Annotated in this window: 98 protein-coding genes, 6 tRNA genes and 1 pseudogene (1 of these 105 running past the window's edge); 43 read left to right on the forward strand and 62 right to left on the reverse strand. The window is 53.5% G+C overall.

Annotated elements, in window-relative coordinates; genetic code table 11:
* Positions 1-1,582, reverse strand: a pseudogene (locus MUA00_RS06060) (hemagglutinin repeat-containing protein); the annotation flags it as partial.
* A gap of 267 nt (positions 1,583-1,849) precedes the next feature.
* Here MUA00_RS06060 and MUA00_RS06065 point away from each other — a divergent pair.
* Entirely contained in the window at positions 1,850-2,296 is a 447-nt protein-coding gene (locus MUA00_RS06065) for a SymE family type I addiction module toxin (RefSeq protein WP_271122374.1), read from the forward strand.
* A gap of 56 nt (positions 2,297-2,352) precedes the next feature.
* Here MUA00_RS06065 and MUA00_RS06070 read toward each other — a convergent pair whose 3' ends face one another.
* The 11 genes from MUA00_RS06070 to MUA00_RS06120 form a co-directional block, all read right to left on the reverse strand.
* Positions 2,353-2,826, reverse strand: coding sequence for an Imm42 family immunity protein (locus MUA00_RS06070; protein ID WP_271122373.1), 474 nt, complete (start codon positions 2,824-2,826; stop codon positions 2,353-2,355).
* On the reverse strand, positions 2,823-4,208 hold the full coding sequence (locus MUA00_RS06075) for a VENN motif pre-toxin domain-containing protein (protein WP_271122372.1): 1,386 nt from the start codon (positions 4,206-4,208) through the stop codon (positions 2,823-2,825). The genes MUA00_RS06070 and MUA00_RS06075 overlap by 4 nt, the downstream gene beginning before the upstream one ends.
* Before the next feature lie 50 nt (positions 4,209-4,258).
* Positions 4,259-4,786 carry a DUF3916 domain-containing protein gene (locus MUA00_RS06080; protein ID WP_271122371.1) on the reverse strand — a complete coding sequence of 176 codons (528 nt, stop codon included), beginning with the start codon at positions 4,784-4,786 and terminating at the stop codon, positions 4,259-4,261.
* A 21-nt stretch (positions 4,787-4,807) separates the two neighbouring features.
* On the reverse strand, positions 4,808-14,968 hold the full coding sequence (locus MUA00_RS06085) for a hemagglutinin repeat-containing protein (protein ID WP_271122370.1): 10,161 nt from the start codon (positions 14,966-14,968) through the stop codon (positions 4,808-4,810).
* A 65-nt stretch (positions 14,969-15,033) separates the two neighbouring features.
* Complete coding sequence (locus MUA00_RS06090) at positions 15,034-15,561, reverse strand: toxin-activating lysine-acyltransferase (RefSeq protein ID WP_271122369.1); 528 nt, start codon at positions 15,559-15,561, stop codon at positions 15,034-15,036.
* Positions 15,562-15,563: 2 nt separating this feature from the next.
* On the reverse strand, positions 15,564-17,264 hold the full coding sequence (locus MUA00_RS06095; RefSeq protein WP_271122368.1) for a ShlB/FhaC/HecB family hemolysin secretion/activation protein: 1,701 nt from the start codon (positions 17,262-17,264) through the stop codon (positions 15,564-15,566).
* A 561-nt stretch (positions 17,265-17,825) separates the two neighbouring features.
* On the reverse strand, positions 17,826-19,556 hold the full coding sequence (locus MUA00_RS06100) for an acetyl/propionyl/methylcrotonyl-CoA carboxylase subunit alpha (RefSeq protein WP_271122367.1): 1,731 nt from the start codon (positions 19,554-19,556) through the stop codon (positions 17,826-17,828).
* Entirely contained in the window at positions 19,537-21,141 is a 1,605-nt protein-coding gene (locus MUA00_RS06105; RefSeq protein ID WP_271122366.1) for a 5-oxoprolinase subunit B/C family protein, read from the reverse strand. Before MUA00_RS06105 ends, MUA00_RS06100 begins: the two co-directional genes overlap by 20 nt.
* A gap of 1 nt (position 21,142) precedes the next feature.
* Positions 21,143-21,952 carry a putative hydro-lyase gene (locus MUA00_RS06110; RefSeq protein WP_271122365.1) on the reverse strand — a complete coding sequence of 270 codons (810 nt, stop codon included), beginning with the start codon at positions 21,950-21,952 and terminating at the stop codon, positions 21,143-21,145.
* Positions 21,953-21,961: 9 nt separating this feature from the next.
* A complete protein-coding gene (locus MUA00_RS06115) occupies positions 21,962-22,732 on the reverse strand; it encodes a LamB/YcsF family protein (RefSeq protein WP_271122364.1) in 771 nt (256 codons plus the stop codon).
* Between the two features lie 10 nt (positions 22,733-22,742).
* Positions 22,743-23,984, reverse strand: a complete 1,242-nt coding sequence (locus tag MUA00_RS06120; protein ID WP_271122363.1) for an NRAMP family divalent metal transporter — start codon at positions 23,982-23,984, stop codon at positions 22,743-22,745.
* Positions 23,985-24,343: 359 nt separating this feature from the next.
* Here MUA00_RS06120 and MUA00_RS06125 point away from each other — a divergent pair, with 359 nt between their 5' ends.
* Positions 24,344-25,006 (forward strand): GntR family transcriptional regulator, encoded by a 663-nt coding sequence (locus MUA00_RS06125; RefSeq protein ID WP_271122362.1) that lies wholly within the window; start codon positions 24,344-24,346, stop codon positions 25,004-25,006.
* 4 nt (positions 25,007-25,010) lie between these two features.
* Here the strand turns inward: MUA00_RS06125 and MUA00_RS06130 are convergent, their stop codons facing one another.
* Both MUA00_RS06130 and MUA00_RS06135 read right to left on the reverse strand, forming a co-directional pair.
* Positions 25,011-26,510 (reverse strand): MDR family MFS transporter, encoded by a 1,500-nt coding sequence (locus MUA00_RS06130; RefSeq protein ID WP_271122361.1) that lies wholly within the window; start codon positions 26,508-26,510, stop codon positions 25,011-25,013.
* 184 nt (positions 26,511-26,694) lie between these two features.
* Positions 26,695-27,039, reverse strand: coding sequence for a cupin domain-containing protein (locus tag MUA00_RS06135; protein ID WP_271122360.1), 345 nt, complete (start codon positions 27,037-27,039; stop codon positions 26,695-26,697).
* A 379-nt stretch (positions 27,040-27,418) separates the two neighbouring features.
* Between MUA00_RS06135 and MUA00_RS21285 the strand changes: the two genes are divergently transcribed.
* Positions 27,419-27,478 (forward strand): membrane protein YpdK, encoded by a 60-nt coding sequence (locus tag MUA00_RS21285; protein ID WP_408639689.1) that lies wholly within the window; start codon positions 27,419-27,421, stop codon positions 27,476-27,478.
* Positions 27,479-27,532: 54 nt separating this feature from the next.
* On the opposite strand, the gene alaC is transcribed toward MUA00_RS21285, so the two are convergent.
* Complete coding sequence (gene alaC / locus MUA00_RS06140; RefSeq protein WP_271122359.1) at positions 27,533-28,771, reverse strand: alanine transaminase; 1,239 nt, start codon at positions 28,769-28,771, stop codon at positions 27,533-27,535.
* A 244-nt stretch (positions 28,772-29,015) separates the two neighbouring features.
* Here alaC and MUA00_RS06145 point away from each other — a divergent pair, with 244 nt between their 5' ends.
* The 3 genes from MUA00_RS06145 to MUA00_RS06155 all read left to right on the forward strand — a co-directional run bounded on the left by MUA00_RS06145 (position 29,016) and on the right by MUA00_RS06155 (position 32,856).
* On the forward strand, positions 29,016-30,257 hold the full coding sequence (locus MUA00_RS06145; RefSeq protein WP_271122358.1) for a DUF1479 domain-containing protein: 1,242 nt from the start codon (positions 29,016-29,018) through the stop codon (positions 30,255-30,257).
* A 161-nt stretch (positions 30,258-30,418) separates the two neighbouring features.
* Entirely contained in the window at positions 30,419-32,128 is a 1,710-nt protein-coding gene (locus MUA00_RS06150; protein WP_271122357.1) for a sensor histidine kinase, read from the forward strand.
* Positions 32,125-32,856 carry a LytR/AlgR family response regulator transcription factor gene (locus MUA00_RS06155; protein ID WP_271122356.1) on the forward strand — a complete coding sequence of 244 codons (732 nt, stop codon included), beginning with the start codon at positions 32,125-32,127 and terminating at the stop codon, positions 32,854-32,856. The genes MUA00_RS06150 and MUA00_RS06155 overlap by 4 nt, the downstream gene beginning before the upstream one ends.
* 37 nt (positions 32,857-32,893) lie before the next feature.
* Here MUA00_RS06155 and glk read toward each other — a convergent pair whose 3' ends face one another.
* Positions 32,894-33,859 (reverse strand): glucokinase, encoded by a 966-nt coding sequence (glk, locus tag MUA00_RS06160; RefSeq protein ID WP_271122355.1) that lies wholly within the window; start codon positions 33,857-33,859, stop codon positions 32,894-32,896.
* Between the two features lie 220 nt (positions 33,860-34,079).
* Between glk and MUA00_RS06165 the strand changes: the two genes are divergently transcribed.
* Complete coding sequence (locus MUA00_RS06165; RefSeq protein WP_271122354.1) at positions 34,080-35,315, forward strand: ion channel protein; 1,236 nt, start codon at positions 34,080-34,082, stop codon at positions 35,313-35,315.
* Here the strand turns inward: MUA00_RS06165 and MUA00_RS06170 are convergent.
* Entirely contained in the window at positions 35,312-36,970 is a 1,659-nt protein-coding gene (locus tag MUA00_RS06170; protein ID WP_271122353.1) for an alpha-keto acid decarboxylase family protein, read from the reverse strand. The two genes, MUA00_RS06165 and MUA00_RS06170, sit on opposite strands and share 4 nt — an antisense overlap.
* A 180-nt stretch (positions 36,971-37,150) precedes the next feature.
* Between MUA00_RS06170 and mgrA the strand changes: the two genes are divergently transcribed.
* Positions 37,151-38,140: an L-glyceraldehyde 3-phosphate reductase gene (gene mgrA, locus MUA00_RS06175; RefSeq protein ID WP_271122352.1), complete on the forward strand. Its 990-nt coding sequence runs from the start codon at positions 37,151-37,153 to the stop codon at positions 38,138-38,140.
* Positions 38,141-38,292: 152 nt separating this feature from the next.
* A complete protein-coding gene (locus tag MUA00_RS06180; RefSeq protein WP_271122351.1) occupies positions 38,293-38,613 on the forward strand; it encodes a DUF2502 domain-containing protein in 321 nt (106 codons plus the stop codon).
* Between the two features lie 36 nt (positions 38,614-38,649).
* Here the strand turns inward: MUA00_RS06180 and MUA00_RS06185 are convergent, their stop codons facing one another.
* Both MUA00_RS06185 and MUA00_RS21395 read right to left on the reverse strand, forming a co-directional pair.
* The gene (locus MUA00_RS06185; protein WP_271122350.1) at positions 38,650-39,888 is read right to left on the reverse strand and encodes an Nramp family divalent metal transporter; all 1,239 of its coding nucleotides are present in this window, start codon (positions 39,886-39,888) and stop codon (positions 38,650-38,652) included.
* On the reverse strand, positions 39,869-40,021 hold the full coding sequence (locus MUA00_RS21395) for a hypothetical protein (RefSeq protein ID WP_438941021.1): 153 nt from the start codon (positions 40,019-40,021) through the stop codon (positions 39,869-39,871). Before MUA00_RS21395 ends, MUA00_RS06185 begins: the two co-directional genes overlap by 20 nt.
* 222 nt (positions 40,022-40,243) lie before the next feature.
* On the opposite strand from MUA00_RS21395, the gene MUA00_RS06190 reads away from it, so the two are divergent.
* Positions 40,244-41,431: a NupC/NupG family nucleoside CNT transporter gene (locus MUA00_RS06190; protein WP_271122349.1), complete on the forward strand. Its 1,188-nt coding sequence runs from the start codon at positions 40,244-40,246 to the stop codon at positions 41,429-41,431.
* 131 nt (positions 41,432-41,562) lie between these two features.
* Here MUA00_RS06190 and MUA00_RS06195 read toward each other — a convergent pair.
* Together MUA00_RS06195 and MUA00_RS06200 are read right to left on the reverse strand one after the other, a co-directional pair.
* Positions 41,563-41,638 (reverse strand) — tRNA-Ala (locus tag MUA00_RS06195).
* 46 nt (positions 41,639-41,684) lie between these two features.
* Positions 41,685-41,760 (reverse strand) — tRNA-Ala (locus MUA00_RS06200).
* A gap of 224 nt (positions 41,761-41,984) precedes the next feature.
* Between MUA00_RS06200 and MUA00_RS06205 the strand changes: the two genes are divergently transcribed.
* Positions 41,985-42,341: a YfeC-like transcriptional regulator gene (locus MUA00_RS06205; protein WP_271122348.1), complete on the forward strand. Its 357-nt coding sequence runs from the start codon at positions 41,985-41,987 to the stop codon at positions 42,339-42,341.
* Positions 42,342-42,386: 45 nt separating this feature from the next.
* On the opposite strand, the gene gltX is transcribed toward MUA00_RS06205, so the two are convergent.
* Positions 42,387-43,799: a glutamate--tRNA ligase gene (gene gltX, locus MUA00_RS06210; protein WP_271122347.1), complete on the reverse strand. Its 1,413-nt coding sequence runs from the start codon at positions 43,797-43,799 to the stop codon at positions 42,387-42,389.
* A 260-nt stretch (positions 43,800-44,059) separates the two neighbouring features.
* Here gltX and MUA00_RS06215 point away from each other — a divergent pair.
* The 5 genes from MUA00_RS06215 to MUA00_RS06235 all read left to right on the forward strand — a co-directional run bounded on the left by MUA00_RS06215 (position 44,060) and on the right by MUA00_RS06235 (position 44,940).
* Positions 44,060-44,135 (forward strand) — tRNA-Val (locus MUA00_RS06215).
* Between the two features lie 45 nt (positions 44,136-44,180).
* Positions 44,181-44,256: transfer RNA gene (locus MUA00_RS06220), tRNA-Val, on the forward strand.
* 31 nt (positions 44,257-44,287) lie between these two features.
* A tRNA-Val gene (locus MUA00_RS06225) sits at positions 44,288-44,363 on the forward strand.
* A 3-nt stretch (positions 44,364-44,366) separates the two neighbouring features.
* Positions 44,367-44,442: transfer RNA gene (locus MUA00_RS06230), tRNA-Lys, on the forward strand.
* A gap of 144 nt (positions 44,443-44,586) precedes the next feature.
* Positions 44,587-44,940: a FlxA-like family protein gene (locus MUA00_RS06235; RefSeq protein ID WP_271122346.1), complete on the forward strand. Its 354-nt coding sequence runs from the start codon at positions 44,587-44,589 to the stop codon at positions 44,938-44,940.
* Here MUA00_RS06235 and MUA00_RS06240 read toward each other — a convergent pair.
* Positions 44,937-45,878 carry a LysR family transcriptional regulator gene (locus tag MUA00_RS06240; RefSeq protein WP_271122345.1) on the reverse strand — a complete coding sequence of 314 codons (942 nt, stop codon included), beginning with the start codon at positions 45,876-45,878 and terminating at the stop codon, positions 44,937-44,939. The two genes, MUA00_RS06235 and MUA00_RS06240, sit on opposite strands and share 4 nt — an antisense overlap.
* Positions 45,879-45,968: 90 nt before the next feature.
* On the opposite strand from MUA00_RS06240, the gene MUA00_RS06245 reads away from it, so the two are divergent.
* Positions 45,969-46,964 (forward strand): bile acid:sodium symporter family protein, encoded by a 996-nt coding sequence (locus tag MUA00_RS06245; protein ID WP_271122384.1) that lies wholly within the window; start codon positions 45,969-45,971, stop codon positions 46,962-46,964.
* Here MUA00_RS06245 and MUA00_RS06250 read toward each other — a convergent pair.
* The 3 genes from MUA00_RS06250 to zipA form a co-directional block, all read right to left on the reverse strand.
* Complete coding sequence (locus MUA00_RS06250; protein WP_271122344.1) at positions 46,961-47,176, reverse strand: DUF3820 family protein; 216 nt, start codon at positions 47,174-47,176, stop codon at positions 46,961-46,963. The two genes, MUA00_RS06245 and MUA00_RS06250, sit on opposite strands and share 4 nt — an antisense overlap.
* A gap of 1 nt (position 47,177) precedes the next feature.
* Positions 47,178-49,196 (reverse strand): NAD-dependent DNA ligase LigA, encoded by a 2,019-nt coding sequence (gene ligA, locus MUA00_RS06255; RefSeq protein WP_271122343.1) that lies wholly within the window; start codon positions 49,194-49,196, stop codon positions 47,178-47,180.
* 66 nt (positions 49,197-49,262) lie between these two features.
* Positions 49,263-50,213: a cell division protein ZipA gene (gene zipA / locus MUA00_RS06260; RefSeq protein ID WP_271122342.1), complete on the reverse strand. Its 951-nt coding sequence runs from the start codon at positions 50,211-50,213 to the stop codon at positions 49,263-49,265.
* Between the two features lie 231 nt (positions 50,214-50,444).
* Here zipA and cysZ point away from each other — a divergent pair, with 231 nt between their 5' ends.
* The 5 genes from cysZ (at position 50,445) to crr (ending at position 55,298) form a co-directional block, all read left to right on the forward strand.
* Positions 50,445-51,206, forward strand: coding sequence for a sulfate transporter CysZ (gene cysZ / locus MUA00_RS06265; protein ID WP_271122341.1), 762 nt, complete (start codon positions 50,445-50,447; stop codon positions 51,204-51,206).
* A 152-nt stretch (positions 51,207-51,358) separates the two neighbouring features.
* The gene (cysK, locus tag MUA00_RS06270) at positions 51,359-52,330 is read left to right on the forward strand and encodes a cysteine synthase A (RefSeq protein WP_271122340.1); all 972 of its coding nucleotides are present in this window, start codon (positions 51,359-51,361) and stop codon (positions 52,328-52,330) included.
* Between the two features lie 388 nt (positions 52,331-52,718).
* Positions 52,719-52,976: a phosphocarrier protein Hpr gene (ptsH, locus tag MUA00_RS06275; protein WP_271122339.1), complete on the forward strand. Its 258-nt coding sequence runs from the start codon at positions 52,719-52,721 to the stop codon at positions 52,974-52,976.
* Between the two features lie 44 nt (positions 52,977-53,020).
* Positions 53,021-54,748 (forward strand): phosphoenolpyruvate-protein phosphotransferase PtsI, encoded by a 1,728-nt coding sequence (gene ptsI, locus MUA00_RS06280; RefSeq protein ID WP_271122338.1) that lies wholly within the window; start codon positions 53,021-53,023, stop codon positions 54,746-54,748.
* 40 nt (positions 54,749-54,788) lie between these two features.
* Positions 54,789-55,298: a PTS glucose transporter subunit IIA gene (crr, locus tag MUA00_RS06285; protein ID WP_121266075.1), complete on the forward strand. Its 510-nt coding sequence runs from the start codon at positions 54,789-54,791 to the stop codon at positions 55,296-55,298.
* A gap of 66 nt (positions 55,299-55,364) precedes the next feature.
* Here crr and cysM read toward each other — a convergent pair whose 3' ends face one another.
* The 9 genes from cysM to MUA00_RS06330 form a co-directional block, all read right to left on the reverse strand.
* Positions 55,365-56,276, reverse strand: coding sequence for a cysteine synthase CysM (gene cysM, locus MUA00_RS06290; protein WP_271122337.1), 912 nt, complete (start codon positions 56,274-56,276; stop codon positions 55,365-55,367).
* Positions 56,277-56,345: 69 nt separating this feature from the next.
* Positions 56,346-57,431 (reverse strand): sulfate/thiosulfate ABC transporter ATP-binding protein CysA, encoded by a 1,086-nt coding sequence (cysA, locus tag MUA00_RS06295; RefSeq protein ID WP_271122336.1) that lies wholly within the window; start codon positions 57,429-57,431, stop codon positions 56,346-56,348.
* Positions 57,421-58,296 (reverse strand): sulfate/thiosulfate ABC transporter permease CysW, encoded by an 876-nt coding sequence (cysW, locus tag MUA00_RS06300; protein WP_271122335.1) that lies wholly within the window; start codon positions 58,294-58,296, stop codon positions 57,421-57,423. The genes cysA and cysW overlap by 11 nt, the downstream gene beginning before the upstream one ends.
* The gene (gene cysT / locus MUA00_RS06305; RefSeq protein WP_271122334.1) at positions 58,296-59,129 is read right to left on the reverse strand and encodes a sulfate/thiosulfate ABC transporter permease CysT; all 834 of its coding nucleotides are present in this window, start codon (positions 59,127-59,129) and stop codon (positions 58,296-58,298) included. Before cysT ends, cysW begins: the two co-directional genes overlap by 1 nt.
* The gene (locus MUA00_RS06310) at positions 59,129-60,145 is read right to left on the reverse strand and encodes a sulfate ABC transporter substrate-binding protein (protein WP_271122333.1); all 1,017 of its coding nucleotides are present in this window, start codon (positions 60,143-60,145) and stop codon (positions 59,129-59,131) included. Before MUA00_RS06310 ends, cysT begins: the two co-directional genes overlap by 1 nt.
* Before the next feature lie 242 nt (positions 60,146-60,387).
* Entirely contained in the window at positions 60,388-61,287 is a 900-nt protein-coding gene (locus MUA00_RS06315; protein ID WP_271122332.1) for a Dyp-type peroxidase, read from the reverse strand.
* 105 nt (positions 61,288-61,392) lie between these two features.
* Positions 61,393-61,968 carry an RpoE-regulated lipoprotein gene (locus MUA00_RS06320; protein ID WP_271122331.1) on the reverse strand — a complete coding sequence of 192 codons (576 nt, stop codon included), beginning with the start codon at positions 61,966-61,968 and terminating at the stop codon, positions 61,393-61,395.
* Positions 61,969-62,033: 65 nt separating this feature from the next.
* A complete protein-coding gene (locus tag MUA00_RS06325; RefSeq protein ID WP_271122330.1) occupies positions 62,034-62,471 on the reverse strand; it encodes a DUF2919 domain-containing protein in 438 nt (145 codons plus the stop codon).
* Between the two features lie 31 nt (positions 62,472-62,502).
* Positions 62,503-62,979 carry a GNAT family acetyltransferase gene (locus MUA00_RS06330; protein ID WP_271122329.1) on the reverse strand — a complete coding sequence of 159 codons (477 nt, stop codon included), beginning with the start codon at positions 62,977-62,979 and terminating at the stop codon, positions 62,503-62,505.
* Positions 62,980-63,142: 163 nt separating this feature from the next.
* On the opposite strand from MUA00_RS06330, the gene amiA reads away from it, so the two are divergent.
* Positions 63,143-64,015, forward strand: coding sequence for an N-acetylmuramoyl-L-alanine amidase AmiA (amiA, locus tag MUA00_RS06335; RefSeq protein ID WP_271122328.1), 873 nt, complete (start codon positions 63,143-63,145; stop codon positions 64,013-64,015).
* Positions 64,016-64,019: 4 nt separating this feature from the next.
* Positions 64,020-64,925 carry an oxygen-dependent coproporphyrinogen oxidase gene (hemF, locus tag MUA00_RS06340; RefSeq protein ID WP_271122327.1) on the forward strand — a complete coding sequence of 302 codons (906 nt, stop codon included), beginning with the start codon at positions 64,020-64,022 and terminating at the stop codon, positions 64,923-64,925.
* A gap of 127 nt (positions 64,926-65,052) precedes the next feature.
* On the opposite strand, the gene maeB is transcribed toward hemF, so the two are convergent.
* The gene (gene maeB, locus MUA00_RS06345; RefSeq protein ID WP_271122326.1) at positions 65,053-67,332 is read right to left on the reverse strand and encodes an NADP-dependent oxaloacetate-decarboxylating malate dehydrogenase; all 2,280 of its coding nucleotides are present in this window, start codon (positions 67,330-67,332) and stop codon (positions 65,053-65,055) included.
* A 261-nt stretch (positions 67,333-67,593) separates the two neighbouring features.
* On the opposite strand from maeB, the gene tal reads away from it, so the two are divergent.
* Positions 67,594-68,544 (forward strand): transaldolase, encoded by a 951-nt coding sequence (gene tal, locus MUA00_RS06350; protein ID WP_271122325.1) that lies wholly within the window; start codon positions 67,594-67,596, stop codon positions 68,542-68,544.
* Between the two features lie 19 nt (positions 68,545-68,563).
* On the forward strand, positions 68,564-70,567 hold the full coding sequence (gene tkt, locus MUA00_RS06355; RefSeq protein WP_271122324.1) for a transketolase: 2,004 nt from the start codon (positions 68,564-68,566) through the stop codon (positions 70,565-70,567).
* Positions 70,568-70,661: 94 nt separating this feature from the next.
* Here tkt and MUA00_RS06360 read toward each other — a convergent pair whose 3' ends face one another.
* The 7 genes from MUA00_RS06360 to napF all read right to left on the reverse strand — a co-directional run bounded on the left by MUA00_RS06360 (position 70,662) and on the right by napF (position 76,933).
* The gene (locus MUA00_RS06360) at positions 70,662-71,705 is read right to left on the reverse strand and encodes a DUF1176 domain-containing protein (RefSeq protein ID WP_271122323.1); all 1,044 of its coding nucleotides are present in this window, start codon (positions 71,703-71,705) and stop codon (positions 70,662-70,664) included.
* Positions 71,706-71,852: 147 nt separating this feature from the next.
* On the reverse strand, positions 71,853-72,428 hold the full coding sequence (nudK, locus tag MUA00_RS06365; protein ID WP_271122322.1) for a GDP-mannose pyrophosphatase NudK: 576 nt from the start codon (positions 72,426-72,428) through the stop codon (positions 71,853-71,855).
* A gap of 206 nt (positions 72,429-72,634) precedes the next feature.
* Complete coding sequence (gene napC, locus MUA00_RS06370) at positions 72,635-73,237, reverse strand: cytochrome c-type protein NapC (RefSeq protein ID WP_271122321.1); 603 nt, start codon at positions 73,235-73,237, stop codon at positions 72,635-72,637.
* 8 nt (positions 73,238-73,245) lie between these two features.
* Complete coding sequence (gene napB, locus MUA00_RS06375; RefSeq protein WP_271122320.1) at positions 73,246-73,695, reverse strand: nitrate reductase cytochrome c-type subunit; 450 nt, start codon at positions 73,693-73,695, stop codon at positions 73,246-73,248.
* Between the two features lie 10 nt (positions 73,696-73,705).
* Positions 73,706-76,192 carry a nitrate reductase catalytic subunit NapA gene (gene napA / locus MUA00_RS06380; RefSeq protein WP_271122319.1) on the reverse strand — a complete coding sequence of 829 codons (2,487 nt, stop codon included), beginning with the start codon at positions 76,190-76,192 and terminating at the stop codon, positions 73,706-73,708.
* Positions 76,189-76,452 carry a chaperone NapD gene (gene napD, locus MUA00_RS06385; protein ID WP_271122318.1) on the reverse strand — a complete coding sequence of 88 codons (264 nt, stop codon included), beginning with the start codon at positions 76,450-76,452 and terminating at the stop codon, positions 76,189-76,191. The genes napA and napD overlap by 4 nt, the downstream gene beginning before the upstream one ends.
* Positions 76,442-76,933, reverse strand: coding sequence for a ferredoxin-type protein NapF (napF, locus tag MUA00_RS06390; RefSeq protein WP_271122317.1), 492 nt, complete (start codon positions 76,931-76,933; stop codon positions 76,442-76,444). The genes napD and napF overlap by 11 nt, the downstream gene beginning before the upstream one ends.
* Positions 76,934-77,235: 302 nt before the next feature.
* Between napF and narQ the strand changes: the two genes are divergently transcribed.
* The 3 genes from narQ (at position 77,236) to acrD (ending at position 82,856) form a co-directional block, all read left to right on the forward strand.
* The gene (gene narQ, locus MUA00_RS06395) at positions 77,236-78,933 is read left to right on the forward strand and encodes a nitrate/nitrite two-component system sensor histidine kinase NarQ (RefSeq protein WP_271122383.1); all 1,698 of its coding nucleotides are present in this window, start codon (positions 77,236-77,238) and stop codon (positions 78,931-78,933) included.
* A gap of 11 nt (positions 78,934-78,944) precedes the next feature.
* Positions 78,945-79,589 carry a nitrate/nitrite response regulator protein NarP gene (narP, locus tag MUA00_RS06400; protein WP_271122316.1) on the forward strand — a complete coding sequence of 215 codons (645 nt, stop codon included), beginning with the start codon at positions 78,945-78,947 and terminating at the stop codon, positions 79,587-79,589.
* Between the two features lie 150 nt (positions 79,590-79,739).
* Positions 79,740-82,856: a multidrug efflux RND transporter permease AcrD gene (acrD, locus tag MUA00_RS06405; RefSeq protein WP_271122315.1), complete on the forward strand. Its 3,117-nt coding sequence runs from the start codon at positions 79,740-79,742 to the stop codon at positions 82,854-82,856.
* 109 nt (positions 82,857-82,965) lie between these two features.
* Here the strand turns inward: acrD and ypfM are convergent, their stop codons facing one another.
* Positions 82,966-83,025, reverse strand: coding sequence for a protein YpfM (gene ypfM, locus MUA00_RS06410; RefSeq protein WP_087867655.1), 60 nt, complete (start codon positions 83,023-83,025; stop codon positions 82,966-82,968).
* A gap of 533 nt (positions 83,026-83,558) precedes the next feature.
* On the opposite strand from ypfM, the gene MUA00_RS06415 reads away from it, so the two are divergent.
* The 3 genes from MUA00_RS06415 to MUA00_RS06425 are packed head-to-tail and all read left to right on the forward strand — an operon-like array spanning position 83,559 to position 85,266.
* A complete protein-coding gene (locus tag MUA00_RS06415) occupies positions 83,559-83,915 on the forward strand; it encodes an ArsC family reductase (protein WP_271122314.1) in 357 nt (118 codons plus the stop codon).
* 4 nt (positions 83,916-83,919) lie between these two features.
* Positions 83,920-85,047: a succinyl-diaminopimelate desuccinylase gene (gene dapE, locus MUA00_RS06420; protein WP_271122313.1), complete on the forward strand. Its 1,128-nt coding sequence runs from the start codon at positions 83,920-83,922 to the stop codon at positions 85,045-85,047.
* Positions 85,048-85,077: 30 nt separating this feature from the next.
* On the forward strand, positions 85,078-85,266 hold the full coding sequence (locus MUA00_RS06425) for a YpfN family protein (protein ID WP_271122312.1): 189 nt from the start codon (positions 85,078-85,080) through the stop codon (positions 85,264-85,266).
* 42 nt (positions 85,267-85,308) lie between these two features.
* On the opposite strand, the gene ypfH is transcribed toward MUA00_RS06425, so the two are convergent.
* The 6 genes from ypfH to dapA all read right to left on the reverse strand — a co-directional run bounded on the left by ypfH (position 85,309) and on the right by dapA (position 91,878).
* A complete protein-coding gene (ypfH, locus tag MUA00_RS06430) occupies positions 85,309-86,007 on the reverse strand; it encodes an esterase (protein WP_271122311.1) in 699 nt (232 codons plus the stop codon).
* A gap of 74 nt (positions 86,008-86,081) precedes the next feature.
* Positions 86,082-88,094, reverse strand: a complete 2,013-nt coding sequence (locus tag MUA00_RS06435; RefSeq protein ID WP_408639687.1) for a tRNA(Met) cytidine acetyltransferase TmcA — start codon at positions 88,092-88,094, stop codon at positions 86,082-86,084.
* 28 nt (positions 88,095-88,122) lie between these two features.
* A complete protein-coding gene (gene ypfJ, locus MUA00_RS06440) occupies positions 88,123-88,995 on the reverse strand; it encodes a KPN_02809 family neutral zinc metallopeptidase (RefSeq protein ID WP_271122309.1) in 873 nt (290 codons plus the stop codon).
* 132 nt (positions 88,996-89,127) lie between these two features.
* Positions 89,128-89,841: a phosphoribosylaminoimidazolesuccinocarboxamide synthase gene (gene purC / locus MUA00_RS06445; RefSeq protein WP_271122308.1), complete on the reverse strand. Its 714-nt coding sequence runs from the start codon at positions 89,839-89,841 to the stop codon at positions 89,128-89,130.
* A 107-nt stretch (positions 89,842-89,948) separates the two neighbouring features.
* Complete coding sequence (gene bamC, locus MUA00_RS06450; protein WP_271122307.1) at positions 89,949-90,983, reverse strand: outer membrane protein assembly factor BamC; 1,035 nt, start codon at positions 90,981-90,983, stop codon at positions 89,949-89,951.
* Positions 90,984-90,999: 16 nt separating this feature from the next.
* Positions 91,000-91,878 (reverse strand): 4-hydroxy-tetrahydrodipicolinate synthase, encoded by an 879-nt coding sequence (dapA, locus tag MUA00_RS06455; protein WP_271122306.1) that lies wholly within the window; start codon positions 91,876-91,878, stop codon positions 91,000-91,002.
* A gap of 145 nt (positions 91,879-92,023) precedes the next feature.
* Between dapA and MUA00_RS06460 the strand changes: the two genes are divergently transcribed.
* Positions 92,024-92,578, forward strand: coding sequence for a glycine cleavage system transcriptional repressor (locus tag MUA00_RS06460; RefSeq protein ID WP_271122305.1), 555 nt, complete (start codon positions 92,024-92,026; stop codon positions 92,576-92,578).
* Positions 92,579-92,593: 15 nt separating this feature from the next.
* Entirely contained in the window at positions 92,594-93,064 is a 471-nt protein-coding gene (gene bcp / locus MUA00_RS06465; RefSeq protein WP_271122304.1) for a thioredoxin-dependent thiol peroxidase, read from the forward strand.
* Positions 93,065-93,108: 44 nt separating this feature from the next.
* On the opposite strand, the gene MUA00_RS06470 is transcribed toward bcp, so the two are convergent.
* Positions 93,109-94,179: an AI-2E family transporter gene (locus tag MUA00_RS06470; protein ID WP_271122303.1), complete on the reverse strand. Its 1,071-nt coding sequence runs from the start codon at positions 94,177-94,179 to the stop codon at positions 93,109-93,111.
* A gap of 221 nt (positions 94,180-94,400) precedes the next feature.
* Between MUA00_RS06470 and bepA the strand changes: the two genes are divergently transcribed.
* Both bepA and arsC read left to right on the forward strand, forming a co-directional pair.
* The gene (gene bepA, locus MUA00_RS06475; protein WP_271122302.1) at positions 94,401-95,864 is read left to right on the forward strand and encodes a beta-barrel assembly-enhancing protease; all 1,464 of its coding nucleotides are present in this window, start codon (positions 94,401-94,403) and stop codon (positions 95,862-95,864) included.
* Positions 95,865-95,875: 11 nt separating this feature from the next.
* Positions 95,876-96,232, forward strand: coding sequence for an arsenate reductase (glutaredoxin) (gene arsC, locus MUA00_RS06480; protein ID WP_271122301.1), 357 nt, complete (start codon positions 95,876-95,878; stop codon positions 96,230-96,232).
* Between the two features lie 84 nt (positions 96,233-96,316).
* On the opposite strand, the gene MUA00_RS06485 is transcribed toward arsC, so the two are convergent.
* The 3 genes from MUA00_RS06485 to upp form a co-directional block, all read right to left on the reverse strand.
* Complete coding sequence (locus MUA00_RS06485) at positions 96,317-97,018, reverse strand: DnaA inactivator Hda (protein ID WP_271122382.1); 702 nt, start codon at positions 97,016-97,018, stop codon at positions 96,317-96,319.
* A 99-nt stretch (positions 97,019-97,117) separates the two neighbouring features.
* The gene (gene uraA, locus MUA00_RS06490) at positions 97,118-98,404 is read right to left on the reverse strand and encodes a uracil permease (RefSeq protein ID WP_271122300.1); all 1,287 of its coding nucleotides are present in this window, start codon (positions 98,402-98,404) and stop codon (positions 97,118-97,120) included.
* A gap of 83 nt (positions 98,405-98,487) precedes the next feature.
* On the reverse strand, positions 98,488-99,114 hold the full coding sequence (gene upp / locus MUA00_RS06495; RefSeq protein WP_271122299.1) for a uracil phosphoribosyltransferase: 627 nt from the start codon (positions 99,112-99,114) through the stop codon (positions 98,488-98,490).
* Positions 99,115-99,336: 222 nt separating this feature from the next.
* On the opposite strand from upp, the gene purM reads away from it, so the two are divergent.
* From purM to ppx, 4 genes are all read left to right on the forward strand, one after another.
* Positions 99,337-100,374 (forward strand): phosphoribosylformylglycinamidine cyclo-ligase, encoded by a 1,038-nt coding sequence (gene purM / locus MUA00_RS06500; RefSeq protein ID WP_271122298.1) that lies wholly within the window; start codon positions 99,337-99,339, stop codon positions 100,372-100,374.
* Positions 100,374-101,015, forward strand: a complete 642-nt coding sequence (purN, locus tag MUA00_RS06505) for a phosphoribosylglycinamide formyltransferase (protein ID WP_271122297.1) — start codon at positions 100,374-100,376, stop codon at positions 101,013-101,015. Before purM ends, purN begins: the two co-directional genes overlap by 1 nt.
* Before the next feature lie 171 nt (positions 101,016-101,186).
* A complete protein-coding gene (gene ppk1 / locus MUA00_RS06510; RefSeq protein ID WP_271122296.1) occupies positions 101,187-103,247 on the forward strand; it encodes a polyphosphate kinase 1 in 2,061 nt (686 codons plus the stop codon).
* A 4-nt stretch (positions 103,248-103,251) separates the two neighbouring features.
* Positions 103,252-104,793 (forward strand): exopolyphosphatase, encoded by a 1,542-nt coding sequence (gene ppx, locus MUA00_RS06515; protein WP_271122295.1) that lies wholly within the window; start codon positions 103,252-103,254, stop codon positions 104,791-104,793.
* A 48-nt stretch (positions 104,794-104,841) separates the two neighbouring features.
* Here ppx and MUA00_RS06520 read toward each other — a convergent pair whose 3' ends face one another.
* Positions 104,842-107,070, reverse strand: coding sequence for a sensor domain-containing phosphodiesterase (locus tag MUA00_RS06520; protein ID WP_271122294.1), 2,229 nt, complete (start codon positions 107,068-107,070; stop codon positions 104,842-104,844).
* A 352-nt stretch (positions 107,071-107,422) separates the two neighbouring features.
* On the opposite strand from MUA00_RS06520, the gene MUA00_RS06525 reads away from it, so the two are divergent.
* The gene (locus MUA00_RS06525) at positions 107,423-107,614 is read left to right on the forward strand and encodes a YfgG family protein (protein WP_271122293.1); all 192 of its coding nucleotides are present in this window, start codon (positions 107,423-107,425) and stop codon (positions 107,612-107,614) included.
* Positions 107,615-107,755: 141 nt separating this feature from the next.
* Here the strand turns inward: MUA00_RS06525 and MUA00_RS06530 are convergent, their stop codons facing one another.
* Together MUA00_RS06530 and MUA00_RS06535 are read right to left on the reverse strand one after the other, a co-directional pair.
* Positions 107,756-108,535, reverse strand: a complete 780-nt coding sequence (locus MUA00_RS06530) for an SDR family oxidoreductase (RefSeq protein WP_271122292.1) — start codon at positions 108,533-108,535, stop codon at positions 107,756-107,758.
* Entirely contained in the window at positions 108,535-108,861 is a 327-nt protein-coding gene (locus MUA00_RS06535; RefSeq protein ID WP_271122291.1) for a nuclear transport factor 2 family protein, read from the reverse strand. The genes MUA00_RS06530 and MUA00_RS06535 overlap by 1 nt, the downstream gene beginning before the upstream one ends.
* Before the next feature lie 91 nt (positions 108,862-108,952).
* Here MUA00_RS06535 and MUA00_RS06540 point away from each other — a divergent pair, with 91 nt between their 5' ends.
* Positions 108,953-109,318, forward strand: a complete 366-nt coding sequence (locus MUA00_RS06540) for a winged helix-turn-helix transcriptional regulator (protein ID WP_271122290.1) — start codon at positions 108,953-108,955, stop codon at positions 109,316-109,318.
* 99 nt (positions 109,319-109,417) lie between these two features.
* Here MUA00_RS06540 and guaA read toward each other — a convergent pair whose 3' ends face one another.
* Both guaA and guaB read right to left on the reverse strand, forming a co-directional pair.
* The gene (gene guaA / locus MUA00_RS06545; protein WP_271122289.1) at positions 109,418-110,995 is read right to left on the reverse strand and encodes a glutamine-hydrolyzing GMP synthase; all 1,578 of its coding nucleotides are present in this window, start codon (positions 110,993-110,995) and stop codon (positions 109,418-109,420) included.
* A gap of 68 nt (positions 110,996-111,063) precedes the next feature.
* Positions 111,064-112,530 (reverse strand): IMP dehydrogenase, encoded by a 1,467-nt coding sequence (gene guaB / locus MUA00_RS06550; protein WP_271122288.1) that lies wholly within the window; start codon positions 112,528-112,530, stop codon positions 111,064-111,066.
* A gap of 169 nt (positions 112,531-112,699) precedes the next feature.
* Here guaB and xseA point away from each other — a divergent pair, with 169 nt between their 5' ends.
* Entirely contained in the window at positions 112,700-114,085 is a 1,386-nt protein-coding gene (xseA, locus tag MUA00_RS06555) for an exodeoxyribonuclease VII large subunit (RefSeq protein WP_271122287.1), read from the forward strand.
* On the opposite strand, the gene MUA00_RS06560 is transcribed toward xseA, so the two are convergent.
* The 3 genes from MUA00_RS06560 to MUA00_RS21230 form a co-directional block, all read right to left on the reverse strand.
* Entirely contained in the window at positions 114,086-114,307 is a 222-nt protein-coding gene (locus tag MUA00_RS06560; RefSeq protein WP_271122381.1) for a zinc ribbon domain-containing protein, read from the reverse strand.
* Between the two features lie 200 nt (positions 114,308-114,507).
* On the reverse strand, positions 114,508-114,960 hold the full coding sequence (locus tag MUA00_RS06565) for a lysozyme inhibitor LprI family protein (RefSeq protein WP_271122286.1): 453 nt from the start codon (positions 114,958-114,960) through the stop codon (positions 114,508-114,510).
* Positions 114,957-115,343 carry the 3' portion of a lysozyme family protein gene (locus MUA00_RS21230; RefSeq protein WP_333780869.1) on the reverse strand. 162 nt of this gene lie beyond the right edge of the window, so the window shows 387 of its 549 coding nt (coding positions 163-549); the start codon falls outside the window, past its right edge — the gene reads right to left on this strand; the stop codon is at positions 114,957-114,959. Before MUA00_RS21230 ends, MUA00_RS06565 begins: the two co-directional genes overlap by 4 nt.

Consider the following 115,343-nt stretch of genomic DNA (forward strand, 5'->3'; position numbering starts at 1 on the left):
TCGCCATCGCATTCCCGGCCACCATCTGGCTGGCTGACATGCCCGATGCGCCGGAGACGCTGATGCCGGTGTGGCTGGTTTTGTAGTCCGCTTCATTGTGGATATCCGTCCAGCCGAGCGTCCCGGTGTCCAGTCTGTTTTTATCTTCCGTTGCCGTGGAGGCTATCACCGCCCCGTCGAGCTGAGTATGGTTCCCCACGGTGACATCAAACCCGCCTTTACCGGCATATATTCCGCTCTGCTCCTGCACGGAGTCGTAATTACTTTTGATTTTGTCCTGACTCGCACTGACGTACGCGCTGCCGCCCCCGCCGCCAAACGTGAAGCTGCCGCCTGCCGCCACGCTGCTCTGTTTACTCTCAAAACGGTCGCTGTCCTGCAGGCTGGAAATCGTGAGGTTGTTGCCCACATCAGCGGTCACTTTCTCCCCGCTGACCTGAGCACCTGACAGGGTGGTGTCACGCCCGCTGGTGAGGGAGACGTTACGGCCTGCGTCAAGGGTGGTCTCGGTCCAGGTGGTGCCGTTACCCTTCTCACTGCCTTTTGCACCGTTCACGCTGGCAAAAACACTGAGACCACCACCATTTGAACCGCCGCCAAAACTGACGCCCACGCCACCGCCCTTGCTGCTGTTTTTGCCTGTGGTCTGCTGTGTATTGGCGGCCGCACTCAGCAGAATGTCATTCTGCGCGTTCAGGCTGGTGTCATTGCCGGATTTAATCTGGCTGCCCGCAATCAGAATATCGCCGCTGTTGCCGTTGCCCTGATTTTTTCCGGTGGCGGTAATGGACACATTGTTACCGGCGCTGATGCCCGACCCTGACGCCATATCGTGCTGGTATTTCGTTTCGGATTTCGACTGCTGATGATTCAGCGAAATACTGACCCCGATGCCGTTATTCGGGTCCGCGCTCTGCTGCTGTAGCCCATGATTTGCGCCCGCCTGCACGCCGGACAGAATAGCCTGCGTCCCTTTCAGCGCACCGAGGCGGCTGTCGCTGCTTTCTTTCGCCTCCTGTGCGGAAGAAACTGCCGAGTTAATGGCATTTCCCACCGCCCCGGACAGGGCCAGCGTTACCCCGGTGGATTTCTGCTCAAACTTCTCTTTAACCGAACGTTTGTCATGGCCCGGATCGATAATCACGCTGTCGCCGGTGATACTGATATCCCGGCCGGCAACCACATCTGAACCGCTGATACGTGCCTGGTTGCCTGCGGTGATGCTGACATTACTGCCCGTGGAGCCGACCGTGCTGGCGCTCTGGCTCTGGGTGGTGCCGTCCTCGTTCATCTCATGGCGCGATTTAGCGCTGCCGACGGTGATGCCAATCCCGCCGGTGCCCATCAGGCCGGACTTCTTCGTCTCATTCAGACGATACGTGGAGTCGGTGTTGGTCGCCGCCACAATATCAATATTGTTCCCGGCGGACAGCGACACATCGCCGTCGCCCACCACCGCCGAGCCCTGCACCAGCAGGTTATTGCCTGCCGACACGGTGACGTTATCGCCGCTTAACAGCGTGCCCGCTTCACGGGTGGCGCTGTCTTCGTCGATGGTGTGGGTCGTTTTCTTACTGCTGTGGCTGCCTTTGTTTAAATGGGCTATTTAAAATGCAACGTTACATTAATCAGTAATATTTCCTGAAGCGGCCTCTCAGATATTAACTTTGTTCATGCATCCAGTGCTGTAATTTTATTCAGCGAGGTATAATAGACGCAGCAAAGCAACCGAAAGACCGCAACAGGAAAATCGATAAAATAGAAAATTCTGATTCTTAAAGAGCGCGGCATGAAAGTGTTCAAAGCACTTCCATGCCGCTGACCACAAGCAACTATCAAAGAGTTGAATATGGCTGACACCAATCTTAAGCCAGGAACCACTATTGCCAAAACACAATTGAAACTTTTGGCAGGCAATACAGAAAAACACGAGGTAGTACGCAAAAATAACGATCGCAGCTTGCCTGAGAAAGCAGAACCCAAAGTATTAAGGAATATGATAGTCAGCTACGTCAACATCCGTCATTACGACAGCAAAACTAACAGAACTAAACGCTACACCCGCAGCGCCAGCCTGCGCCTGAACGGCACATGGATGGAAGAAGCCGGGTTTACCACAGGCACCAAAATTGATGTCCGCGTGATGCCGGGTTGCCTGGTGATCACTGCTCGCCCAACCGATACACCACTAATACAAGTACTCAACAAAACCACAGAATTACCAGAAGATGAACAACGACGCGTTATGGCATTTCTGCAAGGCGTGATGGCTCGAGTGGAACTTGAAAAACTTTGAGTTTGCGAAAATACTCTCGCCCGGATAGGGCGGGCATTTTTTTATTAAATAAAAAGTTAACTTATTTTTGTAATTATAATGTCATTATTTTTATCAAGAAGTAATGAGTCTGCCAAAGGTAATGTCCTGATCAATTTCTCTATCGTTCCCCTAGGGAATCTATTCTCGATGAAACTATTTTCAAAATCTAAAGTATAGATCAGCCGATCTTCATCACCATCAAACCCCAACCAAAAGTTGCACCCATAGTCATACAACTCAGCAACATTTAATGGTATTAGATTTTCAGGCATTCCTTCCGAAAAATCCATTTTTTCTATCGTTACATTGCCTATATCATCATTGACTTCTTTAAGTCCTATTTCCAAACTCTCTTTCAATGAAGATATTACAATATAGAGATCTATAGTCACTCCTTTACCTGGAATGAGCATGTCATTGATAATAAAATTAAATATTCCACTAGGGGAACATAAAACATCTATTTGTTCCACTTGTATCGCAATTTGATAAGGATTACCGATTATCATTTAATTTTCCACCCTTCTTGCTTACGTAATTGGGCTTTAGTTTTATTATCTAGCTGCATTGGATTATTTGAATCTCCTGTACTTCCAGACCAATGATAAGTTCCAGTATTATCAGGGAAGTAACGGTGGATAGAACCATCAGTCCCAATACTATAACGAGCCTTATTTCCATCAATTGATACTGAGCTTCCAAATAACTCTAATGAATTTTTTGGTTCAATACCAGCATTAGGCCGGAATCCTTGAGCGCCCGGAGTATGCTTAGTATTTGACTCAACCTTTAATCCATTACTGGCAGTTGTCACTTCCGGTATTGGCAATCTTGGGTCATAGCCCTGATTTTCCATGTGATTTGGTAAAACAGGGGCACCTTCAGCATTACCAGTATTGTTCGGTAATTGCGCTACCGACTGGTCCCCACCGGTGTGGTTTGCCCCGGTATCAATCTGACTGTCATTATTACCGGTATGATTCGGACCGATATTAACCTGGCTGTTATTGTTCCCGGTATGATTTGGCCCGATATTTACTTGACCGTCACTATTGCCTGTATGCGAAGGAGCATATTGATCCTGAAGGAAACTCAGGTATTTTTCAGTAACTTCATCATTACCCATCATTTTCAGGGTAATCAGATGATCAAGGTCTTCTGCTGAGATTTTATCCGCTATTTCCTTAGCAACAATCCCGGTGATACCAGCTTTAACGCCAATTTCAAGAACCTGATCAGCGACTTTTGTACGGCAGGGAGCTGCAATCGCACACCCTTCAACCAGAGCCTTGCCCAAGAAATTATTTTCTGCCGCATTCTTACCAGCCTGAGCTGCTGCAGTTGTACCCGCCGAGTTACCGCTAGTCAGATTCCCGGCCAGCCCTGACGCCAGTGTTGCCAGGTTACTAATCAGCTGCTTGTCGCTTTCGCTCAGTTCACTGTTGCTCTTGCCTGGGAACATTTGCTCTTTAATGACTCTGGCAGCCAGCTCACCGCTCAACGCCCCAGCAGCCCCTACTGCGGCGCTGTTCCCCTGCAGCGAAGCCACCACGCCACCCAGTACAGCATGGGCTATCAGTGCTTCATCATCGCTGAGGCCGGAACGGTGCCCGATAATATTCGCCAGTTCCGGGGCCGATGCTCCGGCCAGTACACCTGCCAGGTTGCCTCCACCAGCCAGTGCGGTCAGTGCTCCGGTCACCGCCTGAAGTCCACGCTGCACCATACCGCCTGTACCGTAGTACGACGAAGCGTTGTTGTACGCACGTTTCGCCACGGCAGCATCTGTGACTGGCTTCCCTTCCTTCACCAGCTGCTGACGCGCTTCTTCCAGCGAGGTCGGATCTTTCGCCGCTTTACGTCCGGCCAGATCGCCCTGCGTCCTTGCCACATCGGCAGCCTGAGAACCCACTTCGCCGATCAGCTGACCGGGAGCTGACTTTAATTTCCGTTCACTTCGCCAATATACCAGTTTTCAGTATAATAAACTTCACCTTCATCATTTTCACTTGCAACTAGCACACCTAATTCTGAAAATCCATCTGGTAATTTTAAATTCCACTCTTCCATCAAGCTCCTGTCATTCAACTTTTTAATTTGACCAAAACGACTATGGCCTTCTTGTGTATGCTCTTTAAAATATTCTTCAGTGGTAAATATACATATTTCGCTTGAAAACATATCGGGCAACACAATACAACAAGTTACCCTTACATTTTCTTTATTAACTTTCTTAGCCTGATAAATATCATAAGTTGCATTTATCAGAGCTTGTGCGCAAAAAGATTGTATGGATTTATTTGTTTGCTTTCCTTGGACCAAAGCCAGGTGAACAGGGATTTTCACATTCCAATATCCATAAGAATAATCATCATCTTGAATATCAGGAAAGTAACCTTGATATGATTGTGACCATTTTTCTAATGACCTTAACCGACGAGTAACCCCGCGCAGCTTTTTATTGCTCAATACGAACCTTCGCATTGTCATTTATAATTTCCTTCCCTTAGCTGCCTCAGTCTTAACCCGATTTATAGAACCATCAAGATTTAAAACAGCTTTAAAATTACCTTTACTATCGAAGACCTCAAGATGATTTTTGTGCTGGCCATCCAGATAAAACTGATCACCTTTCTTGATAGTCGTGCCAATATTGTTACTAGCTTTATAGACACTTTGCCCTTGATATATTTGACTGGTTTTTTGAGTAGCGCTTTTTATCTGAGTACCAAAGCCCGGCTGTGTGAGGAATTCTTTCATGTTTCCAACAGCACCTTGATTTGGTTGATACTTAGGCTTTCCGGCTTTACTCACCCCACCCAGTGCACTTAACGCCACGCCTGCAATAATATCGGCCTGAGCCTGATCAAGGCCATATTTCGCCATGATATGTTCTGACACTTTATTGCTGGCAACGATCCCGTCAGCGTCCATCTGGTGCGCCCAGGTCGCGGTCAGATCATAGACCATCTTGATCGGGATATCTTCTCCCAGCGCACGATCAAGCGCCTGTTTCACGTTCATACTGTCGGCCAGCACATCACCGTATTTCTGCTGGCAGGTCGCCGGACTGGTGGCGCAGTCGCTAATAAGTTGCTGCTGTTGTGCGGTACTTAACTCTTCGTACTTTTTGATAATGCCGCCGCAGTCACCGCCGCCAGCCTGACAGGATTTCATTTCAGCCGACCAGGCATCTATCTGCTTGCTACTCAGATAATTATTCTCAACCGACGTTTTACCCGCCTGCGCCCCGGCCACAGCATCAGCGCTGCTGTCACCGACAACGCCGCCCGCAAGACCCGCTGCCAGTGTACCTAACGCGCTGATGGTCTGCTTCTCCGTTTCCGTCAGCTCGCTGACCTTTTTACCCGGATAAAGCTGCTTCATCACCAGCTGCGCCATCAGCTCCCCGCTCACCGCTCCCGCTGCGCCCGCCAGGGCTGAGTTTCCGGCTGCATACGAGGTTACCGCACCCACCACCGCATGGGCCATCGCTTTCGCTTCCTGATTCCCCTCCGTCAGCTTATGGATTTGCTCCGCCAGATACGGCGCTGCCGCGCCGCTGATGGCCTGCGCGATATTGCCCCCCGCCAGACCCTGTATTGCTGCCGTCGCCGCCTGCATTCCCTGCTGGATGGCGCTGCCCGTACCCCATTCCTGTTGCGCCGCTTTGTAACCGTCCGTTTGCGTCAGCGCTTTATTGTAATCCGCCCACGCTTCCTTCGACGCACCTTTTTCCGGTTCCTTTATGCCTTCCTTCGCCAGCTCCGCCTTACCCGCGTTTGTGGCAAGGATTTCTCCCTGCGTCCTGGCTATGTCAGCGGCCTGCGACCCTATCTCCGCTATCAGCTGAATTTCCTGCAGCCGTTTCTGCTCTTTCTCTTTGTCGAAGATCGGGCTGATGCTGTCGTTGGCGTGTTCTGTATCGCGGCTGAGGTCAGCGACATCCTGTTTCTGATTATCCTTGTCACGGATGGTGACAGTGCCATCAGCCACAGCAGCCTGAGTTGTGCCTTCGGCATGGCCTTTATTACCACCGCCTGCCAGCAGGGCATTCGCCGCATTGCTCGCAAACTGCCCGGCGATGCTGCCACCGGTATTAAAGGCACCTCCGACATGTTCAGTTTTAAAATCGGCTTCGTTGTGAATATCACTGAAGCCCAGCGTCCCGGTATCGAGGCTGTTTTTGTCTGCCGTCGCCGTGGAAGCGATAACCGCGCCATCAAGCTGGGTGTGGTTGCCGACGGTGATATCGAAACCGCCATCCCCGGCATAGAGCCCGGTTTGTTCCGCCACCGAGTCGAAGCGGCTTTTCATCTTGTCCTGGCTGACGCTCATATAAGCCGAGCCCGACATGGAGCCGAAGGTGAAGCTACCGCCTCCGGCAACGCTGGTCTGCTTGCTGTCGTAGTCGTTATTATCCTGCTGGCTGCTCATCAGCAGGTCGTGGCCCACATCGGCGACAATTTTATTGCCGTTGACCAGCGCGCCATCAAGTACGGTGTCGTTCCCGCTTTTGATGGTGACGGTTTTGCCGCTGTCTATCGTGGTCTCGGTCCAGTCGGTGCCGTTGCCTTTGTCTTTGCCGTGAGCAGAGTTACCGTTGGCGAAGACGCTGATCCCCCAGCCACCGCTGCCGACGCCAATACCGACCCCGACACCACCACCGCTGCTGCTGTTCTTACCCGTGGTCTGCTGTGTATTGGCTGCACCCGCCAGCAGGATGTCGTTTTTCGCATCCAGCACGGTGTCGCCGCCCGCCTTTAACTGGCTTCCGGCAATCATAATATCGCCACTGTTCGGGCCTTTGTTTTTCCCGGTTGCAGTGATGGAGAGATTGTTGCCCGCATTCAGCGTACTTCCCGTGACTTCATCACTCCGCACATGTTGCTCAGATTTCGACTTTTGCGTGGTGAGAGAAGCGCTGACACCGATAGCGTTAGTGCTCGGGTTTTCAGTATTCCCACTGTCAGCAGCATCCAGAGCAACGGCCTGCCCGGCCTGCATGCCGGAAAGAACTGATTTTGTCGCCTGAAGTGCAGCTAAACGGCCATCACTTTCATTTTTCGCATCCTGCGCTGAGTTTACGGCGTTGTTTATGGCTCCACCCACCGCGCCCGAAAGCGCCAGCGTCAGCCCGCTTTTCTTCTGCTCGAAGGTTTCATCGCGGGTGCGCTTGTCGTGGCCCGGATCGATGATGACGCTGCTGCCGCTGAGGCTCATGTCCTTCCCGGCAATCAGGTCTGCGCCGCCAATGTGCGCCTGGTTCCCGGCAGCGATAACCACGTTACCGCCCGTAGAGCCGACGGTGCTGAAGCTCTGGCTCTGCGTTGTGCCGGCTTCGCGCCGGTCATGTGTGCTCCTGCTGGTGCCGACGGTGATGCCAATCCCGCCGGTCCCCATCAGGCCGGACTTCTTCGTTTCCTTAAAGCGCCAGGACGTGTCCGTATCGGTGGCGGCGGTAACCGAGACATCGTTACCCGCGACAAGCGCCACGTCGCGGTCGGCCACCACGTCCGAACCTTTCACCAGCAGGTTATTGCCCGCATTAACGGTGACGCTGTTCCCGGAAAGCAGGGAACCTTTTTCGCGCGTGCTGCTGTCCTCGCTGATGGTGTGGGTGGTCTTCTTGCTGAGGAAACCGCCGCTTTTTTTCTTCTCTTCTTTGTAGTGATAGTCGCTTTCCGTCGCGGTGGTGAGCGTCACGTCACGCCCGGCGTTCAGTCCAATATCGCCTCCAGCCACAACTTCAGAAGCCTCTGCGGTGACATTCCGTCCTGCAATAATGGTGGTATCCCCGCCGCTGGCGATTTCCGTGCCCTGCTGGCGCACCGATTCCTGAATTTCTGTTTTTTTCTTTGAACGGTAGCTGTAGCCTTCCGATACAGATTCAGCCATCAAGCTGACATCCCGTCCGGCCACAATGGCAGTATTGTTTTCTGAAGCTATTACCGCAGCCTGGCTGCTCACATCACGCCCTGCGGATAACGTCAGGTTATCACCAGCGGTAACAACGGTGCGGGATATTTCGCTGGCATGCGCTTCACCTTCTCCAGAACGATGTTGCTCTGTCGTTCTGACAGCATTAAGGTTGATATCATTTCCGGCTGCGAGCAGGGCATTTCCACCTGCATCCACTCGTCCGGCGGTAATATTCAGGTCATGGTCAGCAGAAAGTGAAATATTCTGTTTTCCCGAGACCTGTCCCTGGTCAAGCCGAATATTATTTCCTGCAATAATTGCAACGTCGTTACCAGTAAACTGACTTCCTCTCACCGTTTCGTTGTCGCTGGTTTTGTGAATGTTCATCGTTTTACGGGAACCACCGCCACTTTTCCCGCTGTAGCGCTGTTTCTCATCCGTCTGGTGTGAGTCCTTCACCGACAACAGATTCACATCCCGGCCAGCGCCTACACTCAGAGTGCCGGACGCTGAAACGCTACCCGCCTGACTGTTAACATCCTGACCGACTTTCAGAATGACATTCCCATTTCCCTGTACCGAGGTGGATACATGCTGAATTGTGGACTGTTTTATATAATTGTTTTGATCGCGAATGAGGCTGTCGCTGACCGAGGTGGTGACAGTATTCAGATTCAGGTCACGCCCGGCGTTCAGCAACGTCTGGCTGTTCTTACCGCTGTTAACCACCTGCGCCCCGCTAAGGCTGATATCCCGCCCGGCAGAAAGTGAAAGTTTACCGTTCTCGCCCTGAACGTATATGCCGCCCGTGCGCTCAATGGTGGTACGTTCAAAGCGGTTATTTCCGGCAATGCTTTGTGCACTGCGGGTGGTGGTGACCACATTAATGTCGCGCCCGGCGCTCGCCAGCACCGAGTTATTCCCGGCAATCACACCGCCGATATTATTGATATCGGTACGCGCCAGCAGGCTGACATCTGCGCCCTGAATAGTTCCCGCTTTATTGGTGATATTCTCCGCGTTGAGCTGCACCACTTCTCGTCCGCTGATAGTGCCGCTGTTCACCAGATCGCTGTTCAGATTCATCACCACATTCTGACCGCCAAGCAGAGCACCGGAACCGTCAATATCGCCCGGCTTCACACGGACATACACCTGCGGCACCAGTACGGTCTGCCAGCGTCCGTCCGCAAGCTGCACCTGCGAATTAACCAGCCACACCATATCCTCCGTCAGCAGGCTCATCTGTTCTGCGGTCAACGCCACGCCGGGGATAAGATTGTACTTTTGCCCGAAAGCGATACCCGCATCCATCAGCGCCTTAAACTGCGTTTCGTCATTACGGTGATCGCCCAGATAACGGGAACCTGTCAGCGCAATAATCTGTTCGCGGATCAGTCGCTGTTCGTAATACCCGTCTCCCAGTCGCTTGTGCATATTGTCATGGCTCATGGAGAAGGCGTTCTGCATATAATCGCTGCCCAGCCACCGTTTGTTGTTGGTGAAACGCGGGTCAGTTTCCACAAGGTAAGCCGCACCGGGTTCAGGATGGGTTTTAAACAGGCTGTTGTCCGGTAACTGTGTATTCGGGCCGGTGATTCGGACCACGGTCTGACTGCTGTTGTTCCCGGAGACGCCTTCACTCACCGGCACTTCAAACTGCTGGCCCGGTTGCAGAACCACCGGCTGGCGCGACGGGAAGTCAGTGCCTGTCACGGTCTGAAGCCCGACACCGATCTCACGTCCATCAATATCTGCGGTAATGCTTCCCGTACCGCTGATGGTCGTACCGGTGCTCTGTTGCACGGCAGAAGCAAGCTGCATCCCGCTGCCGTTAAAGACGCTGTTGCCTTCCAGCCTGCCGGGGCGCAGCGTGATGGACTGGATAACCGTCGGCGGCACATAGTCAGAAGTGCTCTTTTTCTGAGAATCGCTGCCTTTGCTGATTTTGCGGGAATAATGCGTGACCTGGCCTTCATCGGCTATCCAGCGGCTACCTTCCGGCATCACGTTTTCCACCGCATCCGCCGCGATCCCGAGGGTGCCGCCAGCGACGATCTGGCTCTTGTCATTCAGCACATGCCCCGCGCTAATGGACATATGGCCGCCGGAGAGAATTTTCCCCGGATCGCTTTCCTTAATGACTTCCTCTTCAATGGTTCGGATATAGCTGTATTCGTAAAAGTTATCGTTGTTATGCCCGGTATCTTCCGGCGTGTTCAGGTTCAGAAGGTTATCGGCAGAGTTGCGGTCAATAAAGACCCCCTCCGCATCCGCGTCCCAGCGATTTGAAGATCCTTTATGCTGATATTCATGTTTCTGCTCCGTGGAGATATGCACCACTTCGGTGGAGAAATGGTCATTTATGTTGTTGAGTCGCGCCACGGAAAGCGACATATCCCCGGCAGACTCAATGGTCGAGCTGCGGTTGTTCAGCACGCCATTTTGGCCCGTGGCCATACCTTTTGCATCAAGCGCGCCGCCGATCGCCATGTCTCCAGCGCTGTAAATCAGGGCATGATCGCGGTTGTTAATTGTTCCTGCGCCAATATCCACCCGCTCGCGCCCGGCGATTGTCGCGGCCGCGTCGTTTTCGGCAAGGTTACTGAGCGTCCCGGCCTGAATACCGACGAAGTCGCCATAGATGCGCCCGGTACCTGTATTGTTGAGCGTTCCGGCCTTAAGTAGCGTCCAGTTGCCGTCAATCAGGCCGTAGTTAGTTAGCGTGTTCGCCACCGTAAGCCAGGTATGGCCTGCGGCAATTTCACCGGTCGTGCTGTTCAACAGGTTGCCGGAGGTGAGATCCAGCTTCGCCCCTGCCAGCAGCTTGCCATTATTGGTCACAAGGCCCGGGGTGGTGAGGGTAAAGTTGCCGTTGGCCGTCATCTCTCCGGTATTGAAAATATCCTGACGGCTGCTCAGCACCATATCCCCGAGGGACAGTAGCTGGCCATCCCCGCCGATGCGGACGGCCTGAACGGTGACGTGTTCTCCTGCCTTCACTACGCCTGCGGTATTGACCAGATTAAGCGCGCTCCCGTCCAGCAACAGCGTGCCCCCCGCGGCGAGTTCGCCACGGGTATTATCAAGCGTACCGCTGTTCGTGATGGTCAAATTTTGCCCGGTCAGGAGTGTGCCGTTTGTGTTATCCAGCGCTCTGCTGCTGATAACCACGTTCAGCCCCTCAATGCCTTTCTCTGCGACCTGCGTGTCACGGTTGATCAGCGAGGCGGCGTTAAGCGTGGCCGAGGCTCCGCTGCGAATAAGCCCCAGAGTATTATTAATCACGCCCTGAGCCGCATTGACCAGCAGCTTGCCGACGCTCTGTATCTGGCCGTTGCGGTTGTCGAGGCTTGCCAGCGTGAAAGTGGCGGCCTGTTCGCCCACCACACGCCCGCTATTGCTGTTATCGAGCCACGATGCCTTAAGCGTGAAGTCGCTTTTTGCCCCAAGCGTGCCGTTCTGGTTGTTCAGTCCCGCCGTCGCCAGTTGCATGGTCGCCAGGCTGTAAATTGTCCCCTTCCGGTTATCCAGAAGGTGGCCTGTGGTATCAAGAGTGACACCGTTGCCCTGGATCAGCCCCTCCCGATTATCCGTATCGCTGCGGACGGCGAGCTTAAGCTGTCCCAGCGCCACCAGCGTGCCGGCAATATTGCTGAAACGGCTGGTCTCCAGTGCGGCCCGTTGCCCGGCCAGCAGCAGGCCACTATCGTTCAGCAAGGAGCCGGAGGTTATCTGCATGTTCCCCTGACTGGTAACGCCACCGCTTTCTCCGCTGTTGCGGTTGCTGATATGGTCTGCGGTGAGTACAAGATTGTTACCGCTCTGCACCAGTCCGCCGCTATCGTTGTCAAGGCGCTGCCCCCCGATCGTCATATTCCCCAGCGCTGCAATCTGCCCCCGCTGGTTTAAGGTCTGCCCTACTGACAAGCGGGCGTCACCTCCGGCAGCCACCGTTCCCTGCGTGTTATCAAGTTGCGTGGCAGAAATATTCAGATGTTCACCGGAGCTGACCACGCCATCACGGTTATTTAGCGATCCGGCAAGCGCCAGCGCCATATCCAGCGCTGCGCTCAGTGCCCCGCCACGGTTATCGACAGAATGCGCCGTCAGTAAGAGGGATGACTCTGAGGCCAGCACGCCGTCACGATTATCAAGGCCTGCGGTAGTAAGCCGGGTATCACCCCCGGCGATAACGGCACCATGGGTATTATCGAGTTTGCCGCTAGTGATTGTGAGCGCCGTCTGCGCAAAAATGCCGCCGGTTTCGCCACTGTTCCGGCTGGTGAGCGTCTGGCCGTGTGTGTCAATCACCATGTGGCTACCGGACTGAAGTAATCCGGCATCGTTATTCAGTGCACCGCTGCTGATGGTCAGCCCATTTTGTGCCGCGATGGCTCCATCCTGGTTATTAAGTGCCGATGTTCCCAGCAATAACGTGACATTATTTCCGGTGACCAGCCCCTGCCGGGAGTTCAGCCCTCCCGCAGTGACCGTCATATCTCCGGCGGCGGCAATCTGCCCGCCCGCGTTACCCAGTTGTCCGGTACTGGTTAACGCCAACTGACCTTTCTCTGCACTGATAAGTCCGCTATCGTTGCTGAGCTGGCCGGTGGTCACGGTCACATTTTTTGCGGCGGTAAGCACACCTTCCCGGCTGTCGGTCCTGCCGGTGGCGTGAAGCGAAAGACTCCCTGCGTCAGCGGCCAGTATCTGCCCCTGACGGTTATCCAGATGTGTCGTGTTAAGCACAACGTGACCGTTTGCCGCAATCTGTCCGCCACGGTTATCGGTGCTGTGACGCACATCCAGCGCCATCGTACCCTTGCCGCTCTGCACCAGTTGTCCATCACGGTTAGACAAATTGTCCGCCTGAATACTGATACCTTCAGCCAGGGTAGTACTGCCATCCAGCGCCAGGTCCCGCCCTTTAAGCGCAAGCTGGCCGGAAGAAACAATGCTGCCTCTGTCCCCGATAAAGGCGGCGGACGAAATTGTCAATGTACCTTTGCCCGCATGGATAATCTCACCGTCGCGGTTATCCAGCGAGGACGTCTGAAGCGTCAGGTCTCTGGCATTGGTGGCAATGGAACCTTCGCGGTTTTCAATAGCGTCCTGATGGCCAAGCGTCAGCGCCTGCGTCCCGCTCTGAACTACCTGCCCCTGATGGTTCTGAAGACGCTTCGCCGTCAACTGAAGCGTATCGGCTGCAAGCTGACCGCCGCTATTATTGTGCGTACCGGCCGTGGAGGTTTTCAGCGTCTTATCGGCAGTAACCTGCGCCCCGGCAGTGCTTAAATCTTTTCGCTTTGCATCCAGCGTAATGCTTTTCGCCCGCATCCGACTGCCCGACGCGTCCAGCCCCTGACCTGCGGCCTGGAGATTACCGCCCGCAACGGCGAGGCCGTTTATCGCAAGTTTGCCCGACGCGGTAAGCGTCAGATCGCCGCTGCTGCCCGTTTTACCGTCAGGATGCACGCCAGCGGCCAGCGTTCCCGCGGTGGTGCTGGTTATCCGTTCGCCGGAAACCGTCACATTGTGACGTGCCGCGATACTTCCACTGTTATCAACTGTCGTAGAAGCAGCGACCCGGGCGTCCGCCGAAGACCAGAAAGAGCCGCTGTTACGGACATCGCCGGAGGAAGTCACGGTCAGCGTCTTCTGGCTGAGCATATTGCCGCTGTTGGTGATGCCGCTGGCCGAACCGATCTGCAGCGCGTCCCGGCTACTGAGCTCCCCGGTGTTCTCAATGCGTCCATCTGCGGTGATGGTAACCAGGCCCGCTTCAGAGCCGATATGTCCGGCATTACGCACCCCAACGCCGCGTTCGGTCCCCCTGAGACGGATTTTGCCGGCATACATCCCGCCAACCTGTGAGACATCCAGCGCCAACTGCGGCTTTGTACTGCCGTTATCCGCAAGGATGGCGGTCTGTTCATGAGCCGCATCCACCTTGTTACGTCCGGTGGTGACCTGAAGATCGTTGGCATGAATGGCCGCGTTCACTTTCACCGCGCGGGCAATAATATCGGTATGATCCTGGCGCGTGGAGTCCAGCCCTTTACCATCGACCACAATATCGCCGCGATCAACGAGATAGCCGGTGATATTGCCATTTTGCAACTGTGCTGAGCCGGTGGTCAGCGTGGCGCGACCGGCGTTAATAAAGCCGCAGCCGTTGCAGGTGATACCTGAGGGGCTTGCGATCACCACCTGGGCTTTTTGCCCTGCGACCTCAATATAGCCGTTCAATTTGCTCGGATCGCGAGCATTGACTTCGTTAAGAACGATCTTCGCTTCGCCTTTCGCCAGCCACGGGTTGCCCGTTACCATGCCGCCGAGTTGTGTAGCGGTATTTTTACGCGAGTTGTTGAGGATCGCTCCTTTCCGATCGACGTCGAACTGGCTGAAGGTGTTACGTGATACGCCACCGGCAGAGGGTGTCTGGATATTGACCTGTGGTGTACCGTTGGCGGTGCCAATAATGGTCGGCTGCTGATTACCGGGCGCAGATTTGTCCGCCACAATAGCCGCCTGTACCGTCTGTATAGCGCCGATAGCCAGCCACAGGCTCAGGCTGACGGCGCTGACTTTACCGACCAGACGGGAACGGGTGTGGCCGATACCGGATGCAGGAGAATGCGCTGAACAGGAGCGAGCTATCTCGGCGACGACCATCAGCATGCCGCGCGCCTTGTTGAAAATAATACGGTATAAAAGCCTGTTCATGGGCCTTGCTCCCTTTTGTTATTCGTTTTTCCATTATTTGTGTGTAGCTGTGGGACGTTTATCCGTCAGCAGTGAAGCAACTTGCTCTGCGGAGGATTCAGCGCCTTCCACGCCCGGAATTTATCCCGTGTGACGTGCTTGCCCCGAAAGGTTTTGATGCTGGGCCGTATCGCTTCTCCCCGGTGCCAGAGAAAACGGGCGCAATAGTCGGGCAGTATGTCGTCCCGCAGCAGGCGACTCATTGCACGGGTATGGCCAAAGGGCGCAATGAAATCCCGGAACCACACTCGGTCTCCGCTGCACCAGTCTTCATCCTTTATCATGACCGTCGATTCGGTGAGATAGCGTGTCTCTGTTTCCATGTTCAGCCACATCCAACTGAGAAAGAACACCGGACGTTCCTCCTCCGTAACCAGTACATACTGCTGGCGCTTGACGATCGGCAACAATACCGTGGGCAGGACATGTAACGGCGCATCCCGGTGCATGGCGGAATGCATCCATAACCAGACCGAGGCCCCAAGCACTTCCGCTTCTGAAACCTGCCCGCCAAGGATCAGCGGTGCCTGTATCTTAAAATTGCCTTGCCGCATACTCAGAAATCCATATTTAAACTGAAGCCAAAGGTGACCGGGCTCGTTTTAAACCCGTCCGGGCGGGAAAAAGGGACGCCAGCAAACAGGTCGTAGCCGATGTTGCGGACATGGCCGCGCAACCCAGCGGCGCCACCGGCAAGATGGTTACCCGCCAGGTATTCCGTACCTTTACCCCCTACTTCGCCGTAATCCGCTGCCAGATAAAACTCCGTCCCTGATAAGGGCGTCTGCCATGACAGGTCGTTGCGTACAGACCAGCCCCGGTCCGCGTTCAGAGTGCGTTCACCGTCAAAGCCGCGGACGGTCCAGCGGCCCCCGATGGAAAACTGATCCTGAGAAGTAAGCGGTGTATTACTGATTTGACGCTGCCATGCCACGTCATAGCGGAAGATTTGTCCAGCGAGGTCAAAAGGCAGATTCAGGCGGGCATCGGTACGCAGAATGCGGCCAAGCGCCGTGGCTTCATCAAACCGCTCTTCGGGGGCTGGCTGTGCTCCAAACCAGCGGGTGCCGCGCTGGTAGCTGACACCTATATCCAGCGTGGCTGGCCCGACATAATGGCGATGCTGAAGCCCTGCTTTCCATGAAGAGACGTGACGACGCTGCACTTCCACTTCGGTATCGTTGATATAATTGCGGGTGGTGCGGGTCTGAACGTCAAAAGACGCCGTGGTTTTTTGCGAACTGCTGCGGTGTAATACTTTGCTCAGTTGCGCGGTGAGACTCTGGCTTTTACCGCTGTAGCGGTAATCTTCAAAGTAGCCAGCGACGGTCTGATGGTAGTGATAGTCGCTGCCGGTCAGGGAGAACGTCCACCAGCCAATAGGTACAGACCAATGGGCGCTGAGGTTCTGATTGCCTTTTTCGCGTCCGGTCTGCAAATCATGGCTAACAGAGAACCAAAACAGGTCGCTCAGCGCCAGCGGGTTATCCAACGATAGCGTCATCCCGCCCTGATAACGTCCAGTGGATGTAGTGCCGGAGTCGTCAAGCGACACTCCCAGCCGCCAGAACTTGCTCTGCTGACGCGTAATAATGATATCGCTCTCACCGGGTTGTTCTGCCGGGACAATTTCCATCTCGGCCTGCACCGTCGGCAAACGCTGTAGGTTCTCCAGTCCTTGTTCGATATCGCGTAAATCCAATAGCTCTCCGGCATGCGCCGGAAATGCGCTGTACAGCCAGAACCAGCGGCTGCTGTCCGGCGTCAGTTGTACATTACGAATTTTACCGGGAACCACGGTAAGTTGCAGATGGCCGCTTTTCAGATCCTGCGCGGGAGCCAGCACTCTGGATGTCGTCCAGCCATGCGAGATCATCCTGTTCTGGAGCGTGCTCATCAGCAGGTTAAGCCCCTGCGTTCCCAGACATTTCCCGACGGCCTGGTTAGCAAGACGTTGTAACGGCAGCCAGCGCGGCAATTCACCATGACCTTCCAGCGCCACATCGTGAATAGTGAAACAGGGAGCTTCAGATGGAAAGGTAATCTGCCCGGACGTACTGACGGGGAGAGATAAACGAATATCAGCGGCGGGCGGCGTCAACTGCTCTTCCAGAGCCTGCTGGCGCTGTTGCTGAAGAATAAACGGCTCATCGCCGGAAAGCGCATCAACATTATTCGAGACGCAGAAAAGCGAGATACCAGAACAGACAGAAAGCAGAAGGCGCTTATCTCTTAACGACAGAGGCCAGAATTCCATTTCGATACAACCAATTAAAGGAGAAAAATACTTTTGATGAATAACATTCGAAAAAATAATATACGGGATGACTTCTATTTTCTCCTATTTATAAAGGTGAAGAAACTTCTGAAAATAAGACATGCCGTCTAAACAAAGAGGGATGGTTCGACAGGCGACGTCAGCGCACACAGGCAACCTTGTCTGTACGATTGAATTTTTTATTATCTGTTGAAGGAATCAACTTAAATCTTCGTGGTGTTTTTACCACTGCTTAAAAAAGTTAATTTTATTAAAGTTACCGTCTTTTTTAATACCACCAACTTAATTTTTAACTTAATTCCCTGGCGATTTATTGGGTTAATTTGTTGATAAAAAGTATTACTTTAATTGAGGCGGGCATAAGCCCGCCTGAAACTGATGACAAACCTCCCGACATCACAAAACTAAAGGGGGCCATCATTTAAAAAACAAGGAAAATCAGTTGATTGATTTTCGGCAGATCGGCCACAAAGAAGGAAAAACCACGTTTTCTCCTTCTTTGTCAGCGACTTGAGGCGGGCATAAGCCCGCCTGTTAAATCTACCCAATCTCACCCAGCAGGTTGCCGGCGTCATATGTGTTACCTGTTTCGGCCTGGCGTTTAAGCTTTCCGCTGCGGTGCGCCACCACCTGCACTTCCATTTTCATCGCCTCCATTACGGCTATCACATCGCCCTGCTGAACAGCTTTGCCCTCTTGCGCCAGCCAGCTATGCAGCACGCCGGAGATCGGCGCTTCTATCGCGGCTTCATTAGCGGGTTCGCTGGTTGTTGTCACAGTTTTATGCGGCTCAGATAACGCAAGTCCGCTAAACAGACGGGCCGGAAGGCCAAGCTGCACGCGGCGTCCATCCAGTTCAATCCAGCTCCGGCTTAAGGCTTCATCCGGCTTCGCCACCTGGCGAGGCGCGAATTCAATGCGTCCGGCGAAGTCCGTTTCAATCCAGCGAGTATGAATGGCGAACTCTTCTGTGAAATCGGCATCGTCCATAACGGCCCGGTGGAAAGGAAGCACTGACGCCACGCCGTCGATTTCAAATTCACGCAGGGCGCGGCGAGCACGGGCAATGGCCTGTTCGCGCGTGCTGCCAGTAACAATCAGTTTCGCCATCAGCGAGTCATAGCTGCCGGGAACGGTTGAGCCGGCATCAACGCCGCTGTCCAGGCGAATGCCGGGACCGCCCGGAGCGCGAAAGACCGTGATGTTGCCGGGCGTAGGCAGATAGCCTTTAGCGGCATCTTCGGCGTTAATGCGGAATTCAAAAGAGTGGCCGCGTGGAACCGGCGTTTCCTTAATGCTTAGCGGCAAACCTTCAGCAATACGTAATTGTTCCACCACAATATCAAGTCCGGTCGTCTCTTCGGTAACTGGATGTTCCACCTGCAGACGAGTATTCACCTCAAGGAACGACAGCGTGCCGTCGCGACTCAGTAAAAACTCCACTGTTCCCGCGCCGACATAGCCCGCATGAGCGCAGATATCACGCGCCGCCGTGTGGATTTTTTCGCGCTGGGATTCGGTAATAAACGGAGCCGGAGCTTCTTCCACCAGCTTCTGGTTGCGGCGTTGAAGAGAACAATCGCGCGTGCCAAGGACCACCACGTTGCCGTGTCTATCGGCGATTATCTGCGCTTCTATATGACGCGGGCGGTCGAGATATTGCTCCACGTAGCATTCAGCGCGGCCAAATGCGCTCAGCGCCTCGCGCGTAGCGGAGTGATAAAGCTCCTCCACTTCCTCTATTTTCCAGGCCACTTTCAGTCCGCGACCGCCGCCGCCGAAGGCGGCTTTAATGGCTACCGGCAAACCGTGCGTGACGGCAAAATCCAGCACTTCTCCGGCACTGTTAACCGGGTCGGCCGTACCTTTTACCAGCGGCGCGCCAACCTCCATAGCGATTTTACGCGCCTGTACTTTGTCGCCTAGCTTTTCAATAGTCTCCGGCTGCGGCCCAATCCAGGTAAGCCCCGCGGCCTGCACCGCACGGGCGAACTCTGCGCGTTCAGACAAAAAACCATAGCCGGGATGCACCATTGTTGCGCCGCTGCGACGGGCAATCTCCATCAGCGCATTGATATTTAAATAGGTTTCCGTAGAGCTTACGCCAGGCAGCGCCCAGGCTTCGTCGGCCATACGCACGTGCAGCGCGTCAGCATCCGGGTCAGCGTACACCGCCACGGCCTGCGCGCCGTAATCCCTGCAGGCGCGAATAATACGAACGGCAATCTCGCCACGGTTGGCAATCAGGACTTTATGCTGCGCGGTGGTCACTGGCTGTACTCCCTGTTAATTCCACAAAAGATTGGATGACGTTAAAGCGAATAGAGGCGCCCGGCGGGATTTGCCCGGCCAAAGCAAGATGATATTCAGCAACCGCGGCAATAACCGGATAACCGCCGGTTAAGGGATGATCGTGCAGAAACAGCACCGGTTGACCGCTTGCTGGAACCTGAATCGATCCGCTGCAGGTGCCTTCGCTCGGCAACTCCTGATGCTGGCAGCGCGCCAGCGGTTGTTCTGCGCAAAGGCGCAGGCCGATGCGGTTGGACTGCGGCGTTACCTGCCAGGCCTGGGTAGTCAGTTGTTCCACGGCTTTTGCGCTAAACCAGTCTGTGCGAGGCCCAAGAATGATATCCAGCGTTACTGTTTCACCCGCTGCGGGAAGCCCGACAACGGGTAATTCATCAAGCAACACGGCGTTGCAGCGCTGATGCGCGCCGGTCAGCAAAATGTCGCCGGCACAAAGAGGTTCCGGGCCGACCTGCGCCAGGCTGTCGCGCGCGGCGCTGCCAAGGCTTTGCTGCACCACAAACCCGCTTCGCACCGCCAGATAGCTTCGTAAACCTCGCGTCGGCGTGCCGAGGTGTATTTCATCCCCGGCAGCTAAATTCAGCGGGCGATAGCTTTCCACTGCGTAGCATTCGCCTTCAGAAGTGCGTAGAGCGACAGGGCACGGCGCGCCGGTAACGCTAATCACCACGTCGCCGTTAGCCCGGGCGCGAAAACCTCCCAGGGTTTCCAGACACGGCGAGTTAACGGGATTGCCGACGATACGGTTCGCGGCGTGCAAGGCGATTTTGTCCATCGCGCCTGATTCTGACAGGCCCATCGCCGCTTTCCCGACTCGTCCATCATCCTGCCATAGCGTTTGCAGGCCGGTGGCAAGCACGCTCAGCGTGGCGCCTTCTGTAGCCGACTGTGCTTGTGGGCAGGGACGGGAAGGCAGCGAGATTGTCTTCGCCCCGGCCGCGCCGTCCACAAACCGCACCTGAGCGCCCGGCAGCAACAGCGCAGGCTGCTCGCGGGCCATGTCCCACATTTGCAGTTCGGTCTGACCGATAAGCTGCCAGCCGCCGGGGCTGGCCTGCGGATAAATGCCGCTGAACTCTCCGGCAAGCGCTACAGAACCTGCCGGGATACGGGTGCGCGGCGTGCTGCGGCGTGGGATCCGCCAGCCTCCGTTGTCAGAAACCATATAGGCAAAACCAGGCGCAAAACCGGTGAATGCCACGTTCCACGTTGATTCCTGATGACGGCGAATCACTTCCTGAACGCCGATCCCCATTAATTCTGCGACGGCGGAAAGATCTTCGCCGTTGTAATGTACCGGGATCGTCACCTGTTGCCCGCTGCGTTGACCTCGCTGCGTCAAAGGGCGACGGGCAATCTGTTCGGCGAGCTTAGCCACGCTGGTTTGCGTGGGCTGAAAGCGAATAAGCAGCGTGCGCGCTGCCGGAATGATTTCTTCTATTCCCTGTGCCGGCGAGCGACTAAGCGAATCAAAAAGCGCCAGCGTGTCGTCCAGTGAACCCAGCTCCACCAGGAAGCTGCTTAGATTTACGGCTAAAAATCTCACCTCACGCCCCCTGCCAGGCGGCATCCGGCACATCAGTAATAAACATATGGCCCGGCGCATGGCTGATGGCGAAAGGCACGCCGGATTTCATTATCGCCGCCTGCGGAGTAACGCCGCACGCCCAGAAAACCGGGATTTCGCCCGGCTCAATGCGTACCGGGTCCCCAAAGTCAGGACGTGAAATATCGCTGATGCCCAACAGATGCGGTTCGCCAACGTGAACCGGCGCGCCGTGCACTGCCGGAAAACGTCCGCTAATTATCACCGCATCCGCCACTTTATCTGCCGGGATCGGACGCATCGACACGACCAGCTCCCCCTCCAGGCGACCTGCCGGGCGACAGAGACGGTTGGTTTTATACATCGGCACGTTGCAGCCATCGGTAATGTGGCGCACGTCAATGCCTGCTTCACGCAGCGGCGTTTCAAAAGTAAAGCTACAGCCGATTAAAAAAGTGACCAGATCGGGATGCTGCTGCCAGAGCGCGCGGGCATCGGTAATTTCATCTACCAACTCGCCACGCTCCCAGACACGATAGCGAGGAATATCGGTACGCAAATCCGCCCCTTCCGCCAGCACGGTTTCATGCCCGCCGGCTTCGATAACATCCAGTACCGGACAGCTTTGCGGATTGCGTTGCGCATAGAGAAGAAAATCGAAAGCCCACTCGCGCGGCAGACAAATCATATTCGCCTGGGTCATGCCCGGCGCCATTCCGGCGGTCGGTTTATCAAAACCGTTACGAATAGCAAGACGTGCCTCGCGTACGGCGGCAATCGCCTGCTGACTGGCTTTCATTAAGTTAGTCATCGCTGCTCCTTACGGCTGAGAAATAAACGAACGGATGGCAATGCCCTGAGCTTCGAGCAGCGTACGAATCTGGCTCGCCATGGCGATGGCGCCGGGGCTGTCGCCGTGTACGCAAATAGATTCCGCCTGAATCGGGGTGAATTTTCCTTCGACAGATTTCAAGCCGCCGTCGGTAATCAGTTGCAGCATGCGTTCCGCCACCTGCTGCGCATCATGCAGTACAGAGCCAGCTTCACGGCGGGAAACCAGAGTTCCGTCAGCGTGATAGGCGCGGTCGGCGAAGGCTTCAGCAATGGTTTTCAGCCCTTTTTGCTGCGCAAGCGCCAGCACCGGCGATCCCGCCAACCCTACCAGCGGCAGTTGCGGATCGACCGCCAGAATGCCGTCGATCACTGCTAATGCCTGACGTTCGTTATAAGCAATGGTGTTATAGAGCGCGCCATGAGGCTTCACGTAGCGCACCTGAGTCCCCGCCGCACGGGCCAACCCTTGCAGCGCGCCAATCTGGTAAATCACATCGGCGGTCAGTTCATCGCTGGCGATGTCCATATTGCGGCGGCCAAACCCCACCAGATCCGGATAAGCGACATGCGCGCCCACCGTCACGCCCTGATTTTTTGCCGCTTTCAGGGTTTCCAGGATGCCCGCCGGAGAACCTGCGTGAAATCCGCAGGCCACGTTGGCGCTGCTGACCAGTTTTAGGATCGCGGCGTCGTCGCCCATCGTCCATTGCCCGAAGCTTTCGCCCAAATCGCTATTGAGATCGATCGTTTTTAGCATGTGTTTTTCCTCAGACAATCTTCAGGAAATTGAAAATCGCGCCAACGGAGAGCGCCCCCATGTACCAGGTCAGCGCGCAGGTGATAAGCCCCGTCCACAGCAGCCAGCGTGGATAAGAGTAACCTGACATCAGATCAGCGCGTTTCCAGCCCACGTAGACAAAAATCGTCAGGCCGATAGGTAAAATCAAGCCGTTGAAACCACCTGCGAATACCAACAGCGCCGCAGGCGCAGTGCCAAGCAGCAGGTAAACAACCAGGGAGACGGCAATAAACAGTACGGTTGCAATGTTGCGCTGGCGTTCTGTCATTTTCTGGTTAAATACCGTCATAAAGCTGACGGAGGTGTAGGCCGCGCCAATTACGCTGGTGAGCGCAGCAGCCCAGAAGATGAAGCCGAAGATCCGCACGCCGTAATTGCCCACCGCATGCTGAAATGCCTGCGAGGCGGGGTTAGCCACCTGGCTGGAAATATCCAGCGTCACCCCGCTTGCCACCACGCCCAGCACCGCCAGGAAAAGCACATAGCGCATCAACCCTACCACCAGGATACCTTTGGTGGCCGCGGATGAAACGGCAGCAATATTCTCAACGCCGGTCATGCCCTTATCCAGCAGACGGTGCGCGCCAGCGTAGGAGATGTAACCACCCACGGTGCCGCCGACAATGGTGGTGATCATGGCAAAGTTCATGCTGTCCGGGAAAACGCTCTGGCGCAGCGCCTCGCCCACCGGCGGCTGGGAAACAAAGGCTACGTATAAAGTCAGACCAATCATTACCAGCCCAAGGATGATAATAAGGCGGTCAATGGCGGTACTTGCCCGGCGCGAAGAGAAGATGTAAATCGCCAGCATTGCGCTGATCAACCCGCCCCACTTCGGGGAAAGGCCGAGCATGGCGTTTAAGCCCAGGCCAGCCCCGGCAATATTGCCGACGTTGAACACCAGGCCGCCAAAAATCACCAGCACCGCCAGCAGATAACCGCTGCCGGGCAGCGCTTCGTTAGCCACATCGGATGCGCGCATCCGCGTAACCGTAACCACGCGCCAGATATTTTGCTGCACCACAAAGTCGATAATTATCGAGGCCAGGATACCAAAGGCAAAGGCTGCGCCCATGGTGGCGGTGAAGGTTGCCGTCTGGGTAATAAAGCCCGGCCCGATGGCCGAGGTCGCCATCAGGAATATTGCCGCCATCAGCGACGAGCGTCGCTTCTGAATAAAGGATTTTTTTTCGGTTTCTTGCGCAGCCATCTGACTCACTCCGTTTTTAGAATTATGACCTTTTCTGTTAAGCAATAAGCGGACCATCATTGGAACAAAGCGTTAACATTGTTAATCAAATATGAATATATTGTTGAACAATAAGCTAGTGACTGTTGATTAAACACACAAACAGAATCGAGTATCGGATGATAAAAAACCGACGGCGATCACTTTTTGGCATTTTTCGCAGGCAAACAAGCGATAAAAAGCACCAGTAAAGCGCATAAAAATGCACGAACGCACCAATTAAGTGCATAAATTGAAAATATCCCCGCTATGTCAACGCCTTGCCGCTGTCTGGTTAATATGTGAAGATTGCCGCTCAACGGGCCACTGCGCAGAAAACCATGAAAAAAGATGTGCCCGCTCAAATGCTGAGCGAGAAAATCGCCGAAACTATTCGGCAGAAAATTATCATCGGCGAGCTGGCGCCCGGCACTCGTTTATCGGAGGCTTCGCTCAGCGAACAGTTGGATATTTCGCGCAACACGCTGCGCGAGGTGTTCCGTATGCTCACTCAGGAAGGCCTGTTGCGTTACGAACCAAACCGTGGGGTTTATGTGGCGGTGCCGGATATGGCGGCGATTCTGGATATCTACCGCATTCGTCGTCTGATTGAGTGTGACGCCCTGACTCATGCCTATCCGCTGCACCCGGCAGTGGCGAAAATGGAAGCGGCGGTGACAGAAGCGCGGGAGTATCGCCAGTCCAGCGACTGGCGCCGTGTAGGAACGGCGAACATGAAGTTCCATACGGCGATTGTTGAACTTGCCGACAGCGAGCGCCTGACCCGCCTGTATCGCAATATCTCCGCCGAGCTGCGGCTGGCGTTCGGCCATCTTAACGATCCAGAAATGCTTTACGCGCCTTATATAGAGAAGAACGCGCATATTCTGGCGCTGCTCAATGACGGCCAGAATGAAAAAGCCGCTCAGACCCTGGCGGAATATCTCGAACTATCCGAACGCACGGTGCTGGCGGCCTGGGCCAGGCATAAACAATCGGCCTGAGCCGCTACTTGCGCAGCGGCACGTCTTTTAGCAGCAACGACAGCATAAAGGCGAACACGACAACGCCCGCAGAAATAATGTAGACGGAGTGGAGCGCCGAACCAAACGCCTGAAGATAATCATCGCGCAGCGCTACGGGCAGTTCGTGAATCGCATTTGCACTGAGCTGTTGCGGCAACTGAACGCCAGCCGGTATCAGCACGGCAAGTTTATTTTGCAACACGTTAGTGAAAATCGCCCCAAACGCCGCAACGCCAATTGAACCGCCAATCTGGCGGAACAGCGTCGCGCTTGAGGTCGCCACGCCAATCAGCTTTTGTTCCACGCTGTTTTGCACCGCCAGCACCAGCACCTGCATTACCATGCCGAGTCCAAAACCCAGCAGCGCGATATAGAAATAGAGAATGTGTATCGGGGTGTCGATTTTTAACGTGCCCAGCAGCGCCATCGCGATAAACGTCAGCAGCGTCCCCATTATCGGGAAGATGCGGTAACGTCCAATTTTGCTGATTATCCGCCCGCTGATAATCGACGTAAGCATCAGCCCGCCCATCAATGGCAGCAACTGTATCCCCGCTTCCGTCGGCGTTGAGGATTTCACAACCTGCAGGTAAAGCGGCAGGAACGTCATCGAGCCAAACAATGACATCCCGATAATAAAACCGATCAGGCAGCTTAGCAGGAAGGTGCGGTCGCGGAACAATCCCAGCGGAATAATGGGCTCGATGGCCAGACGTTCTTCATAAATAAAGCCGCCGAGGGTGACGACAAAGAAAGCGAAAATGCACCACAACTGCGGATCGGACCAGGCCATCACCGTGCCGCCCTGGCTTGTGAAGAGAATCAGACAGGTTAGCGAGATGGCGAGATACCCCGCCCCCAAAAAGTCGATCTGGTGGCGGATTCGCGCCGTTTGCGGTTTAAGCACCGCGCCAATCACCAGCAGAGCAAAAATCCCCAGCGGCAGGTTGATGTAAAATATCCAGCGCCAGGAAAAGTGTTCCACCAGGAAGCCGCCAATAAGCGGGCCAATCACCGTCGCCAGGCCGAATACGCCACCAAACAATCCCTGATATTTTCCGCGCTCCGCCGGTGGGATAACGTCACCTACCGCAGCCATCGTCACTACCATCAAACCGCCGCCGCCCAGCCCCTGTAAAGCACGCATCAAAATGAGCTGCGTCATATTCTGCGCCAGGCCGCAAAGTACGGAGCCGAGTAAAAACAGAACGATCGCCGTTTGCAGCACGATTTTACGGCCGAGAAGATCGCCGAATTTCCCGTACAACGGCACGACGATAGTGGAAGCCAGCAGATAGGCGGTCACCACCCAGGAGAGTTTTTCCAGCCCGCCAAGTTCCCCGACGATGGTGGGCAAGGCGGTGGACACGATGGTTTGATCGAGCGCGGCCAGCAGCATCACCAGCATAAGCGCGGAAAACAGCAGGCGAACCGAGGTCGTCTGCGTTGAAGATTCAGTCTGCGAAGTCGATGATATTGTCATAGGGTCATTGTTTTCATTAGCTAGGAAATTAATACAGCAGAAATATTTTCATCTGGTCAAGGATTGTGGCCTGGAAGCCTTGATAAAGCTGTCGCAAAACTCTGAAACTTAACTTTTCGAACGGTAAAGACATTGTGGTTTCTTTTCAAATCTTCATCCGCATTATTGCTAATCAGACCCATTGCTACTCTTCGAGATTCACTCTGTCGCCGCGCGTTGTCGGCTCTGAGATCACCAGAAATTCAGTCTCATTCAGCGAGTCGTTTCTGGCCTGATGTTTTGTCTGTGGCGGAATGGAAATGCCTTCTCCGGCACACACCAGGTAACGCTCTCCTTCCAGCTCCATCGTGAGCTCACCGGAGAGGACAAAAAAGAACTGTTGAGCCACGCAATGGTAGTGACGCCGCTCCATTTTTCCGCCAGGCATTCTTTCATGAATGATGCTCAGCGCCTGCTCTTTCAGCAGATGCCAGCCGTCGCAATCTTCACCCCATTTGTAGTGTTCCGCATTTTGCTTTGAAACAATCATATTTTGCCTTGTTATATGCGTTAATTTGACGTTGGTCAGGATGTAAACTTTCCCGGTTAACATTCCAGCGGAAAAGCGGGGGGGTTTCACATAATGCATTAATTAATAGCGTAATTATTACTATAAACGCTTTTCGCAAACCGGCTTAAATAATGACCACCGTCACATTTTGGCGACACTTGTTTTCCCTCAGGATTAAGGGGTACATTAGCGTCGGCTGGTGGATTATTCGGCCCTCGAATGCAATGTGAAACGGCTTTTTTGGGTATAAAGCTAATCCCAAAATGCGCAATTGGCGGTTTCACTTTTCTATACTGCCTTATCTGGCGATCTAAGTGCGTTAATACGCGCGGAGCAATGTGAAGTGAAATATTTTCTGATGGGTATCTCGGTCATTCTGATGTTGTGGGTCGGTACTTTTGTGATGATGGTTGAATAACATCCCGCACGGCAGATGATAAAAAAACAGGAGCCATAGGCTCCTGTTTTCGTTTTACTCGCTCACATCAGCAGCAGATTTAGCGCTGGTCGGCAGCAACCCATCAGCACGGAACATCGCCTTTATGCCCCGCACTGCCTGGCGGATACGATCGCGGTTTTCAATCAGCGCGAAACGTACGTGCGTATCGCCATAGTCGCCAAAGCCCACGCCCGGCGAGACGCACACTTTTGCATCCTGCAGCAGCTTTTTGGCAAATTCCAGCGAGCCCATCGCCGCATACTGTTCCGGAATTTTCGCCCAGACATACATTGACGCTTTCGGGCATTCCACCATCCAGCCCGCTTCGTGCAGGCCTTTTACCAGCACGTCACGGCGGCGTTTATACTGCTCGGCAATATCGCGCACGCATTGCTGATCCCCTTCCAGCGCGGCGATGGCCGCCACCTGCAGCGGAGTGAAGGTGCCGTAATCGTGATAACTTTTGATACGCGCAAGCGCGCTTACCAGCTCCCGGTTTCCCACCATAAAGCCAATGCGCCAGCCCGCCATATTGTAACTTTTCGACAGGGTGAAGAACTCAACCGCCACGTCGCGTGCGCCCGGCACCTGCATAATCGACGGGGCTTTCCAGCCGTCGTAAACGATATCGGCATAGGCCAGATCGTGTATCACCAGCACGTCGTAACGTTTCGCCAGGGCCACCACTTTCTCAAAGAATTCCAGCTCTACACACTGCGCCGTTGGGTTAGACGGGAAACCGAGGATCATCATTTTCGGTTTTGGATAACTTTCACGAATAGCGCGCTCCAGCTCGTTGAAGAAATCCACGCCTTCAACCAGCGGCACGGAACGCACCTGCGCACCGGCAATAACCGCCCCGTAGATATGAATCGGGTAGCTTGGATTGGGCACCAGCACGGTATCGCCATGATCGAGCGTGGCCAGCATCAGGTGGGCCAGCCCCTCTTTGGAGCCAATGGTGACAATCGCTTCGCTTTCGGGATCGATATCCACTTCGTAACGATCTTTGTACCAGTGCGAAATAGCACGGCGTAAACGAGGAATACCTCGCGAGGTGGAGTAGCCGTGCGTGTCGTCACGCTGCGCCACCGTACAAAGCTTTTCCACAATGTGCGGCGGAGTTGGGCCATCAGGGTTACCCATACTGAAATCAATAATATCTTCGCCGCGACGACGTGCAGCCATTTTCAGCTCGGCGGTGATATTAAACACATACGGAGGGAGACGATCGATACGCGAAAAACGGCGTGCAGGACTGGTGTCAGCCATAAATACCTCAGATTACGTAAGCGCCCGGACCGTCCGAGCGACGCTGCCACGTTGTTGTGGCCTGTCTTGAAAATAACCTGAATAAAAATCGTCTGTCGAGAGGGTAAGCAAAATATTTTTCGCCTCATCAAAACATGAACTTTCATTTGAAAGAAATCCCTGTTTCATTTCGGGATGGAAGCCTATATTAACCAGGCAGTAACAAACCAATAACTCTGACCTTACAACGAAGTGGAGTCCTCGCATGAACCTGCATATTGATGATTTGCCACAAGCTATTCGCGAGATAAAACAGCAACTGCGCCGGGAACTGCCTGATTACAGGGAAGTGTTCGCCGAGCTGGAAAATGATATGAAGCGCCAGATCGAAGCGATTCAAGCTGAGACTGCGCGTGGTGAAAACCCCGTCCCGCAGATCCATGCAGACGACATTATTCACAACCGCGTCAGCGAGCAGCAAAAAGCGCTAATCCGCCAGCGTGGATGCTGCACCGTGAAAGGCGTTTTTCCGCAATCGCAGGCCCGCGCCTGGAACGAAGAGATCGGCGATTATCTCGACAGAAATGATTTTGTCGAAAAGCTAAAAAACGCCGCAGAAGATAACTATTTCGGCACGCTTGCCGCCAGTAAACCGCAGATTTACGGTATTTACTGGTCTAAGCCGCAGGTTGAAGCCCGCCAGCACGAACGAATGAAAGCGGTTCAGGTATTTCTCAATAATCTTTGGGAAACCCGCAGCGCTGGCAAGCAGCATTTTGATGCCGATCGCGTTGTCAGCTATGCCGACCGTACTCGCCGCCGTCCGCCTCGCTCAACGTCTCTGGGCCTTTCTCCTCACGTGGATGGCGGCTCGGTAGAACGCTGGCTGGATGAGAATTTTCGTCACGTTTATCGCCATGTCTTTTCCGGCCAATGGCAGCGCTACAACCCTTTTGCTGCAGAAGGCCGCACGGAAGTGCGCGAATTTCCTTCCCCGGCGGTTTGCTCCATGTTCCGTACCTTTCAGGGCTGGACGGCGCTTAGCCCGCAGCGTAAGCATGGCGGCACGCTGAACCTGCTGCCGATTGCCAACGCCATGGCTTATATTCTGTTGCGGGCGCTACAGGATGATGTGCCGGAAGAGTCGCTTTGCGAGGCCAAACCAGGGCGAGCGCTTTCCATTAACGAACGGTGGCATCCCCTTTTATTAACCGGGATTTCCTCAATTCCCGATATGGAGGCGGGCGATACGGTGTTCTGGCACTGCGATGTGATTCACTCCGTGGAAAACGAGCATCTTGGCGAGTTCGACAGCAACGTAATGTATATCGCAGCCGCCCCGTGGTGCGAGAAGAACGCGGCTTATCTTGAACGCCAGTGGCCTGCGTTTGTGGAAGGCAAGTCTCCGCCGGATTTTGCGGCCGATGATTTTGAAGTGGATTTTGTCGGGCGCGCCACGCCGGAAGATTTGACCGCCGCAGGGCTGGAGCAACTGGGAGGTAAGTAAGCTGAGATGCCGAATAGATAAGCGGCAGCGCCACCCACCGCTATTCGCGGCAGGTGGCGCTTTACTTACCCGCCCTGCAAAATCCCGTCGGCCGCTTTTCTGGCAACCCCACCAGAATTTCCTTATCATTACCCCTCTCCCCTCAGGCATGCGAGTAACCCGTGCACGAAATTTTTAATATGCTGCTGGCGGTTTTCGACCGGGCGGCGTTGATGCTTATTTGTCTTTTCTTTCTGATCCGCATCCGCCTGTTCCGCGAACTGCTGCACAAAAATGCCCATACGCCCAAAGAACTGCTGGCCGTTACCGCCATTTTTTCAATGTTTGCCCTTTTCAGCACCTGGTCTGGCGTTCACGTTGAAGGTTCGCTGGTTAACGTGCGAATTATCGCAGTGATGGCCGGGGGTATTTTGTTTGGCCCCTGGGTGGGAATTATTACCGGTCTGATTGCCGGAACGCATCGTTATTTGATTGATATTGGCGGCATTACCGCCGTCCCCTGTTTTATCACCAGCACTGCCGCTGGTTTTATTTCCGGCTGGATCAGCCGAAAAATCCCTAAAGAGCAGCACTGGCGAGTGGGCATCATGGCCGGCATGCTGTGCGAAACGATGACGATGATTCTGGTGGTGCTGTGGGCGCCGTCCATTGCGCTGGGCTGGGATATCGTGTCGAAAATCGGCATTCCGATGATCCTCGGTACGGTATCTATCGGCTTTATCGTATTGCTGGTACAAAGCGTTGAGGGCGAGAAGGAGGCGAGCGCTGCGCGACAGGCAAAACTTGCGCTGGATATCGCCAACAAAACCCTGCCCCTGTTTCGTAACGTAAACAGCGAATCTTTGCGTCAGGTCTGCGATATTATTCGTCAGGATATCAATGCCGATGCGGTCGCCATTACCAACATCGACAAAGTGCTGGCCTACGTTGGCGTCGGCGAAAAAAATTATAAGCAGAACGATGTCGGCATCAGCCCGCGAACCCAGCAGGCGCTGCGCGACGGCAAAATCATTATTCGTAATGACGATGAGGCATATCGCACACCGGAAATTCACTCGCTGATAATCATTCCGCTGTGGGAAAAAGGCGTGGTGACCGGCACGCTGAAAATCTACTATCGCCACGCGCACCAGATCACTTCGACGCTTCAGGAAATGGCGGTCGGGCTGTCGCAGATTATTTCAACGCAGCTTGAAGTATCCCGCGCCGAGCAACTGCGTGAAATGGCTAACAAAGCCGAGCTTCGCGCCCTGCAAAGCAAAATTAACCCGCACTTTTTATTTAACGCGCTAAACGCTATTTCGTCGTCGATTCGTCTGAATCCGGACACCGCCCGCCAGTTGATATTCAATTTGTCGCGCTATTTACGCTACAACATTGAGCTAAATGACGACGAGCAGATCGACATCAAAAAAGAGCTCTATCAGATTAAAGATTATATCGCCATTGAGCAGGCCCGCTTTGGCGACAAGCTGACGGTGATTTATCACATTGATGAGGACGTGAACTGCCTGATCCCAAGTCTGCTTATCCAGCCGCTGGTAGAGAACGCGATTGTACACGGCATTCAGCCCTGCAAAGGCAAAGGCGTCGTTACCATAAGCGTGGAAGAAAGCGGCAACCGGGTGCGCATTGCGGTCAGGGATACCGGGAACGGCATCGATCCGCAGGTGATTGAGCGCGTTGAGGCCAACGAAATGCCGGGCAATAAAATTGGCCTGCTGAATGTGCATCACCGGGTGAAATTACTCTACGGAGAAGGTTTGCATATTCGTCGCCTGGAGCCGGGTACTGAGATTGCGTTTTACGTGCCTCACGCGGTAACTGCCGTACCGCCGGGTCTGCTGCCGCTGGAAGGAGAAAAAGCATGAAGGTCATCATTGTAGAAGATGAGGTGCTGGCCCAGCAGGAGCTGAACTGGCTGATTAAAGAACATTCGCAGATGGACATTGTCGCCACTTTTGATGACGGTATGGACGTGCTGAAGTATCTACAGCATCACGAAGTCGACGCTATTTTTCTGGATATCAATATCCCTTCCCTTGATGGCGTGCTGCTGGCGCAAAATATCAGCAAGTTCGTCCATAAGCCGTTTATCGTGTTTATTACCGCCTGGAAAGAACACGCGGTTGAGGCATTTGAGCTGGAAGCCTTCGACTACATTCTAAAACCTTACCAGGAATCGCGCATTATCGGCATGCTGCAAAAGCTGGAAGCCGCCTGGCAGCAGCAGACCGCGCCCCACGCAACCGGCCAGAGCAGCCGCGAAAACGTGACCATTAATCTGGTGAAAGATGAGCGCATCATAGTGACGGATATCAACGATATTTATTACGCCGAAGCGCATGAAAAAATGACTTTTGTGTACACGCGGCGCGAAGCTTACGTAATGCCGATGAACATTACGGAATTTTGCAGCCGCCTGCCGGAAAACCATTTTTTTCGCTGCCACCGCTCGTACTGCGTGAATCTGAGTAAGATCCGCGAAATAGAACCGTGGTTTAACAATACCTATATTTTACGCCTGCGGGATCTGGATTTTCAGGTGCCGGTTAGCCGCAGCAAAGTAAAAGAGTTTCGTCAACTGATGCGTCTGTAGGAAGGAAGAACGGGCGCGGGGCTCCGCGCCCGAAGATTCAGATAATTTGCCCCAGCGTCTGACGCAAATGCGCGCCTGCGCCCAGCAACCCGGGCTGGTCGTGAGTAATCAGGTAAACCGGAATGTCTTTGACGTAGTCTTTGAAACGCCCCTTGTCTTCGAAGCCGCCGCGAAAACCAGAGGCTTTAAAGAATTCCAGGAAGCGCGGCACGATACCGCCTGCGATATAAACGCCGCCAAAGCAGCCGAGCGTCAACGCCAGGTTGCCGCCAAAGCGCCCCATAATGACGCAAAACAGCGAAAGCGCGCGACGGCAGTCGGTGCAACTGTCTTCCAATGCCCGTTCAGTGATATCTTTTGGCTCGTAGCGTTCCGGCTCACGGCCGTCTGATTTGACAATCGCACGGTACAAATTGACCAGGCCCGGCCCTGAAAGCACGCGCTCTGCCGAAACGTGGCCGATTTCACCGCGCAGCTCTTCAAGGATGATGCCCTCTTCTTCGCTGTTTGGCGCAAAATCAACGTGACCGCCCTCGCCCGGCAGGCTCACCCAGCGTTTATCGACGTGGACAAGATGCGCGACGCCAAGCCCTGTTCCCGCGCCGTAAACGGCGATTGGTTTGCCCGCTACCGGTTCTTCGCCGCCGAATTTGATCAGGTGTTCCTTTTTAATCATCGGAATGGCCATGGAGACGGCGGTAAAATCGTTGATGATTTCCAGATGTTCGAAAGCGAGATTTTTTTTCATCTCGCTAATAGAGAATTGCCAGGTATGGTTGGTCATCGCCACCCAGTCGCCGGTTATCGGGCATGCGATAGCGATACACCCATCCGTCACGACTGCATTGTGCTCTTTGAGATAATGCACCACCACCGCTTCCAGGCTCGGGAAATCGAGGCCGGAATAGGTTTTTGCCTGCGTGATATCACCATTTTCAACGTTACACAGTGCCAGACGCGCGTTGGTGCCGCCAACATCTCCCACCAAAGCATATTTTGTCATTCTTCAACTGCTCCGCTAAAGTCAATAAGTCCTGGCACCACTGTAAAAAAAGCCCACCAAAACAACAACGCCCCAGGCATAAATGTCAGGGAATAATAGAGCTATATCACAGAATGGCTTGACCGTTTCAGCTTCTTTTGCCGCACAGGGTCAACGGTTCTCTGGCAGGCTATAAAAAGTGACGAGCTTTGCGCTTAAAAATTCAGATTAAGGAACTCTCATGCTCCATCCGCGAGCCAGAACCATGCTGGTTCTTTCTCTGCCAGCATTAGTCATCGGCGTCTTTTCAAGTCTGGTATTGATTGTGGTGATGAAAATCGCCTCAGTTTTGCAAAATTATCTGTGGGTCTATCTTCCTACTCGTTTTGGCCTGGATTTGAACTCTCCGGTCTGGATACTGCTGATGCTCACGCTTACGGGTATCGCGGTGGGGCTGGTGATTCGCTATATGCCAGGCCACGCGGGGCCCGATCCGGCAACGGAGCCGTTAATTGGCGCGCCTGTTTCGGTAATGGCGCTGCCAGGCCTGATCCTTGCTCTGATTATTGGCCTCGCGGGCGGCGTCAGTTTGGGTCCTGAACATCCTGTTATGGCGGTGAATATCGCGCTGGCCGTGGCCATTGGCGCGCGCCTGTTCCCTCGCGTGGGCGCACTGGACTGGACGATACTTGCCGCAGCCGGAACAATCGGCGCGCTGTTTGGCACGCCCGTTGCGGCCGCGCTGATTTTCTCGCAAACCCTGGGCGGCAATAATGACGTGCCGATGTGGGATAGATTATTCGCGCCGCTTATGGCCGCCGCCGCAGGCGCCCTGACGACCGACCTGTTCTTCCATCCTGATTTCTCACTGCCGGTGGCGCAGTATCCTGAATTACGTCTGGTGGATATTTTCAGCGGAGCGGTTGTTACGGCTATCGCAATCGCGCTTGGCATGGTCGCCGTGTGGTGCCTTCCGCGCGCGCACCGCCTGATGCACAAGCTCAAACACCCGGTGCTTATTCTTGGCGTCGGTGGATTCGTGCTTGGCCTGCTGGGCATTATTGGCGGGGAAGTAACGCTGTTTAAAGGGCTGGATGAGATGCGCCATCTCGCCCTTTCACAGGACAATACGGTCGCCGCTTTGCTGATGTTCGCGGTGGTGAAACTCGCAGCGATGGTGGTTGCCTCCGCCAGTGGATTCCGCGGCGGCCGAATTTTTCCGGTGGTCTTTGTGGGCGTTGCGCTGGGAATGATGCTGCATCAACACGTTGAAGCCGTTCCGGCAGCCATCACGCTGTCGTGCGCCATTCTTGGCATGGTGCTGGTGGTAACGCGTGACGGCTGGCTGAGCCTGTTTATGGCGATGGCCGTGGTGCCGGATATCAAGCTGCTGCCGCTGCTGTGCATCGTCATGCTGCCGGCCTGGCTGCTGCTGGCAGGCAAGCCGGTGATGATGGTCGATAAAACCCAGCGTTAGTTTTCGCCGGAATTGCGTCTCGCGAGTGAAGAGGTCACCGCCTGGAGCAGTTCTGGAATATCCTGCTTAGGCAGAACGACTTCGATAAGCGTGAGGCGTTCTGCTTTTGCCGCTTTGCGCATCACCTCTTCGAGTTGCACCGTTTCCGTCACCCGCCAGCACTGCGCCTGGCAATGCAGATGCATCGCCTGCGGCAATTGCGTCCAGTTCCAGGGAGCAATGTCGTTATAACGCTGCTCCGCGCCGTGAATCGCTCTTTCCACGGTGTAGCCCTCGTTATTGAGCAGGAGAATTATCGGATTTTGTCCATCGCGCTGCATCGATCCCAGTTCCTGAATGGTTAGCTGAGCGGAACCGTCGCCGATAAGCAGCACCACACGGCGATGAGGACAGGCGGTTTGCGCGCCAAAAGCCGCAGGCAGCGTGTAGCCAATCGATCCCCATAGCGGCTGGGCGATAAAAGTCGTGCCTGCGGGCAGCGTAAGCGTTGCCGCGCCGAACGCCGCGGTGCCCTGATCCGCCAACACAATGTCGCCAGGCTGCAGGAAGTTCTGCACAACCTGCCAGAGCGCATGCTGATCTAATATTCCGCTTTCGCAGGCCGGCAACGCCGGCGGTTTTTGATGGGGCACAGGCCTGTGAGAAACCTGACGTTTACAAAGCTGGTGCAGCACTTCAACGGCCTGCGACATCGGCAGGCCGCTAAACCAACGGTCGCCGATCCGCGCGGCCTCAGGCTGAATGTCTATCGTTTGCCGGGTCGTGAGTTTCTGGGTAAATCCCGCGGTAATGGTATCGGTAAATTTCACGCCGACGCAAACAACCAGCTCGGCGCCTTCAATAGCCGTTTTAATCCCCTCTTCGCTCGCCGCGCCGCTGTAGGTGCCGATAAATCCCTGCTGTCCTTCGTCGAATAAGCCTTTTCCCATCAGTAACGTCGCATGCGGGAGCGGCGTGTCATCCATCCATTGCTGGAGCGCCTTTTGCTGCGCGTAACGCAGCGCCAGAAAATCAGCCAGCAAGGCTACGCTACGGCTTTCAGAAAGCTTTTCCTGCGCCGCTTTGCGAAACTCATCCAGCACGGCGGTTTCGGCGGACTGGACATGCAACGCTAAAGAGTGAGCAGGCTTTGTCGCAGGAGCCTGAGCAACGTCGCTCGGCAAGAGCAGATACCCGGGACGGCTTTTGCTGAGTGATTCCCGCAGCACACGATCTATTTCATAGCAGGCATTCTCTGGGGTAAGCGCGGCCTGCGAGACCGTGACCTCTTTTGCCATGCGCGCAAAATGCTGGAAATCCCCGTCGCCCAGCGTGTGGTGCATCAGTTCGCCCCGAAGCTGGGCCGCCAGACAAGGCGCGCCGACGACGTGGATAACCGGCAGATATTCGGCGTAGCTTCCAGCAATCCCATTTATTGCGCTGAGTTCGCCCACGCCAAACGTTGTCAGCAAAGCGGCTGCGCCGTTACAGCGGGCGTACCCGTCTGCGGCGTAAGCGGCGTTGAGTTCATTGGCGCATCCAACCCAGCCAAGCTGCGGATGCGCAATGACGTTATCCAAAAACTGTAAGTTGTAATCGCCCGGCACACCAAAGAGGTGAGCAATCCCACATTCGTTTAAGCGGTCAAGGAGATAGTCCGCAACACAATAGCGCATAGCATGTTCCTTCCAGGAGGGCCTGCTGTGAGTATTGAAGATCTGCGATCGGTGTCGAGGTTCTGCCTCGATTAAGTGCTGGAAAGAATGTTTTACAGACAAACGAGGTGTAGTCTGATGGTCACGCGCGCTGTGTAAACGTATACACTAAATCTGGAATTCACTGACAAGGGTAATAAAATGGTCCATCAGGCAAATCCTTCCCGTTATGAATCAATGGAGTACCGCCGTTGTGGGCGCAGCGGGCTGAAGCTTCCCGCCGTCTCGCTTGGGCTGTGGCACAATTTTGGTGATACCACCTTAGTAGACAACAGCCGCCAGTTGCTGCGCCGCGCGTTCGATGTGGGAATTACCCATCTGGATTTGGCTAATAATTACGGCCCGCCTCCTGGCTCTGCGGAAGAGAACTTTGGGCGAATTCTGCGTGAAGACTTTTTGCCGTACCGCGACGAGCTGATTATCTCGTCTAAAGCTGGCTACACCATGTGGGACGGCCCCTATGGCGACTGGGGCTCGCGTAAATATCTGATAGCAAGTCTCGATCAGAGCCTGAAACGCATGGGCTTAGAATATGTTGATATCTTCTATCATCACCGTCCGGACCCTGAAACTCCGCTTGAGGAGACTATGCGTGCCCTGGATCACGTGGTTCGCCAGGGCAAAGCGCTATATGTCGGGCTGTCTAATTATCCTGCGGAACTTGCGCGGCAGGCGATTGATATCCTTAACGATCTCGGCACGCCTTGCCTGATTCACCAGCCAAAATATTCCATGTTTGAACGCGGGCCTGAAGACGGTCTGCTGGACGTATTGCAGGAAAAAGGCGTTGGCAGCATCGCATTTTCGCCGCTGGCGGGCGGGCAGCTTACCGACCGTTATCTCAACGGTATTCCTGCGGATTCTCGCGCCGCAAGCGGCAGCCGCTTCCTCAATCCAGATCAGCTAACGGAAGAGAAACTGGCGAAGGTGCGCAAGCTTAACGCCATTGCCGAACGCCGTGGGCAGAAGCTGTCGCAAATGGCGCTGGCCTGGGTTCTTCGTAATGATAAAGTGACGTCGGTGCTGATTGGCGCAAGCAAAATTAGCCAGATTGACGATGCTGTGGGCATGCTGGCAAATCGTCATTTCAGCGCGGCTGAGCAGGCGGAAATAGAAGCTGTATTAATGTAACCGCTTACCCTGAACGGTTATTTTGTCAGCATAATTAGCAAAAAATGCTCTCTGGGGCGATTTAAGAGTTGTGGCGATGAAACACTTGTTTACCACCGCTTAATATTGCGTTAACAGGCCGCCACGCGGCTACCCGGTGTTAAGGAGAGAGTATGTTCAGGTCACTGATTCTTGCGATTGCATTACTGGCGTCTGTCCCGCTGGTCGCGAATGCGGGCGAAATCACCCTGTTGCCGTCGGTGAAATTAAACATTGGCGATCAGGATTATCGCGGTAACTACTGGGACGGACGCGGCTGGCGCGACCGTGGCTACTGGCATCGAAACTATGAATGGCGTGACCGGGGCTGGCATCGCCATCGCGGCTGGGACAGAGGACGCGGCAGCTATGAAAAAGGCTATCGCGCAGGCTGGAACGACCGTGACGATCATCGTGGACGCGGCCGTGGTCATGGGCACGGACATCACCATTAAGCAAACTTTCGACCTCTCCCGCCCGGGAGAGGTTTTTTAAAGCCCTAACGCAGTTCCGATAATCAACCACAAATTCAGCGCCACCACCAACACCACAATCGCCCATCCAGTTTGTTTTACCAGCCTGGTATTCACCAGCTCGCCCATCAGCTTTTTATCGCTGGTAAAAATCAGCAGCGGAACCAGCGCCAGCGCAATACCAAAGCTGAGCAATACCTGGCTCATCACCAGAATGCGCGTTGGGTCAAGGCCCATCAGGATCACGATAAAAGACGGCGCCATAGTAATTGAACGGCGCACCCAGAGCGGAATATAGAAGCGGACGAAGCCCTGCATCACCACCTGCCCCGCCAGCGTACCCACAACGGTTGATGACAGCCCAGCCGCCACCAGACTCAACCCAAATATCGTTGCCGCCGCGTGGCTGAGCAAAGGTTCGAGCGTTAAATAGGCCTGGTCTAAATCGGCAACGCCGGTATGTCCTGAGAAGTGGAACGCCGCCGCGGCGGTTGCCATCATCGCCAGGTTCACAAATCCTGCAATGGTCATGGCGATAGCCACATCCCATTTAGTCGCGGAATAGCGCTCTGCCCGATTGCCGTCGTGCATATTCTGAGTCAGAGATGAATGCAGATAGATAACATGCGGCATGATGGTCGCGCCAAGCACCCCGGCTGCGAGGAAAACAGCTTCGCTGGTTGGCAGGCTTGGGATCAGCATTCCTTTACCCAACTCTGCAAAATCCGGCTGCGAGAAGATCAGTTCGACAATGTAGGCTGCGGCCACGAACAGCAAGAGCCCGCCAATCACTTTTTCCAGCGGTTTTTGACCGCGACGTTGCAGCATCAGGATCAGGAAAGTGGCTATGCCGGTTAGCACCGCGCCTTGCAGGAGGGAAACGCCCAGAATCAGCTTAAAGCCGATAGCCGCGCCGATGAACTCGGCGAGATCCGTTGCCATCGCAATGATTTCCGCCTGTATCCAGTACAGCCAGACGACAGGCCGGGGATAATGATCGCGAATTTGCTCGGCAAGGTTTTTTCCCGTAGCGATCCCCAGTTTGGCGGAAAGCACCTGAATCATCATCGCCATCAGGTTCGCCCATACCACAACCCACAGCAGCTTGTAGCCGAAGCTTGCTCCCGCCTGGATATTCGTGGCGAAGTTACCGGGATCGATATAGCCAATGGCTGCGATAAACGCCGGTCCCATTAGCGCCAGTCGCAGCTTTCGCGCAGTTTTCCCACTGCTATTGTCAACACGACTGTTCGTCATTATTTGCCTCTGAGATATAGCCTTTGCTATGTTTCATGCTACCAAAATGAGAATGATTATCAAGATCATTTGTAAAGCTTATCTGGATTTCTCTGATAGATGAAAACGATGGCGGGAAGGCGGATTCTTGCATACTCGTTAACGAAACGGGTAACAGCAACCGGGTATGTTATGGATTGTGTGCGCTGACGCAACTTTTAGCTTCTTTACTTAACATAGCAGAAATGTATGGTTGATCACTAATTTTGCTATCCGTCACATGTCATCACGATAGTGTGCGATTGCTCTCGTTTTCTTATTGCTTGTTTCATAGAATGTGCAACGAAATTAAACCTGCCTCATATTTGGAGCAAATATGTCCCGCGTTCTGCACTTTGTTTTAGCGCTTGCAGTAGTTGCACTGCTTGCTTTGCTGGTTAGTCCTAACCGCAAGCAAATTCGTATTCGCTTTGTGATTCAATTATTAGTGATTGAGATGTTGCTTGCCTGGTTCTTCCTGAACTCTGAGATTGGCCTCGGCTTTGTGCGCGGCTTCTCTGAAATGTTCGAAAAACTGCTGGCATTCGCTAATGAAGGGACAAACTTTGTATTCGGTAAGATGAATGACGAAGGACTCGCCTTCTTCTTCCTGAAAGTTCTCTGCCCTATCGTCTTTATCTCTGCGCTGATCGGGATTTTGCAGCACATTCGCGTGTTGCCTGTTGTAATCCGCTTTATCGGTACGCTTCTGTCTAAAGTGAACGGTATGGGTAAACTGGAATCCTTTAACGCCGTAAGCTCGCTGATTCTGGGACAGTCAGAAAACTTCATCGCTTATAAGGATATCCTCGGCAAGATGTCTCGCAACCGCATGTACACCATGTCGGCAACCGCGATGTCTACCGTGTCCATGTCTATTGTCGGCGCGTACATGACGATGCTTGATCCTAAGTATGTCGTGGCGGCGCTGGTACTGAACATGTTCAGCACCTTTATCGTTCTGTCGCTGATTAACCCGTACCGCGTTGATGAAAGCGAAGAAAATCTGCAAATGTCTAACCTGCACGAAGGACAAAGCTTCTTCGAAATGCTGGGCGAATACATTCTGGCGGGCTTTAAAGTGGCGATTATCGTTGCTGCGATGCTGATTGGCTTCATCGCGCTGATTTCTGCGCTGAACGCCCTGTTTGCCGCGGTATTCGGCATCTCCTTCCAGGGCATTCTGGGTTACATCTTCTACCCGGTTGCATGGGTAATGGGCGTGCCTGCGCATGAGGCGCTGCAGGTTGGCAGTATTATGGCAACCAAGCTGGTTTCTAACGAATTCGTAGCGATGATGGACCTGCAGAAACTTGCTGGCAGCATGTCTCCACGCGCTGAAGGCATCCTGTCCGTATTCCTGGTCTCCTTCGCTAACTTCTCTTCTATCGGGATTATCGCCGGTGCGATTAAAGGCCTGAACGAAGAGCAGGGCAACGTGGTTTCACGCTTTGGCCTGAAGCTGGTTTACGGTTCTACGCTTGTGAGCATCCTGTCTGCGTCTATCGCAGCGCTGTTCCTGTAACCCGCTTTCTCTTATAACCGGGGCTTTTGCTCCGGTTTTTTTATGCCTGCGTTTGCCTCGCCATCCATCCGAACCAGATTTCATCCGATAAAACGCAAAAACCCCCGCCAACAGGCGAGGGTTTTATATTTTGGTGGAGCTAAGCGGGATCGAACCGCTGACCTCTTGCATGCCATGCAAGCGCTCTCCCAGCTGAGCTATAGCCCCACGATAGGTTTTTGGTTCTACGATGCAAATCTTGCTGGAGAAGATTTGGTGGAGCTAAGCGGGATCGAACCGCTGACCTCTTGCATGCCATGCAAGCGCTCTCCCAGCTGAGCTATAGCCCCAAACCGTAGAAACCTTGTCGTGTTGACGGGCGGCATCATATGAAACCCGCCACAGAGTGTCAACGGCAAATTCTTCTTCCGCGATCAATCGCCGAAAAAGCAAACAACTCATGAAGATCCTGATTGCATCTCGTCCCGCTGTAGTTAATCCTGTCACAGTTTCGTGTAAAACGATCGCATAAAATGAACCCCTAATAACTTCTTCTCTATGTAAGGAAACCACCGTGCTCAAGGAACGAATGACACCTGAAGAATTGGCGACGCTCACAGGATACAGTCGGCAAACCATCAATAAGTGGGTGCGTAAAGAGAACTGGGCAACGACGAAAAAACTCGGTGTTCAGGGCGGTAAAGCCAGGTTAATTCATATTGATGAACGCGTTCAGGAATTCATTCACAACGCGAAGCGAGCCGCTGATAAACCAGCTACTTATTCCGCTAACGGTTCTACGCTTGAAGGTTTACTGCTCCATTCCCTGAAACAGATGTCGGAAGCTGAACAGCAAAAAATGTCGGCGCTGATTTTACGTGAAGGTATTGCAGGCGTGCTGAAACGTCTGGGTATCCGCGATAGCGAATAAAAAAACCGGCGACAATGCGCCGGTTTTGTATCGAACTCTGATTGCTTACTGGCTTTCGCGTTCAGCGATAAAACCCAATGCTTTATTGATTCTTGCCACAGAACGCTGTTTGCCAATCGCGTGAACCGTAACGTCAAGCGCAGGCGATTGTCCGGCGCCAGTTACCGCTACGCGTAATGGCATGCCTACTTTACCCATTCCAACTTCCAGCTCGTCCGCCGTTGCCTGAATAACCTGGTGCACATTTTCTGCGGTCCAGTCGTTCAATGCTTCAAGCTTATCGCGCACCACTTCCAGCGGCTGGCGAGCAACCGGGCGCAAATGCTTCTTCGCAGCGTCCGCATCGAATTCGCTGAAATCTTCATAGAAGTAGCGGCAGGTTTCCGCCATCTCTTTAAGCGTTTTGCAACGTTCGCCCAGCAGTTTCACAAGCTCTGCCAGTTGCGGCCCGTTGCGGGTATCAATATTCTGCTGCTCGATATGCCACTGTAGCTGCGTCGCAACGTATTCTGGCGGCAGGTGGTTAATATAGTGGTGATTGAGCCACTGCAGCTTTTCCGTGTTGAACGCGCTTGCGGATTTGCTGACGCTGGTAAGATCGAACAGCTTAATCATCTCTTCACGGGTGAAGATTTCCTGATCGCCATGTGCCCAGCCCAGACGTACCAGGTAATTCAGCAGCGCTTCCGGCAGATAACCATCATCGCGGTACTGCATGACGCTTACCGCACCGTGACGTTTAGATAATTTTTTGCCGTCATCGCCGTTGATCATCGATACGTGCGCATAAACCGGCACTGGCGCATTCAGCGCTTTGAGGATGTTGATCTGGCGCGGAGTGTTGTTGATATGGTCTTCACCGCGAATCACATGGGTGATTTCCATATCCCAGTCGTCCACCACTACGCAGAAGTTATAGGTCGGGGAACCGTCGGTACGACGAATAATCAGATCGTCCAGCTCCTGGTTGCTAAACTCAATCGGGCCACGGATTTGGTCGTCAAAAATGACAGAACCTTCCTGCGGGTTGGCAAAGCGAACAACGCATGGCTCATCGGCTGCGTGATGTTCATGCCCGTGGCGGCAGCGGCCGTCGTAACGCGGCTTCTCGCCCTTCTCCATTTGCTCTTCGCGCAACGCGTCAAGACGTTCTTTGGAGCAGTAGCATCTATAGGCTGTACCCGCTTCCAGCATTTCATCAATGACGTTGTTATAACGGTCAAAGCGTTTGGTCTGGTAGTACGGGCCTTCATCCCACTCAAGGCTTAGCCAGTTCATGCCGTCCATAATAGCTTCGATGGCTTCCGGGGTTGAGCGTTCGAGATCGGTATCTTCAATACGCAGCACGAACTCGCCGCCGTGGTTACGAGCAAACAGCCAGGAATAAAGAGCAGTACGAGCGCCACCTACGTGCAGATAGCCCGTTGGGCTTGGCGCAAAGCGAGTTTTGATTTTCATTGAACGGCCTTAATTACGCAAAAGTACCGGGAAATCGGTAAATGCCAGGGAAGAAATAGTGGGCAACATTCTACCACTGTGGGCTGATTCCTCAATGTTGATGCTTTTAGTTCGCCGCAAACGGCTTATTCTGATGGGAAATCAAGCGCCAATGAACAAATCGCGATCGCTTTGACTAATTTTAAGACGAACAAACAAAATCTTTAGAAAAGGCGTTGACTCATTTTCAACTCTCCCTATAATGCGACTCCACACAGCGGGGGTGATTAGCTCAGTTGGTAGAGCACCTCCTTTACACGGAGGGGGTCGGCGGTTCGAGCCCGTCATCACCCACCATTCATTAGTGAGTGAGCCCGCAGTGTGATAAGAGAATTTAGCGTTGGGTGATTAGCTCAGTTGGTAGAGCACCTCCTTTACACGGAGGGGGTCGGCGGTTCGAGCCCGTCATCACCCACCATCTCTTAATGTATTTAGCAGTACCGAAGTTTGGGTGATTAGCTCAGTTGGTAGAGCACCTCCTTTACACGGAGGGGGTCGGCGGTTCGAGCCCGTCATCACCCACCATTCGGGTCGTTAGCTCAGTTGGTAGAGCAGTTGACTTTTAATCAATTGGTCGCAGGTTCGAATCCTGCACGACCCACCAATGTAGAAAGGCGCCCTAAAGGCGCCTTTTTGCTATCTCCCATTTGCCATCCCCTCGTCCCCACCAATAAAGGTAGCGATACAAACCTAACCTTTATCCGAAGCGTGCCGATAACATCTTAATCATTCCTGGCAAGGAGTTATTATGACCACTATCAACAGCACTGCTCTGCAGGGCGGCGCTATATCCACCAGCACCACGAGCAGTTCTGCCAGCAGTTCAGGCAATAGCGTTGCTTCGCAAATCAGCCGCATCACGCAACAAATCACCAAACTGACTCAGCAGCTCAAGGACGTTGCCAACGGCAGCTCGTCCGCTGACGAAAAGCAAAAACAACAAGAACTGATTCAGGAACAAATCAGCATGTTGCAGGCTCAGTTGGCCCAGCTACAGCATCAGCAGGCTGAAGAGGCGCAGCTTAAACAAGATCAAAAACAGGTAAAAGCCGAAGGCGTCAATTATCCTTCGGACGATCATCAAATTGATATCCTTATCTAACGGTTATCCGTTGGGTCGCTAAACAGGGCGTCGCCCCGACGGGCCGCAGTTAAGTGCTGCGCCTGCTGGCGTATGACCTGCCAGATAGCTTCCGCAGCAAGAGAAAGCGATCGGTTTTTCCGGCGCACCAGCATCAGTTGCCGCTCGACTACCGGTGTCAGACGTTTAACGACTAAAGGCCGGCCTTCAGGCAGCGGCAAAGCTAGCGCCGGCAATACGCTGATGCCGATTCCCGCCTCTACCATTGGATAGAGCGTGGCCGGATGACCTATTTGCTGAACGATATTCGCGTCAATCCCAAGTCTTGCCAGCGCATCGTCAATTAAAGGGCGGCTTCCTGATGCATAATCCTGGAGTACAAGCCTCGCTCCCTGCAGCGACTGCCATGGCACATAGCCCATCTCCGCTAACGGATGGTCGCTGCGACACAAAAGCAAAAAGGGCTCAGAAAGCACAACTTCGCAGTCCAAATCGCCCGCCTGAATCGGATCAATTACGATGCCAAAATCCACTTCGCCCTGGCGTATGCTTTGTAGCACCCATTGTTGCGGCCGGTCATGAAGGACAAAACGAATGGCCGGATTCTCAAGAGCCGCGGCAGCAATAGACTGCGGCATCAGATGTGCGGAGATAGTCTGGCTGGCCGCCACACGCACCGTCCCGCTTAGTTGCAGGCCTACGCTTCGTACATCCAGCAACGTGGAATTTAATTCCTCCAGCAGCCGTTCAAGACGGCCCGCAAGCTGCAAACCGGCCCCGGTCAGCACAACTTCACGGGTGGTGCGATCAAGCAGCTTCACCCCGATTTCATTTTCAAGCTCTTTCACGCTGTGGCTTACTGCGGACTGGCTCAGGCCAATCTGCTCTCCCGCCCGGCTGAAGCTTCCGGCCTGGGCTACCGCAACAAAAGTTCTTAATTGACGCAGCGAATAATTCATTTGTTTTATTCATTAATGTATTCAATAAATCAATTTTATTTCTTAAATCAGAAAAAGCACAATAGCCAGACACCAGTTTGAGGCATGATGATGAAACTTTTCCGTATCCTGGATCCTTTTACACTGACGCTTGTCTTCACTGTTCTGCTTGCCTCGTTCTTTCCGGCGCAGGGCAGCTTTGTTGGCTTTTTTGAGGGACTTACGACAGCCGCTATCGCTCTGCTGTTCTTTATGCACGGCGCGAAACTTTCCCGCGAGGCGATTGTTGCCGGCAGCAGCCACTGGCGGCTCCATCTGTGGGTGATGTGCAGCACATTCATTTTATTCCCGGTACTGGGGGTTTTATTCACCTGGTGGGCGCCGGTAAACGTCAGCCCGGAAATCTACACCGGCTTTTTGTACCTGTGCATTCTCCCCGCAACGGTTCAGTCAGCGATTGCCTTTACCTCTATCGCGGGCGGTAACGTTGCCGCAGCCGTCTGCTCGGCTTCGGCATCCAGCCTGCTCGGCATTTTCCTTTCCCCTTTACTGGTCGGCCTGGTGATGCACGTGCACGGAGCGAACGGCAGTCTGCAACAGGTTGGCAGTATTATGCTGCAGTTGCTGGTGCCGTTTGTGGCAGGGCATCTTTCTCGTCCGTGGATTGGCGCCTGGGTTGCGCGCCATAAAAAATGGATCGGCAAAACCGACCAGACGTCGATTTTACTGGTTGTCTATTCTGCGTTTAGCGAGGCCGTTACGCACGGTATCTGGCACAAAGTCGGGGCTGGTTCATTGCTGTTTATCGTCGTGGCAAGCCTGGTATTGCTGGGGATAGTCATTGCGGTAAATATCTTTGTTGCGCGGCGTCTTGGTTTTAACAAAGCAGACGAAATCACTATTGTTTTCTGCGGTTCGAAAAAGAGTCTCGCCAACGGTATTCCTATGGCCAATATTCTCTTCCCGGTCGCCACCGTGGGCATGATGGTGCTGCCGTTAATGATATTTCACCAGCTACAACTGATGATCTGTGCCGTGATGGCGCGGCGCTATCAGCGCCAGACGGCAAAAGCGGCGGCTAAAGAAACCGCCGCCGCTAACGCTTAGGTTCTTTTGAGGGGCTTTACCAGCCCCTCCAGCCCTTCGGTTTTGATCAGTAAAGTAAGCTTCATCAGCTCACCAAGATGGCCCTGTGGAAACTCATCCTTGCGGGCAAACCACAGAAAATACTCTTCCGGCACGTCAATCAGCACGCGACCTTTATATTTGCCAAAAGGCATTACCGTATTGGCTATCTCAATAAGCTGTTCTTTATCCACATTACTCACCCAGCAAGCGAATCATTTCCGCTTCATCGATAACTTCAATGCCCAGCTCCTGCGCTTTAGCAAGCTTTGAGCCTGCGGCTTCACCGGCAATGACCAGATCCGTTTTCTTCGACACGCTGCCCGCAACCTTAGCGCCCAAAGCCACCAGCCGTGCTTTTGCGTCGTCACGTGACAGGATGCTAAGCGAACCGGTCAACACGACGGTTTTACCCGCGAACGGGCTGTCAATCTCTTCGGCTTTGATAATCACCGGAGCAGGCCAGTGAACGCCCACTTCTTCGATGAGCTGACGGATAACTTCCCGGTTGCTCTCTTCTTCAAAGAAATTAAAGACGTGCGTCGCCACGACAATACCTACGTCCTGCACTTTTTGCAGTTCGTCAATGGAAGCGGCAGATAAAGCGTCCAGGGAGCCAAAATATGCGGCGAGGCCAGCGGCGGTTGCCTCCCCTACCTCGCGTATTCCCAGGGCATACAAAAAGCGAGCAAAGGTAGTAGATTTAGCTTTTTCCAGCGCATTCACCACGTTCTGTGCGGACTTAGGCCCCATACGATCCAGACCGGTGAGCTTGCCTGCGGTCAGGTGGAACAGGTCTGCCGGGGTGTGGACATATTCCTTTTCGACCAGTTGATCGATAATTTTATCGCCCATACCGTCTACATCCAGCGCACGGCGGGAGACGAAATGTTTAAGGGACTCTTTACGTTGCGCGCCGCAAATCAGGCCGCCGGTGCAACGTGCAACCGCCTCGCCTTCAACTCGCTCCACGTCCGACCCACAAACCGGACAGTGTGCCGGGAAAATAATTTCTTTTGTTTCAGGCGGACGCTCAGACTCCACCACGCCGACAATCTGTGGAATCACATCGCCGGCACGACGGATAATTACGCGGTCACCAATTCTCAGGCCAAGACGTTCGATTTCATCGGCATTATGCAGCGTGGCGTTACTGACCAGCACACCCGCTACCTGCACTGGTTCAAGACGAGCCACGGGTGTTACTGCTCCGGTACGTCCCACCTGGAATTCAACGTCGCGAACAAAGGTCATCTGCTCCTGAGCCGGGAATTTAAATGCCACGGCCCAGCGTGGGGCACGGGCTACAAAACCGAGCGTTTCCTGCAACGCAAGGGAGTCTACTTTGATGACGACGCCGTCAATATCAAACCCAAGCGCAGGCCGGTCGGCTTCAACCTGATGATAAAACGCCAGCACTTCCTCCGGTGTATTACACAGGCGGATACGGTCGCTTACCGGCAAGCCCCAGGCTTTAAACTGCTGCAGGCGCGCCATATGGCTGGCGGGCAGCTCGCCTCCTTCCAGCAGACCAACGCCGTAACAGAAGAAGGTCAGAGGACGTTTCGCGGTAATTTTTGGATCAAGCTGACGCAGCGATCCTGCGGCCGCGTTACGCGGGTTGGCAAAAATTTTGCCGCCCGTGCGACGAGCGTCTTCGTTAATTTTTTCAAAACCCGCCTGCGGAAGAAAAACTTCGCCGCGTACTTCAAGACGACGCGGAATATTTTCACCATGCAGCTTCAGCGGAATGGCACGAATGGTACGCACGTTTGCCGTGATATTTTCGCCCATGGTGCCGTCGCCGCGCGTAGCGGCACGAATCAGCACACCGTCTTCATACAACAGGCTTACGGCAAGGCCATCAAGTTTCAGTTCGCAGCAAAAAGTCAGCGCGTCGGTGTTCTTCAGCCTGTCCTGCACGCGTTTGTTGAAGGCAAGATAGCTCGCCTCATCAAACACGTTATCCAGTGAAAGCATCGGCACTTCATGGCGTACCTGAGTGAACACGCTCAGCGGAGTTGCGCCAACGCGCTGCGTAGGAGAATCCGGCGTGATTAAATCTGGGTGAGCTTCTTCTAATGCGCGCAGTTCGCGCATTAGCCGGTCATATTCAGCATCCGGGATTTCAGGGTTATCAAGCACATGATAAAGGTATTCATGATGGCGAAGCGTGGTTCGCAGTTCAGTGAGTTGTTGTTCGATTGAGTCCATATCGCACCATCAATAGAAAAAACCCCCGACATGCGGGGGTTTGGGGGTAGTCTGTCCGGCAGGTTATCAGGCGTTTGCCTCAACGACCTCGCGGATCCGATCCTGATACTCTCGCATTTTTTGCGGCGTCATCATGCGGCGTTGATCATCAAGCACCACGCCGCCGACCTCATCGGCAATATGCTGAGCGGATTGCAGCATCAGCTTGAAGTTCTGATGCGGATCGCCATACGAAGGCACCTGCATGAAAATCGTCACGCCAGGCGTTGCAAAGTTCCCCATGGTTTCCGGGTCGAACGAACCGGGCTTAACCATATTCGCAAGGCTAAAGAGCACAGGACCGCTGCCATCAGGGCTGAGATGACGATGGAAAATATTCATTTCGCCAAAGATGAAACCAGCCTGTTGAATGCTGTTGAGCAGAACGTCGCCGTTAATCATGCTGCCGGCATGCGCAGAGACGTTCATCACGATGACCGTTTCTTTTAGCGCTTGCGGAGCAGGAGCAGGCTCTTCCACAGGTTCCTGAACGACAGGCGCGGGTTCTGGCTCAGGCTGGTAAACCGGCTGGACCCCTTCTGGTTCAGGCTCAGGTTGTCTTACCGGTGCTGGCTGATGGACAGGTTCCATCGGCTGCACAGGCGCTTCCTGACGTGGTACTTCCGGCGCTGCTGGCTGCTTCGGCGGCGCAGAACGACGCGGCTCCGCCGAGGCATAAGGCGGTTCGTACTGATGCTGAGGCGCTTGCGGCTGACGAGGCGTTTCCGGCTCGCGAGTCACAGGTTCCTGCGCAGGCGTTACCCTACGCACGCGCACTTCACCTACCCCTTCATCTTCTTCATCGTCGGCTTCGTCTTCTGGTTCGTAGTCGTCACGCTTTGACTTCATACGTTTCAACGGTCGATCGCGAAAAACGGAAGAACGTTCCTTACGGCTGGTCCACAGGCCATGAACCAGTAAGGCGATTATGGCGATCGCGCCAACAATGATTAATATCAGACGCAAATCCTGCATCATTATATTCTCTGTTGTTCTAACACCTTGCCAACGCGGCAAACATTTACTCACTAAGAGTATTTGCCCATCCGCTCAAGTGCAAGTACGCACACGGTTTTCTCAGCATAAAGATGTTACGAAATCGACTTTTTGCTGTTTTTTCGACCATTTCTTAATAAGTTTTTCTCTTGCGCCTCGGTTATGATGGGCTCGTCTGTCATTGCATTGACATAAAAGGAGTCTGCCAGGGCTATGGTTTCATCTTCAACATCTGCTCCAAAGAGCGGCTTTTACTATTTTTCCCAGGGCTGGAAACTGGTTCGTGAGCCAGGCATCAAGCGCTATGTCATCCTGCCTTTGCTGGTCAATATATTATTGATGGGCGCAGCGTTCTGGTGGCTATTTACCCGCCTTGATGACTGGATCCCGACCATGCTTTCCTACGTGCCGGACTGGTTACAGTGGCTGAGCTACCTGATTTGGCCGCTGGCCGTTATTTCCTTATTGCTGGTTTTCGGTTATTTCTTCTCGACGCTTGCCAACTGGATAGCCGCGCCGTTTAACGGGCTGCTGGCTGAGCAACTCGAAGCGCGCTTAACGGGAGCTACACCGCCAGATACCGGCGTGCTGGGCGTACTAAAAGACGTGCCGCGCATCATGAAGAGAGAATGGCAAAAACTCGCCTGGTACCTGCCGCGCGCGATAGTCTTGCTGCTGCTCTACTTCATTCCCGGTATCGGTCAGACGCTTGCCCCGGTGCTGTGGTTCTTATTTAGCGCCTGGATGCTGGCTATTCAGTACTGCGACTATCCGTTTGATAACCATAAAGTGCCGTTTCGCGCTATGCGCAGCACCCTGCGTGAAAAAAAAGTTATTAATATGCAGTTCGGTTCACTCGTCAGCCTGTTTACCCTGATTCCCTTCCTGAATCTGTTTATTATGCCGGTCGCGGTATGTGGCGCAACAGCGATGTGGGTTGATTGCTACCGCGCTAAACACGCCATGTGGAAGTAGTTTTTCAGGAGCGGCTTATGTCGCTCCTTATTCCTTCTTGCTTTTCCTTATTTCCCTTCTACATATAGATATACGATTTCTTTACTTCCCCATAACTCACGAGCAGGTATGCTGGAGCGGTTTCCCAAATTTCATACAGTTAAGGACGGGCTATGAGCAAGATCTATGAAGACAACTCTCTGACAATCGGTCATACGCCGCTGGTTCGACTGAACCGCATCGGTAATGGACGCATCCTGGCTAAGGTCGAGTCCCGCAACCCAAGCTTTAGCGTCAAATGCCGCATCGGTGCCAATATGATTTGGGACGCCGAAAAACGCGGCGTGCTGAAACAAGGCGTTGAACTGGTTGAACCAACCAGCGGCAATACCGGTATCGCGCTGGCCTATGTTGCCGCAGCTCGCGGCTACAAGCTGACGCTGACCATGCCTGAAACCATGAGCATCGAACGCCGTAAATTGCTCAAGGCGCTTGGCGCTAATTTAGTGCTGACCGAAGGCGCTAAAGGCATGAAAGGCGCGATTCAAAAAGCAGAAGAAATCGTTGCAAGCGATCCGGCGAAGTACCTGCTGCTGCAGCAGTTCAGCAACCCGGCAAACCCTGAGATTCATGAAAAAACCACCGGCCCGGAAATCTGGGAAGACACCGATGGCGAAGTAGATGTATTTATCTCAGGCGTGGGTACCGGCGGTACGCTGACCGGCGTTAGCCGTTACATCAAAAACACCAAGGGTAAAACCGATCTGATTACCGTAGCCGTTGAACCTACGGATTCTCCGGTTATCGCTCAGGCGCTGGCAGGCGAAGAACTTAAACCTGGCCCGCACAAAATCCAGGGCATTGGCGCCGGTTTTATTCCGGGCAACCTTGATTTGAAACTTATCGACAAAGTTATCGCCATTACTAATGAGGAAGCCATTTCTACCGCGCGCCGTCTGATGGACGAAGAAGGTATTCTGGCGGGTATTTCATCTGGCGCCGCTGTCGCTGCCGCCCTGAAGCTTCAGGAAGACGAAGCCTTTACCAATAAGAATATTGTGGTTATCCTTCCTTCTTCCGGTGAGCGTTATCTCAGTACGGCGTTGTTTGCAGATCTCTTCACAGAGAAAGAACTGCAACAATAATGCCAGCTTGTTAAAACTGACGAAAAAAGCACCCGAATGGGTGCTTTTTTGTGGCATTCGTCAAAGTTTTGCCCACCTCAGCATTGCTTCACCCTGCCAGGTCTGGTATTTAACCAGCAAATTATTTTGATGCGCAAAATTAATCGCTTCGTGACATTAGCTTAGCTGAATCGATTTTACGATTTGGTTTAAGCCAGAATTTCACGGCATAATGGTTAAGGACGAGCGAAACGCGAATTGCCGGGCAAAAGCCGCAGCACTTTTCGTGATTCTTAAAGCATCCTGTGTCGCATACAGTTATCGCCGACGCTAACTATACAGGCTAAAGTTAAGCCACCAGGCTAGACTTTAGTTCCACAACACTAAACCTATAAGTTGGGGAAATACAATGTTCCAGCAAGAAGTTACCATTACCGCTCCGAACGGTCTGCACACCCGCCCTGCTGCTCAGTTTGTTAAAGAAGCTAAGAGCTTCACTTCTGAGATCACTGTGACTTCCAACGGCAAAAGCGCTAGCGCAAAAAGCCTGTTCAAACTGCAAACTCTGGGTCTGACCCAAGGTACTGTTGTGACCATCTCTGCTGAAGGCGAAGATGATCAGAAAGCGGTTGAGCATTTGGTAAAACTGATGGCTGAACTCGAGTAAGTTCTGGGTTCTTCGTAAATATCAGTCACAAGTAAGGTAGGGTTATGATTTCAGGCATTTTAGCATCCCCGGGTATCGCTTTCGGCAAAGCACTTTTGCTGAAGGAAGATGAAATTGTCATCGACCGGAAGAAAATTTCTGCCGACAAAGTTGAGCAGGAAGTTGAACGTTTCCTGAGCGGCCGCGCTAAAGCGTCTGCCCAGTTAGAAACGATCAAAGTTAAAGCTGGCGAGACCTTCGGTGAAGAAAAGGAAGCTATCTTCGAAGGCCATATTATGCTGCTGGAAGACGAAGAACTGGAGCAGGAAATCATAGCCCTTATCAAAGATAAGTTAGTTACTGCGGACGCAGCGGCTCACGAAATCATTGAAGGCCAGGCTACTGCTCTTGAAGAGCTGGACGACGAGTATCTGAAAGAACGTGCCGCTGACGTACGTGACATCGGTAAACGTCTGCTACGCAATATTCTTGGTCTGGCTATTATCGATCTGAGTGCGATTCAGGATGAAGTTATCCTGGTAGCCAAGGATCTGACGCCATCTGAAACGGCGCAGCTTAACCTGCAAAAGGTTTTGGGTTTCATCACCGATATCGGCGGTCGTACCTCCCACACCTCCATTATGGCGCGTTCTCTGGAACTGCCAGCGATCGTAGGCACCGGTAGCGTAACTTCTGAAGTAAAAAATGACGACTATCTGATCCTCGATGCGGTTAACAACAAAGTTTACGTTAACCCGACGAACGAAGAGATCGAAGCCCTGCGCGCTGTGCAGCAGCAGGTTGCCTCAGAGAAAGCTGAACTGGCAAAACTGAAAGACCTGCCGGCCATCACTCTTGACGGCCATCAGGTAGAAGTGTGCGCCAACATCGGTACCGTTCGCGATATCGACGGTGCAGAGCGCAACGGCGCTGAAGGTGTGGGCCTGTACCGTACCGAATTCCTGTTCATGGACCGCGATTCACTGCCGACTGAAGAAGAGCAGTTTGCCGCGTACAAGGCTGTTGCTGAAGCCTGTGGCTCGCAAGCAGTTATCGTTCGTACTATGGACATTGGCGGCGATAAAGAGCTGCCATACATGAACTTCCCGAAAGAAGAAAACCCGTTCCTGGGCTGGCGTGCAGTGCGTATCGCTATGGATCGTAAAGAGATCCTGCACGATCAGGTACGCGCGATTCTGCGTGCTTCGGCGTTCGGTAAATTACGCATCATGTTCCCGATGATCATCTCTGTTGAAGAGGTTCGCGCTCTGAAGAAAGAGATCGAAATCATGAAGGCGCAACTGCGTGAAGAAGGCAAAGCGTTTGACGAAACTATCGAAATCGGCGTGATGGTTGAGACCCCGGCTGCGGCCACTATTGCTCATCATCTGGCCAAAGAAGTTGATTTCTTTAGTATCGGTACCAATGATTTAACTCAGTATACGCTGGCAGTTGATCGTGGTAATGATATGATTTCACATCTTTACCAGCCAATGTCACCGTCCGTACTGACTCTGATTAAGCAAGTTATTGATGCTTCTCATGCAGAAGGTAAATGGACCGGTATGTGTGGTGAGCTTGCAGGCGACGAACGTGCTACACTTCTGTTGCTGGGGATGGGTCTGGATGAATTCAGTATGAGTGCCATCTCTATCCCGCGCATTAAGAAGATTATCCGTAACACGAACTTCGAAGATGCGAAGGTGTTAGCAGAGCAGGCTCTTGCTCAACCGACAACGGACGAGTTAATGACGCTGGTTAACAAGTTCATTGAAGAAAAAACAATCTGCTAATCCACCGGATGCGGCCCAATTTACTGCTTAGGAGAAGATCATGGGTTTGTTTGATAAACTGAAATCTCTGGTTTCTGATGATAAAAAAGACACCGGAACCATTGAGATTGTTGCCCCGCTTTCTGGCGAAATCGTCAACATTGAAGATGTTCCAGATGTGGTGTTTGCAGAGAAGATCGTAGGCGATGGCATCGCCATTAAACCTACCGGCAACAAAATGGTTGCTCCGGTTGATGGTACCATCGGTAAAATCTTCGAAACCAACCATGCTTTCTCTATCGAATCTGATAGCGGCATCGAGCTGTTCGTTCACTTCGGTATCGATACCGTTGAACTGAAAGGCGAAGGTTTCAAGCGCATCGCTGAAGAAGGCCAGCGTGTTAAGAAAGGCGACGTGGTTATCGAGTTTGATCTGCCACTGCTGGAAGAGAAAGCCAAGTCGACTCTGACTCCGGTTGTTATCTCCAACATGGATGAAATCAAAGAGCTGATCAAACTGTCTGGTAGCGTGACCGTGGGCGAAACCCCGGTGATCCGCATCAAGAAGTAAATTGACCGCACACTGAATTAAAAACGGCACCCTCGCGGTGCCGTTTTTGTTTGTACAGCTTCTGTTTTAAATACCCGCGCCCTGCGAATAACTCTCTTCACCGAACACGCCTGTCGATAAATAGCGATCGCCGCGGTCGCAAATAATCGCTACCACAACGCTTCCCGGATTGGCTTGCGCCACGCGCAATGCGCCAGCAACCGCCCCACCTGAACTTACGCCGCAGAATATCCCTTCGGCTGTGGCGAGACGACGCATCGTCTGCTCAGCCTCAAGCTGAGACATATCGATAACTTCATCTACCAGCTCGGGGTTAAAAATCTTTGGCAGCCACTCTTCAGGCCAACGACGGATACCTGGAATGCTACTGCCCTCATCCGGCTGCAGGCCCACGATAGTGACCTTTTTTTCAAGCTCGCGCATAAAGCGGCTCACGCCGGTAATGGTACCAGTGGTGCCCATACTGGAGACGAAATGGGTAATACGCCCCTGCGTCTGCTGCCAGATTTCCGGCCCGGTAGTGGTGTAATGCGCATAAGGGTTATCAGGATTGTTAAACTGATCCAATACTTTGCCTTCGCCACGTTCGCCCATCAAGCGCGCCAGTTCGCGAGCGCCTTCCATGCCCTGCTCTTTGGTAACCAGAATCAGCTCCGCGCCATAAGCCTGCATAGCGGCCTTGCGCTCCATGCTCATGTTATCCGGCATCAGCAATTTCATGCGATACCCTTTCAGCGCGGCAATCATCGCCAGCGCAATCCCGGTATTGCCGCTGGTAGCCTCAATAAGCGTATCGCCAGGCGCGATCTCTCCGCGCTTTTCGGCCTGTACGATCATCGACAGCGCAGCGCGATCTTTCACCGATCCTGCCGGATTATTGCCTTCGAGCTTAACCCAGATTTCACTGCCGTTTGTCAGGCCAGCACGCTGTAATTTCACCAGAGGCGTATTGCCGATTGTGCTTTCTAAAGTTGTCACAAGCTATCCAGAAGATAAAAAAGCGGCCACAAGGGCCGCTATTGCGATTCGTGTAGTGGCGTAAACTTATCAGGCGGATTGCGCCAGGTCTACACCCTGAATTCTGTTGTTTCCCTCATACAAGCGGGCATGCTGCAGGCCAACAAACAGGCGTTCACCGCGTACCGGCACGTGATCTTCGCGCAATACCACGGTCAGCGGCTCGTCATACCAGCCCAGGGGCTGCACGACCAATTGCATGTAGTGACCACGTGGGCTGATTTCAAGCACCTGCACCGGCAGCGGAGAATCCAGATTCGTGCGGCGGCTAACATCCACCTCCCACGGGCGCAGGAACAGATCCACCGGCCCCTGATGCGCAGGCGTGAACCCCAGCGGCCAGCGGTGAGCGCCAACGTGGAACTGGCTGCCGCGCACGGTGCCTTTCATGCGGTTTACTTCACCGAGAAACTCAAGCACAAAGCGGGTTGCCGGTTCACGCCATACCGCTTCAGGTGTATCGACCTGTTCGATATTTCCCTGGCTCATCACCACCACGCGGTCGGCGACTTCCATCGCTTCTTCCTGATCGTGGGTAACGAACACGCTGGTAAATTTCAACTCTTCATGCAGTTGACGCAGCCAGCGGCGTAGCTCTTTACGCACCTGCGCATCCAGTGCGCCAAAGGGCTCATCAAGCAGCAGGATTTGCGGCTCAACGGCCAGCGCGCGCGCCAGAGCGACTCGCTGCTTCTGACCACCCGAAAGCTGCGCCGGGAAACGATCGGCAAGATGGGATAGCTGCACCATCTCCAGCAGACGGGTGACTTTCTGCTTAATCACCGCAGCAGACGGACGCTCGCGACGCGGCAGCACCGTCAGGCCAAAAGCGATATTGTCGAAAACCGTCATATGACGGAACAGCGCATAATGCTGGAAAACAAAACCTACTTTACGATCGCGAGCGTGAATACGGCTTACATCCGTGCCGTGAAAGCTAATGCGGCCGCTGTTCTGATGTTCAAGACCGGCGATAATACGCAGCAGCGTAGTTTTCCCGGAGCCAGACGGCCCCAGCAATGCGACCATCTGGCCGGAAGGGATATCCAGAGAGATATCATTCAGCACCTGGGTGCGACCAAAAGATTTCTTAATATTGGTAATATCAATGCTCATGATTTCCCTCCTGCTGCAGGCGTTTTTCCTGATGATTCAGTCGCCACTGCAACGCACTCTTTAAAAACAGGGTCAGAATCGCCATCAGGGTTAACAGCGCGGCTGCGGTAAACGAGCCCACGGTGTTGTAATCCTGCTGGAGTAATTCAATCTGTAACGGCAGCGAGAACGTCTCACCGCGGATAGAACCGGAAACAACGGAAACCGCGCCGAACTCGCCAATCGCACGGGCGTTAGTCAATACTACGCCGTACAACAGCGCCCAGCGGATGTTCGGCAGCGTGACGCGTTTAAACATCTTCCAGCCAGAAGCGCCAAGCAAAATAGCCGCTTCATCTTCCTGGCTGCCCTGGCTTAGCATCACCGGCACCAGCTCGCGCACCACAAATGGGCAGGTCACGAAAATTGTCACCAGAACCATGCCCGGCCAGGCAAACATAATCTGAATGTTATGCTCATCCATAAAACCGGCCAACGGACCGTTGGAGCCGTAAAACAACAGATAAACCAGACCGGCAACAACCGGTGAAACGGCGAAAGGAATATCCAGCAGCGTCAGCAATACCTGGCGGCCCGGGAAGTTAAAACGCGTCACCAGCCAGGCGAGCAAAATGCCGAACACCAGGTTTACCGGCACGGTGATCAGAGCAATCATTACCGTCAGCCAGATTGCGTGCAGCATGTCCGGGTCGGTAATATTTTGCAGCGCTGGCATCAGCCCTTTCGAGAAAGCTTCGGCAAAAATCGAGGCGACCGGCACCACCAGCAGCAGAAACGAAATCAGCACGCCAAGGCTAATCAGCGTCCATTTACCCCAGTTAAAACCGGAGCGGCGATAGCTTTTCAATTCAGTTACGTCCGTCATCAGTGCCCCACCACGCGCCGACCAAAGCGGCTTTGCAAGGTGTTAATGGTGAACAACAACAGTAAGGAAGCGGCCAGGATCACCGAGGCAATCGCGCTTGCGGCTGGATAATCAAACTCCTGCAAACGCACGAAAATCATCAACGAGGTCACTTCTGTTTTCCAGGCAATGTTACCGGCGATAAAGATCACCGCGCCAAACTCGCCCAGGCTGCGCGTAAATGAGAGCGCAACGCCCGCCATTAACGCGGGGGAAAGCTCAGGTAAAATAACGCGACGGAAGCTCTGCCAGCGGGTTGCGCCAAGCGTTTCGGCCGCTTCTTCATATTCCGGGCCAAGCTCTTCAAGCACAGGCTGCACGGTACGCACCACAAAAGGAATACTGGTAAAAGCCATCGCCACCGCAATACCAAGCCAGGTATAAGTCACTTTAATGCCGAACTGTGCCAGCCACTCGCCGTACCAGCCGTTAACGGAAAACAGCCCGGCTAACGTCAAACCCGCCACCGCCGTTGGCAGCGCGAAAGGCAAATCCATCAATGCGTCCAGCAGGCTGCGGCCCGGGAACTGATAGCGCGTCAAAATCCACGCCATCAGCATGCCGAAAAGGCCGTTAAAGACGGAAGCTACGCCCGCCGACAGCAGAGTAACCTTGTAGGCCGCCACCACCTGCGGGTTGGAGATCACTTCCCAGTACTGCACAAGCGTCATTTCGGACAACTGCATCACCAGCGCGCTTAACGGCAGTAATAAAATCAGGCAAACAAACAGCAAACTGGTACCGAGGCTTAAGGTAAAGCCAGGCAGTACTCGTTTTGAAGAAACAGCAAACATTACTTACGCCCCGCCGCTACCAGCTTGTCAAATTCCGCACCGCTAGCAAAATGGGTTTTCATCGCTTCCGGCCAGCCGCCGAATACATCTTCCACGCGGAACAGCTCGGTTTGCGGGAATTTGTCTTTCAGCTTGTCCATCACTTCCGGGCTGTTTACGCGGTAGTAATAGTCGGTGATGATGGTCTGCGCCGCCGGGCTATAGAGGAAGTTCAGGTAATCTTTGGCGACTTTTTCCGTGCCGTTAGCCTTCACGTTTTTATCAACCCAGGCGACCGGGAATTCAGCCAGAATATTTACTTTTGGCACCACGACTTCGTAGCCGTCTTTTTCGTACTGTTTGCGGATATTGTTCACTTCGGATTCAAAGCTAATCAGCACGTCGCCCAGATTACGCTCAACAAAAGTTGTGGTAGCCCCGCGACCGCCGGTATCAAATACTTCGACGTTTTTCAGGAACTGGGTCATGAACTGTTCGGTTTTCGCTTTATCGCCGCCGTCAGCTTTGTTTGCCGCGCCCCATGCCGCCAGATAGGTATAACGGGCGTTACCGGAGGTTTTTGGATTCGGGAAAATCAGCTTCACATCCGGACGCACCAGATCGTTCCAGTCGTGAATGTTCTTCGGATTGCCCTTGCGCACCAGGAAAGCCATGGTGGAGTAGAACGGTGAGCTGTTGTTCGGCAAACGGCTCTGCCAGTCCGCCGGGATCAGGTTGCCTTTATCGTGCAGAATCTGCACGTCTGTCACCTGGTTATAAGTTACAACGTCAGCTTTTAAGCCCTGTAATATCGCCAGCGCCTGTTTTGATGACCCGGCATGAGATTGTTTTATCGTCAGCTTATCGCCGTTGTTTTCCTGCGCCCATTTTTGTTCGAACGCCGGATTTAACGCAGCAAACAGCTCACGAGACACATCATAAGAGCTATTGAGCAGCTCCGTCGCATGCGCAGAACCTGCCAGCAATGCAGAGACAACCAGCGCACTCCAGACTTTTTTAACGGATGTAATTGCCATTCTGCACCTTATAAATGTGATAACGGTCATGCTTAACATGTCATCAGTTTATTTATAACGCGAGCCAAAGCTGTAACGCTTTTATATACCGTTTAGTGCTTTGCAATAAGAAAGGGATATAAGACGCCGGAGGGGGTATTTGTCGGATGGCAGAATGTCGGATGGCGCTGACGCTTATCCGACTTACGATCGCCTGATTAATTGTAGGGCGGATAAGCGCCAGCGCCATCCACCGCCTGGTTCTACAGGTTTAACAGCTTGTCCAGCGATGGTGCAAAATAGTAGCCGCCGGTCACCGGTTTGGTAAAGCGCAGCATGCCGTCACGCTTACCGTCGGTTTCGCCAAACATGCTTAATAACTGCTGCTCAATGTTATGCAGACGTGCGCAATAAGCGATAAAGTAAAGGCCATGTTTGCCGCTGGCGGTGCCGTACGGCAGGCTCTGGCGCACAATCTTGAGTCCCTTGCCGTTTTCTTTTAGATCAACGCGGGTCAGGTGAGACGTTACCGGACGCTCTTCGCCATCAATCTCTTCATTGGCTTCTTTAGTGCGCCCCATGATCATCTCCTGATCCGTAACGCTCATGCGGTTTAGCTGTTTAAGATTATGCTCCCAACGCTGCACGAAAACGTAGCTGCCGCCTGCGTCAACGCCTTCGCCGATCGCCGCCACTTCACGACGATTTTCTTCGCCCTGCGGGTTTTCCGTGCCATCGACAAAACCGCTCAAATCGCGATCTTCTACCCAACGGAAACCATGCACTTCTTCTTCAATTGAAAGCGCATCGCCAAAAGCCGCGAGCGCCGCCTGCGCGACGGAGAAATTCACGTCGTGGCGCAGGGAGAGAATATGGATCATCACATCACGCTGGGTGGCCGGCGCCAGACCTTTGCCCAGAGGGGCAAAGTTTTTCAGCTCTTCGGCTCCCACGCCACCGCTCAAATCACGCCACAGGTCATGACCAAATGCCACTACCGCGCCCAAATTCGCTTCCGGGAATTTTTCCTGCAACGCATTCAGCGATTGAGCAAAGGTTTTGCAGCCCTGACGAACGGCGTCAAAATCGCCCTGAATACTCGCTTCCAGCCAGACGGCGGCGCGACAATGTTCCGGCAGAATGCCGGTTTGAACCCGAGACATGAATCCTCCTGAAATAAAACACGCCACTTTGCGTGGCGTTTATCGTCCTATCATAACCGATTACGGCTGCGCCTTCTTGAGGAGGCGCAAACCAGGCGCTGATTTTTATTTACGCCAGATAATTTTGCTGATAGTCCATTTTTTGAGCGTATCGTCGGCTGGCATCAGGCCTTCCGGTCCGCGCCATTCACCGCTAAACAAGTAGCTAATGTGCTGGCTGCCTGGCGCTTTACACTCAACGCTTTGGGCATCGTCGCCCGTCCCTTTTGCACACGCCCCGTAGGCTTTGTCATAAAGATCGCTAAACGGCGTGCCAATTTCGACGCCGCTTTCGGTTTTCACCTCTTTATCCATTACGTCCACGCGGCTTACCGTGCCGTTTTCGCCATTGACGATAATCATCAGCGACTTGTCGTCCATCGCTTCGAAGTAACGAACCACGGCGCCTTTATCGGTTTTCATGCCGCTGCGCAGACGGTAATTATCGTTAAGCCCTTCGCTGACGGCTTCTTCATTCATTGGCGTGCTGGCGTTTAAGCCGCCAACGCCCTGCTCGCTCACTTCAGGCGAGGAGCCAAACCAGCTCATCGGAGAGAGGCTTGACCAGTGCATGTTAGAGATTGTCGAACAACCGCTGAGTAACAGCAGCACTCCTGGCAGCATCAGGCGCAAAGTTTTCATTAAAAATTCCTTTGTTTTGGAGTGATAACGGGCATTGGAGTACAAACTTCCTTAAAAGTGCCCTTTCATTCACGCTGCGCCGAAAAGTAGTCGCGCAGACGGCGGTTGGTGGCGAGCCACCACAGGGCAAAAACGTCGCCAGTCAATAGCGCAAGCGTCACGCCGCTCAGCTCTTCCCCCTGGTAAATCACCAGAATTTGCCAGACAAGTACGGCCACCTGTGCAACGATTAAAACCCAGCGCCAGGCCGCCCATAATCCAGGCCAGAGATGGCGACGCCCGCCGATAACAAACGCCAGCGCAGCCGGAATGCCGGGCAGCAAACCCAGCCAAAAATTGTCGCGTTCGGGATAGAACAGAGCAAGCAGCGCCTCGCCCTGCTGACGGGATGCTCCCGCCAGCACCAGCAAAAACCAGGTCCGCGCCTGAAACAGAAGAATGCACCAGAAGAGAAAAGGTGTTTTCAGATTGCCGTGAACGTCGTAATCCGAGGGTGAATACATAAACCAGGAACCTTTTACAACACAGCGGGAATTAATATTCCTGGTCTTCAATAAGGCGCTTGCCCAGCATCACCACATCCTGCTGTTCGTATTCCAGCCGCTCGTACATGCCGATAACCAAATCGTTTTCTTCACGCACCATGATGTGGATTTTTGGACAGCCGCGCGCAATGAGCTTTTTCTCAAGGCGGCTGAGCAGGGCATTGGCAATGCCCCGCCCGCGAAACTCCGGATGAACGCCAAGGTAGTAAGCAGAGCCACGGTGACCGTCATAACCGCCCATCAGCGAGCCGACGACTTCGCCGCCCACTTCCGCTACCAGAAACAGATCCGCATCGTGCTGCAGCTTCCGTTCGATATCCATTTCAGGGTCGTTCCACGGGCGCAGAAGATCGCAGCGCTCCCAAAGGGTGATGACCTCTTCGAAATCTTCCTGTCGAAAAACGCGTATTTCCATGGTATTAGCCGCTTTTGCCTGAAAACCCTGATTATGGCGTGTCCTTCTCATTAAGCCAATATCTGCCGCAAAAGCAGGGAAAAAATGGCATACTTGCCGCTCATTCATGGATTGAAATGAAAAGTTAAACATTTCGGCCAAACGCCTGTCGTTAACGCATTGACGATACGATATAAACGCTAATCAAGAATTCATAAGATAATTAATTAGTCCCATGAGCAAAATTAAATCACTAACGCAACTCACCACCCGCCGCCAGTTGCTGCTTACTGGTTTGGCTGCCCTGACCTTAACCGGCGCAAGTAAGGCATTGGCCCGTCAGGAGAGCAAAACGCTCAAAACCACGACTAATCACAGTAAACCAGCAAAGAAGTCCGGCAGCCGCCGCGTTGTGATGCTGGATCCCGGCCACGGCGGTATTGATACCGGCGCCATCGGGCATAACGGTTCAAAAGAAAAACACGTGGTGCTGGCGATTGCCAAAAACGTGCGTAGCATTCTGAGAAGCAAAGGGATCGAGGCCAAACTGACGCGCACCAGCGATGAATTTATTCCGCTCTACGATCGCGTCGAGATTGCCCACAAGCACGGCGCAGATCTGTTTATGTCAATTCACGCCGACGGTTTTACCAGCCCGACGGCAGCAGGCGCGTCCGTTTTTGCCCTTTCCAACCGCGGCGCCAGTAGCGCCATGGCGAAATACCTTTCTGACAAAGAAAACGCCGCCGATGATGTGGCGGGCAGCAAGGTAAAAAATAAAGATCATTATCTGCAGCAGGTGCTGTTTGACCTGGTGCAAACGGACACTATCAAAAATAGCCTGACGCTTGGGTCGCATATCCTTAAGCAAATCAAACCGGTGCATAAGCTTCACAGCCGCAATACAGAGCAAGCCGCTTTCGTCGTGCTAAAATCACCGTCTATACCTTCGGTGCTGGTGGAAACCTCATTTATCACCAATCCCGGTGAAGAAAAGCTGCTTGGTACGGCGGCGTTTCGTCAAAAAATTGCGACAGCCATCGCCAATGGCGTCATCAGCTATTTCAACTGGTTCGATAATCATAAAGCCCACGGTAAAAAACGATAATCCTATGAATACGCCTGATATCCACGCCGTAAAACAGTATCTGTTGCAGCTACAGGACACCATTTGCCAGCAGCTTGCCGCCGTTGACGGCGCAGCCTTCGAGGAAGATAGCTGGCAAAGAGAGGGCGGTGGCGGCGGGCGCAGCCGGGTGTTACGCGGTGGAAACGTTTTTGAGCAGGCGGGCGTTAACTTTTCGCATGTACACGGCGACGCAATGCCCGCCTCTGCAACCGCGCATCGCCCGGAACTAGCCGGACGCAGCTTCGAAGCCATGGGAGTTTCGCTGGTTGTTCATCCACTAAATCCTTATGTCCCGACCAGCCACGCCAACGTGCGCTTTTTCATTGCAGAAAAACCGGGGTGCGACCCGGTATGGTGGTTCGGCGGCGGCTTTGATTTAACGCCTTTCTACGGGTTTGAAGAAGACGCTATTCACTGGCATAAAACGGCACGGGATTTGTGCCGGCCGTTTGGCGAAGACGTTTTCCCGCGTTATAAAAAATGGTGCGACGACTATTTCTTTATTAAACACCGCAACGAGCAGCGCGGCATTGGCGGGCTGTTTTTTGACGATCTGAACACGCCGGACTTCAACCACTGCTTTGCTTTTATGCAGGCCGTAGGAAACGGTTATCTGGACGCGTACCTGCCGATCGTTGAACGCCGCAAGACGCTGCCGTGGAGTGAGCGCGAGCGTGACTTCCAGCTTTATCGCCGTGGGCGCTACGTAGAGTTTAATCTGGTGTGGGATCGCGGAACGCTGTTCGGTCTGCAAACCGGCGGGCGCGCGGAGTCGATTTTAATGTCGATGCCGCCAATGGTGCGCTGGGAATATAACTATCAGCCAGAAGAAGGCAGCCCTGAGGCTGCCCTGTATCGTGATTTTCTGCCTGTGAGAAACTGGGTTTAAGCGTTTCAGCGTCGGATGGCGCTCGCGCTTATCCGACCTACGTGTTGAGGCAGATAAACACGAGCGCCATTCACCTCCGACATGGGTTTGTAGGGTGGGTAAGCGCAAGCGTCACCCACCTTCAGTCTTAAAGCGGAGCCGTCTGCGCCTCAACTACCGCCAGCGCCACCATATTGACGATACGGCGAACGGAAGCAATCGGCGTCAGCACGTGCACAGGTTTTGCAACGCCCATCAGCACTGGCCCAACGGTTACCCCTTCCGAACTGGACACGCGCAGCAGGTTGTAGCTGATACGCGCGGCTTCCACATTTGGCATGATCAGGATATTCGCAGAGCCTTTCAACGGGCTGTCCGGCATGCGGTCGCTACGGATGCTTTCCACAAGCGCGGCATCGCCGTGCATTTCCCCATCGATTTCAAGCTCGGGTGCGCGTTCGCGAACCATCTCAAGCGTAGCACGCATTTTGCAGGCGGCTTTTGAATTGGAAGATCCGTAGTTGGAGTGCGACAGCAGCGCCACTTTCGGCTCAATACCAAAACGACGCACCGTTTCCGCAGCCAGCAGGGTAATTTCCGTCAGCTCTTCCGGGGTTGGATCGTCATTTACGTAGGTATCGGCAATAAAGGTGTTTCCGCTTGGCAGCAGGAGCGCGTTCATCGCACCGGCGGCTTTCACTCCTTCGCGATAGCCAAACAGCTTTTCCACCACTTCAAAGTGCTCGTGATATTCACCGATGGTGCCGCAAATCATCGCATCCGCTTCGCCACGATGCACCATAATCGCGCCGATAACGGTGGTGTTGCTGATCACCGCACGCTGCGCCTGCTCCTGCGTAATGCCGCGACGTTTCATGATGTTGTAGTACTCGTTCCAGTACTCTTTGAAGCGCGGATCGGATTCATTGTTTACGATTTCAAAATCAATACCGGCACGCATTTGCAGGCCGAGTTTTTTCAGGCGCATTTCGATAACGGAAGGGCGGCCAATCAGAATCGGTTTCGCAAGGCCCAGCGTAATCAGTTCCTGCGTTGCATGCAGCACGCGGGCTTCTTCGCCCTCCGCCAGCACCACGCGTTTTGGCTCTTTGCGCGCCTGGGAGAAGATGGGCTTCATAAACAGGTTGGTTTTATAGACGAATTCGGTGAGTTTCTCTTTATAGGCTTCGAAGTCCTCAATAGGACGCCTTGCCACGCCGGTATCCATCGCCGCCTTCGCAACCGCTGGCGCAATCTGCACGATCAGACGCGGGTCGAAAGGTTTAGGTATCAGGTATTCAGGCCCAAAGGTCAGCTCCTCTTCGCCATAGGCGGAAGCAACCACATCGCTTTGCTCGGCATGCGCGAGCTCGGCGATAGCATTAACCGCAGCCAGCTTCATCTCTTCATTGATTGCCGTAGCGCCTACGTCCAGCGCGCCGCGGAAGATAAACGGGAAGCACAGCACGTTGTTAACCTGGTTTGGGAAGTCAGAACGACCGGTGCAGATAATCGCGTCCGGGCGCACTTCTTTTGCCAGCGGCGGCAGGATTTCCGGTTCCGGGTTCGCCAACGCCATAATCAGCGGCGCGCGCGCCATCTTCTTGACCATTTCCTGCGTCAGAACTTTCGGGCCGGAGCAACCAAGGAAAATATCAGCGCCTTCGATGACGTCTTCCAGCGTACGCTTGCCGTTATCTTCCACCGCGTAGGCCGCTTTGGTTTCCGCCATGTTTTCTTCACGGCCTTTATAGATAACGCCTTTGGAATCGCATACCACGATATTGTGTTTCTGCATTCCCAGCGCCACCAGCAGGTTCATACAGGCAATACTTGCCGCCCCCGCGCCGGATACCACCAGGCGGATATCGGAGATATTTTTCTCAACCACGCGCAGGCCATTAAGTACCGCAGCGGTACAAATAATGGCGGTGCCGTGCTGGTCATCGTGGAACACCGGAATATTCATGCGCTCGCGCAGCGTTTTCTCGATGTAGAAACATTCTGGCGCTTTAATATCTTCTAAGTTAATCCCGCCAAACGTTGGCTCGAGCGCGGCAATTACATTAATCAGTTTGTCCGGGTCCTGTTCGTCGATTTCAATATCAAACACGTCGATACCGGCAAATTTTTTGAACAGAACGCCCTTTCCTTCCATAACAGGCTTACCGGCCAGCGCGCCGATATTGCCAAGCCCCAGCACGGCGGTCCCGTTAGAAACCACGCCGACCAGGTTGCCACGCGCGGTGTACTTATAGGCCGCCAGCGGATCTTTTTCGATTTCGAGGCAAGGTGCCGCAACGCCCGGTGAATAGGCCAGCGCCAAATCACGCTGCGTAGCCAGCGGTTTGGTTGGCGAAACCTGAATTTTTCCGGGAATGGGGAATTCGTGAAAATCGAGGGCGCTTTGCTTCAGTTGTTCATCCATTTCTTCGTTCCTTTTTGCTCATTATCAATAGGTCGCTAAGGTTACGTAGTATCACGCCTGCGTGCTCACTAAACTTTGAACGTGACCATACTATCAACATCCCACGGCAATTTTGTTAGGGAATTATAGTGGCAATGTTACACGCCATTAACGGCAACCCCCCTGGCCCTCTGCTATGCTTTTTAGTTATGTATTTAATGATTTTTCCTCGCGAGTGACACGGAACACTCCATAAAGACATTGTATTTCAAGGAGATATATATGAACCAGCTCGACGGCATTAAACAATTCACCACCGTGGTTGCCGACAGTGGAGACATCGAATCTATCCGCCACTACCAACCCATGGATGCCACCACCAATCCATCTCTGTTACTGAAAGCCGCAGGGTTAGAGCATTATCAATCACTTATAGACGATGCCCTCGCCTACGGTAAAAAGCGCGGCGGCACCCAGGAAGCGCAGGTCGCCGAGGCCTGCGACAAACTGGCCGTTAATTTTGGTGCAGAAATTCTGAAAAGCATTCCCGGTCGCGTCTCGACAGAAGTAGACGCCCGCCTCTCTTTTGATAAAGAAAAAAGTATCGCCAAAGCGCGCCGTCTGGTTGAGCTCTATGAAGAACAGGGCATTGATAAATCACGCATCCTGATCAAACTGGCCTCAACCTGGGAAGGCATTCGCGCCGCAGAAGAGCTGCAAAAAGAAGGCATCGACTGCAACCTGACGCTGCTGTTCTCCTTCGCGCAGGCCCGCGCCTGCGCAGAAGCGGGCGTGTTCCTCATTTCGCCTTTCGTCGGGCGGATTTACGACTGGTATCAGGCGCGTAAACCCATGGACCCGTACGTGGTGGATGAAGATCCGGGCGTTAAATCCGTGCGTAATATCTATGATTACTTTAAGCAGCATAACTACAGCACCGTGGTAATGGGCGCGAGTTTCCGTCGTACCGAACAGATTCTGGCGCTCGCAGGCTGCGACCGTTTGACCATTGCGCCAAATCTTCTGCAGGAGCTACAGGAGAGCGAAGAGCCGGTGATTCGAAAACTTGTGCCGAATTCTCAGGGCTTCCGTCGCCCTGAGCCGTTGAGCGAAGCGGAATTCCGCTGGGAACATAACCAGGACCCGATGGCCGTCGACAAGCTGGGCGAAGGTATTCGCCAGTTCGCCGTGGATCAACGCAAACTGGAAGATTTACTCGCAGCCAAACTTTAACAACACACTGGAGTGAAACATGTCATCTCGTAAAGAGCTTGCCAACGCCATTCGTGCCCTGAGCATGGACGCGGTACAAAAAGCAAATTCGGGCCACCCCGGCGCGCCAATGGGAATGGCGGATATCGCTGAAGTGTTATGGAACGACTTTCTTAAGCACAACCCTACCAACCCGGCCTGGGCTGACCGGGACCGCTTTATTCTCTCTAACGGACACGCGTCGATGCTGCTTTACAGCCTGCTGCATCTGAGCGGATATGACCTGCCGATAGAAGAGTTAAAAAATTTCCGTCAGCTTCACTCCAAAACCCCAGGCCACCCGGAGCTGGGTTATACGCCAGGCGTGGAAACTACCACCGGGCCGCTTGGCCAGGGTTTAGCGAACGCGGTCGGCCTGGCCATCGCCGAACGTACGCTGGGCGCGCAGTTCAACCGTCCGGATCATGAAATTGTCGATCACTTCACATACGTATTTATGGGCGACGGTTGCCTGATGGAAGGCATTTCCCACGAGGTCTGTTCGCTGGCGGGTACGCTGGGGCTGGGCAAACTTATCGGCTTCTATGACCACAACGGCATCTCCATTGATGGCGAAACCGAAGGCTGGTTCACCGACGACACGGCAAAACGTTTTGAAGCCTACCACTGGCACGTAGTTCATGAAATTGACGGTCACGATCCGGAAGCGGTGAAAAAAGCGATTCAGGAAGCGCAAAGCGTAAAAGACAAACCTTCGTTGATTATCTGCCGCACCGTCATCGGCTTTGGTTCGCCAAACAAAGCGGGCAAAGAAGAAGCGCACGGCGCGGCGCTTGGTGAAGAAGAAGTGGCGCTGGCGCGTAAACAACTCGGCTGGAAATATCCTGCCTTTGAAATCCCTAAAGAGATTTATCGTGCCTGGGATGCCAAAGAAGACGGTGAAAAAGCCGAGGCCGCCTGGAAGGATAAGTTCGCGGCCTACGCCAAAGCCCATCCTGAACTGGCGGCTGAGTTTACTCGCCGTATGCATGGCGAAATGCCGGAGAAATGGCAGGAAATCACGCAGAAATTGATCGAGGATTTACAGGCTAAACCGGCAAAAATCGCGACGCGTAAAGCTTCGCAAAACACCCTGAACGTTATCGGGCCGCTGTTGCCTGAACTGCTTGGCGGCTCGGCCGACCTTGCGCCAAGTAACCTCACTATCTGGTCGGACTCAAAGTCCATTAAAGAAGACAGCGCGGGTAACTATATCCACTACGGCGTGCGTGAATTTGGCATGACGGCCATCGCCAACGGTATTGCCCATCACGGCGGCTTTGTGCCTTATACCGCAACCTTCCTGATGTTTGTGGAGTATGCCCGCAACGCGGCGCGTATGGCGGCGCTGATGAAAGCGCGTCAAATTATGGTCTATACCCACGACTCCATTGGACTGGGCGAAGACGGGCCGACGCACCAGGCGGTTGAGCAACTTGCCAGCCTGCGTCTGACGCCAAACTTCAGCACCTGGCGCCCTTGCGATCAGGTTGAGGCGGCGGTCGCGTGGAAAGCGGCTGTCGAACGCCATCATGGTCCGACCGCACTTATTCTTTCCCGTCAAAATCTGGCGCAAATGGAACGTAGCCCGGAACAGCTTAAAGCGATAAGCCGCGGCGGGTACATTCTGAAAGACAGCGATGGCGCCCCGGATATCATCCTGATTGCCACCGGTTCAGAAATGGAAATCACCGTACAGGCTGCGGATAAGCTCACGTCCGAAGGCCGAAAAGTGCGAGTTGTTTCCCTGCCATCAACGGATGTATTTGACGCCCAGGATGAAGAGTACCGCGAATCCGTATTGCCTTCGAATATCGCAGCCCGCGTGGCGGTGGAAGCGGGCATTGCGGATTACTGGTACAAATACGTTGGCTTAAAAGGCGCCATCGTCGGCATGACCGGTTACGGCGAGTCAGCTCCGGCCGATAAGCTGTTCCCGTTCTTTGGTTTTACTACTGAGAACGTGGTGAGCAAGGCGAAAAAGGTATTGGATAAAAAAGCCTGACCCGAGTGGCGGACGGCGCTTGCGCTCATCCGCCCTGGTTTCATTGTTTTTTAAGTCGGGTAAGCCCAGGCGCCACCCGACAAATTTCAAAAAGCTACTTAGTCACCCAAAGAGTCGGCCACGCGCCGCTGCCGTGCCAGCCGTCGCAGGTTGGTTCCTCAGCATAGCGCACCAGACGAAAGCGCTGACCGTCGAAGCGCCAGCGGCTGGAGACACCGCAATCCCCTACTCCGCGGCCTTTGGCAAGGGTCGTCAGCTCTTTATTCGTTTCATCATAGCCTGCGTTCATCAGCTCTAAATCGTTATTCCCGCTGGCGGGCGCAAACGGCAATTTCAGCCGGATCTGTCGGGAGGCGAACGGTTTCTTGCGGGAGACAATCCAGGCAAGATCGACAACGTTATACGCCCCGGCCTCGCAGCTCACCAACATCAAAGCCTTATCATCGCTGATAGCAAAAATGCGGACTTCACGGCGCATCGGATCGAGCGAGCACTGGCTGTTGTTCATCCGCCAGCTACCGTAATCCAGCAAATCGTTAAGTTCATCCTGAGCAAAGGGAGTCGGGGTGGGATTGGTGATCGTAACCTCTTTAAGCGCGGGCGCGGGGGGCACGCTAAGCGGCGGATCGTCACCTTTTTTAATCCACGCGGTTTCGCTGCCCACGCGTTTTTGCTGGCTATCAATAAACAGCAGCGCGGCTTTCAACCCGGCAAGCGAGATATTCCCCTGCCCCTTTACCAGCGTAATAGCGTCGGCGTCACCAATTTTTTCCAGCAAGACTTTAATCGTGTCGGCGTCGTCAGTGATCAGATGATGCGGTGTTTCACGCCACTTTGTTTTATCCAGTTCAAGCGGCTCGCCATCAACCAGCAATCGCGGGGCTATTGGCGGAGCTTTGATTTCCGCCGTATCCAGATTACCCAGATCGATGCGCAGATTGACGTCGGTATGCGCACCTGCGCTACGGGCAAGCGTCATCACCAGCCCCTGATGAAGCCCGGTGTTACGCGCGGAGCAAAAGTTTTGGTTGTTGCAGGTGACCTGCCAGTCTGAAAAGGATTTTTGTGCCGGGGCAGCCATTGCCGTGCTCGCCAGAAGCAGACAGAAGAGAAAGAGCGATTTCATCCGGTAACACATTAGAGGCACATATCCTGAGAAGACGAAGAGAGAAAAACGTACTGATTTTGGCGATATCTTCGGCTTCTCAGTGCCCGTGCTCAATCGGATTTATCGGATAGATTTATGTAAAAAACGAACCATGCAAGTCATTGAATTATAAATGCTTTATTCCATTACCTTGCGTAGCTGTAGCTGCTGCAACAAAATGACCGTTTTACCGTCACGAATTTCACCGCTGTTAATCATTTCCAGCGCCCGGGCAAAGGGCAATTCCAGCACGTCGATGTCTTCGTCATCTATACCGCCGCCGGCAAATTCACGCTGGGCATCGGTATATTCCGCCAGATAAAAATGGATAAGCTCCGTTACGCCGCCCGGGGACATATAGAGTTCAAAGAGCTTCTCAACTTCACCAACCAGATATCCCGTTTCTTCCATGGCTTCTTTACGCGCGCAAACTTCCGGTTCGTCGGCGTCCAGCAATCCTGCGCAGGCTTCAATCAGCAAGCCATCCGCGTTGCCGTTCACCCAAGTGGCTACCCGGAACTGGCGAGTCAGCACCACGGTTTTCTTTTCACGGTTATAAAGCAATATGGTCGCGCCGTTACCACGGTCGTAAACTTCGCGTTTATGGCGAATAGCTTCGGCTTCGTTGCGGGACAAATCGTAGGTGATGTTACGCAGGATAAAGTAGTTATCTGAGAGGATTTTATCTTTGATGACTTCGATTTTTATCGACATAGGATCTCCGCAGCAAGTCAGGGGAGCCGGTAATCATAGGCCGTAATGTGATGTTTGTCGCGTTTCGAGTGAATTAGTTTCCCTCGCCCCGGCCCTCTCCCCGAAGGGAGAAAAAGATAATGCCCTGTCTGCGGGTCAAAGAGAGAATTACTCCACGCCCGTTTCCCTTTCCCCGCTGGAAAGAGGGGCAGGACGTGGGGTAAACATTAAAACCCGTTCTTCACTTCGCGCATATCCGGCAGCTTATGCGCAATGCCTTTGTGGCAGTCAATGCAGGTTTGCCCGTCTTTGATAGCCCGGTCGTGCATTTTCGCCGCCACGGTTTTCTGCGCGGTGAGATCCATATAGTCGAAGTTGTGGCAGTTACGGCACTCCTGCGAATTATTGTTCTTCATCCTTCGCCATTCGTTTTGCGCCATCGCCAGACGGTGATCGTCAAACTTTTGCGGCGTGTCGATCAGGCCAAAGGCTTTGGCGTACAGCTCTTTACTCGCCTGAATTTTGCGCACCATCTTCGGTACCCATTCATGAGGAACGTGACAATCCGGGCAGGTGGCGCGTACGCCGCTGCGGTTGTTGTAGTGCACTGTCTCCATATATTCCTGGTAAACGTTGGCACGCATTTCATGGCAGCTAATACAAAACTCTTCGCGGTTGGTCATCTCCATTCCGGTGTTAAATCCGCCCCAAAAAATGATGCCCGCAGCAAAACCAATCAGCAGCAGCGTGCCCAGCGCCAGACGGCTCGGACGACGCCACCACTGCCAGATACGACGAATAACGCCCGGCTTACGGTTTGATTTATCCATATCGGCCTCTAATTCCCAAAGCCTTTAGACGGCGTGAAGGTATTTTCAACAATGGGCGCGGCGTCGGTTTGCGGTACATGGCACTGCAGGCAGAAATAGCGACGCGGGGCGACGTTAGAAAGAACGTTTCCTTCAGCATCCATAAAATGCGTTGGGCTGATGCGCGGCGCGCCCGTGGTGCGGTAATGCTCCACGCCGTGACATTGCAGGCAGCGGTTAGTGTTCTTACTCACCTGATAGCCATCCACGCTGTGCGGGATAAGCGGCGGCTGATTCACATAGTTAAGCGCCATGCGTTCCTGCTGTTTTGGCATGCGCACCGATCCTTCCGGCGTACCCGACACTTCCGGCGACTGATTGAGATCGACGCCGTCAGCCGCCCATAGCGCGCCGCTCACCACCAGGGCCAACGCCGCCAGGCATTGAATTAATCTCTTCGTCAGGCTAGTTATTTTCATTATTCTCTCCTTACACCTTCGCCAGCTTCACTGCGCATTTCTTGAAATCCGTCTCTTTGGAGAGCGGGTCCGTTGCGTCAAGCGTCAGGTTGTTAACCAACTGCGCGGCGTCGAAGAACGGCATATACACCAGCCCCTGCGGCGGCTTGTTACGGCCGCGTGTTTCGACGATAGAAATCACTTCGCCGCGGCGAGAAATCACCTTCACTTTGTCGCCGCGCTTCAGGTCACGCGCCTTAGCGTCCAGCGGATGGATAAACAGCACCGCTTCCGGGAAAGCGCGATGCAGCTCCGGCACGCGGCGCGTCATGCTGCCGGTGTGCCAGTGCTCCAGCACCCGGCCGGTGGACAGCCACAGGTCAAACTCTTTATCCGGCGCTTCCGCCGCCGGTTCGAACGGCAGCGCGAAGATCACCGCTTTGCCGTCCGGCTTGCCGTAGAATTTGAAGCCTTCGCCGGCCTTCACATACGGATCGTTGCCTTCGCTGTAGCGCCACTGGGTTTCTTTCCCGTTGACGACAGGCCAGCGCAGACCGCGCGCCTTGTGGTAATCGTCAAAAGGCGCGAGGTCGTGGCCGTGCCCGCGACCAAATGCCGCGTACTCTTCAAACAGCCCTTTTTGCAAGTAAAATCCCAGCTCGCGGGATTCATCGTTAAGCTGATCTTCCGCCAGTTCGCTAAGCGGGAATTTGCTCACCGCTTCGTTGGCAAACAGCACGTCGAACAGCGTTTTACCGCGGTACTCTGGTTTCTTATCAACAAGCTCCGCAGGCCATACCTCTTCGACTTTGAAGCGTTTAGCAAACTGCACCAGTTGCCAGAGATCGGATTTCGCCTCGCCCGGCGCCTGGACCTGCTGACGCCAGAACTGCGTGCGGCGCTCGGCGTTGCCGTATGCCCCTTCTTTTTCCACCCACATGGCGGTAGGCAGGATCAGATCCGCCGCCAGCGCGCTGATAGTTGGATAAGGATCGGAGACGATCACGAAGTTGCGCGGATCGCGCCAGCCCGGCATACGCTCTTCATTGATGTTCGGCCCGGCCTGCATGTTGTTGTTACACATCACCCAGTAGACGTTCAGCTTGCCGTCCTTCAGCGCACGGTCCTGCGCTACCGCATGCAGCCCCACTTTCGCCGGGATTGTGCCCGCAGGCAGCTTCCACATGTTTTCGGCGATTTCGCGGTGTTTGTCGTTCGTGACCACCATATCCGCAGGCAAACGATGTGAGAACGTGCCGACCTCGCGCGCGGTGCCGCACGCTGAAGGCTGGCCGGTCAGCGAGAATGGCCCACAGCCGGGCTGAGAGATTTTCCCCGTCAGCAGGTGCAGGTTATAAACGAGATTGTTGGCCCAGACGCCGCGTGTGTGCTGGTTGAAGCCCATCGTCCAGTAAGAGATCACTTTTTTCTTCGGATCGGCGTACAGCTTCGCCAGCGCTTCAAGCTGATCTTTCGGCACGCCGCTCATCTCGGCGGTTTTCTCCAGCGTGTACTCCGCCACAAAAGCTTTGTACTCGTCGAAGCTCATCGGCTCGGAGGCGTCTGAGCCTGGATTTTTCGCCGCTTTTTCCAGCGGGTGCGTTGGACGCAGGCCGTAGCCGATATCCGTTACGCCTTTACGCAGGTTAACGTGCTGTTTGAAGAACGCTTCGTTTATCGCGTCGTTCTGAATGATGTAGTTGGCGATGTAGTTGAGGATGGCCAGGTCGCTTTGCGGCGTGAACACCATACCGTTGTCCGCAAGCTCAAAGCTGCGGTGCTGGAAGGTGGAAAGCACGGCCACATTAACGTTTTCGTCAGACAGACGGCGGTTGGTAATGCGCGACCATAATACCGGGTGCATCTCCGCCATATTGGAGCCCCAGAGCACGAAAGCGTCGGCCTGTTCGATATCGTCGTAACAGCCCATGGGTTCATCCATACCAAAGGTACGCATGAAGCCGACTACCGCAGAAGCCATGCAGTGGCGCGCGTTAGGATCGATGTTGTTAGAGCGGAATCCGGCTTTAAACAGCTTGGCCGCCGCGTAGCCTTCCCAGACCGTCCACTGTCCTGAACCAAACATGCCGATGGCGTCCGGCCCCTTTTCTTTCAGGCTGGTTTTGAACTTCTCTTCCATGATGTCGAAGGCCTGCTCCCAGCTAATCGGGGCAAACTCGCCTTCTTTATCAAAATAGCCGTCTTTCATGCGCAGCAGCGGCTGGGTCAGGCGGTCTTTTCCGTACATGATTTTTGGCAGGAAATAGCCTTTGATACAGTTAAGCCCGCGGTTTACCGGAGCATCCGGATCGCCCTGGCTTGCCACTATACGGCCGTTTTGCGTCCCCACCAGCACGCCGCAGCCCGTACCGCAGAAACGGCATGGCGCTTTGTCCCATTTAATAACATCTTGTTTTCCGACAACCGCGCGAGCCACGCCCGGCACGCTCAGGCCTGCCGCCGCTGCGGCTGCCGCGACGGCGTTCGCTTTCATAAAACTACGACGACTGAGTTTCATGGTGTTTCCTCACCTTCCTCATCCTGCTGGTGATAAACCAGCGACACCGCCAGCACGTTTGCAATATTGCGTGCCGACTCAATTTGGTTGAGCAGCACATCGCTACGCGCTGCCTCCATCACGACCACCAGCTTGCCTTTTTCTGCATCGCTTGCGGCGACCTCGCTGCCGGCCAGTTCGTTCAGGGCGGCGCTTACGGCTGGAATATGTTGGGGATGAGCCTGGATAACCAGGCCACAGACGTGCCAGCTAGCTCGCATCAGCGTGCCTCATCGTCAGAGCGGAGACCGGACATCCGGCGATACAGCCTCCGCACGCATTGCATGCCGCGCGGTTAAGCCGGGGGAGAGAAACGCCCTGCGCCGAAGGGTGAAAGTTAATAGCCTGCATCTCGCAAAAGTCCTGACAGCTACGACATTCCACTCCGCTGAAGGCCAGGCAGGAATCGTTCACAAAAAGGGTATATTCCCAGGGCGAGGTTTCGCGCTGGTGAAAAAGCGGCTGCGGGCAAGCGTCTGCGCAGGCATAGCAGAAGGTGCATTCACCTTTGCTGAAGTCGATTTCAGGGTATCCGCCTCGCCCACGTCGCAAAATACGGGTTTCGCAAACAGGCACGCACGCATCACAGCGAATGCATTCAATCAGAAAATGTTGCTCGTCCCCGCTCCAGGGGGGACGAAAAGCCGCCGCGTTACTGCGCCAGCTACCGGTCAATAATCCACGTCGGGAAAGCTCAGCCATGAAAGCATATCCTTGCATTACAAACGCCGCCCTCGTGGGATGAGGCCAGCAAACACATCATTGTTATTCCCGCATTTTTTCACGGGTTTTTATTGGGGGTTAAGTTATGTGACAAAGGGGGAGTAGAGGCATCCCCCTAAAGGGGTAAATGCCGTTGTGGGATCAAAAAGGAAGGGAGTTTGCGGGGATTAGCGGCCAGGTTTTGGAACACAGGCCGAAATAACCGTAACAAACGTTTGAGCAAACGCGGCTTTCTGGTACGTTTCGCCCACCATAGATTTTCAGAGGTTATTGGTCCTGTGATGGCGCAACGCTCGGTTCGGGCAAGCCTTGCCCGCGCATTTCTTTATCTCGTCCTGCTGTCGCTGCTCTCGACGGGCATAGCGATACTGACGCTCGCCAGCAGTTTACGGGACGCAGAGGCGGTCAACATAGCGGGTTCGTTGCGCATGCAAAGCTATCGTCTTGGTTACGATTTACAGGGCGACCGCGCACGCCTGAACGAGCATCTTACGCAATACAATCAATCGCTACGCTCCGAGGCTCTGCTCAATCCGGGGCGCTTTTGGGTGCCAAAAGAAGTGCGTGAGCGATACAACGCCATTAACGATGCCTGGGCCGACATGGAGCATCATATTCGTCAGGGCGATATCGCCTGGTATCACGACAATATTGCCGGCTATGTGGCGCAAATCGATCTGTTCGTGCTTGCGCTGCAGCATTATGCCGAACGAAAAATGATGCAGGTCGTCGCTACGTCAGTGGTGGGATTTATCGCTATTTTTACGCTGGTGTTTTTCACGCTTCGCCGCTTCCGTCATCAGGTTGTTGCGCCGCTCAATAAGCTGATGCTTGCCAGCAAATCTATCGAACGCGGTAAATTCGCCCACCCTCCCCTCGATACCGACCTGCCCAATGAAATCGGCCTGCTTGCGCGTACCTTCACGCGCATGGCGGATGAACTGCAACGACTTTACCGCTCGCTTGAAGATAAGGTGCAGCAAAAAACGCTAAGCCTGCAGGAGGCAAACCGTACGCTTGAAGTGCTCTATTCCTGCTCCCAGGCGCTGAACGTCGGCACTATCGACCGGCATTGCTTTACGCAGATCCTCCAGCTTGTCCGCCAGCAGGAAAAGGTGGATTACATTGAGATGCTGGTGGGTGAAAACTGGCTGCTGTGCGAAGGCACGCAACAGGAATCTGTCCCCTGGCAGTCGGCGGCCATCACGCAACAGGACGATGAATTAGGCCAGCTTCGCTGGCAGGCTTCTGTCGGCTCGCCGCCCATGCCGCTAATGCAAAGCGTGGCGTCCATGCTGGGACGCGGCCTTTACTTCAACCAGGCGCAAAAACATTATCAGCAATTGCTGCTGATGCAGGAACGAGCGACCATTGCCCGTGAACTTCACGATTCTTTAGCGCAGGTGCTTTCTTATTTGCGCATACAGCTCACGCTGCTTAAGCGCGCAGTCCCCGAAGAGAATGAGCCCGCACAACGGATAATCGGCGATTTTTCGCAGGCGCTAAATGATGCTTACCGGCAGCTACGCGAACTGCTGGCGACATTTCGTCTGACCTTACAACAGGCTGATTTGCCCGCCGCTCTTCAGGAGATGATTGCCCCGCTTCGCCAACAAACGGATACAACGATTCTTCTCGACTGTAGAATGCCCACGCAGGCGCTGGATGCCCAGCAGCAGGTACATCTGCTGCAAATTATTCGCGAAGCGGTGCTGAACGCCATTAAACACGCAGGCGCACAAGAAATATCAATAACCTGCACGACATCATCTACCGGCGAACACACTGCGGCTATTCTTGATAATGGCAAGGGCATTGCGAGTTTGAGTGAGCCAGAAGGGCATTACGGCCTGAATATCATGCATGAACGCGCCGCCCAGTTGGGTGGCCGGTTAACCATTTCCCGCCCCGCAGAGGGTGGAACGCTGATCGCGATAACGTTTCGTTCATCGTCGTCAGACAATAATGATGAAAAATAGCAGGAGCAGCTATGAGTGAGCGAAATGTCTTTGAAGTTTTGATTGTCGACGATCATCCATTAATGCGGCGGGGCATCCGCCAGTTGCTGGAGATGGACGATGCTTTTTTAGTGGTGGGTGAAGCAAGCAGTGGAACCGAAGCCATCAGTCTGGCAAACCGGCTGGCCCCGGATCTCATCCTGCTGGATTTGAATATGAAAGGCCTGAGCGGACTGGATACGCTGAATGCGCTGCGCCGGGAAGGTGTCAGCGCCCGTATTATCGTCCTGACAGTTTCAGATTCACGCAGTGATATTTTCACGTTGATTGACGCCGGCGCCGACGGCTATTTACTCAAGGATAGCGATCCGGAAGTGTTGCTGGATGATATTCGCCGTGGAGCAACGGGCGGCGAAGCTTTTAGCACGCAGGTTGCCGAATATTTACGTACCCGCGGAACGCAGAAACGCAGCGGCGCTCCGTTCGCTACGCTGACCGAGCGCGAACTGGATGTATTACAGGAAGTGGCCAGAGGCCTTTCTAACAAGCAAATCGCAGCCGGTCTGCACATTTCCGAAGAAACGGTGAAAGTCCATATCCGCAATTTATTGCGTAAACTTCAGGTCCGTTCACGCGTGGCGGCAACGGTATTATTCCTTGAAAGCCGGGGCATTTAACGCCCTGAATTTCGCAGCCTGACGTCAATAGCACGCTAAGATAATTTACACTATCTCCTCAATTTCTCCACGTTTGGGCTTGTGGTTAAGGCTACAGTGACCACTGCCCCCCATTACAACAATCAGAAGTGCTTACGAGGTCCCGACCAGATGGCGAATTTCTTTATCAATCGCCCCATTTTTGCCTGGGTGCTGGCCATTATTTTGTGCCTCACCGGTACGCTTGCTATTTTTTCGCTTCCCGTTGAGCAATATCCAGACCTTGCGCCGCCTAACGTGCGTATTACCGCTAACTATCCGGGAGCTTCCGCCCAAACCCTGGAAAATACCGTCACCCAGGTTATTGAGCAGAATATGACCGGGCTCGACAACATGATGTATATGTCGTCGCAGAGCAGCAGCACCGGCCAGGCCACCATCATGCTGAGCTTCAAAGCCGGTACCGATCCGGATGAGGCGGTGCAGCAGGTGCAAAACCAACTGCAGTCCGCGCTGCGCAAATTACCGCAGGCCGTGCAAACGCAAGGGGTTACGGTAAGAAAAACCGGGGACAGCAACATCCTGATGGTTGCCTTCGTCTCCACCGATGGCAGCATGGATAAGCAGGATATTTCGGATTACGTGGCGAGTAATATTCAGGATCCTATCAGCCGTATTAACGGCGTGGGAGACGTGGATGCTTACGGCTCCCAGTACTCCATGCGCATCTGGCTTGACCCAACCAAACTCACCAGCTATCAGCTCACCACCCAGGATGTGGTGGATGCCATCAGCTCGCAGAACGCGCAGGTAGCCGTTGGGCAGCTCGGCGGCACGCCGTCGGTCGATCTTCAGGCCCTAAACGCCACCATCAACTCCCAGTCTTTGCTGCAAACGCCACAGCAGTTTAAGGACATTACCCTGCGTGTGAATCAGGACGGTTCGCTGGTAACCCTGGGCGACGTGGCGGAAGTTGAGCTGGGCGCAGAAAAATATGACTTTCTGAGCCGCTACAACGGCCAGGCGGCTTCCGGGTTGGGTATTAAACTCGCCTCTGGCGCGAATGAGATGGAGACCGATAAACTCGCCCGCGCAAAAATCGAGGAGCTTTCTCAGTATTTCCCGCACGGACTGGAGGCGAAAATCGCTTATGAAACCACGCCGTTCGTGAAAGCCTCCATCAAAGACGTGGTCAAAACGCTGCTGGAAGCCATTCTGTTAGTGTTCCTGGTCATGTACCTGTTTTTGCAGAATTTCCGCGCAACGCTTATTCCCACTATCGCAGTACCTGTGGTGTTGTTGGGGACCTTCTCGGTGCTCTACGCCTTCGGCTATAGCATTAACACGCTCACCATGTTCGCCATGGTACTGGCCATCGGACTGCTGGTGGATGACGCCATCGTGGTGGTGGAGAACGTTGAGCGCATCATGAGCGAAGAAGGGCTGTCGCCCCGGGAGGCAACCCGCAAGTCGATGGGCCAGATACAGGGTGCGCTGGTGGGAATTGCCATGGTGCTTTCCGCCGTGTTCGTGCCGATGGCCTTCTTCGGCGGCACCACCGGCGCCATTTACCGCCAGTTCTCCATTACCATCGTTTCGGCAATGGTGCTGTCGGTTTTAGTCGCGATGATCCTCACGCCCGCGCTTTGCGCCACGCTGCTAAAACCATTACATAAAGGCGAGCATCACGGTCAGAAAGGATTTTTCGGCTGGTTTAACCGCATGTTCAACCGTAATGCCGCCCGGTATGAAAATGGCGTAGGAAAGATTCTGGTACGCAGCGCCCGCTGGATGCTGATCTACGCGCTGTTGTTAGGCGGCATGGTGTTCTTATTCCTGCGCTTGCCAACGTCATTCCTGCCGTTGGAAGACCGCGGCGTATTTACGACTTCAGTGCAATTGCCAAGCGGATCAACCCAGCAACAAACGCTGAAGGTCGTGGCTGATATCGAAAATTATTATCTGACCAAAGAGAAAGATAACGTGCTGTCGGTGTTCTCAACCGTAGGCGCCGGGCCTGGAGGTAACGGGCAGAACGTGGCGCGAATGTTTGTCCGTTTGAAAGACTGGGACGACCGAGATCCGGACACCGGCAGCTCTTTTGCCATTATCGAGCGAGCCACCAAAGCTTTCCATGACATCAAAGAAGCGCGCGTTATCGCCAGCAGTCCACCGGCTATTAGCGGGCTTGGCAACGCAGCCGGATTTGATATGGAGCTACAGGATCATGGCGGCGCCGGGCACGATGCGCTTATGGCTGCTCGCGACCAGTTGCTCAATATGGCTGACGATGAAAAGCTTCTTACCCGCGTTCGTCATAACGGCCTGGACGATAGCCCGCAGATGCAAATAGACATCGATCAGCGAAAAGCCCAGGCGCTGGGCGTTTCCATCGATGATATCAATAACACGTTGCAAACGGCCTGGGGCTCCAGCTATGTGAATGATTTTATGGATCGTGGCCGCGTGAAAAAGGTTTATGTGCAGGCCGCTGCGAAATACCGCATGCTGCCCGACGACATTAATCAGTGGTATGTCCGTAACAAAGACGGCGGCATGGTGCCCTTCTCCGCTTTCTCCACTTCACGCTGGGAAACGGGTTCACCGCGTCTGGAGCGCTACAACGGTTATTCAGCCGTGGAAATTGTTGGCGAAGCCGCGCCTGGCGTGAGTACCGGTACAGCTATGGAAATCATGGAAAGCCTGGTGCATAAGCTGCCGAATGGGTTTGGCCTGGAGTGGACGGGCATGTCCTGGCAGGAACGGCTATCCGGAGCTCAGGCGCCAGCGCTGTATGCTGTTTCGCTGCTGGTAGTTTTCCTGTGTCTTGCCGCACTCTATGAAAGCTGGTCGGTGCCGTTTTCGGTTATGCTCGTCGTGCCGCTTGGGGTTATCGGCGCCCTGCTCGCCACCTGGATGCGGGGGCTTGAGAACGACGTGTACTTCCAGGTCGGTTTACTCACCGTTATTGGCCTGTCGGCGAAGAATGCGATATTGATTGTGGAATTCGCCAACGATATGAACGCGCAGGGACGAGAGCTGGTTGCAGCGACGCTCGATGCCTGCCGCCAACGTTTACGTCCGATTCTGATGACATCCCTGGCCTTTATCTTTGGCGTCTTGCCAATGGCAACCAGCAGCGGCGCAGGTTCCGGCAGCCAGCATGCGGTTGGTACCGGGGTTATGGGCGGCATGATTTCAGCCACGGTTCTGGCGATATTCTTTGTCCCGCTGTTCTTTGTGCTGGTGCGGCGCCGCTTCCCGCTTAAAGAGCCGCACGAAGATTGATTGTCAAAAACCCAACAAAAAAGGCGGCCTTTTCGGTCGCCTTTTTTCAGATGCGCTCATAGAATTATTTCAAATAAGGACATCGTGCTCTTGCAGTTTTCTGGTCAGATCATTTACGAAGCATATCTTCAATGAAATCTTTCCAGTTCCCCAGTTCATGCTCAATCATAACAGCCTCTCTTATAATTGCTTTAATTATACGCAAATTAAACCGGTGAGTGAAGCAATTCTCAACAACTGCTGCTTTCCCGATCGCCACCGTATATTTATTGCTATTGCGTAATAACCTAATTTTAACCCCTCTGCTTCTTATTAATGTGACGCAGCACCTGAAACAAAATGTTTCTTCACATTTAGGAATTTGTCCGCATCAGGCAGCGTAAGCGCCTGAGAAGGCATGTTGCGCGATCTTTATGGGAGGGCTGGAAGCTTGAAGAATGAGATCAAAAGCGTTATTGAAGATATTTATATATTCAGTTTCGGATAAGGCCGAATTTTACCAATACGATACAATTCAATTATCCCGTGAGACAAGATTGCATACCTGACGAAATTTTATTCAAATCGCATAACAATAGTTATATTCTGTGACGGTAAGAGTAGCAATTAAGTTATATTTTTCCGTCGTACTTTATTATCATTTTAAATCATTCTAATTATCTGATTAAAAAATCAGAGTCTCAACAAAAGGATTGAAAGCACGTGATAACCCTTTATGGCATTAAAAATTGCGACACCGTCAAAAAGGCGCGCCGCTGGCTGGAAGCTCATGGCGTCGAATACCGGTTTCACGACTACCGCGCTGACGGCCTGGACGCCGGATTACTTAATAGTTTTATTGCAGAACTGGGTTGGGAAGCGCTGCTGAACACTCGCGGCACAACCTGGCGTAAGCTGGATGAAGCGCATCGCGCCTCCATTAAAGACGCACAAACGGCTGCGGCATTAATGTCCGAAATGCCGGCAATCATCAAACGCCCATTGCTCTGCGCGCCCGGTCAGCCTATGCTGCTGGGTTTCAATGAATCGAACTATCAGCAGTTTATCAACGAGGTATAGTCTTATGTCCTGCCCGGTTATTGAGCTGACGCAACAGCTTATCCGCCGCCCTTCCCTGAGCCCCGACGATGCAGGCTGTCAGGCGCTGCTTATTGAGCGGTTACGCGCCATTGGTTTTACCGTTGAGCACATGGATTTTGGCGACACACAAAATTTCTGGGCATGGAGAGGACAAGGCGAAACGCTGGCGTTTGCCGGGCATACCGATGTCGTGCCTTCCGGCGATGCAGACCGCTGGATTAATCCCCCGTTTGAGCCGACCATTCGCGATGGCATGCTGTTTGGCCGTGGCGCTGCGGATATGAAAGGGTCGCTCGCGGCAATGGTCGTGGCGGCAGAACGCTTCGTGGCGCAGCATCCAAACCACAAAGGCCGTCTCGCATTTCTTATCACATCCGACGAAGAAGCCAGCGCCAAAAATGGCACCGTAAAAGTCGTTGAAACGCTGATGGAGCGTCGCGAACGCCTCGATTATTGCCTGGTGGGCGAGCCTTCGAGCACCGAAGTTGTTGGCGATGTGGTGAAAAACGGTCGCCGCGGCTCGCTAACCTGCAACCTGACGATTCACGGCGTGCAAGGACACGTTGCCTACCCGCATCTGGCGGATAACCCGGTTCATCGCGCAGCCCCGATGTTAAGCGAGCTGGTCGCTATCGAATGGGACCAGGGGAACGAGTTTTTCCCGGCGACCAGCATGCAGATTGCCAATATTCAGGCCGGCACCGGCAGCAATAACGTCATTCCAGGCGATATGTTTGTGCAGTTTAATTTTCGCTTCAGCACCGAGCTGACCGATGCGGACATCAAACAGCGCGTGATCGCCCTGCTTGAGAAATACCAGTTGCGCTATACGCTGGACTGGTGGCTTTCCGGCCTTCCGTTCCTTACCTCGCGCGGCAAGCTTGTCGATGCGGTAGTGAATGCAGTTGAGCACTATAATGAAATCAGGCCGCAACTTTTAACTACCGGCGGTACGTCCGACGGGCGCTTTATCGCTCGCATGGGCGCTCAGGTAGTGGAGCTCGGGCCGGTGAACGCAACTATTCATAAGATTAATGAGTGCGTCAACGCCGCCGATCTGCAGCTTCTTGCCCGGATGTATCAACGTATTATGGAACAGCTTGTCGCCTGACGGGCTGCACAACTTAAGTGAGGTATTAGCATGGAATGGCTATCGCATTACTGGTGGATTATCGTACTGGTGCTGTTATTGGGCATTTTCCTTAATGTTATTAAGGATCTGAAACGCATCGACCCGAAGAAGTACATGGCAAATAAACCTGAGCTGCCCCCGCATCGTGATTTTAACGACAAGTGGGATGACGAAGATGACTGGCCGAAGAAGAAATAATTAGCCTCTCCCCTCACCCAACCGCAGGTGAGGGGATTTTAGTTAAAGCAGTTCGATAATATCGTCGTCTTTCGGCGTTCCGCCGCTTAGCGCCTCGTCAAAATAATGTTTAGGCACCGTGTAGCGCAGATGGTCGAGCGCAATCTGAATGCTGCGATCGTCAATGGCATGCCCTAAATCATCAATGACATCCAGCGTGAAGTCGCCACCGATGCGTTCGAGCGCCTCTGCGGCGTCAAATGCATGCTTCACATTAATCACATTGTCTTCATCGCCGTGAATCAAATGGATAGTCGTGGAAGCCGGAATTTGTTGCGGAAGCTCAGCATAACGTCCGCTAAACGCCACCACGCGAGAAGCCAGAGCCGGTTCGGCTTTGATGCCTTCAAGCGCCATCATCGCTCCCTGCGAGAAACCAATCAGCGCCGTCGCATTTGCAGTAACGCCGCTTTGTTTCTGCCAGTAGCGCACAAGTTCGATAAACGTCGGCATAACGGCATCTATGCGTCCCTGACGGTTCTCTTCCGTCACGCCAGCCACAGAAAACCATTCACGTCCAGGATGCGGGCCACTCGGGGCGGGGCCGCCAATGCTTACCACTAAAGCATCAGGAAACTCGGGCGCAAACCAGCTACCGATTTCGCCCATGGCAACGGGGTTGTCGCCTACGCCATGAAACAGCAACAGCAGTTGTTTTGCCGCAGCGGAAGGATTTTGGACAACAAAATGGTCGTGTTTCATGGTTATCTCCTTAAGTTTCTGGAGCTGACTATACGCCGGACGAAAGTGATGACCATCCCATTTGACTGAACGACTTAGTGGAAAAATTGCATTTGCAAAAGAGAATCTTTGAGCGCAAAGCTGCGCGATGCGTCAAGTTTTTCAAGCGCCAGTTGCACTTCCTGCCGCATCGCTCCCAGTAACGCTCTGCGCCCTGACAATCGAAGGCTCTCACAAAGTGCGTCTACCTCAAGCCTGTGCTGAACCCTGCCGCGTAACGCCTTTAATGGTAGATCGCAGGCAGCCAGCAGGCGATTAAGCGAACCGAGGCAGGCTTCCAGCGGGCGATGCGCAAAAGCAAATCCCGCCAGTTCAAGCCAGTCATCACTATTTAGCGTAGTCGCTGGGTGAGGCGTTATGGGTAAAGGACTGTCGATCCACGGCTGCAGGCAAGCAAAATCTCGCGCCAGGCGAAGCTGTTCGCGCCGGGTGAGCGCAGCCCCTGCATCGTTCAGCGGTAACAGCGCCATCGCCGTGTAGCAGCCGCTGCTGGCTTCCCGATGGCTGCCGACGCGCACGAGCACAAACCCACAGCTTTCCCAGAATCGCCACAGCTCGTCGGTAAAGCCAAAACTTACCGACAAATAATCAATATCCTGCTGCGCACCTTCTTTCGCCATCGCAATCATCTGCTGCCCTAATTGCCGCCGCTGGCGCAACGGATGCACGGCGATGCGGCTCACGCGCAGCCCACGCAAAGTTGCCGCCAGCGGGCTGCCGCCATGTGCTGCAAGAGATTGCGCGACAAGGTTCCCGCGCGGCCGTCGGAAACCAGCCCACACCGCACGGCTGAGCTTTTCATCCAACCCTCCCTCTTCCACAAGCCAGGCTGCGCCGACGGTTTCGCCGCCGCAGTTAGCGGTAATGAAATGTTGGCCATGGGCATCAAGCATGCGTCGCCAGTCCAGCGGCGAGGTGCGGTAATGCGCCCCAGAAAGCAAACGGTACATTTGCTGAAGCCTTTCGGTTTCGTCTTGTGCGACCGAGCTCAACGCAGCCGGCCCCTGGGCGACACGAGTTATGTCAGCTTCCTCAAACAGCAAAATGCTGTCGATTAACGCTTCCAGCGGATCGTGCTGCGCCCAGCGAATGGGTGCCGAAAGAGAATAACGAGTGAGGGAATCAATTCCCGCGCAAAATTTCAGTAAGAACCCACGCCCGGTGCCTTCGTATCCCTGAACCGTAGTCGTAAGCAACGTGCGTGGGAAGCGGGCAATAAGTTCACGTAATTGTGGCGCTGGCAGCGCTGCGGCCTCATCGATAATAAGCCAGTGCGCATCCTGTATTTCAGGCTGAGCCAGAAGCGCATCCGGAGCGATAAAATTGAATTTTTCGCCCGCATGTAACGCCAGCACGTCCGTTGCCGCTCGCGTCGGCGCCGTTACAAGCGCTTTATCAGGAAGGCTTCTCAGCAACATGCCTGCAAGCGCAGATTTTCCTCTGCCACGCGGGGCGGTTATCACGGCTACGCCCGCAGACATGGATTGCAGCGCGGCAAGAATCCCGGCCTGCTCCTGCTGCGGGGAACCGTTTGCAGGATGCCAGGGCGCGCGAGGTTGAAAATCAGGTAAGCAAAAAGGCTGATGCTGTTGCCAGAGATAAGTTTCGCTATCGGCCTGCACACAGCGTTTGAGATGCGAGATAAAATTCGGCGTGGCGACGGGCAGTGGGCAATCGCTCCAGCGGCAGGAGTCCGCATCAGGAAGCGTCGGCCAGCGTAACCAGTCAGGAACCAGCATAACCAACCAGCTTCCGGCTTTTAACGTTCCGGCAAGGACTGCGAGCGCTTCCGCATCCAGACCGCTGCGCGCGTCAAAGACCGCATGGAGAAACTCCCGGCCAAGCAGCGTGCGCATGGCCGATGGCGCGCAGTTCAGCGGAAGCTCAGGCGCCGCGCCAACCCATAACCAGTCGCCGGGAAGATGGCTTACCAGAGAATTTATCTGCTGGGTGCTCCACTCGGCTTCGCCCGCGACGATTAGCATGCGTCGAATACCGGCGGCGGCCATGCTGGCGGTTATCTGTCGAAGCTGTTCCATGCCTGTCATCCCTGTCGCTGTCTATGACCAGGCGCGATTAGCGAACGCTATTGCCGAAGGTATTACACTGCCCAGGATCGCCGCTGTCGAAGCCGCGTTTGAACCAGGTATAACGCTGTTCAGAGGTGCCGTGAGTGAAGCTGTCCGGCACCACTCGTCCCTGTCCTTGCTGCTGCAAGCGGTCGTCGCCAATGGCTTCGGCGGCGTTCAGCGCCTCCTGCAAATCACCGGCATCCAGCACTTCTTGTTTTTGCATACTGTGGCCCCAGACGCCTGCGAAGCAGTCGGCCTGCAGCTCCATTTTCACCGACAGGCGGTTGCCTTCGGTCTGCGAAGCGCCCTGTTGAAGCTGGCGAACTTTGGGTTCAATGCCCAGCAGTTTCTGGACGTGGTGACCGACTTCATGCGCAATAACATAGCCTTGGGCAAAATCGCCATCGGCGCCCAGTTTGCTTTTCATCTCATCGTAGAAAGAGAGGTCTATATAGACGGTGCTGTCCGCCGGACAATAAAACGGCCCCATAACCGACTGCCCCGTGCCGCAGCCAGTACGCGTGGCGCCACGGTACATCACCAGCTTCGGCTGCTGATAGTTGCGACCCATTTGCTGGAAAATCTGGCCCCAGGTATCTTCCGTGGTAGCCAGAATAACCGAGGTGAATTTTGCCGCTTCGTCATCGTTTGGGCTGATGGAACGCTGTGTGGTTTGCTGCGTGACCGGCTGGCCACCGCCAAGAAGCGCAGAGAGATCGACGCCGTAGTACCCTGCGACGACCACGACGATTAACAGGACAATCCCACCTTTACCGCGAGGTATACGAAATCCACCGCCGCCGCCAAAATTCGGGCCGGAGGAACTGTTACGCCTGTCTTCTACGTTGTCGCTTTCGCGACGACCTTGCCAACGCATGACTTACTCCATTATTCACAACTTGTAATAAATAGATCGTAGGTGGTTAATCCCTGGATTACCATAAGAAACGAGATGTGAAAAAGCCGAATGTGCAAAACACATCCGGCCTTAAAAGTAGCGCGTGCGAATTTAGTCTAACTTAACGCCAAGACGGTGAGCCACTTCTTCATAGGCTTCAATCAGGCCGCCCAGGCTCTGGCGGAAGCGGTCTTTGTCCATTTTGTCGAGGGTTTCTTTGTCCCACAGGCGGCTGCCATCGGGTGAGAACTCATCCCCGAGCACCACTTCGCCTTTAAAGAGACCAAATTCCAGTTTGAAATCCACGAGGATCAGACCTGCGTCATCAAATAGCTTGCTCAGCACGTCGTTAGCCTTGTAGCTCAGTTCACGCATGCGAGCCAGGTGCTCTTTGCTTACCCAGCCGAAGGTCTCGCAGTAAGACTCGTTGACCATCGGGTCGTGCATCGCATCGTTCTTGAGGAACAGGTCAAACAGCGGCGGATTGAGCTCAATACCTTCTTCAATGCCCAGACGTTTCACCAGCGATCCTGCGGCGCGGTTGCGGATAACACACTCAACCGGCACCATCTCAAGCTTTTTAACCAACACTTCGTTATCGGAGAGCAGTTGTTCCATTTGCGTGGGAATACCCGCTTCTTCCAGTTTGGCCATAATAAAATGGTTAAACTTGTTGTTCACCATGCCCTTACGGTCGAACTGTTCGATGCGCGCACCGTCTCCTGCTGACGTATCATTGCGGAATTCGAGCACCAACAGATCCGGGTTTTCGGTGCTGTATACGGTCTTCGCTTTGCCACGATACAACTCAGCTTGCTTTTGCATCTTTCTTACTCCAGGTGTGATTTAACTAAAAATTCCGCTATCTGCAGGTACGCACACGTTTGCGTAGCCTGCCAGAAAAAAGGCCGGATCGCTCCGGCCCTTTAAGGTTACTTGCTGAATGCCGCCTGGAACACAGCGACCAGCGCGTCGTTCTGGGACTGCGTCAGCGTGTGCCCTTTCGGGTCGATAAACTGCAGACTGCTGCGGTTATCGAGATCGCCAACCTGCAGCTTATAGTCACCGCTGACAAGCTCAGGGTCTTTCGCCCCTAAATCCTGCCAACCGCTATCAGACAGCGGTTTATAGGTAACGGTCATGCTGCCGGTAGAGCGCGTGGAGTCAGTGACTTTCATGCCAGCTTTTTCAAGCGTTGCCGGCAAGCGGTTCCAGACCACGTTGAACGGACCGCGAACCACCAGCATTGGTAAACCGGTATCATCCGCAGCGCTTTGCACATCAAGCTGAGTTGAGGAACGGTTATCCTGGGCGTTCTGGCGATCGGTTTGCGCTTTATCAAGACCTGTGCTGATGACGTTAAGCATCTGCGCGCTATAACGCTGCAGAGAGGCCGCATCCGACACCGGCTTGCCTGCCTGCTCCAGGTTCAGCAGTTTTACAACCACCGCCTGCTGGTAGCCCTGCGGCTTCACGGCAATTTGATAACGACCACGGTACTGCTCGTCTTCATCGGCACGGTTCCATTGTACCCAATCAGTCGTTAGCGTCTGGCTTGCGTCATCACGCTTGTCGATGGTGTAGTTATTAGCCTGAATAACGCTAACCACCTGCGGCCATAGCGTAGCGCCACGTGCGCTTTCTACCATTAACGAAGCGGTATCGCCGGTAAACTGGGTGCGCGCGCCGCTAACCAGAGCCAGCGGTTGAGCTGGCGGACGAATGTCCAACTGTTTGCCTACTGCGCCGCTGCCGTTGGTAACCGGAATATTATATTGACCGTTCTCCACAGGCAGGATCATGCCCGCCGGAGCGTGGATTTCCGCCAGTGGCGCTGCATCCAAATAGGATTCGTCGCCGCTAACCTGGCGCTTATAACGCTGGTCGCTGCTGCATGCCGCCAGCAGCATTGCCAGCGACACCACTGCAACTTTTGTCACCATCGACTTCTGTACTGAGTAAGCCATCAAATCTCCCTAAACTTTACAGCAAACCCGCATGCTTAAGCGCGCTGATAATCACCGGACGACTTGCGTCAGTCAGCGGCGTCATTGGCAGGCGTAAGGTATCGGTCGCCACAAGTCCCAATTCCTTACAGGCCCATTTCACCGGGATAGGATTGGGTTCTACAAATAATTTGTTATGCAACGGCATCAGACGCTGATTGATCTCACGCGCTTGTGCAAATTGCCCATTGGCCGCCAGTTTACACATTTCCGCCATTTCACGCGCGGCTACGTTTGCCGTCACGGAAATTACGCCGTGGCCGCCGAGCTGCATGAAGTCCAGCGAGCTGGCATCGTCACCGCTAACCAGGATGAAGTCATCTTCAACCAGCTCTTTGATCTGGTTTACTCGCGTTAAGTTCCCGGTTGCTTCTTTGATACCAATAATATTTTTTACTTTCGAAAGGCGGGCAACGGTTTCTGGCAACATGTCGCACCCGGTACGGGACGGCACATTGTACAGCATCTGCGGCAGATCGGTGCTTTGAGCGATGGCTTTGAAGTGCTGGAACAACCCTTCCTGAGTGGGACGGTTGTAATAAGGCGTGACGGTCAGGCAGCCGACGATACCGCTGTTATGAAAGCGCTTCGTCAGGGAAATAGCTTCGGATGTGGCGTTCGCACCGGTACCCGCTATCACCGGAATACGACCATCCGCCAGTTCCAGCGTTAGCATGACCACGTCGCCGTGCTCGTCGTGGCTTAAGGTTGCAGACTCTCCGGTCGTCCCTACAGAGACAATCGCCGATGTTCCGCTGGCGACATGATAATCAATCAGTTTTTTCAGGCTTGACCGGCAGACATTACCTTTCTCATCCATCGGTGTTACAAGCGCGACAATACTTCCCGTGAACATTGGCCATCCTCTGTGCAAACAAGTGTCTCAATGGTACGTTTGGTGCAGGATCAAAAGCAAGCCGCCAGGTGACTCTACACGGTTGTATGCAGGATTTTTTTATGCTTTCCTTATGATATCCCACCGATTCACAGGAAGAATGCGCTTGACTCCTTCACCCCACCATTATTTGGTTATCACAGCCCTTGGGGCGGACAGACCTGGTATCGTTAATACCATCACCCGCCATGTCAGCAGTTGCGGCTGTAATATCGAAGACAGTCGCCTCGCGATGCTCGGTGAAGAGTTTACGTTTATTATGCTGCTTTCCGGGAGCTGGAACGCGATAACCCTGATTGAATCAACGCTGCCGCTTAAAGGCGCCGAACTGGATCTGCTGATCGTCATGAAGCGCACCGCCGCGCAAGACAGGCCGGCCATGCCGGCAACGGTCTGGGTGCAGGTAGAAGTGACCGATTCACCGCATCTGATTGAACGCTTCACCGATTTGTTCGATACGCACCATATGAACATTGCTGAGCTGGTGTCCCGCACTCAACCCGCTCAGGATAATACGCCGCCGCAGTTGTATATTCAGATAACCGCCCATAGTCCTGCGTCAGAAGATGCAGCAATTATTGAGCAGGCCTTTAAAGCCCTATGTACAGAGCTTAAAGCACAAGGCACTATTAGCGTGGTGAATCCACAGCAAGATGATTAAAGACGGAGAGTAGTGATGAGCCCACTGAAAGCCGGTGACAGCGCACCGAAATTTAGCCTGCCCGATCAAGACGGCGAGCAAGTAAATTTGACCGACTTCCAGGGACAGCGCGTTCTGGTTTACTTTTATCCCAAAGCGATGACGCCAGGCTGTACCGTTCAGGCATGCGGTCTGCGCGACAACATGGATGAGTTGAAAAAGGCGGGTGTGGAAGTGCTGGGTATCAGCACCGACAAACCAGAGAAACTTTCACGTTTTGCCGAGAAAGAGTTGCTTAACTTCACCTTGCTGTCCGATGAAGATCATCAGGTTTGCGAGCAGTTCGGGGTGTGGGGCGAGAAATCCTTTATGGGTAAAACTTATGATGGCATCCACCGCATTAGCTTTCTGTTAGACGGCGAAGGCAAAGTTGAGAAAGTGTTTGATGATTTCAAAACCAGCAACCATCACGACATCGTGGTGAACTGGCTGAAAGGCAACGCTTAAGCCAGCAGACATTAAAAAAGCCGACTTCGCGTCGGCTTTTTTATTTAAGGCTTGTCATCCTCAATGGCCAGCCCATCAGGCCAGGCATGAACCACGGCTTTAATCAGCGTGGCGAGCGGAATAGCGAAGAATACGCCCCAGAATCCCCACAGCCCGCCGAATATCACCACCGAGAGAATTATCACTAGTGGATGCAGATTAACGGCTTCGGAAAACAGCACCGGCACCAGTAGATTGCCATCAAGCGCCTGAATAATCAGGTACACCGCAAACAGCGTCCAGAACTCTGTTCCCAGCCCGAACTGGAACAGCGCCACGCACACCACCGGAATGGTCACCGCAAAGGCGCCGATATACGGAATCAGCACCGAGAACCCCACCAGCACCGCAAGCAGCAGCGAGTAATTAAGCCCAAAGATAATAAAACCAATGTAGGTTGCGATACCTACAACTATCATCTCAAGCACCTTCCCGCGGATGTAATTGGTGATCTGCTGATTCATCTCAAGCCAGACCTGCCCCGCCAGTCCACGATTGCGCGGCAGAACTCGCCGCACGGCATTGAGCATCTGCTCTTTATCTTTGACGAGGAAAAAGACCATCAGCGGCACCAGCACCAGGTAAATAGCCAGCGTCAAAAGCCCCACTAAAGACGCCAAAGAGTATTTCACCACCTGATCGCCCATACCGGACATACGGCTGCGAATGTTTTCCGCCATCGCATCAATAATGCCTGCGTCCACCAGCGCCGGATAGCGCTTCGGCAAAGCGGCGGCAAAATCAGACAGCTTGTTAAGCATCCCCGGCGTATCGCGAATCAGATAGATGCCTTGCTGCCATGCGACAGGCGCAACTACCAGCACCATAATCATCAGGATGCCGACGAACAGCACCAGGACAATGGTTGCAGCCCAGGAGCGGGAACAGCCTATGCGTTCAAGGCGCGCCGTCGGCCACTCCAGCAGATAGGCCAGCACCATGGCGACCAGCAGAGGAGCTAAAAGCCCGTGGAAGAAAAAGAGGATGACAAACCCGGCCACCAGGATGACCAGCAAAGCGATGGCCTCCGGGTCACTAAACCGTCGGCGGTACCACTGCAACAACATCTCAAGCATACATCCCTTCCCTGACTGCTTTATGCGAACCGGGATTGTATCTAAATGTCACAGTAAAGACTTCGCTTTTTACGCCTGGAAAGCTCCTGGTTGAGGTAGGCTTGCAGTTTCAGTGTTAAGATTTTCTTCGTTCGTCACTGGGCCGAAAAACGCCGCAGGAATACGAACAAAACGGCTCGTAACGTGTCGAAACTAGACCCCGATTAAACAGGATAGCGGTTATGTTCAAGCGGTTGAAAAAAACGCTGGTTGCAACACTGATGACAACCTTACTTGCAGCGCAGACGGTGCCTGCCTTTGCGGATGTGGCCGATCAACTGCCTGATATGGGGACATCGGCCGGAAGTACGCTGTCAATTGGCCAGGAAATGCAGATGGGCGACTTTTATGTCCGCCAACTGCGCGGCAGCGCTCCTCTGATTAACGATCCTTTATTGGTGCAATACATCAATGGCCTGGGTATGCGCCTGGTTAGCCATGCCAATTCGGTCAAGACGCCCTTTCATTTCTTTCTTATTAATAATGATGAAATAAACGCCTTCGCCTTCTTCGGCGGCAACGTCGTATTGCACTCCGCTCTGTTCCGCTATGCTGATAACGAAAGCCAGCTCGCCTCGGTTATGGCGCACGAAATCTCACACGTCACCCAGCGCCATCTCGCCCGGGCGATGGAAGACCAGAAAAGAAACGCGCCCCTGACATGGGTTGGCGCGCTGGGCTCTATTCTTCTGGCGATGGCAAGCCCGCAGGCGGGGATGGCGGCCCTGACGGGGACGCTGGCAGGCACGCAGCAGGGCGTGATCAGCTTTACGCAGCAAAACGAACAGGAAGCCGATCGCATCGGCATTCAGGTGCTCCAGCGTTCCGGTTTCGACCCGCAGGCGATGCCAACCTTCCTTGAAAAACTGCTCGATCAGGCGCGCTATTCCACGCGTCCACCTGAAATTTTGCTGACGCACCCCCTACCCGAAAGTCGTCTGGCAGATGCGCGCAACCGTGCAAACCAGATGCGGCCGATTGTCGTGCAGTCGTCAGAAGATTTTTACATGGCTAAAGCGCGCACGCTCGGCATGTATAATTCCGGGCGCAACCAGCTCAGCAGCGACCTGCTTGACGCCTGGTCTAAAGGCAATATCCGCGAACAACACGCCGCACAATATGGCCGGGCGCTTCAGGCGATGGAAGCCAAAAACTGGGATGAGGCGCGCAAACAGCTCCAGCCATTATTGTCAGCCCAGCCTGATAACCAGTGGTATCTCGATTTAGCGACAGATATCGATCTGGGGCAGAACAAAGCGACGGACGCCATTAACCGCCTGAAAAACGCCCCGGGAATAAAACAGAATCCGGTGCTGCAGCTTAACCTTGCAAACGCCTATGTTCAGGGCGGACAACCAGCCCAGGCCGCAACCATACTTAACCGCTACACGTTCTCGCATCCGGATGACGGCAACGGCTGGGATTTGTTAGCGCAAACCGAAGCCGCATTGGGCAATCGCGATCAGGAGCTGGCCGCGCGCGCTGAAGTCATGGCGCTGGGTGGACGCATCGACCAGGCCATTTCCCTGCTCAGCAGCGCCAGCGCCCAGGTTAAACTCGGCAGTTTGCAGCAGGCCCGCTACGATGCACGAATCGATCAGTTCCGTGAATTGCAAAAACGGTTCCTTCAATACCAGAAGATGTAACAGGAGTGAATATGTCCGCAGGCGTCACCATTTATCATAATCCACGCTGCTCAAAGAGCCGTGAAACCTTAAGCCTGCTCAAGGCGAACGGCGCAGAGCCTGAAGTTGTGCTGTATCTGGAAACCCCGCCGGATGCGGATACGCTCAAAGCTCTGCTGAGCAAATTAGGGTTTGCGAGCGCGCGCGATCTGATGCGCCAGAAAGAAGATCTCTATAAAGAGCTGAAACTTTCAGAAACGGGATTAAGCGAAGAGCAACTGATTCAGGCGATGGTTGAGAATCCGAAGCTGATTGAGCGACCGATTGTGCTGGCAAACGGCCAGGCGCGTATTGGCCGCCCGCCCGAGTCGGTGCTTGAGATTTTATAAGGCAGAATAAATGTCGGATGGCGCTGTTCCAGCCTACGCTAATGATTTTGTAAGGCAGGTAAGCGAGCGCCATCCACCGCAAGGTTAAAGCCCCAGAATTTCCTTCACAAACGGGATCGTCAGCTTGCGCTGCGCGGTAATAGAAGCGCGGTCGAGCTGATCCAGCGTCATAAACAGCGTACGCATTTCCCGGTCAAGGCGTTTAAGCAGGAAACGGCCCACGTCTTCCGGCAGTTCGAAACCGCGCAAACGGGCGCGTAATTGCAGCGCCTGGAGCTTGTCGTCATCCGAAAGCGGCTGCAGCTTGTAAATTTGCCCCCAGTCGAGGCGCGACGCCAGATCCGGCAATCGCAGATTTAACTGGCGAGGCGGTCTGTCGCCGGTGATCAGAAGGCGGGTTTTTCCTGATTCCAGAATGCGGTTATACAGATTAAAGAGCGCCATTTCCCACAGTTCATCGCCAGCGATACATTCGATATTGTCGATGCACACGAGCGAAAGCTGTTCCATTCCGTCGAGAACCTCCGGCACAAACCAGGTGCGTTTATCCAGCGGCACATAACCTACCGCTTCGCCCCTTTGCGACAGTTCCGCACAAGCGGCGTGCAGCAAATGGCTACGCCCGCCCCCTTCCCGCGACCAAAAATAGATGTACCCGCTGTGATCCTGACGGAGCACGGCCTGCAGGGCGGCGAGTAAAGAAGGGTTATCACCCGGCCAGAAACTGGAAAACGTTTCGTCGTCAGGCAAATAGAGTGGCAGTGAAAGCTGTGCCGGCGTATTCAGAAGTACCTCAACCATAACAGGCAGAAAAACGCAGAGAGTTTACCACAGAATTAGGGTGCTGTAGAACCGGGCGGGAGCGCCGCCCGGCCTGCTGCAAATCTACGATTTTGCGTCGTTTTCTTGCGCATCCAGCACGACTTCTTCCGGACGGATAATGCTGATGAGCTTGAAGATCAGGCTCAGGCCGACCCCAACGATCGTCGCCAGCGCCATACCTTTCAGTTCTGCTGCGCCAATGTGCACTTTCGCGCCGCTGACGCCGATGATCAGAATCACGGAGGTCAGAATCAGGTTTTGCGCCTTGCTGTAGTCAACTTTGGATTCGATCAGCACGCGAATACCGGATGCGCCGATCACGCCGTACAGCAGTAAAGAAACGCCGCCCATAACGGGAACCGGGATAATCTGGATGGCCGCCGCCAGCTTACCGACGCAGGAAAGCAGAATCGCCAGAATGGCCGCCCCGCCGATAACCCAGGTTGAATAAACGCGGGTTATCGCCATTACGCCGATATTTTCTCCGTAGGTGGTGTTCGGCGTGGAACCGAAGAAGCCGGAGAAAATAGTAGAAACGCCGTTGGCAAACATCGAACGATGCAGGCCCGGATCGCGAATCAAATCCTTTTTAACGATGTTCGCCGTCACCACAAGGTGACCAACATGCTCAGCGATGACCACCAGCGCTGCGGGCAAAATGGTGAAGATAGCAAACCATTCGAAGCGCGGCGTGTAGAATGTCGGCAGCGCGAACCAGTGCGCCTCACGGATTGGCGTAACATCTACCACGCCCATCACGAAGGAGAGCGCGTAGCCCGCCAGCACGCCGATAAGAATCGGAATAATTGCCAGGAAGCCGCGGAACAGCACGGAGCCAAAGACCGTTACCGCAAGCGTGACCAGAGAGATGATAATGGTCGTGGAGTCCGGGGAGGCGCCTTCCGCAGGCAGCAGGCCTGCCATGTTCGCCGCAACGCCCGCCAGCTCAAGACCGATTACCGCAACGATTGCACCCATCGCCGCCGGTGGGAACATCACGTCCAGCCAGCCGGTGCCCGCTTTTTTCACAATCAGCGCCACGATACAGAACAACACGCCGCACATGATAAAACCGCCCAGCGCCACTTCGTAACCCAGCGGCAGGAGCAGCAGCACGGGTGAAATAAAGGCAAAGCTTGAGCCCAGATACGCCGGAATCTTCCCTTTACAGATAAAGAGATACAGCAGCGTCCCGATACCGTTGAACAGCAAAACGGTGGCCGGGTTGATATGGAACAGAATCGGCACCAGCACGGTTGCGCCAAACATGGCGAACAGATGCTGCAAACTTAACGGAATCGTTTGCAATAACGGTGGTCTTTCACTTACCCCGATAGCGCGGCGGGTCATGTTGTTTTCCTCTGAGTATTGTTTTAACGAACGACGAGTTTTAAAAACCAAAAAAAAGCCGACTTTCGAAGTCGGCTGCTTTTTTATTTCGTACCAAATATCTTGTCGCCGGCATCGCCGAGGCCAGGAATAATGTATCCGTGCTCGTTGAGTCCCTGATCGATGGAAGCTGTATAAAGTTCAACATCCGGGTGCGCTTTTTCCAGCGCGGCGATACCTTCAGGCGCCGCCACCAGAACCAGCACCTTAATGCTGGTGCAGCCCGCGTTTTTCAGCAGGTCAACGGTGGCAATCATTGAACCGCCGGTTGCCAGCATCGGGTCAACCACCAGCGCCATACGCTCTTCGATGTTGGAAACCAGCTTCTGGAAGTAAGGCACCGGCTCCAGCGTTTCTTCATTACGATAAACGCCAACCACGCTGATACGCGCGCTTGGTACATTTTCCAGCACGCCTTCCATCATGCCCAGACCGGCACGCAGGATGGGCACAACGGTAATTTTCTTACCTTTGATCTGGTCGATTTCTACCGGGCCGTTCCAGCCTTCGATAGTCACCTTTTCGGTTTCCAGATCCGCGGTAGCTTCGTAAGTCAGCAGGCTGCCAACCTCTGAGGCGAGTTCACGAAAGCGCTTGGTACTGATGTCCTGCTCACGCATCAGGCCCAGCTTGTGTTTGACGAGTGGGTGTTTCACTTCCACGATCTTCATACTCTTTCTCCCCGAGATGTTGGCGACCACAAAAAAAATCGCCGGATTATACCTCTTTTTTGCAGCGAAGCCATTGGTATTGGGGTTGATCGGGATCAACCAAACTCGAATGAGTATATATCAACAAACTTTCCTCCCGCTTCATAAGAGGCTCGCAAACGTTTGCCTGCACTGTTAGAATTGCCGCGATTTTTATTCCATACCACCCGTGGGGAACGCGCAGTGACCGATAAAACCTCTCTTAGCTATAAAGATGCTGGTGTTGATATTGATGCTGGTAACGCTCTGGTCGACAGAATTAAAGGCGTAGTGAAAAAGACCCGCCGCCCGGAAGTCATGGGTGGGCTGGGCGGTTTCGGTGCGCTTTGTGCGTTGCCTCAGAAATATCGTGAGCCCGTGCTGGTTTCCGGTACCGACGGCGTGGGCACCAAGCTGCGTCTGGCCATGGATTTAAAGCGTCACGATACTATCGGTATCGATCTGGTCGCGATGTGCGTAAACGATCTGGTGGTTCAGGGCGCAGAACCTTTGTTCTTCCTTGATTACTACGCGACCGGCAAGCTTGATGTGGATACCGCATCCAGCGTGATTACCGGCATCGCAGAGGGTTGTTTGCAGTCTGGCTGTGCGTTAGTTGGCGGTGAAACCGCTGAAATGCCGGGCATGTATCACGGTGAAGATTACGACGTGGCTGGTTTCTGCGTTGGCGTAGTTGAGAAATCCGAAATCATTGATGGCTCCAAAGTTGCCGATGGCGATGTGCTGGTAGCTCTGGCCTCAAGCGGCCCGCACTCCAACGGTTATTCACTGGTGCGCAAGGTGCTGGAAGTAAGCGGCGCCGATCCCCTGACTACCGAACTTGAAGGCAAGCCGCTGGCGGATCATCTGCTGGAACCCACCCGCATTTATGTCAAACCGCTGCTTGAGCTGATAGGCAAAGTGGACGTGCATGCTATCGCCCACCTGACCGGCGGCGGCTTCTGGGAAAATATCCCCCGCGTACTGCCGGACAACACGCAGGCGATTATCGACGAGTCTTCCTGGCAATGGCCTGCCGTATTTAACTGGCTGCAAAAAGCCGGCAACATCAGCAGTCATGAAATGTACCGCACCTTTAACTGCGGCGTGGGCATGCTTATCGCCCTGCCGGCAAGCGAAGCAGATAAAGCCATTGAACTGCTCAGCGCCCGTGGTGAAAACGCATGGAAAATCGGTATTATCAAAGCAACTGAAACCGAAGAGCGCGTGGTTATTGAGTAATGAAACACATTGTGGTGCTGATTTCCGGCAACGGAAGCAATCTTCAGGCGATTATCGATGCCTGCAAGTCCAAAAAGATTAACGACACCCTTTCGGCGGTGTTCAGCAACAAGGCCGACGCGTTTGGCCTTGAACGCGCGCGAGAGGCCGGGATCCCGGCCCATGCGCTCACCGCCAGTCAGTTTGCCGACCGCGCGGCTTTCGATCGCGAATTAATGCAGGAAATCGACGCCTACGCCCCGGATCTGGTGGTGCTTGCCGGCTACATGCGCATCCTCAGCCCGGAATTTGTGGCGCATTACTCCGGCCGCCTCATCAATATCCACCCTTCCCTGCTGCCGAAATATCCTGGCCTGCATACCCACCGTCAGGCACTCGATAACGGCGATGAAGAGCACGGCACTTCGGTTCATTTCGTTACGGACGAACTGGACGGCGGCCCGGTAATTTTACAGGCCAAGGTTCCGGTCTTCGAAGGCGATGACGAAGAAGAAATCACCGCGCGCGTGCAGCATCAGGAACACGCCATTTATCCGCTGGTCGTCAGTTGGTTTATGGACGGGCGCCTTGAGATGCGTGATAACGCGGCCTGGCTTGATGGGAAAGCACTTCCCCCGCAGGGGCATGCGGCAGAAGAATAAAGAGTAAGGGGCTACGGCCCCTTTTTTACGTCTGTGTTTCAAGAAGCGTCATGCTCAAATTAGCCAAACGTACGACTTTGGCTTTCGTCGTTGGACATTCCCGGCCAAAGCTCGCCATAATGGCTGGCGTGACGGCATTTTAACGTCCACGAAAACGGAGCGTGAGGGCTAATGGGTCAGGATAAGCTGTATATCGAAAAAGAACTGAGCTGGTTGTCTTTTAACGAACGTGTACTCCAGGAAGCGGCGGATAAAATCAATCCGCTCATTGAGAGAATGCGTTTTCTCGGCATCTATTCGAACAACCTTGATGAGTTTTACAAGGTACGTTTCGCCGAGCTGAAACGGCGTATTCTGATCAGTGAAGAACAGGGAACCGCGCCCAACTCGCGTCACTTACTTAATAAGATCCAGGCTCGCGTACTGAAGGCCGATCAGGAATTCGATGGGCTGTATAACGATCTGCTGCTGGAGATGGCCCGTAATCAGATCTTCCTGATTAACGAACGCCAGCTCTCTGAGAATCAGCAAAAATGGCTGCGCCACTATTTCAAACACTATCTGCGCCAGCACATCACGCCCATTCTTATCAACCATGACACCGACCTGGTGCAGTTCCTGAAAGACGATTACACCTATCTGGCGGTTGAGATTGTTCGCGGCGCAGACACACGCTATGCCCTGCTTGAAATCCCGTCCGATAAAGTCCCGCGTTTTGTAAATCTGCCGCCTGAAGCGCCACGCCGCCGCAAACCGATGATTCTGTTGGACAATATTCTGCGCTACTGCCTGGATGATATTTTCAAAGGCTTCTTCGATTACGATGCGTTGAACGCCTATTCGATGAAAATGACCCGCGACGCGGAATATGACCTGGTCACCGAAATGGAATCCAGCCTGCTTGAGCTGATGTCTTCAAGCCTGAAGCAGCGTCTGACAGCCGAGCCGGTGCGCTTTGTTTACCAGCGCGATATGCCCGATGCGATGGTGGAGATGCTGCGCAACAAGCTGACCATCACCAATTACGACTCCATTATTCCCGGCGGCCGCTACCATAACTTCAAGGATTTTATTAACTTCCCAAACGTTGGCAAAGCCAATCTGGTTAATAAACCGCTGCCGCGCCTGCGCCACCTCTGGTTCGATAAATTCCGCAACGGCTTTGATGCTATTCGTAATCGCGACGTGCTGCTTTATTACCCGTATCACACTTTTGAGCACGTGCTGGAACTGCTGCGTCAGGCCTCGTTCGACCCGAGCGTGCTGGCTATTAAAATCAATATTTATCGCGTGGCGAAAGACTCCCGCATTATCGAATCAATGATTCATGCAGCGCACAACGGCAAAAAAGTGACCGTCGTGGTGGAGCTGCAGGCGCGATTCGACGAAGAGGCCAATATCCACTGGGCGAAACGCCTGACGGAAGCGGGCGTGCACGTTATCTTCTCGGCGCCCGGCCTGAAGATTCACGCCAAGCTATTTCTTATTTCCCGTAAAGAAGACGATGAAGTGGTGCGTTACGCCCACATCGGCACCGGCAACTTTAACGAAAAAACGGCTCGCCTCTACACGGACTATTCGCTGCTGACCGCCGATGCCCGCATCACTAATGAGGTGCGCCGGGTGTTTAACTTTATTGAAAACCCCTATCGCCCGGTGACGTTTGAGTATCTGATGGTGTCGCCGCAAAACTCACGTCGGCTGCTCTACGATCTGGTAGATTGCGAAATTGCCAACGCGCAAAACGGCCTGCCTTCAGGCATTACGCTAAAACTCAATAATCTGGTTGATAAAGGGCTGGTCGACAGGTTATATGCAGCCTCCAGCTCCGGCGTTAAAGTTAATCTGCTGGTGCGCGGCATGTGCTCTTTGATTCCAAATCTTGAAGGGATTAGCGATAACATTCGCGTGATCAGCATCGTTGACCGTTATCTGGAGCATGACCGTGTTTACGTGTTCGAAAACGGCGGCGACAAAAAAGTCTATCTCTCTTCCGCTGACTGGATGACGCGCAACATTGATTACCGCATTGAAGTTGCCGTTGCCATTCTGGACCCGCGTCTGAAGCAGCGGGTGCTGGATATTATCGACATTCTGTTTAGCGATACCGTGAAAGCGCGCTATCTCGACAAAGAACTGAGCAATCGCTATGTACCTCGTGGCAACCGCCGCAAGGTGCGTTCGCAGTTAGCGATCTACGATTACATTAAATCTCTGGAACAACCTGACTAACGCTATGCCGATAAAAAAACATGCCCCCAGGCCGCAGGAGTTTGCTGCGGTCGATCTCGGTTCAAATAGTTTCCACATGGTGATCGCCCGTGTGGTTGACGGCGCGATGCAAATTATCGGGCGCTTAAAGCAACGCGTTCATCTTGCGGACGGGCTTAACGCTCAGAATGAGTTAAGTGAAGAGGCGATGGAACGCGGTCTTTCATGCCTTGCGCTGTTTGCCGAACGCCTGCAGGGTTTTGCTGCGGAGAACGTCTGTATTGTCGGCACGCACAGCCTGCGTGAAGCGGTTAACGCAGAAATATTTCTTAAACGCGCCGAAGAAGTCATCCCCTACCCGATTGAAATTATTCCCGGTAATGAAGAAGCGCGTCTGATTTTTATGGGCGTTGAGCATACTCAGCCGGAAAAAGGCCGCAAGCTGGTTATCGACATCGGCGGCGGTTCAACCGAGCTGGTGATTGGTGAGGATTTTGAACCGATACTGGTCGAAAGCCGCCGCATGGGCTGCGTGAGCTTTGGGCAGAATTTCTTCCCAAACGGCATGATTACGCCTGAAAACTTTAAGCGGGCGCGTCTCGCGGCGGTACAAAAACTGGAGAACCTCTCCTGGCAATATCGTCTGCAGGGCTGGAATGTGGCGATGGGCGCATCCGGCACCATCAAAGCCGCGCATGAAGTGCTGGTCAATATGGGCGAGAAGAACGGCATTATCACGCCTGAGCGGCTGGAAATGCTGCGCGACGAAGTGCTGAAATTTAAAAAATTCAGCTCGATGAGCCTGCCGGGTTTGTCCGATGAGCGTAAAGCGGTGTTTGTGCCCGGTCTTGCCATTCTTTGCGGCGTCTTCGATTCACTGGCTATCCGCGAGCTTCGTCTGTCCGACGGAGCGCTGCGCGAAGGGGTGCTATACGAAATGGAAGGCCGTTTCCGTCATCAGGATATTCGCATTCGTACCGCACAGAGCCTTGCGGATCAGTACCATATCGACAGCGATCAGGCCAAAAGAGTGCTGGAAACAACCGAGCATATTTATCAGCAATGGGAAGTGCAGAACCCGAGGCTTGCCAACCCGCAAATGGCTGCGCTGTTAAAATGGTCGGCAATGCTGCATGAAGTAGGGCTGAATATTAACCACAGCGGTTTACATCGCCACTCGGCCTATATTTTGCAACACAGCAACCTGCCCGGTTTTAATCAGGAACAGCAGATGCTTATCGCTTCGCTGGTTCGTTTTCACCGTAAGGGTATCAAAGTCGATGACTTACCGCGGTTTACGCTGTTTAAGAAAAAACAGTTTTTGCCGCTGATTCAGATTTTGCGCCTGGCCGTGCTGCTCAACAATCAACGGCAGGCGACGACAACACCGCCTACGCTGGTGCTGGAAACAGAAGAGAATCACTGGACGCTACGTTTCCCGTATGACTGGTTTAGCCAGAATACGCTGGTGCTGCTTGACCTGGAACGTGAGCAGCAATACTGGAATAACACGCCGGGCTGGAAGCTGAAGATAGAAGAAGAAGCCAGCCCGACAATCGCGGCCTGAGTTATCTGCGGCGGATGGCGCTAACGCCTATCCGCCGCCCTGCCTGATTTAGCTTTCAATTGTACTTAGCAGCGATTCCAGAGGCTGCGGATAACCAATTAAATATCCCTGCATGTAATCAATACCGAGGCGTTGCACCGCCTCCTTCAGCGCCTCGTTCTCCACATACTCAGCCACCACCTGCATCTTTTTCATTCTTGCCAACTGGCAGATAGATTCGACAATCTGATAATCCAGGCTGCTGGTAAGCAGATTGCGAATAAAGCTGCCGTCAATTTTCAATATGTCTGCGCTGATATTTTTCAGTCGCGCATAGCTCGCATAGCCGGTACCAAAATCATCAATAGCCACACGGCAACCCATGCGCTGAAGCGCGGTGAGCGTCATATTGGCCTGCTCTAAATTGGTCAGCGAGTTGCTTTCTGTCACTTCGAAAACCAACTGCCACGGCTCAACATTGTACTTTTCGAGCAGGATTTTAACCTCTGCTGGAAACTGCATACGGCTCACGGATGCGGGGGTTAAATTAATTGCAAAACGGCAACCCGGAAGCCGTTCACGACCTTTGTCCATAAATTGCAGGGTAGATTCGAGCACCCAATGGTCAATCCTTGACGAAAGACCAAACTCGTGCGCGACCGGCAAGAAACTGTCTGGCGTAAACAGCTCGCCATTATCCCCCTGCATGCGCAGCAATATTTCATGGTATGAATCACCGCGCATTCCCTCAATACGCTGCGCCATCAGGAGGAAATTGCCGCCGTCCAGGGCAATCTGCAGGCGGTTCATCATCGCAACTTTGCTTTTAACCGCGTTCTGAACCTGATTCGAACCCTGTTGCTGCAAGTTTTCAGGATGGTAAGTGGTCAATGAAAGCTCGGCCATCGTGCTGAGTTCACCTAACAGAAGATACAGGTGCGATATTGGGTGCCTTACGTAACAGTAGCTAATGCCAACCTGCGGCTGAAGCGGCATTCCATCCCACATAAAGCGGAACTGCTTGATGCGCCGATCGATGGCTTCAATTTTCGTCTCATGCGACTCGTAATTTAATCGCACCGCCAAATCATGCCCGGAAAGGTGGTAAACCTTTTCATCTGCAATAAGGATCTTACGCAAATATTCCGCTATTTGCTGTTTGTATTGAATACGTAAAAGCACGCCGTAATTTCGTCCCAGCAGTTCAAGCTCCGGGATACGCAGGAAAGCGAGCGCAGACCAGGGATGACGTCCAATATCGCGGTTAAGCGCGCGTAAATTGGGCATCTGAATAATGGGATCGGTGAAGGCGGCCCGGCGAGCTTTGGCGTGCAAAAAGCGCTGACGCGTCGTCACCGCCGCCATCATAAAAATCGTGATGGAGAATATTGCGTAACAGGAAGAAGCGATGGCCAGATGAAGCTGGAACCCCATATCCGGCGGTAAATAGTTATTAAAACCGCTACATAGAATAATGAGAATTATTGTCCAGATATTAGTGATAAACAGGAAACCAAATCGCATTGCTCCCCAAAGCATGACGGGCAAAATAAGGGTCAGCGTATAATCAGTTCTGAAAATAGAAGTGGAATCGCCTAGCGGCAAAAGGAGCAAATTAATTAATAGCGCCACCAGCGCAATCCAGAGCGTAACTTCGGTTTTCGTCACGCCATTTTGTGCCTGCCCGCGCATTCGTGACCAGAATGAAAAAACAAAATGCGGGTTTCTGATTATCCGGATGATGAAGTAAAAGAAAGGCATGCCGGTTAAGGTGCCGACCAGTACCGCCTGGAAATTTATTAGCGTTCGCGGATGAAGCGGGTTTTCCGAAACCATACTTAAAAATGGGTCATACCAGCCAAAGAAAAGCCCCATTTGATAGATAAAAAGGAAAAGCGTGGAACTGACCAGTACCAGCCAAAACATGCGCTGTAGCGTTAGTGCGATGACCCCAAAGGCCACGGCATGACGACGTGGTACAAAGACCCGGTAAGCTGCAAAACTGAGCGAAACAGGTATAAGAAAATGGGCAACCGCAAGCATCGTCACTAATTCTCCCTTCATGGGGAGATAGCGGATAAGCAGCGCCAGAACGATGCCCGGCAAAGCCGCCCAGCCAAACACCAGTACGAACGCCGACATTAACCCAAGCGGCATATAAATTAAGAAGACGCGACCGCCTTCCATTAACGTGTTCGCATTAAACCATACGGCCAGAGGGAGCATCAGCGCTGGCAGTATTAAAGGCAGCGCCCACCAATTATTCTTATGTTTATTATACCAGGTCGCAAAATGCATAGACGATCGCCAGAAACCCAGTCAATCCCTGTCGGGTAATGTTCAGAAAGGACTCCAGCCTGACTGTTAGAAGCCATATAGCTATGGCGCGGAGTGCAAATTTTAGTTAGGGATTCAGTTGAAGAATTGATGCAGATCAATTTACAGGCAAAGTTTTTGTCGTATACGCAAAAAAAATCCCTTTCAATAACAATAAATAACTGCCAACAAATAATAAGAAAGGTTTATATAACCAGCGCCTATGATTGCATTGACGCTTTTTTACACATTAGAGAATTGACCCGGACCTGTCGCTATGCCTAAATATCCGTTGTCGCCCGCGGTTGACGGGCAAACCCTAAGGGCCTTTTGCGTGACACAGGTTACGAGTATGCGAAGACGACACCGATTTAATAATCGAATGACCCGCATTATTCTGCTCATCAGTTTTCTTTTCCTTTTTGGCCGTTTTGTCTACTCCTCAATTGGTGCCTGGCATCATCATCAGCACCAAAAAATGCAGGTACAGCAAAGCAGCCTGTCAGTGGATACCACTAACCGGTAACGCAACTTTATAAATAAAACGCTTATCACTGCCGATTGTCAGTGTGCTTTGTCACGTCTATTTTTCGTGCCCGATAGATAAAAAACAGGCGAACCATGTCCGCCTGAAAAATTTTCTGGCATCAGCGAGGCCTTTGCTCTTCTACACGGTCGGGACAGTGCCGCCATCGATCACATACTCTGTTCCCGTGATCGTTGCTGCGCGAGAAGATGCCAGGAATGCAATAAGGTTCGCCACTTCAACAGGTCTGGAGGGTCGTCCTATTGGAATGCCCCCCAACGAATTCATGATGATTTTTTTTCCCCCTTCATAGTCTGTGCCTGCCTGCAAAGCGAGTCTTTCCGCCAACGCGACAGACGCCTCCGTCTCAATCCAGCCGGGGGCCACGCGAACCACGCGAACGCCTTTCGGGGAAACCTCCTTCGACAGGCTCTTACTGTAGGTTGATAAGGCTGCCTTCGCAGCCGCGTATGCGGTGGTCGCCTCCGGTAAAGGAAGCTCTCGCTGGATAGAGGTGACATGAATAATGACGCCAGCTTCTTGCGAAAGCATGCCGGGTAACAGTGCGCGATCCAGGCGAACGGCTGGCAGCAGATTAAGGTTAAGTTCGCGCTGCCATTGGTCTTCATCCAGCGCAGCGAAACCCCCAGCAGGCGCCGATGAACCGCCGAGCACATGAATGATGATATCCACGCCGCCAAAATGAGTAATAACGGCATTCGCTACCAAATCACAGCCTTCGACGGTCGTCAGGTCGGCGGCAACGAAGATATCGGCTGAAGTATCCGTCGGTTGTTTACGTGCCGTTGTGAGCACCTTCGCACCGAGCTCGCTGAATAAGCTGACAACTGCTTTCCCTACTCCTTTCGTGCCCGCCGTTACCAGGACGCGTTTTCCCTGTAGCTCCAGATTCATTGACATCAGCGGATCTCCAGCGAATTGATTTTGTCACCTGTCAGGTTAAATACATGGTCGAGCTGAACCGGGCTGCCGGGAAAATTGCCGACAACGTTTGCCGTAACGGTCAGCCGATCGCCGTCCCGGGAAATGCTGAGAGGTTCGACGGAATATTCAAATTTCTTCTTCGCTTCATATTTCCAGGCCAGGATGGCATCAAGCCCCCGGTACGTCTGTTTTTCGTCGGTGACAACCGCATCGTGCATGAAACAACGGGTGATTTGAGCTATATCCGAGCCGTTGCCGATATCGAAATACAGGGAAACAGGACCGGGAAGGGGCAGATTCATGTTCGCATTCTCGCTAAGGTTTGCCGGAGGATCATTTTCGACTTAGACTAACCAATTATCAAGAACGCACTAAAAAGTAAGTTACTGACTTATGAGAAGACTCTATACCCCGGCCAGCGCGGCGCTTGGCGTTGAAGAAGTGATTCGTTTACTTGAAGGAAAATGGAAGCTGATTATTCTTTTCCATCTGTTCGATGGCAAAGTGCAGCGCTATTCAGATCTAGAGAAGCTGATTCCAGGTATTTCCCAAAAAATGCTGGCCCAGCAGCTACGGCAACTGGAAGAGGATGGCATTGTTTCTCGAAAAGTGTATCCGCAGGTTCCTCCCAAAGTTGAGTACCGCCTCACCGAGTGGGGCCAGGCCCTGTGCCCTGCTTTGGATGCGATGCTGAAATGGGCGGAACAACGCGACGCCTTACTGCTAAAAGGCGTTACGGAAGAAGGCCCTGCCGATTAGCCTGGACGACATTCGTTAATAGAGAGAACAGACGTAAAAGGGATAAAAAACCCTCTGTCAATACAGAGGGTTGATTGGTGATGCTGAGCTATCCGGAAATCATTCCCACTCGATAGTTGCCGGCGGCTTGCCGCTGATGTCATAGACAACACGCGAAATGCCGTTAACTTCGTTGATAATGCGGTTAGAGACGCGGCCGAGGAAATCATACGGCAGGTGCGCCCAGTGCGCGGTCATAAAGTCGATGGTTTCAACCGCGCGCAGGGAAACAACCCAGTCGTATTTGCGGCCATCGCCCATCACGCCAACGGAGCGGACCGGCAGGAACACGGTAAACGCCTGGCTGACTTTATTGTAGAGATCGGCTTTATGCAGCTCTTCGATAAAGATAGCATCCGCACGACGCAGCAAATCGCAATACTCTTTCTTCACTTCGCCCAGCACGCGCACGCCCAAACCTGGACCCGGGAAGGGGTGACGGTAAAGCATGTCGTACGGCAGACCCAATTCCAGCCCAATTTTACGCACTTCGTCCTTGAACAGCTCTTTGAGCGGTTCAACAAGGCCCATCTTCATCTCTTTCGGCAGGCCGCCCACGTTGTGGTGAGATTTGATGACGTGCGCTTTGCCGGTTGCAGAGGCCGCAGATTCGATAACGTCCGGATAGATTGTGCCCTGCGCCAGCCATTTCACGTCTTCAAGACGCAGCGCTTCTTCATCAAACACTTCAACAAAAACGCGACCAATGGTTTTACGCTTAGCTTCTGGATCGTCAATGCCCGCTAGCTGGGACAGGAAACGCTCTTCCGCAGGCACGTGAACGATGTTCAGACCAAAGTGGTCGCCGAACATTTCCATTACCTGCGTCGCTTCGTTAAGACGCAGCAAGCCGTTGTCTACGAACACGCAGGTCAGGCGATCGCCAATTGCTCGGTGCAGCAGCATTGCGGTAACGGACGAATCCACGCCACCGGACAGGCCGAGGATAACCTTGTCATTACCCACCTGCTCACGAATACGCTCGATGGCGTCTTCAATAATTTTTGCCGGCGTCCACAGCGCTTCACAGCCGCAGATTTCCAGAACGAAGCGTTCCAGCAAACGCTGGCCCTGGCGGGTGTGCGTGACTTCCGGGTGGAACTGCACGCCGTAGAAACGTTTTTCTTCGTTGGCCATAATGGCAAACGGGCAGGTTTCGGTGCTGGAGACGGTCACGAAGTCAGAAGGAATCGCCGTAACTTTATCGCCGTGGCTCATCCAGACATCCAGCAGCGGTTTACCCGTGGCGCTCAGAGAATCTTCGATACCGCGAACCAGCGCGCTGTCGGTTTTAACCTCAACCTGCGCATAGCCAAACTCACGTTCGTTAGAGCCTTCAACGTGGCCGCCAAGCTGCATCGCCATGGTCTGCATGCCATAGCACACGCCAAATACCGGCACGCCTGCTTCGAACACATACTCAGGAGCACGCGGGCTATTCAGCTCGGTGGTGCTTTCCGGCCCGCCGGAGAGAATGATCCCGCTTGGATTGAATTCACGAATCTGTGCTTCAGTGACATCCCATGCCCAAAGCTCACAGTAAACGCCCAGCTCACGCACGCGGCGCGCGACCAGTTGGGTGTACTGAGAACCGAAATCAAGGATAAGTATGCGATGTTTATGGATATTTTCCGTCATTGACGCTAATTCCGAGGCAAGTGAAACAGATAAAGTAAATCGCCCGGCGAAAGCCGGGCGAAGAAGAATCAGGAGCCCATGCGGTAATTCGGGGACTCTTTAGTAATGGTCACATCATGCACGTGACTTTCCTGAATGCCCGCACCGCTGATGCGTACAAATTCCGCTTTGGTACGCAGGTCGTCGATAGTACCACAGCCGGTCAGGCCCATACAGGAACGCAGGCCACCCATCTGCTGGTGAACGATCTCTTTCAGGCGACCTTTGTAAGCCACGCGGCCTTCGATACCTTCCGGAACCAGTTTGTCCGCAGCGTTATCGGTCTGGAAGTAGCGGTCAGAAGAACCTTTGGACATCGCGCCCAGGGAACCCATGCCGCGGTAAGACTTGAATGAGCGCCCCTGGTAGAGTTCGATTTCGCCCGGAGATTCTTCTGTACCCGCCAGCATCCCGCCAACCATTACGGCTGACGCACCTGCGGCGATAGCTTTTGCGATATCGCCGGAGAAACGGATACCGCCATCGGCAATAACCGGAATGCCGGTGCCTTCAAGCGCTTCCACCGCATCCGCTACAGCGGTAATTTGCGGAACGCCGACGCCGGTTACGATACGAGTAGTACAGATTGAGCCAGGACCGATGCCGACTTTCACCGCGCTTACGCCGGCTTCGGCCAACGCACGTGCGCCCGCAGCGGTTGCTACGTTACCGCCGATGATTTGCAGATCGGGATATTTTGCACGGGTTTCGCGAATACGTTGCAGAACGCCTTCGGAATGACCATGCGAGGAATCAATCAGCAGAATGTCCACGCCAGCCGCTACCAGAGCGTCGATGCGCTCTTCATTGCCTGCACCTGCCCCTACGGCAGCCCCAACGCGCAGACGGCCCTGGTCGTCTTTACAGGCGTTTGGTTTACGCTCTGCTTTCTGGAAGTCTTTTACGGTGATCATGCCACGCAGATGGAAGCTGCTGTCGACAACCAGCGCCTTCTCAACGCGCTTCTCGTGCATTTTAGACAGCACGACGTCACGCGCTTCGCCTTCTTTCACGGTAACCAGGCGCTCTTTCGGCGTCATGTAAACGCTGACTGGCTGGCTCAGATCGGTAACGAAACGCACGTCGCGACCGGTGATGATGCCGACCAGTTCGTATTTTTCAGTCACCACAGGATAGCCTGCGAAACCGTTACGCTCGGTGAGTTCTTTCACTTCACGCAGGGTGGTGGTCGGCAGCACGGTTTGCGGATCGGTAACCACGCCGCTTTCGTGTTTTTTCACGCGTTTGACTTCTTCAGCCTGGCGCTCAATCGACATATTTTTGTGGATGAAACCAAGACCACCTTCCTGAGCCAGTGCAATTGCCAGGCGTGCTTCGGTCACGGTATCCATGGCTGCGGACAGCATAGGGATATTGAGACGAATAGTTTTGGTCAGTTGGGTGCTTAAATCCGCCGTATTAGGCAGAACAGTGGAGTGAGCTGGAACAAGGAGAACGTCATCAAACGTCAGTGCTTCTTTGGCGATTCGTAGCATGGCAATATCTCAACCTGGGGTGAATGAGAACAGATAAAATATTGCCGCGGCATTATACAGAGCGGAATCGATTGCATCCACACTTTTTTGCGAAAACTCCTTGCCACTCGCGCCGGGGCAGGTACTATGAACCGAATAACCTGCTGATTTAAAATTTGATCCAGCTCACATGCCAATCGCAAATTCTCCCTCAATTTTTACCGTTACCCGCCTGAATCAAGCGGTCCGTTCGCTGCTGGAGCAGGAAATGGGACAGGTCTGGATCAGCGGCGAAATTTCCAACTTCAGCCAGCCCTCTTCCGGTCACTGGTACTTCACGCTCAAAGACGACACCGCTCAGGTGCGCTGTGCGATGTTCCGCAACAGCAACCGCCGGGTGACTTTTCGCCCGCAGCACGGGCAGCAGGTTTTGGTGCGCGCCAATATCACGCTTTACGAACCGCGCGGCGATTACCAGATCATCGTCGAGAGCATGCAGCCTGCAGGTGAAGGACTTTTGCAGCAGCAGTATGAACAGCTTAAACAGCGTTTGACGGCTGAAGGGCTTTTTGACCAGCAGCATAAAAAAACGCTGCCCAGCCCTGCGCGCCAGGTTGGAGTTATTACCTCAAAAACCGGTGCGGCGCTGCATGATATTTTGCATGTGTTAAAACGTCGCGATCCTTCGCTGCCGATAATTATCTACCCAACGGCCGTTCAGGGCGCTGACGCTCCGGCGCAAATCGTTCGCGTCATTGAGCTTGCGAACCTGCGGGATGAATGTGACGTGCTGATAGTCGGACGTGGCGGCGGTTCGCTGGAAGATTTATGGGGCTTTAACGACGAGCGTGTCGCACGCGCTATTTTCGCCAGCCAAATCCCCGTCGTTAGCGCCGTAGGGCATGAAACTGACGTCACGATCGCCGATTTTGTCGGCGATGTCCGAGCCCCGACGCCTTCTGCCGCTGCGGAAATTGTCAGCCGCAATCAGATAGAATTATTACGCCAGATCCAGTCGCAGCAAACGCGTATGGAAATGGCGATGGATTATTACCTTGCACAGCGGGCGCAACGCTTTACCCGTCTGCAGCATCGTTTGCAGCAGCAACATCCACAGCTACGCCTGGCGCGGCAGCAGACGACGCTTGAGCGTTTACAACAGCGTTTGACCGTCGCTATGGATGCAAAGCTACGCCGTTCCACGCAGCTTCAGCAACGGCTGGCGCAACGCCTGAACCAGCAGCAGCCCCAGGCGCGTATCCATCGCGCGCAAACCCGCATTCAGCAGCTTGAGTACCGATTGTCTCAGGTGCTTACCGCCCGGCTGAACACCACCCGTCAGCGTTTTGGTACCGCTCTGGCGCAGCTTGAAGCCGTCAGCCCTCTGGCGACGCTTGCTCGCGGCTACAGCGTCACAACGCAGACCGATGGCAAGGTATTGAAAAAAACTAAGCAGGTGAAATCCGGGGACAGGCTGACAACGCGTCTGGAAGATGGCTGGGTAGAAAGCCAGGTCACCGGCGTTACGCCGGTGAAACCTGCACGTAAGCGCAAACCTGCATCGAAAAGCGAATAATCAGGGCGCGACGGGGACAAACTCCACGCGCTTTTTAGAAATCAATCCATGGCCGTTCTGGCAGAAATAATCCACGGCTCCGCAGGCTTTTAACACTTCCAGCGGCTTATGGCATTCCGGACAACGGGCTTCCAGTTTAAAGTCCTGATTGCAGCTTTCGCAGCGGGCGCCGCTTTCCGTAGCCGTGAGCTGTTTGTCGCAAACCGGGCAGTTCAGTTCCATCATTTCTCCTCAAAAACAAAACGGGAGCCTTTCGCTCCCGCCTTAAAGATTTACCTTACCGGGAAAGTATACTAAAGAAAATTAGTATTAGTTTTTAAGGAGCTTAACGCCATATACCCTTTAATATGCGCCCGCCGACAGGCATGGAAAAGTCGTAGCGAGGCTCAGAAGAATGCGGCTTTCATTTCCTGCCTGAACCATTACCCGACGGGAGGTAAATCCATCAGATGAATTTCCTCAATATGGCGTTTGTTAAGGTTTATCACGCACTGATCTTTGTACGATTGATAATCATACGCTCTTTCTCCGATTGAGCTTGAGACTCCCAGACACTGTTTTTCTCTGTAGTTTTTCCATACGGTTTGCGCATCGAGAAAATGCTTGTTATATATAGCGCCAACAGTTTCTCCTGCATCCTGTTTATTTTCTGTAAAATAATCATAATTCGCTAATATTCTTTTACTGGTTTCCTGAATAACTTTATCTAATTCTTTTTCGCTTTTTTTAGCTTTTGCCGAAAAGCAATTATAGGCATTAGCGATCTGCTTTTGCTCTTTAAAGCATAGATCTCTTTCTGCGCCGCTTGACAGCTTTGCCTGTGCGCATAAAGGCAAAGTCAGCAATACAATTAACATAAAAAATTTCTCTTTCATTTCAAATGCCTTAATCTGTTCATTTCATATGACATATAAGTAGTTGAAGATTGAATATGGATTATAAGCGCTTGCTTTCCTTTTATCGCCGCGCTGAATAATGCTGCTGTATTTTCAACACCTTGGAAAAATATATCTACTAAAACATCTTTTATACGCTGGTCAAAGCTTTGCCAGGAGGGGGCATCAGGTATACGCCGGGATACTCTGCCATAAACGCTTTTGGTATATGCAAGTTTTTCGCTATAGGCGATTTCAAACAGCCCGATCTGTTGCTGATGGGTAATCTCTCCGACCAGCGGCCCGTACACCTTCACAAATTCACCTGCACGCTTTCCCTTAAGGCCGGCCGCTCTGGCGCAAAGGCTAGCTTTATACTCCTC

Source organism: Dryocola boscaweniae (assembly GCF_025215095.1).
Taxonomy (GTDB): domain Bacteria; phylum Pseudomonadota; class Gammaproteobacteria; order Enterobacterales; family Enterobacteriaceae; genus Dryocola; species Dryocola boscaweniae.

Excerpts from the sequence above, each read along its gene's own strand:
- ptsI (WP_271122338.1), top strand. The coding sequence starts at position 53,021 with ATGATTTCAGGCATTTTAGCATCCCCGGGTATCGCTTTCGGCAAAGCA.
- cysA (WP_271122336.1), bottom strand. The coding sequence starts at position 57,431 with ATGAGCATTGATATTACCAATATTAAGAAATCTTTTGGTCGCACCCAG.
- maeB (WP_271122326.1), bottom strand. The coding sequence starts at position 67,332 with ATGGATGAACAACTGAAGCAAAGCGCCCTCGATTTTCACGAATTCCCC.
- tkt (WP_271122324.1), top strand. The coding sequence starts at position 68,564 with ATGTCATCTCGTAAAGAGCTTGCCAACGCCATTCGTGCCCTGAGCATG.
- MUA00_RS06155 (WP_271122356.1), top strand. The coding sequence starts at position 32,125 with ATGAAGGTCATCATTGTAGAAGATGAGGTGCTGGCCCAGCAGGAGCTG.
- MUA00_RS06135 (WP_271122360.1), bottom strand. The coding sequence starts at position 27,039 with ATGATTGTTTCAAAGCAAAATGCGGAACACTACAAATGGGGTGAAGAT.
- MUA00_RS06425 (WP_271122312.1), top strand. The coding sequence starts at position 85,078 with ATGGAATGGCTATCGCATTACTGGTGGATTATCGTACTGGTGCTGTTA.
- zipA (WP_271122342.1), bottom strand. The coding sequence starts at position 50,213 with ATGATGCAGGATTTGCGTCTGATATTAATCATTGTTGGCGCGATCGCC.
- bamC (WP_271122307.1), bottom strand. The coding sequence starts at position 90,983 with ATGGCTTACTCAGTACAGAAGTCGATGGTGACAAAAGTTGCAGTGGTG.
- napB (WP_271122320.1), bottom strand. The coding sequence starts at position 73,695 with ATGAAAATAACTAGCCTGACGAAGAGATTAATTCAATGCCTGGCGGCG.
- MUA00_RS06065 (WP_271122374.1), top strand. The coding sequence starts at position 1,850 with ATGGCTGACACCAATCTTAAGCCAGGAACCACTATTGCCAAAACACAA.
- dapE (WP_271122313.1), top strand. The coding sequence starts at position 83,920 with ATGTCCTGCCCGGTTATTGAGCTGACGCAACAGCTTATCCGCCGCCCT.
- guaA (WP_271122289.1), bottom strand. The coding sequence starts at position 110,995 with ATGACGGAAAATATCCATAAACATCGCATACTTATCCTTGATTTCGGT.
- MUA00_RS06145 (WP_271122358.1), top strand. The coding sequence starts at position 29,016 with ATGAACCTGCATATTGATGATTTGCCACAAGCTATTCGCGAGATAAAA.
- MUA00_RS06090 (WP_271122369.1), bottom strand. The coding sequence starts at position 15,561 with ATGCGGCAAGGCAATTTTAAGATACAGGCACCGCTGATCCTTGGCGGG.
- MUA00_RS06095 (WP_271122368.1), bottom strand. The coding sequence starts at position 17,264 with ATGGAATTCTGGCCTCTGTCGTTAAGAGATAAGCGCCTTCTGCTTTCT.
- dapA (WP_271122306.1), bottom strand. The coding sequence starts at position 91,878 with ATGTTCACGGGAAGTATTGTCGCGCTTGTAACACCGATGGATGAGAAA.
- upp (WP_271122299.1), bottom strand. The coding sequence starts at position 99,114 with ATGAAGATCGTGGAAGTGAAACACCCACTCGTCAAACACAAGCTGGGC.
- MUA00_RS06120 (WP_271122363.1), bottom strand. The coding sequence starts at position 23,984 with ATGGCTGCGCAAGAAACCGAAAAAAAATCCTTTATTCAGAAGCGACGC.
- MUA00_RS06565 (WP_271122286.1), bottom strand. The coding sequence starts at position 114,960 with ATGAAAGAGAAATTTTTTATGTTAATTGTATTGCTGACTTTGCCTTTA.
- ligA (WP_271122343.1), bottom strand. The coding sequence starts at position 49,196 with ATGGACTCAATCGAACAACAACTCACTGAACTGCGAACCACGCTTCGC.
- bepA (WP_271122302.1), top strand. The coding sequence starts at position 94,401 with ATGTTCAAGCGGTTGAAAAAAACGCTGGTTGCAACACTGATGACAACC.
- nudK (WP_271122322.1), bottom strand. The coding sequence starts at position 72,428 with ATGTCGATAAAAATCGAAGTCATCAAAGATAAAATCCTCTCAGATAAC.
- MUA00_RS06180 (WP_271122351.1), top strand. The coding sequence starts at position 38,293 with ATGTTCAGGTCACTGATTCTTGCGATTGCATTACTGGCGTCTGTCCCG.
- cysZ (WP_271122341.1), top strand. The coding sequence starts at position 50,445 with ATGGTTTCATCTTCAACATCTGCTCCAAAGAGCGGCTTTTACTATTTT.
- ppk1 (WP_271122296.1), top strand. The coding sequence starts at position 101,187 with ATGGGTCAGGATAAGCTGTATATCGAAAAAGAACTGAGCTGGTTGTCT.
- MUA00_RS06315 (WP_271122332.1), bottom strand. The coding sequence starts at position 61,287 with ATGTCTCGGGTTCAAACCGGCATTCTGCCGGAACATTGTCGCGCCGCC.
- MUA00_RS06125 (WP_271122362.1), top strand. The coding sequence starts at position 24,344 with ATGAAAAAAGATGTGCCCGCTCAAATGCTGAGCGAGAAAATCGCCGAA.
- MUA00_RS06310 (WP_271122333.1), bottom strand. The coding sequence starts at position 60,145 with ATGGCAATTACATCCGTTAAAAAAGTCTGGAGTGCGCTGGTTGTCTCT.
- acrD (WP_271122315.1), top strand. The coding sequence starts at position 79,740 with ATGGCGAATTTCTTTATCAATCGCCCCATTTTTGCCTGGGTGCTGGCC.
- MUA00_RS06170 (WP_271122353.1), bottom strand. The coding sequence starts at position 36,970 with ATGCGCTATTGTGTTGCGGACTATCTCCTTGACCGCTTAAACGAATGT.
- MUA00_RS06535 (WP_271122291.1), bottom strand. The coding sequence starts at position 108,861 with ATGAATCTGCCCCTTCCCGGTCCTGTTTCCCTGTATTTCGATATCGGC.
- MUA00_RS06360 (WP_271122323.1), bottom strand. The coding sequence starts at position 71,705 with ATGTGTTACCGGATGAAATCGCTCTTTCTCTTCTGTCTGCTTCTGGCG.
- MUA00_RS06165 (WP_271122354.1), top strand. The coding sequence starts at position 34,080 with ATGCTCCATCCGCGAGCCAGAACCATGCTGGTTCTTTCTCTGCCAGCA.
- MUA00_RS06085 (WP_271122370.1), bottom strand. The coding sequence starts at position 14,968 with ATGAACAGGCTTTTATACCGTATTATTTTCAACAAGGCGCGCGGCATG.
- MUA00_RS06530 (WP_271122292.1), bottom strand. The coding sequence starts at position 108,535 with ATGTCAATGAATCTGGAGCTACAGGGAAAACGCGTCCTGGTAACGGCG.
- alaC (WP_271122359.1), bottom strand. The coding sequence starts at position 28,771 with ATGGCTGACACCAGTCCTGCACGCCGTTTTTCGCGTATCGATCGTCTC.
- MUA00_RS06330 (WP_271122329.1), bottom strand. The coding sequence starts at position 62,979 with ATGAGAAGGACACGCCATAATCAGGGTTTTCAGGCAAAAGCGGCTAAT.
- uraA (WP_271122300.1), bottom strand. The coding sequence starts at position 98,404 with ATGACCCGCCGCGCTATCGGGGTAAGTGAAAGACCACCGTTATTGCAA.
- xseA (WP_271122287.1), top strand. The coding sequence starts at position 112,700 with ATGCCAATCGCAAATTCTCCCTCAATTTTTACCGTTACCCGCCTGAAT.
- napF (WP_271122317.1), bottom strand. The coding sequence starts at position 76,933 with ATGGCTGAGCTTTCCCGACGTGGATTATTGACCGGTAGCTGGCGCAGT.
- MUA00_RS06520 (WP_271122294.1), bottom strand. The coding sequence starts at position 107,070 with ATGCATTTTGCGACCTGGTATAATAAACATAAGAATAATTGGTGGGCG.
- amiA (WP_271122328.1), top strand. The coding sequence starts at position 63,143 with ATGAGCAAAATTAAATCACTAACGCAACTCACCACCCGCCGCCAGTTG.
- MUA00_RS06470 (WP_271122303.1), bottom strand. The coding sequence starts at position 94,179 with ATGCTTGAGATGTTGTTGCAGTGGTACCGCCGACGGTTTAGTGACCCG.
- napC (WP_271122321.1), bottom strand. The coding sequence starts at position 73,237 with ATGGATAAATCAAACCGTAAGCCGGGCGTTATTCGTCGTATCTGGCAG.
- MUA00_RS06540 (WP_271122290.1), top strand. The coding sequence starts at position 108,953 with ATGAGAAGACTCTATACCCCGGCCAGCGCGGCGCTTGGCGTTGAAGAA.
- ppx (WP_271122295.1), top strand. The coding sequence starts at position 103,252 with ATGCCGATAAAAAAACATGCCCCCAGGCCGCAGGAGTTTGCTGCGGTC.
- MUA00_RS21395 (WP_438941021.1), bottom strand. The coding sequence starts at position 40,021 with ATGCAAGAATCCGCCTTCCCGCCATCGTTTTCATCTATCAGAGAAATC.
- mgrA (WP_271122352.1), top strand. The coding sequence starts at position 37,151 with ATGGTCCATCAGGCAAATCCTTCCCGTTATGAATCAATGGAGTACCGC.
- crr (WP_121266075.1), top strand. The coding sequence starts at position 54,789 with ATGGGTTTGTTTGATAAACTGAAATCTCTGGTTTCTGATGATAAAAAA.
- ypfJ (WP_271122309.1), bottom strand. The coding sequence starts at position 88,995 with ATGCGTTGGCAAGGTCGTCGCGAAAGCGACAACGTAGAAGACAGGCGT.
- MUA00_RS06320 (WP_271122331.1), bottom strand. The coding sequence starts at position 61,968 with ATGAAAACTTTGCGCCTGATGCTGCCAGGAGTGCTGCTGTTACTCAGC.
- cysW (WP_271122335.1), bottom strand. The coding sequence starts at position 58,296 with ATGACGGACGTAACTGAATTGAAAAGCTATCGCCGCTCCGGTTTTAAC.
- napD (WP_271122318.1), bottom strand. The coding sequence starts at position 76,452 with ATGCGAGCTAGCTGGCACGTCTGTGGCCTGGTTATCCAGGCTCATCCC.
- purN (WP_271122297.1), top strand. The coding sequence starts at position 100,374 with ATGAAACACATTGTGGTGCTGATTTCCGGCAACGGAAGCAATCTTCAG.
- gltX (WP_271122347.1), bottom strand. The coding sequence starts at position 43,799 with ATGAAAATCAAAACTCGCTTTGCGCCAAGCCCAACGGGCTATCTGCAC.
- MUA00_RS06185 (WP_271122350.1), bottom strand. The coding sequence starts at position 39,888 with ATGACGAACAGTCGTGTTGACAATAGCAGTGGGAAAACTGCGCGAAAG.
- MUA00_RS06325 (WP_271122330.1), bottom strand. The coding sequence starts at position 62,471 with ATGTATTCACCCTCGGATTACGACGTTCACGGCAATCTGAAAACACCT.
- purC (WP_271122308.1), bottom strand. The coding sequence starts at position 89,841 with ATGCAAAAGCAAGCTGAGTTGTATCGTGGCAAAGCGAAGACCGTATAC.
- narP (WP_271122316.1), top strand. The coding sequence starts at position 78,945 with ATGAGTGAGCGAAATGTCTTTGAAGTTTTGATTGTCGACGATCATCCA.
- MUA00_RS06240 (WP_271122345.1), bottom strand. The coding sequence starts at position 45,878 with ATGAATTATTCGCTGCGTCAATTAAGAACTTTTGTTGCGGTAGCCCAG.
- bcp (WP_271122304.1), top strand. The coding sequence starts at position 92,594 with ATGAGCCCACTGAAAGCCGGTGACAGCGCACCGAAATTTAGCCTGCCC.
- MUA00_RS06115 (WP_271122364.1), bottom strand. The coding sequence starts at position 22,732 with ATGCTAAAAACGATCGATCTCAATAGCGATTTGGGCGAAAGCTTCGGG.
- MUA00_RS06110 (WP_271122365.1), bottom strand. The coding sequence starts at position 21,952 with ATGACTAACTTAATGAAAGCCAGTCAGCAGGCGATTGCCGCCGTACGC.
- napA (WP_271122319.1), bottom strand. The coding sequence starts at position 76,192 with ATGAAACTCAGTCGTCGTAGTTTTATGAAAGCGAACGCCGTCGCGGCA.
- MUA00_RS06130 (WP_271122361.1), bottom strand. The coding sequence starts at position 26,510 with ATGACAATATCATCGACTTCGCAGACTGAATCTTCAACGCAGACGACC.
- hemF (WP_271122327.1), top strand. The coding sequence starts at position 64,020 with ATGAATACGCCTGATATCCACGCCGTAAAACAGTATCTGTTGCAGCTA.
- MUA00_RS06235 (WP_271122346.1), top strand. The coding sequence starts at position 44,587 with ATGACCACTATCAACAGCACTGCTCTGCAGGGCGGCGCTATATCCACC.
- MUA00_RS06245 (WP_271122384.1), top strand. The coding sequence starts at position 45,969 with ATGAAACTTTTCCGTATCCTGGATCCTTTTACACTGACGCTTGTCTTC.
- cysK (WP_271122340.1), top strand. The coding sequence starts at position 51,359 with ATGAGCAAGATCTATGAAGACAACTCTCTGACAATCGGTCATACGCCG.
- MUA00_RS06560 (WP_271122381.1), bottom strand. The coding sequence starts at position 114,307 with ATGGAACTGAACTGCCCGGTTTGCGACAAACAGCTCACGGCTACGGAA.
- glk (WP_271122355.1), bottom strand. The coding sequence starts at position 33,859 with ATGACAAAATATGCTTTGGTGGGAGATGTTGGCGGCACCAACGCGCGT.
- ptsH (WP_271122339.1), top strand. The coding sequence starts at position 52,719 with ATGTTCCAGCAAGAAGTTACCATTACCGCTCCGAACGGTCTGCACACC.
- MUA00_RS06070 (WP_271122373.1), bottom strand. The coding sequence starts at position 2,826 with ATGATAATCGGTAATCCTTATCAAATTGCGATACAAGTGGAACAAATA.
- arsC (WP_271122301.1), top strand. The coding sequence starts at position 95,876 with ATGTCCGCAGGCGTCACCATTTATCATAATCCACGCTGCTCAAAGAGC.
- cysT (WP_271122334.1), bottom strand. The coding sequence starts at position 59,129 with ATGTTTGCTGTTTCTTCAAAACGAGTACTGCCTGGCTTTACCTTAAGC.
- guaB (WP_271122288.1), bottom strand. The coding sequence starts at position 112,530 with ATGCTACGAATCGCCAAAGAAGCACTGACGTTTGATGACGTTCTCCTT.
- narQ (WP_271122383.1), top strand. The coding sequence starts at position 77,236 with ATGGCGCAACGCTCGGTTCGGGCAAGCCTTGCCCGCGCATTTCTTTAT.
- MUA00_RS06435 (WP_408639687.1), bottom strand. The coding sequence starts at position 88,094 with ATGACAGGCATGGAACAGCTTCGACAGATAACCGCCAGCATGGCCGCC.
- MUA00_RS06190 (WP_271122349.1), top strand. The coding sequence starts at position 40,244 with ATGTCCCGCGTTCTGCACTTTGTTTTAGCGCTTGCAGTAGTTGCACTG.
- ypfH (WP_271122311.1), bottom strand. The coding sequence starts at position 86,007 with ATGAAACACGACCATTTTGTTGTCCAAAATCCTTCCGCTGCGGCAAAA.
- tal (WP_271122325.1), top strand. The coding sequence starts at position 67,594 with ATGAACCAGCTCGACGGCATTAAACAATTCACCACCGTGGTTGCCGAC.